74 protein-coding genes and 1 tRNA gene (1 of these 75 running past the window's edge) are annotated in these 80978 nt (G+C 63.0%); 40 read left to right on the top strand and 35 right to left on the bottom strand.

Annotated elements, in window-relative coordinates:
* The coding region (tnpC, locus tag WA237_RS09235; RefSeq protein ID WP_336097458.1) for an IS66 family transposase at positions 1–1198 on the top strand (1198 nt) is incomplete at its 5' end.
* Here tnpC and WA237_RS09230 read toward each other — a convergent pair.
* The 4 genes from WA237_RS09230 to WA237_RS09215 all read right to left on the bottom strand — a co-directional run bounded on the left by WA237_RS09230 (position 1110) and on the right by WA237_RS09215 (position 3605).
* The gene (locus WA237_RS09230) at positions 1110–1652 is read right to left on the bottom strand and encodes a hypothetical protein (protein ID WP_336097457.1); all 543 of its coding nucleotides are present in this window, start codon (positions 1650–1652) and stop codon (positions 1110–1112) included. The genes tnpC and WA237_RS09230 overlap by 89 nt on opposite strands.
* Positions 1649–1801: a hypothetical protein gene (locus tag WA237_RS09225; RefSeq protein ID WP_336097456.1), complete on the bottom strand. Its 153-nt coding sequence runs from the start codon at positions 1799–1801 to the stop codon at positions 1649–1651. Before WA237_RS09225 ends, WA237_RS09230 begins: the two co-directional genes overlap by 4 nt.
* Before the next feature lie 21 nt (positions 1802–1822).
* Positions 1823–1966, bottom strand: coding sequence for a hypothetical protein (locus WA237_RS09220; RefSeq protein WP_336097455.1), 144 nt, complete (start codon positions 1964–1966; stop codon positions 1823–1825).
* A gap of 103 nt (positions 1967–2069) precedes the next feature.
* Positions 2070–3605, bottom strand: a complete 1536-nt coding sequence (locus WA237_RS09215) for a PAS domain-containing sensor histidine kinase (protein ID WP_336097454.1) — start codon at positions 3603–3605, stop codon at positions 2070–2072.
* 489 nt (positions 3606–4094) lie between these two features.
* Here WA237_RS09215 and WA237_RS09210 point away from each other — a divergent pair, with 489 nt between their 5' ends.
* Positions 4095–5801 (top strand): sensor histidine kinase, encoded by a 1707-nt coding sequence (locus WA237_RS09210; protein WP_336097453.1) that lies wholly within the window; start codon positions 4095–4097, stop codon positions 5799–5801.
* 490 nt (positions 5802–6291) lie between these two features.
* Here the strand turns inward: WA237_RS09210 and WA237_RS09205 are convergent, their stop codons facing one another.
* Complete coding sequence (locus tag WA237_RS09205; RefSeq protein ID WP_336097452.1) at positions 6292–7239, bottom strand: LysR family transcriptional regulator; 948 nt, start codon at positions 7237–7239, stop codon at positions 6292–6294.
* Between the two features lie 95 nt (positions 7240–7334).
* On the opposite strand from WA237_RS09205, the gene speB (WA237_RS09200) reads away from it, so the two are divergent.
* The 9 genes from speB (WA237_RS09200) (at position 7335) to WA237_RS09160 (ending at position 21125) form a co-directional block, all read left to right on the top strand.
* Positions 7335–8306: an agmatinase gene (speB, locus tag WA237_RS09200; RefSeq protein WP_336097451.1), complete on the top strand. Its 972-nt coding sequence runs from the start codon at positions 7335–7337 to the stop codon at positions 8304–8306.
* 3 nt (positions 8307–8309) lie between these two features.
* Positions 8310–9092 carry an SDR family NAD(P)-dependent oxidoreductase gene (locus tag WA237_RS09195; protein WP_336097450.1) on the top strand — a complete coding sequence of 261 codons (783 nt, stop codon included), beginning with the start codon at positions 8310–8312 and terminating at the stop codon, positions 9090–9092.
* Positions 9089–9826 (top strand): SDR family NAD(P)-dependent oxidoreductase, encoded by a 738-nt coding sequence (locus WA237_RS09190; RefSeq protein WP_336097449.1) that lies wholly within the window; start codon positions 9089–9091, stop codon positions 9824–9826. The genes WA237_RS09195 and WA237_RS09190 overlap by 4 nt, the downstream gene beginning before the upstream one ends.
* Complete coding sequence (locus tag WA237_RS09185) at positions 9823–10713, top strand: polysaccharide deacetylase family protein (protein ID WP_336097448.1); 891 nt, start codon at positions 9823–9825, stop codon at positions 10711–10713. The genes WA237_RS09190 and WA237_RS09185 overlap by 4 nt, the downstream gene beginning before the upstream one ends.
* A gap of 64 nt (positions 10714–10777) precedes the next feature.
* Positions 10778–10942 (top strand): hypothetical protein, encoded by a 165-nt coding sequence (locus WA237_RS09180; protein ID WP_336097447.1) that lies wholly within the window; start codon positions 10778–10780, stop codon positions 10940–10942.
* Position 10943: 1 nt separating this feature from the next.
* A complete protein-coding gene (locus WA237_RS09175; RefSeq protein ID WP_336097446.1) occupies positions 10944–12413 on the top strand; it encodes a purine-cytosine permease family protein in 1470 nt (489 codons plus the stop codon).
* A 78-nt stretch (positions 12414–12491) separates the two neighbouring features.
* Positions 12492–14165, top strand: a complete 1674-nt coding sequence (gene betA, locus WA237_RS09170) for a choline dehydrogenase (RefSeq protein WP_336097445.1) — start codon at positions 12492–12494, stop codon at positions 14163–14165.
* Between the two features lie 1082 nt (positions 14166–15247).
* Complete coding sequence (locus WA237_RS09165) at positions 15248–18340, top strand: Hint domain-containing protein (protein WP_336097444.1); 3093 nt, start codon at positions 15248–15250, stop codon at positions 18338–18340.
* Between the two features lie 271 nt (positions 18341–18611).
* Complete coding sequence (locus WA237_RS09160) at positions 18612–21125, top strand: Hint domain-containing protein (protein WP_336097443.1); 2514 nt, start codon at positions 18612–18614, stop codon at positions 21123–21125.
* Here WA237_RS09160 and WA237_RS09155 read toward each other — a convergent pair.
* Positions 21116–21706, bottom strand: coding sequence for a nucleotidyltransferase family protein (locus WA237_RS09155; protein ID WP_336097441.1), 591 nt, complete (start codon positions 21704–21706; stop codon positions 21116–21118). The two genes, WA237_RS09160 and WA237_RS09155, sit on opposite strands and share 10 nt — an antisense overlap.
* A gap of 38 nt (positions 21707–21744) precedes the next feature.
* Positions 21745–24153, bottom strand: a complete 2409-nt coding sequence (locus WA237_RS09150; RefSeq protein ID WP_336097440.1) for a GcvT family protein — start codon at positions 24151–24153, stop codon at positions 21745–21747.
* 377 nt (positions 24154–24530) lie between these two features.
* On the opposite strand from WA237_RS09150, the gene WA237_RS09145 reads away from it, so the two are divergent.
* Positions 24531–26960, top strand: coding sequence for a GcvT family protein (locus WA237_RS09145; RefSeq protein ID WP_216017284.1), 2430 nt, complete (start codon positions 24531–24533; stop codon positions 26958–26960).
* Positions 26961–27104: 144 nt separating this feature from the next.
* Here WA237_RS09145 and WA237_RS09140 read toward each other — a convergent pair whose 3' ends face one another.
* The 4 genes from WA237_RS09140 to WA237_RS09125 form a co-directional block, all read right to left on the bottom strand.
* Complete coding sequence (locus WA237_RS09140; RefSeq protein ID WP_009814925.1) at positions 27105–28400, bottom strand: HlyC/CorC family transporter; 1296 nt, start codon at positions 28398–28400, stop codon at positions 27105–27107.
* A 104-nt stretch (positions 28401–28504) separates the two neighbouring features.
* Entirely contained in the window at positions 28505–29449 is a 945-nt protein-coding gene (locus tag WA237_RS09135; protein ID WP_336097438.1) for a site-specific tyrosine recombinase XerD, read from the bottom strand.
* The gene (locus WA237_RS09130; RefSeq protein ID WP_336097437.1) at positions 29446–30972 is read right to left on the bottom strand and encodes a hypothetical protein; all 1527 of its coding nucleotides are present in this window, start codon (positions 30970–30972) and stop codon (positions 29446–29448) included. Before WA237_RS09130 ends, WA237_RS09135 begins: the two co-directional genes overlap by 4 nt.
* Complete coding sequence (locus WA237_RS09125) at positions 30959–31108, bottom strand: hypothetical protein (protein ID WP_336097436.1); 150 nt, start codon at positions 31106–31108, stop codon at positions 30959–30961. The genes WA237_RS09130 and WA237_RS09125 overlap by 14 nt, the downstream gene beginning before the upstream one ends.
* 80 nt (positions 31109–31188) lie before the next feature.
* Here WA237_RS09125 and WA237_RS09120 point away from each other — a divergent pair, with 80 nt between their 5' ends.
* From WA237_RS09120 to WA237_RS09110, 3 genes are all read left to right on the top strand, one after another.
* Complete coding sequence (locus WA237_RS09120) at positions 31189–31779, top strand: shikimate kinase (RefSeq protein ID WP_336097435.1); 591 nt, start codon at positions 31189–31191, stop codon at positions 31777–31779.
* A complete protein-coding gene (aroB, locus tag WA237_RS09115) occupies positions 31776–32897 on the top strand; it encodes a 3-dehydroquinate synthase (RefSeq protein WP_336097433.1) in 1122 nt (373 codons plus the stop codon). Before WA237_RS09120 ends, aroB begins: the two co-directional genes overlap by 4 nt.
* 306 nt (positions 32898–33203) lie before the next feature.
* Complete coding sequence (locus WA237_RS09110) at positions 33204–33440, top strand: hypothetical protein (protein ID WP_009814931.1); 237 nt, start codon at positions 33204–33206, stop codon at positions 33438–33440.
* On the opposite strand, the gene arsH is transcribed toward WA237_RS09110, so the two are convergent.
* The 6 genes from arsH to tyrS form a co-directional block, all read right to left on the bottom strand.
* A complete protein-coding gene (gene arsH / locus WA237_RS09105; protein WP_009814932.1) occupies positions 33437–34174 on the bottom strand; it encodes an arsenical resistance protein ArsH in 738 nt (245 codons plus the stop codon). The two genes, WA237_RS09110 and arsH, sit on opposite strands and share 4 nt — an antisense overlap.
* Entirely contained in the window at positions 34167–34589 is a 423-nt protein-coding gene (arsC, locus tag WA237_RS09100; protein WP_336097431.1) for an arsenate reductase (glutaredoxin), read from the bottom strand. Before arsC ends, arsH begins: the two co-directional genes overlap by 8 nt.
* Positions 34590–34594: 5 nt before the next feature.
* On the bottom strand, positions 34595–35641 hold the full coding sequence (gene arsB / locus WA237_RS09095; RefSeq protein ID WP_336097430.1) for an ACR3 family arsenite efflux transporter: 1047 nt from the start codon (positions 35639–35641) through the stop codon (positions 34595–34597).
* A 2-nt stretch (positions 35642–35643) separates the two neighbouring features.
* Complete coding sequence (locus WA237_RS09090; protein ID WP_009814935.1) at positions 35644–36156, bottom strand: arsenate reductase ArsC; 513 nt, start codon at positions 36154–36156, stop codon at positions 35644–35646.
* Between the two features lie 21 nt (positions 36157–36177).
* Positions 36178–36510: an ArsR/SmtB family transcription factor gene (locus WA237_RS09085; protein WP_009814936.1), complete on the bottom strand. Its 333-nt coding sequence runs from the start codon at positions 36508–36510 to the stop codon at positions 36178–36180.
* A 116-nt stretch (positions 36511–36626) separates the two neighbouring features.
* The gene (tyrS, locus tag WA237_RS09080; protein ID WP_336097429.1) at positions 36627–37880 is read right to left on the bottom strand and encodes a tyrosine--tRNA ligase; all 1254 of its coding nucleotides are present in this window, start codon (positions 37878–37880) and stop codon (positions 36627–36629) included.
* A gap of 63 nt (positions 37881–37943) precedes the next feature.
* Between tyrS and WA237_RS09075 the strand changes: the two genes are divergently transcribed.
* Together WA237_RS09075 and WA237_RS09070 are read left to right on the top strand one after the other, a co-directional pair.
* Positions 37944–39068 carry an anhydro-N-acetylmuramic acid kinase gene (locus WA237_RS09075; RefSeq protein ID WP_336097428.1) on the top strand — a complete coding sequence of 375 codons (1125 nt, stop codon included), beginning with the start codon at positions 37944–37946 and terminating at the stop codon, positions 39066–39068.
* Positions 39058–39786: a maleate cis-trans isomerase family protein gene (locus tag WA237_RS09070; protein WP_009814939.1), complete on the top strand. Its 729-nt coding sequence runs from the start codon at positions 39058–39060 to the stop codon at positions 39784–39786. The genes WA237_RS09075 and WA237_RS09070 overlap by 11 nt, the downstream gene beginning before the upstream one ends.
* Before the next feature lie 49 nt (positions 39787–39835).
* On the opposite strand, the gene mazG is transcribed toward WA237_RS09070, so the two are convergent.
* On the bottom strand, positions 39836–40654 hold the full coding sequence (mazG, locus tag WA237_RS09065; protein WP_336097427.1) for a nucleoside triphosphate pyrophosphohydrolase: 819 nt from the start codon (positions 40652–40654) through the stop codon (positions 39836–39838).
* A 61-nt stretch (positions 40655–40715) separates the two neighbouring features.
* Here mazG and WA237_RS09060 point away from each other — a divergent pair, with 61 nt between their 5' ends.
* From WA237_RS09060 to WA237_RS09050, 3 genes are all read left to right on the top strand, one after another.
* A complete protein-coding gene (locus WA237_RS09060; RefSeq protein WP_336097426.1) occupies positions 40716–41891 on the top strand; it encodes a M20 aminoacylase family protein in 1176 nt (391 codons plus the stop codon).
* Positions 41892–41977: 86 nt separating this feature from the next.
* A complete protein-coding gene (gene speB, locus WA237_RS09055) occupies positions 41978–42949 on the top strand; it encodes an agmatinase (RefSeq protein ID WP_336097425.1) in 972 nt (323 codons plus the stop codon).
* A 33-nt stretch (positions 42950–42982) separates the two neighbouring features.
* Entirely contained in the window at positions 42983–43393 is a 411-nt protein-coding gene (locus tag WA237_RS09050; RefSeq protein WP_336097424.1) for a DUF1499 domain-containing protein, read from the top strand.
* On the opposite strand, the gene WA237_RS09045 is transcribed toward WA237_RS09050, so the two are convergent.
* Positions 43328–43621, bottom strand: coding sequence for a hypothetical protein (locus WA237_RS09045; protein ID WP_336097423.1), 294 nt, complete (start codon positions 43619–43621; stop codon positions 43328–43330). The two genes, WA237_RS09050 and WA237_RS09045, sit on opposite strands and share 66 nt — an antisense overlap.
* Before the next feature lie 62 nt (positions 43622–43683).
* Between WA237_RS09045 and prfA the strand changes: the two genes are divergently transcribed.
* From prfA to WA237_RS09030, 3 genes are all read left to right on the top strand, one after another.
* Entirely contained in the window at positions 43684–44733 is a 1050-nt protein-coding gene (prfA, locus tag WA237_RS09040; protein ID WP_009814945.1) for a peptide chain release factor 1, read from the top strand.
* Positions 44730–45557, top strand: coding sequence for a peptide chain release factor N(5)-glutamine methyltransferase (prmC, locus tag WA237_RS09035; RefSeq protein WP_336097422.1), 828 nt, complete (start codon positions 44730–44732; stop codon positions 45555–45557). The genes prfA and prmC overlap by 4 nt, the downstream gene beginning before the upstream one ends.
* Positions 45558–45789: 232 nt before the next feature.
* A complete protein-coding gene (locus tag WA237_RS09030) occupies positions 45790–46341 on the top strand; it encodes a DUF4167 domain-containing protein (RefSeq protein ID WP_336097420.1) in 552 nt (183 codons plus the stop codon).
* Between the two features lie 326 nt (positions 46342–46667).
* Here the strand turns inward: WA237_RS09030 and WA237_RS09025 are convergent, their stop codons facing one another.
* Positions 46668–47564 (bottom strand): LysR family transcriptional regulator, encoded by an 897-nt coding sequence (locus WA237_RS09025; RefSeq protein WP_009814948.1) that lies wholly within the window; start codon positions 47562–47564, stop codon positions 46668–46670.
* Between the two features lie 167 nt (positions 47565–47731).
* On the opposite strand from WA237_RS09025, the gene WA237_RS09020 reads away from it, so the two are divergent.
* The 10 genes from WA237_RS09020 to WA237_RS08975 all read left to right on the top strand — a co-directional run bounded on the left by WA237_RS09020 (position 47732) and on the right by WA237_RS08975 (position 59179).
* Positions 47732–51151, top strand: coding sequence for an indolepyruvate ferredoxin oxidoreductase family protein (locus WA237_RS09020; protein ID WP_336097419.1), 3420 nt, complete (start codon positions 47732–47734; stop codon positions 51149–51151).
* 76 nt (positions 51152–51227) lie between these two features.
* Complete coding sequence (locus tag WA237_RS09015; RefSeq protein WP_009814950.1) at positions 51228–52091, top strand: lysophospholipid acyltransferase family protein; 864 nt, start codon at positions 51228–51230, stop codon at positions 52089–52091.
* A gap of 39 nt (positions 52092–52130) precedes the next feature.
* Entirely contained in the window at positions 52131–52943 is an 813-nt protein-coding gene (locus tag WA237_RS09010; protein ID WP_336097417.1) for a glutamate racemase, read from the top strand.
* 101 nt (positions 52944–53044) lie between these two features.
* The gene (gene argC / locus WA237_RS09005) at positions 53045–54073 is read left to right on the top strand and encodes an N-acetyl-gamma-glutamyl-phosphate reductase (protein ID WP_336097416.1); all 1029 of its coding nucleotides are present in this window, start codon (positions 53045–53047) and stop codon (positions 54071–54073) included.
* 35 nt (positions 54074–54108) lie between these two features.
* Positions 54109–54558 (top strand): cytochrome c maturation protein CcmE, encoded by a 450-nt coding sequence (gene ccmE / locus WA237_RS09000; protein WP_336097415.1) that lies wholly within the window; start codon positions 54109–54111, stop codon positions 54556–54558.
* A 59-nt stretch (positions 54559–54617) separates the two neighbouring features.
* A complete protein-coding gene (locus WA237_RS08995) occupies positions 54618–55229 on the top strand; it encodes a holin-associated N-acetylmuramidase (RefSeq protein ID WP_336097414.1) in 612 nt (203 codons plus the stop codon).
* Positions 55220–55822, top strand: a complete 603-nt coding sequence (locus WA237_RS08990) for a holin family protein (protein ID WP_336097412.1) — start codon at positions 55220–55222, stop codon at positions 55820–55822. The genes WA237_RS08995 and WA237_RS08990 overlap by 10 nt, the downstream gene beginning before the upstream one ends.
* 78 nt (positions 55823–55900) lie before the next feature.
* On the top strand, positions 55901–57874 hold the full coding sequence (locus tag WA237_RS08985; RefSeq protein ID WP_336097411.1) for a heme lyase CcmF/NrfE family subunit: 1974 nt from the start codon (positions 55901–55903) through the stop codon (positions 57872–57874).
* Positions 57871–58326 carry a cytochrome c-type biogenesis protein gene (locus tag WA237_RS08980; RefSeq protein WP_336097410.1) on the top strand — a complete coding sequence of 152 codons (456 nt, stop codon included), beginning with the start codon at positions 57871–57873 and terminating at the stop codon, positions 58324–58326. The genes WA237_RS08985 and WA237_RS08980 overlap by 4 nt, the downstream gene beginning before the upstream one ends.
* A gap of 73 nt (positions 58327–58399) precedes the next feature.
* A complete protein-coding gene (locus WA237_RS08975; protein ID WP_336097409.1) occupies positions 58400–59179 on the top strand; it encodes an enoyl-CoA hydratase-related protein in 780 nt (259 codons plus the stop codon).
* 101 nt (positions 59180–59280) lie between these two features.
* Here the strand turns inward: WA237_RS08975 and gltA are convergent, their stop codons facing one another.
* Together gltA and gltX are read right to left on the bottom strand one after the other, a co-directional pair.
* The gene (gltA, locus tag WA237_RS08970; RefSeq protein ID WP_040618587.1) at positions 59281–60576 is read right to left on the bottom strand and encodes a citrate synthase; all 1296 of its coding nucleotides are present in this window, start codon (positions 60574–60576) and stop codon (positions 59281–59283) included.
* A 101-nt stretch (positions 60577–60677) separates the two neighbouring features.
* Positions 60678–62084 carry a glutamate--tRNA ligase gene (gltX, locus tag WA237_RS08965; RefSeq protein WP_336097408.1) on the bottom strand — a complete coding sequence of 469 codons (1407 nt, stop codon included), beginning with the start codon at positions 62082–62084 and terminating at the stop codon, positions 60678–60680.
* A gap of 89 nt (positions 62085–62173) precedes the next feature.
* Here gltX and WA237_RS08960 point away from each other — a divergent pair, with 89 nt between their 5' ends.
* Positions 62174–64231, top strand: coding sequence for a ComEC/Rec2 family competence protein (locus WA237_RS08960; RefSeq protein ID WP_336097473.1), 2058 nt, complete (start codon positions 62174–62176; stop codon positions 64229–64231).
* Here WA237_RS08960 and lexA read toward each other — a convergent pair.
* The 6 genes from lexA to WA237_RS08930 form a co-directional block, all read right to left on the bottom strand.
* A complete protein-coding gene (gene lexA, locus WA237_RS08955; RefSeq protein WP_009814962.1) occupies positions 64225–64923 on the bottom strand; it encodes a transcriptional repressor LexA in 699 nt (232 codons plus the stop codon). The two genes, WA237_RS08960 and lexA, sit on opposite strands and share 7 nt — an antisense overlap.
* A 103-nt stretch (positions 64924–65026) precedes the next feature.
* A complete protein-coding gene (locus tag WA237_RS08950; RefSeq protein ID WP_336097407.1) occupies positions 65027–66199 on the bottom strand; it encodes a molybdopterin molybdotransferase MoeA in 1173 nt (390 codons plus the stop codon).
* Entirely contained in the window at positions 66196–66672 is a 477-nt protein-coding gene (gene moaC / locus WA237_RS08945; protein WP_336097406.1) for a cyclic pyranopterin monophosphate synthase MoaC, read from the bottom strand. Before moaC ends, WA237_RS08950 begins: the two co-directional genes overlap by 4 nt.
* Entirely contained in the window at positions 66672–67487 is an 816-nt protein-coding gene (gene trpC / locus WA237_RS08940) for an indole-3-glycerol phosphate synthase TrpC (RefSeq protein WP_009814965.1), read from the bottom strand. The genes moaC and trpC overlap by 1 nt, the downstream gene beginning before the upstream one ends.
* Positions 67484–68506, bottom strand: coding sequence for an anthranilate phosphoribosyltransferase (trpD, locus tag WA237_RS08935; protein ID WP_216017255.1), 1023 nt, complete (start codon positions 68504–68506; stop codon positions 67484–67486). The genes trpC and trpD overlap by 4 nt, the downstream gene beginning before the upstream one ends.
* Entirely contained in the window at positions 68503–69084 is a 582-nt protein-coding gene (locus tag WA237_RS08930) for an anthranilate synthase component II (RefSeq protein ID WP_286905530.1), read from the bottom strand. Before WA237_RS08930 ends, trpD begins: the two co-directional genes overlap by 4 nt.
* Before the next feature lie 127 nt (positions 69085–69211).
* Between WA237_RS08930 and WA237_RS08925 the strand changes: the two genes are divergently transcribed.
* Positions 69212–70729 carry a divergent polysaccharide deacteylase family protein gene (locus WA237_RS08925; protein WP_336097405.1) on the top strand — a complete coding sequence of 506 codons (1518 nt, stop codon included), beginning with the start codon at positions 69212–69214 and terminating at the stop codon, positions 70727–70729.
* A 10-nt stretch (positions 70730–70739) separates the two neighbouring features.
* Here the strand turns inward: WA237_RS08925 and WA237_RS08920 are convergent, their stop codons facing one another.
* From WA237_RS08920 to fabI, 7 genes are read right to left on the bottom strand one after another with little or no spacing between them, the layout of a single operon-like run.
* A complete protein-coding gene (locus tag WA237_RS08920) occupies positions 70740–71300 on the bottom strand; it encodes a pseudouridine synthase (protein WP_336097404.1) in 561 nt (186 codons plus the stop codon).
* A 54-nt stretch (positions 71301–71354) separates the two neighbouring features.
* The gene (gene trpE, locus WA237_RS08915; RefSeq protein WP_336097403.1) at positions 71355–72866 is read right to left on the bottom strand and encodes an anthranilate synthase component I; all 1512 of its coding nucleotides are present in this window, start codon (positions 72864–72866) and stop codon (positions 71355–71357) included.
* A gap of 12 nt (positions 72867–72878) precedes the next feature.
* Positions 72879–74726, bottom strand: a complete 1848-nt coding sequence (locus tag WA237_RS08910; protein WP_336097402.1) for a peptidyl-prolyl cis-trans isomerase — start codon at positions 74724–74726, stop codon at positions 72879–72881.
* A gap of 44 nt (positions 74727–74770) precedes the next feature.
* Positions 74771–75979 (bottom strand): aminotransferase, encoded by a 1209-nt coding sequence (locus tag WA237_RS08905; protein ID WP_336097401.1) that lies wholly within the window; start codon positions 75977–75979, stop codon positions 74771–74773.
* Between the two features lie 60 nt (positions 75980–76039).
* Entirely contained in the window at positions 76040–76540 is a 501-nt protein-coding gene (gene gpt / locus WA237_RS08900; protein ID WP_009814973.1) for a xanthine phosphoribosyltransferase, read from the bottom strand.
* A gap of 12 nt (positions 76541–76552) precedes the next feature.
* Entirely contained in the window at positions 76553–77164 is a 612-nt protein-coding gene (locus WA237_RS08895) for a LysE family translocator (protein ID WP_336097400.1), read from the bottom strand.
* An 8-nt stretch (positions 77165–77172) separates the two neighbouring features.
* The gene (gene fabI, locus WA237_RS08890; protein ID WP_216017250.1) at positions 77173–77988 is read right to left on the bottom strand and encodes an enoyl-ACP reductase FabI; all 816 of its coding nucleotides are present in this window, start codon (positions 77986–77988) and stop codon (positions 77173–77175) included.
* 167 nt (positions 77989–78155) lie between these two features.
* Here fabI and pdxH point away from each other — a divergent pair, with 167 nt between their 5' ends.
* The 5 genes from pdxH to WA237_RS08865 all read left to right on the top strand — a co-directional run.
* Positions 78156–78761, top strand: a complete 606-nt coding sequence (pdxH, locus tag WA237_RS08885; RefSeq protein WP_336097399.1) for a pyridoxamine 5'-phosphate oxidase — start codon at positions 78156–78158, stop codon at positions 78759–78761.
* 140 nt (positions 78762–78901) lie between these two features.
* Positions 78902–79432, top strand: a complete 531-nt coding sequence (locus WA237_RS08880; RefSeq protein ID WP_040618110.1) for a cold-shock protein — start codon at positions 78902–78904, stop codon at positions 79430–79432.
* Positions 79396–79890 carry a DUF192 domain-containing protein gene (locus WA237_RS08875; protein ID WP_040618111.1) on the top strand — a complete coding sequence of 165 codons (495 nt, stop codon included), beginning with the start codon at positions 79396–79398 and terminating at the stop codon, positions 79888–79890. The genes WA237_RS08880 and WA237_RS08875 overlap by 37 nt, the downstream gene beginning before the upstream one ends.
* Positions 79891–79934: 44 nt before the next feature.
* Positions 79935–80011: transfer RNA gene (locus WA237_RS08870), tRNA-Pro, on the top strand.
* A gap of 647 nt (positions 80012–80658) precedes the next feature.
* Positions 80659–80978, top strand: the start of a protein-coding gene (locus tag WA237_RS08865) for a vitamin B12-dependent ribonucleotide reductase (RefSeq protein WP_336097397.1). It continues 3358 nt past the right edge of the window; the window shows 320 of its 3678 coding nt (coding positions 1–320); the start codon lies at positions 80659–80661; its stop codon lies beyond the right edge, outside the window.

The following is an 80978-nucleotide window of genomic DNA, read 5'->3' as shown; positions in this document are numbered from 1 at the left end:
CCCTGCGCTGCGGGATGATCTCATCCTCGGTGCCGCGCTTGCCCTTGCCCGTCACCACGAGAACAAGCCGCAGATCCGCGTCATCGTCACCGTCCGGCCCAAGTATGCCTGCCGCGCCTGCGCCGAGGGCGTCACCCAGGCACCAGCTCCCGCGCACCTGATCGAGGGCGGTCTGCCGACCGAGGGCGCCATCGCGCATGTGCTGGTCAGCAAGTTCTCGGACCATTTGCCGTTGTATCGGCAGAGCCAGATGCTGGCCCGCTCCGGGGTCGACCTGCACCGCAGCACGCTCGCCGATTGGGTGGGGACAGCCGCCTTCCACCTCGGTCCCGTAGTCGACCGGCTGACTGAGCACCTGAAAGGATCGGGCAAGCTATTCATGGACGAGACCACGGCGCCGGTTCTGGACCCGGGCCGCGGCCGGACAAAGACCGGGTATCTCAGGGCGCTGGCCCGGGACGACCGCGGATGGGGCGGCGATGACCCGCCCGGTGTGGTGTTCACCTATGCTCCCGGCCGCGCCGGGCAGAACGCGGAACAGATCCTGCAGGGCTTCGATGGCATCCTGCAGCTGGACGGCTATACCGGCTACAACCGGCTGACGCGCCCGTCGCGGAAAGGCGGCGCGCCGGTCACCGTCGCGCATTGCTGGGCGCATGCCCGCAGGAAGCTGAAGGAGGTCTTCGACCGCGACGGCTCAGAGATCGCCGCCGAGGGACTGCGCCGGATTGCGGAGCTCTACCGCATTGAGGGTGAGATCCGCGGCATGGGTCCCGGCCAGCGGCTGTCGGCCCGGCAGGCCCGCACCGCGCCGCTGGTCGCCTCATTCGGAGAATGGCTGCAAAACCAGCGCTGCCGGATCTCCTCGAAGTCACGCCTCGGAGAGAAGCTGGCCTATATCCATCGTCAATGGGACGGGCTGCAGACCTTCCTCCGCGACGGCCGCGTCGAGATTGACTCCAATGCTGTCGAGAACCTGATCCGTCCGATCGCATTGACGAGGAAGAATGCGCTTTTTGCCGGCCACGACGAAGGCGGCCGCACTTGGGGCCGCATCGCTTCGCTCATCGCCACGGCGAAAATCAACGGCGTCGAGCCCTTCGCTTACCTCAAGGCCACCCTCGAGGCCCTCGCTGCAGGTCATCCCGCCAGCCGGATCGACGAGCTCCTGCCCTGGAACTACATGCCGTCAAGCTGATCCAGGGTGAGGTGCAGACGTCGCTTACCAACAGCTCGCGGATGTGGCAGTCGATCACCAAAGCCAGTGAAGCCCAGCCGTCCTTGACGGTCCCGATGCGAGTGAGATCGGTCGACCACCTCTCGTTCGGCGCAGCTGGGACAGAAGGAACCGCTCGGATGCGAGGCCGCATGCCTACGGCGCGCTTGCGAACCTGCCAGCCCTTGATCTGGAAGATCCTCTGCACCGTGTTCTTATTGAAGCCCAGGAGCCAGCCCACGGTCCGATAGCCGAAGGACGGCTCCTCCTCGATCATCTTCTTGATCAGTTCGGCGACGCGGGGATCGACCTTCGGCGCGGCTTTCACCGGCTTGTAGTAGACCGTGCGCCGGGGAATGCCGAACCACGTGCAGAGCTTGGCGATCGACACAGCGACGCCTTCGGCCAAGAGGTCCTGCTGGATGCGACGGATCAATTCCCGTCCTGCGCATCCAGCAGGGCCTGAAGCTTTTTTCGGGCCCACAGCTCCAGCAGGGCCTCGCCATAGGTTTCCTGCAGATCTCGGAGCTGCTTCTCATATTGCTCGCCGATGTCAGGCGGGTTGGCGCGCAACGAGTTCTCCATGCCGCGCTTCGCATCCTCGACCTAGCCCTCGATCTCGGAGAACGTCAGGTCGAAGGACCGGCTCTCCTCCGAGACGGTCTTCTTGCCCTGGATGATCTCGATGACAAACGCTGCCTTACGCTTCGCCGTCCATCGCTTAATGCTGTCGTCCATCGTCATACTCATTGCTACGTGCTCCCTTGTAGCATGAGCAGGATTTCACTGGGTCGATACACACAGACACATGTCAATGATTTTCAAAGAAATTTTAAAGGTCAACACACTACTTTCAAGGATTGGAACCTTTGGGAACTTTTGCCAAAAAATATGTGTCCGATGTATCTGTTTTCTCGATAGATATCTCCCCGCCCATCTGCCTCAAAATATGCCGCGCAATGCTAAGCCCCAGGTCCAGCCCACGGTGGGTCCGGGTGTCAGATAAGTCGGGTTCCCAAAAAGGCTCAAACGCATCACTTTTATCAAAAATCGCTAGCTCACCTTGTGCATCGCGCAATTCTATAAAAATAAAATCTTTTCCTTTTGATACGTCAATTTTGATGTGGGTGGACTCAGGGGTGTATTTGCATATAGTTGTTATTATGCAGGCTATTGACTTTTCAAGTAGCACTTGGTCGAAAAATCCAAAAATTCTTTCATTGGGATGATCTAGCTTTATTTTCGCTTTGTGTTCTTCAAGTGTCGGCTCTGAAATTCTAATGGCGTTTCTAACGGATTCGGTGATTTCGCCTGTTTCAGAACTTAAAGCCATGGTGCTGGCTGAGAGCTGATCAAAGTTAAGAAGCTCGTCGAGCAAACTTCGCAACCGATTGCTCCCTCTTTTCGCAATACCTAATAGGGAAGCCAATCTTTCGTCTGACGCCTTAGGAATAATTGCTCCCATAAGATCTAGCGCACCAGATATCGATGTTACAGGTGTACGAAGCTCATGGCTTACCAAGCTAATAAAGTCACGCCTCATTGATTCCAATCTGCGCTGGGCAGTAATATCTACTATCTGAACGATGAAATGTAATGGATCCCCGTTGGCTCGCCTTGCTAGGACACAGCATACATGTCCCCAGATTATGAGCCCTCCTTTCTTTACATATCGTCTTTCCTTTTCATAAGAATCAGACTTTCCGGCAAGGAGGTGGCGAATATCATTCGAGCATGCTTCAACGTCTTCCCAGTAAAGAAGACTCTGAAAGTTTTTCCCAGACAATTCGCCCTCTTCGTAACCAAAGAACCGCTCTAATGCGGCATTAGTCTTTATGAAGGTTCCATCAGGTGACGCGAGCGCACTGCCGATCGGAGCCTTTTCTAGTAGGGATTGTAGATCTTTAAAGCTACTTATTAGTTCCAGCTCCGCCCTTTTTTTGCTGGTTATATCTTGTTGCGTCCCAATTAGGTTTAAAGGTTCACCGCTAGAGGACCACTGAGTAGTGGCGCCAATGGTCTGAAACCAACGCCATTCTTCCGAATCACGTGCCCGAATTCTATACTCGACATTTACACGGCTTGATTGGCCCTTGAGGTAATCATCGAAAGCAGCATCAATAATTGGTTTGTCGTCAGGATGTACGCGCCGTCGCCACTCCCGCTGAAAATCAAAATTCTCGTCTTCCTTTACACCCATGATGGAACGCCAGGCACCAAGAATGGATGTTTTGTCATTCTTTAAATCTAAGTGGAAGATAGCGATTCCCGCAACCTGTGCAGAAATCTCTAACATTTCAAGTTTTTCCAGGGGTGTGAACGAATCGGGTTGACTCAGAGACTTAGCTGAAGAGTCTCCTTGGTACCTTCTAATATTTTGCTTTTTCATGATTTTCCCCCCTTTTCCTTGCGACAGTCTGCCGTCTAGATAGGTGGAGACTCTACGTAGTGCCGGAATTATTCAAGGGTGACAATTTGATCGATATTGTGTCAAAAAAAAGGCGTGATCTGGAGTTTTTCACCCTTCGTCAGATAGAGACACAGAGCAAGCTCGATCCTCAAGAAAGCCCAATGCTGCGGCAGCTGAATGACAGGGGCGGTCTGGTCGGCCCAAATTTTGAATCCGATTCGAACTAAGTTGAAGGGTCAAGCGTTGGCGAGGCCTGAAGCTCAGCAAACGAAAGCACGATGACCTTCCTACTGTTGCCATAATCAACAATTCTTTTCCTTTCCCAGTCACCACCTGTTCCTAGGTCCTCCATTTTGCAGGCTCCCTTGCCATATTTATGACACTGGGTAGAGGTAGGGGAATTCATAATCTGGCCATGTAGTCATGCTGGAAATGAAGCTAAAAAAGTAAAGTAGAGATGGGCTCGTCATGCGCTACCCTTTAATCCCACTCGGATTTCAAATAACATTATTTCTATTAACGCTACTGTTTGTTGGGATGCTCTTTATCGTATCGATAGGTAGTAATGCTGTAAAATTATCCGACGAGACCTCCATCTTGAGAGAGGAAAAGTTCGCGTCTTTGGCGCTTGAGGAAAAGATCAAAGGTGTATCAGAACAACAGCGTAGCGCAACAATTTGGGATGCTGCGGTCCGCAAGACGCTCGAAGGGGATGAGGAATGGATTAGCAGTAACCTGGGTGTTTGGATGCAGGAGTATTTTGGCCATGACGAAAACTATGTGTTGAACGATCAAAATCAAGCGATTTTTTCATCGGGTTTCGGCGAAATTTGGTCGGCGGAAGAATATGATTTTCGTTCAACATTAATAAACCCTCTTGTGATGGAGTTGAGAGGCGAACTTGCCGAAATGGCAAGAAACGGCAGCCTGTTTGACGAAACTCTGGCGAGCGTCGAGGTTTGGGATATCGTTCAGACTGGCGACCAGGCGGCCATAATTAGTGTAGTACCGATAATTTCTGATACTGACGAAGATTCACCTTCGGTGGAAAAATTATATTTGCACGTAGCCATGAAGTATCTTGATCGGGAAATTGCTGAAAATTCGCTCTTAGCTTTGGGTATTCAGAGGCCACGCTTCGAGATACAGGAGCCATCAGAAGAATCTGCCAAGGTTCCTGTGAAGAGCCGATCAGGCCAAACCATCTCTTGGCTAACTTGGGTTCCACAAAGGCCCGGTGAGGAAGTCCTATGGAAAATACTTCCTGGCTTTCTAGCTATTGCCTTCGGATTTGGGCTCATTACGCTATGGATATCCGTTCATCTCGTAAAGATATCGAGTTCGTTACAGGCCAGCGAGGCACAAGCTCGGCTAGCCGTAGAAGATTCAGAGAATGCAAACAAAAAGGCTAAATCCGCAGAGATCGAAAAATTAAACTTTCTAAGTGTGGTTAGTCATGAAATTCGGACGCCGTTGACGGTAATATTAGGTTATGCAAAAATCGGAAAGAATTTAAGTCGACTTCCGGCCGATAGGAAATTATCCGAAGCGCTACAGGGTGGCGATGATACTCTCAAAGAGGTGAAAGTACACCTCGACAAGTTGCTAGATATATCTACGAGGGGAATGGAGAAAATTGAAAAATCCGGAGAGCATATTCTTTTTCTTGTTAATCAAATTCTTGATTATTCTAAAATTAAAAAGGGACACCTTCAGGTAGATCGAAAGGCGTGTGATATTTTTGACGTAGTAAGCCCAGTGATTGATCAGATGAGAGTTCTTGCTGAGCAAAAGGGCTTGGAGTTGAACTGTAATGTGCCGTCGTGCATGGTGTTCACTGATTTGCTTCGAACGCGACAGATTCTTTTTAATATAATTGGTAACGCCATAAAGTTTACAGATCAGGGAAAGGTGGACGTTTCGTTTGAGGAACGCAAGTTTCATGTGAATGTAGTTATTCAGGATACAGGCGTAGGGATCGAGAAATCAGAGGTGGCAAGGATATTTGAGTCATTTTATCAATCTAAGTATACTTCGAAAAAGTCCGTTGAAGGGACGGGCCTCGGGTTAACTGTTGCTAAAGATCTGGCGAAACTGAATGGGGGCGACGTTACTGTTAAAAGTGAAGTCAAAATCGGTAGCACTTTCACCGTTTCTATCTTGAAAAGTAAATAGAAACAGCTGGGGGGTGTGTTTGTGAATTTGGGGTGTTTGTCCATTGTTGATTTTAGGGATTCCTTTGGTCTTGTTTCCGCTAATCGTCGTCTGTGGCGATGACCGTTTGTTCAAATAAAGGGGGAGGTGAGAAGGTATAAATGCTGATTTTTGATGATAACAATTGGCGACAAGTGGGAAATCGAAATGGGTGGACGATGCCGGTCGCTCCTTGGTGGAAATGTTTGCCGATAATTCGACATATGAGGGGGGTTATTGGTGCTCTCCGCATGAAGAGGCTCCAAAAGCTTGCCCGTGCTAGCGACATAGAGATTGGAGGTCAGTGTAAGTTCGAGATTTGGGTGAATTATGGCATTTGGCGTGGCTTAGACACCAATGATCGTACCGGCTTATAAACACGTCGCCCCACTTACGCTTTGAGGAGGTTCCAGTCGGTTCATCCGGTGTTCAGTCCTCGCATTTGGTGGGACCTTCCATTCCAACGAAAGAATCACACCTTCGAACCGTGGGATTTAACACCTTGATCATTGTCCACGCGTAACAACGCCTGGGCCAAGAGTTCCGCCGCCCGTGCCGGCCGCTCGCGCGGGTAGACGATGCGAAACGTGTCGTCAAAGGTCATCCGGTCCGGGGCCAGCATCCGCAGCCGTCCGCTGCGCACCTCGGCCTCGGCGTAATGCCGGGGAAGGAACCCGATGAACGCGCCGGACAAAAGGAGGATAAGCGTGCCCTCCATCTGGGCGGTGACGGAACGCCAGTTGAAGTCGACCCCGCAGATTGGCGCCTGCGCCATATAGGTGCGCCCGGCAAAATCCTGCGCGGCAAGCACCGCGTCGGTGATGGCCTTTTCGGGGACGGTGTAGAGAGGGTGCAGGTTACCGCAATAGAGGTTCTGCCGTTCCTCATAGACATCAATGGCGTGGGTCTGCGAGAGCGGATGCTGTTTCGGCATGAGAACGATCTGATACCGCCCGTTGAGCACCCCCTGGGCGAGGACCTGCGGCGCGGCGATATCGATGGAAATGCGCACGCGCGGCGCCTTTTTGCAGAATTCAGCGATCGCGAGATGCAGGTTCACCTCGTCATTCGTCACCATGGCATCGACGGTGCCAAAGCTCAGATCGCCCGACAGCTCGCCCTGGGCTTCGCTGACCGCGCTTTGGAAGCGATCAATCGACCCGAAGAGATCGAGCATGGCGGAATGCACCCGCCGACCTTCCTCCGTGAGATAGAAGCCGCCGCGCCCCCGTTCGCAGAGCCGCATGCCGAGCCGGTCTTCCAGGTTGCGCATATGGGCAGAAATCGTGGCCTGCGTCATGCCGAGCCCGGCCTGCGCCGCCGAAAACCCGTTGGCCCGCACGATTTCCCCGAACACCCGTAACAGGCGCAGGTCGACATCGGCCAGCGACAGCTGACCCAGGGTGGTGAGATGTTCCATACATAGAGGATCACATAAGTAAACTTAGAAACATAGATATTTTTTTAACTAGCGAACCATGTTCGGATGCTCCGGCTATTCACAAGGAGCCATTGATGTCTGAAAACGCCTATGACCGGGGACGTCTCAACCTGCCCTTCGTCGGTATCTGTACGTTTGGGAAATCGCCCTATGTGGCGGATTGGGACCGGATCAACGCCGATGTCGCGATCCTCGGTGCGCCGTTCGATTTCGGCACCCAGTGGCGCGCCGGGGCGCGTTTCGGGCCGCGTTCGATCCGCGAGGCGTCGACACTCTTTGCCTTTGGACATGGCGGTGCCTATGACCATGAGGATGATGTCACCTATCTGCCATCCGACAAGGTTCGCATGGTCGATCTGGGCGATGCCGATATTGTGCATACCGACACCGAGACGAGCCACGCCAATATCGAACATGGCGTGCGCCGCATCCTCGCCGCCGGGGCCTTGCCGGTGGTTCTGGGGGGCGACCATTCGGTCAATATTCCCTGCATCAATGCCTTTGACGAAGATTGCGCAAAACACGGGCCGATCCATGTGGTCCAGTTCGACGCGCATCTCGATTTCGTCGATGTGCGGCACGGGGTGCGCAACGGGCATGGCAACCCGATGCGCCGCGCCGCCGAAAAGGGCTATGTCAGCGGGTTGTCGCAACTCGGCATCCGCAATGTCTCTTCGACCGCGCGCGACGGGTATGAGGACGCCCGCGCCATGGGTTCGGACATCCTGTCGGTGCGCCAGATCCGCCAGCTCGGGGTTGAGGCGGTGCTCGCCCGTATTCCCGAGGCCGCGCGCTATTATGTGACGATCGACATTGACGGGTTTGATCCATCTATTGCGCCGGGCACGGGCACGCCCTCGCATGGCGGTTTTGTCTATTATGAGGTGCTGGAACTGCTGGCCGGGCTGGCCAGGCGCGGCCGGATCGTGGGCGTGGATCTCGTCGAGGTTGCCCCGGATTATGATCATACCGGTGGCACGGCGATCCTCGCGGCGCAGGTGCTCATGAACCTGATCGGTCGCATCATGCATGCGCGCGAGGGCTGAGCGATGGGACGTATCAGCTATGATTTCTCGGGCGAAAAGGTTCTGGTGACAGGCGCAAGCCGTGGCATCGGGTTTGCCGTCGCCAAAGGCTTTGCAATGGCCGATGCCGATGTGACGGTTCTCTCCTCCGGTCCGAATATTCACGACGCGGCGCAGGCCATCGCCACGGAATGCGGACGCCCGTGCCGGGCTTTGCAGGCCGATATCACCGATAGCGCCTCGATCAAGGCCGCCATCGCCGAAATGGATCGGATCGACGTGTTGGTGAACAACGCGGGGCTGGAACGGATCACGCCGCTCTGCGACCCGGAGGAGGCGGTTGAAGACAGCTTTCGCCGTATCACCGATATCAACGTCAACGGGACCTTTTACGTCACCCGCCACGCGGTGCCGAAGATGTCCAAGGGCGGCCGCATCCTTGTCACCGCATCGATCTGGAGCCGCACGGCAGTGCCGGAATTCGCGGCCTATGTCGGCTCTAAACATGCCAATCTCGGCTTTACGAGGGTGATGGCCAAGGAGCTCGGAGCGCGCGGTATCCGGGTCAATGCGATCTGCCCCGGCTGGGTCCGGACCGAGGCGGCGATGCTGTCGCTGAGTGATATGTCGGAGCGCACCGGCCGCAGTGAGGCGGATCTTCTGGACGAGATCACGGGCGCGCAGGTGCTGCCGGGGCTGATGGAGCCCGGTGACATGGTTGCGGCCTATCTCTACCTCGCCTCCGAGGGCGCCCGCGACATCACCGGCCAGGCGATCATGGTGGATCGGGGCGAGGTGATGGCATGACGGCGCGGGTTCTCATCACCGGGGCCGCGCGCGGGATCGGGGCGGCGACGGCGCTGGCCTTTGCCCGGCAGGGCGCGCGTGTCGCGCTCGCCGATCTGCATCAACCAGACACCACTGCGGAGGCCGCAGAAGAGGCCGGAGCGGCCGAAACCCTGGCTCTCGCCTGTGATGTGTCCGATGCCGCAGCCGTCACGTCCCTGCGCCGCGCGATCGCGGCGGCCTGGGGCGGGCTTGACCGTCTCGTACATTGTGCCGGCATCATCCATGAGGCACCGCTGTTAGAGACGCCAGCCGAGGATTTCGACCGGGTCATCGCCGTCAACCTGCGCGGCAGTTTCCTGATCGGGCAGGCAGCACTCGGCCTGATGACGCCCGATGCGGACAACCCGCCCAGGGCGCTCCTGATCGCCTCGGACATGGCCTATTACGGGCGCGAGACCTTTTCGCCCTATGTCGCCTCGAAACATGGGGTTCTCGGACTTGTCCGAAGCTGGGCCAAGGAGTTTGCCCCCGGCATTCTGATCAATGCCATCTGCCCCGGACCCATAGACACCGAGATGCTGGGGGCCGCCAACATGAGCGCCGAATGGCGCGCGAAAGAGCTTGCGATCCCGCAAGGGCGGTTCGGCCGGCCAGAGGAGATCGCTTTGGTTGCGACCTTCCTCGCGGGTGAGGGCGGGCGCTATTTCACGGGGCAGGGGATCGGGCCCAATGGCGGGAGTGTCATGCCATGATCGCCAACCCCATCCCCTGGCCCAACGGGGCAAAATGCGCGGCCTGCATCACCTTCGACATGGATGCCGACAGCCTGGTCCACCTGGCCCATCCCGAGGACGGGCACAGCCGCGTCGCGGCAATCTCGATGCTGCGCTACGGGCCAGAGATTGCCATTCCGAGGATCGTCGAAAGCTATCGTCAGCTTGGCATACGGCAGACGTTTTTCATCCCGGCTTGGTGTATCGAGACCTATCCGCGGGCGGTCGAGGCCATCCTTGAGGGCGGGCACGAGATCGCCCACCACGGGTTCCTGCATGAACATCCCCGCGAGCTTTCAGCCGAGGAGGAGGCGCGATGGCTGGACCGCGGTATTGACGTGATCGTCAAGGCCACGGGCCAGCGCCCGCGCGGCTGGCGCGCGCCGCTCTATAATTTCTCGCACCGGTCTGCCGATTTTCTGGCCGAGCGCGGCTTTGTCTATGACGCCTCGCTGATGGGGGACGACCAGCCCTATCTGCTCCAAAGCGCGGCGGGCCGTCTGGTGGAACTGCCGTCGCATTGGGGGCTCGATGACTGGCCGCAATATGTCCAGTCGATGGATCTCGATTACATGATGCCGATCCGCGCGCCGGAACAGGGGTTTCTGCCCTTTGCGCAGGAATTCGAGGCGGCGCGGCGGCATGGCGGGCTCTGGGTGCCGGTGGTGCACCCCTTTGCCACGGGCCGTTTGGCACGATGGGAGATCGTGCATCGGTTCATCGAACAGGCCGTGACACGAGGCGATGTGTGGTTCGCCCCGATGGAGGAGATCGCGGCCCATGTCCTGAGCGTGGTCGACCGGGGAGAGTGGCGACCGCGGGTCGAGACATTGCCGTATTACGCGGGCCCGGTCCGGGTCGGATAACACCGCCGCGCGCGGAACGCGAAAAGATGCGGGTCAAACCGGCCCGTCTGAAGGGGAGGAAAAAATGGACAAATCGAATGCCGACTGGCGCGCCGAGATTGGCAGACGCGCCGAAGTCTATGAGACGATCGGGGAGGAGGCCGAAGGCCGCATGACCGTGGTCGACTATCTCGGGATCGTCGCGCTGGTGCTGTCGTTGACGATCGGATTCTGGATGTGGGGGACCTGACATGACGACAGATACATTGCAAAATCCGGCTCCGCAGTCCTCTGCTCCCGACATGTCGGCCGACGGTTATACCGCCGCTGCCGAACGTGGCGACGCCCCGCTTTTGCCGGCAGAGCGCCTGTGGGGGTTCAAGGAATTCACCTTTGCCAATTCCGCATTGGCGATTGCCACCTGGGCCTTTCTCATCGGCGGCGCGGTCGGGCTGTTCGTGGGCCCCAAGGAAGGCATCGCCGCAATCGTGATCGGCAACATTCTCGGCGTTGTCCTGACCGCCCTGGCGACCACCGTCATGGCCGGGCGATACGGGGTCGAACAATTCACCGGCATCCGCAGTCAATATGGCTATAACGGGAGCCGCCTCGTCTATCTTCTGGCGGTGATCGTGCTCACCATGGGATGGCTCGCGGTGCTTGCCATGATGTTCGGGCGCTCTATCGACGGGCTGACCGCGCTCGCGACCGGAGGCACCACGGATCCGACCGGGGTCAAGGTCGCCATTGCGGCGGTCGGTGCGATCCTGTTGACCTGGCTGATCGTCGCGCGCGGGCCGACCTCGATCAAGATGTTCAACATGATCGTGTCGCCGCTCCTGGTGCTTTTGATGATCGGCATGCTCTGGCTGATCTTCCGCCAGCACAGCTTTGCCGAGTTGATGGGGATGGAGGCCCTCGACCCTCCCTTTGATGACCGGCGCCTGAATTTCATCATCGCCATCGAGATCAACATGGCGGCCGGGTTTTCCTGGTGGCCCTATATCGGCAATCTGGCGCGCCTGACCAAGACCGAGCGCACGGCCTTCTGGCCGAATATCTTCGGCATCTTCGGCGCGGCGGTGCTGGGCGAGATCGTGGGCCTGTTCGCGGCGGTGTCGATGGGCGACAGCGATCCGACGGTCTGGATGACGCAGATCGCCGGCGTCGGTGTCGGGATTGCCGCGCTCGGGTTTATCGCCTTTGCGAATGTCACCTCGATGGCCAACATCCTCTATACGTCGATCGTGGGGCTGCGGCAGATCGGGACGGCGGGCCTGCGCAGGATCGGCTGGGGCACGTTGCTGTTTGGTTTCTGCATCATCCCGCTGGGCCTCGTCGTGGCCTATCCGCAGATGTATGACGGGTTCTTCATCTTTCTGGTGTGGACCTCGGCGCTCAACTCGGCGCTGGCCGGGGTCGGGATCACCGATTATTTCTTCCTGCGGCGTCAACGTCTCGACCTGCGCGCCCTGCATGGGCAGCAGCCAGGCGGTGCGTTCCAGTTCCTTGGCGGTTTCAATCCCATCGGTCTCTTTGCGCTGGCCGTGGGGTTCGTCACCTATGTCTGGCTCTTCAACCCGCAGACGCTCGATAACGTGACGGCCTTCCGATACCTGACGGCCTCGCTGCCGTCCTGTGTGATCGCCGGGCTGGTCCATTATCTGCTGACGCGGCTCCTGGCCAAGGGGCGACAATGGGGCGACTACCCCGAGAGCTGATCCGATCACTGGCGGCGGGCGCCCGCGCCCGCCAAGCCATCCCTCACGCAATCCACACCCAACGACGGAAGGTGCCATATGAGCCAGTCCTTCGACTATATTATCATTGGCGCAGGCTCGGCCGGCTGTGTTCTGGCCAACCGGCTCAGCGAAGACCCGGACACGCGCGTTCTGGTGCTCGAATTCGGCGGCTCGGACAATTCCATCTTCATCCAGATGCCCACAGCCCTGTCGATCCCGATGAACGGATCAAAATACAATTGGCGTTACCACACGGTGCCGGAACCGGGGCTTGACGGACGGCGGGTGCATTGCCCGCGCGGCAAGGTGCTCGGGGGGTCGTCGTCGATCAACGGCATGGTCTATATGCGCGGTCACGCCCGCGACTTTGACGAATGGGAAGAGCTCGGCGCAAAGGGCTGGAGCTATGCCAATTGCCTGCCGTATTTCCAGCGCGCCGAAAGCTGGAAGGGCGGTGGCGATGACTGGCGCGGTGGCGGCGGGCCCCTGGCCACGAATGCCGGCAACGAGATGAAAAATCCGCTCTACCGTGCCTTTGTCGCGGCGGGGCGCGAGGCGGGCTATGTCACCACCGACGATCCCAACGGATATCTGCAGGAGGGTTTCGGCCCGATGCACATGACCGTGAAAGACGGGCGGCGCTGGTCCACGGCCAATGCCTATCTCAAACCCGCGATGACGCGGCCCAACCTGACCGTGATCACCCACGCCATGACCCGGAAAATCATGCTCGAGGGCAAACGCGCCGTTGGCGTCGAATACGACCATGGCGGCAAACGCCACGTCGCCCGCGCCGCGCGCGAGGTGCTGATTGCCTCGGGTCCGATCGGCGCGCCGCATCTTCTGCAACGCTCGGGTATCGGCCCTGCCGAGGTGCTGCGCGATGCGGGCGTAGAGGTGCTGCACGACCTGCCGGGCGTGGGCGAAAACCTGCAGGACCATTCCGAAGTCTACATCCAGTATGCCTGTAGGGAGCCGATCACGCTGAATGGCAAGATGAGCCTCTGGAGCCGTTTCCTGATCGGGGTCGAATGGGTCCTGTTTAAACGTGGCCTATCGGCCACCAACCATTTCGAAAGCGGCGGGTTCATCCGGTCTGACGCGTCGCTTGAATGGCCCGACATCCAGTTTCATTTCATGCCGGCCGCCGTCCGCTATGACGGCAAGCAGCCGCTCAAGGAACACGGCTTCATGGTGCTCACCGGCCCCAACAAGCCAAAGAGCCGCGGCCATGTGCGCCTGCGCTCGGCTGACCCTTACGAACAACCTGACATCCTGTTCAACTATCTGGACCGGGAGGAGGATCGCGAAGGGTTTCGCCGCTGCCTGCGCCTGACCCGCGAAATCGTGGCCCAGCCGGCCTTTGACCGTTTCCGTGGTGAGGAAATGGCGCCCGGCAAGCAGGTGCAGACGGATGAGGAAATCGACGCCTGGGTGCGCGAGACCATGGAGAGCACCTATCACCCCTGCGGCACCTGCCGGATGGGCGAGGACGACATGGCCACGGTCGACAGCGCGCTTAGGGTCCATGGCATCGCCGGTCTGCGGGTGATCGACAGCTCTGTCTTTCCCTCCGAGCCCAACGCCAACCTCAATGCGCCGACGATCATGCTGGCCGAACGTGCCGCCGACATGGTGCGGGGCCGGACGCTTTTGCCACCGTCGAATGCCCCTGTCGGAGCGGCCCCCGGTGTGGGCCAGACACAGCGCGGCGGCACGCCGCTGCGTTAGGGCGGCGCACAATAGCGCTCCCACCGGCCTATCTGGGCGGTAACCTCCGCACGATGTCTCGACCGCGCGATCTAGGATGAGCAAAGGTCTACGAATAAGGTGAGGGTGCCGAGTCTGTGGGACACATTGGCAGTAACCTATTGATTTTATTTGTCGAGGATCAAAGTCCGTGTGGGACAGTTCGACATTGAAATTAAAACGAAAAGTCTGATTTCTGCCCGTCCGACCTTGGGTACCACTAATCCTTCCGAAGACTGTGATGCGGTTTGAAACCTGACCGGGAAGAGGGCGCAGGGATTGCACCGTTTTGGCGGTGACTTGTGCGCCCATGTGGGGGTGCGACGGGCGTGTGATCCGGCCTGTTCGGCGGGGATGACGTTGCGGCAGTTAACCGACTCGCGCTTGGCCGCGACCGGCGGTTGAATCGAATCACTGGCACGTTTCCAAAAAGTAATCAAAACCGGAGATGCCTCGGGATTGATCCCGATCCGCAAACCGAAGCCCTGCCTTTATTTGTCCACAATTGAAAATCGGGGCAGGCGACAGTTGTTTCCAAAACGTTAACAATGCCTCTGATCTGCGCGGGAGGTTTTTGGCCGGGAAATCGGCGTAAATCTTCATGTTTTGTTGGAGCTTCACGCGGTAAGTGATTGCCTCTCAATTGGAAACAGTGCGCGAAAATCGGCCCGGAGTTCGCCGGATAATGTCGGGATTTCGGTTCGAAATGGACTTTGTTCAGACACTTTTCGGACAATTTTCGCTTTGTTAGCACCCCCCGCTCTCCTAAAACAGGATTGCCCAACTGGGGGGCGATGTTTGCTGGTCACGGGGGCGACCGCACGGTGTTGCGTCATGTTTGATGCGGAGGTCGTGTGCTCGCTGGATCCATTGTTTCGGGTCGGTAGGATACGATTTGGTTAACGCGTTTTGCGCGCCGGTTTGGCGCGTGGTTTTATAGGTATTTCTCCCCTCACTCAGGTCGCAAGGCGTGTGCAGGTCGCTCTTTGGCGGATGTCACCGGTGGCGTGAATTTTGAACGCGGGAACGCGATTGGGTCGCCTGGCCCGAATGAGGAGAATGCAATGGCTATTGATAGAACCGATTTGGGCGCGGGTGTTGTCGAAGGCGACGCGCTGGACAATGAAATCAACGCAACCACCCCGGAGGACGCCGAAGGCGACCGGATCGACGGCGGCGACGCGAGCCTCGCCGGTGAAAGCGGCGACGACGATATCGTGAACGCGGGCGACGGCAATGACACGGTCTCGGCCGGTGCGGGCGATGACGAGGTCTTTGGCGGGGCGGGCGACGACGAGATCGACGGCGGCGCGGGCAATGATCTGCTGCTCGGTGATCGGGATATCAATGACAATATCGAGGCGCGCGGCGCCTTCCGCTGGGATCAGGCGCCGGACCCGGATGGCGATGACGGCACCGCGGGGATCGACACGCAAGACGATCTCAACGGTCACACCCAGAGCGTGGGCAATGTCGATGTGACCTTCACCGCGCATAACAGCGGCAGCAATGACACGGTGTTCCGTGGCGATTACGTCGATTTCGACGGGGTCGATGCGGGCGCGGGTGAGGTGAACCCGAACAGCTCGCTCGACAACGTGCTGGGCGGCGCGGGCAACAGCTCGACCTACAAGTTCGATTTCTCCGACTCGGTCGAGAATGTTTCCTTCCGGATCAATGACATCGACGGCGATGGTATTGTGAAAATCACGGCGTTCGACGCCGATGGCAATCCGATCGTGGTGAACCTCAGCGGCGGGTCGAATCTGACCATGCTGGACACGGATTCGGTGGCCGGTGTGGACACGGCCGACAGCAATGGCGGCTATGGCGACGACAGCGCGGCGGAATATTCGGTGCTCGTCGACATCCCCGGCCCGGTATCGAAGATCGTGGTCGAGCACAGCCAGGATGGCAACGCCACCTCGGGCATCCGGATGTCGGACATCTATTTCGATCAGGAACCGGTGATTGCCGAGGGTGATGACACGCTCAGCGGTGGCGAGGGCGATGACACGCTGCTCGGCGAGGGCGGCAATGACGTGCTCACCGGGGGCGAAGGCGCCGATGTGATCGAGGGCGGCGATGGTGCCGACACGATCATGGGCGGCAGTGACGGCGACGTGGTCGATGGCGGCTCGGGCGGTGATGACAATGACACGCTCGACCTGCGTGGCCTCGGCCCGGTGGAAATCGTCAACGAGACCACGGATGCCGATGGCAATTCGACCAGCGGCACGGTCAATTTCCTCGACAGCGATGGCAATGTGACCGGCAGCATGGAGTTTGCCGAGATCGAAACCATCCTCACCGATCCGGCGGCCCCGGATGGGATCGTGTCGGGTACGGCGGGCGACGATGTGATCGACACCGCCTATACGGGTGATCCCGATGGCGACATGATCGACAATGAAGACGCGATCATCGCGGGCGAAGCCCCGAATGACGACATCGTGCGCGCCGGTGACGGCAACGACCATGTGCTCGCCGGTCTGGGCGATGACGATGTTGAGGGCGGCGCGGGCAATGACACGCTCGACGGCGGTGTTGGCGACGATTCCCTCGACGGTGGCACTGGCAATGACTCGCTTCTGGGCGGGGCAGGCAATGACACGCTGATCGGTGGCGATGGTCGTGACACGGCCCTTGGCGGTGACGGCGATGACGTGATCGACACCGGGTCGGATTTCACCACCCGTCCGTTCCCGCTGCCCGATGACGGCTATAACGATCCCTTTGATGTGCCGGCGGATACCGACACCGAAGATGACCGCGATTATGTCGATGGCGGCGCGGGCAATGACACGATCAGCACCGGCGACGACCGCGACACGATCCTTGGCGGTGCCGGCAATGACGTGATCGACGGCGGTCTCGACGATGACGATATCAATGGCGGCGACGGCGATGATCTCATCATTGCGGGCGAAGGCAGCGATACCGTTCTTGGCGGCGCTGGCAATGACACGATCTATGGCGGCGTGAACAACGAGGCGGCCAATGTGCCGGACGATCGCGATCCCGAGCTCGACAATGGCGACGATTACATCGACGGCGGCGCGGGCGATGACCTGATCTTTGGCGAGGATGACAATGACACCATCCTCGGCGGTGAGGGCAATGACACGATCGACGGCGGCATCGACGATGATTTCATCCGCGGTCAGGATGGCGATGACAGCATCCTTGGCGGTCATGGCAATGACTCGCTGCGTGGCGGCAATGGCGATGACACGATCCTTGGCGGTGACGGCAATGACGTGATCGAAGGCCGGGCCGACAATGACCTGATCATCGGCGGGGCCGGGGCCGACACCATGTCGGGCGACACCGGGCGCGACACCTTCATCATCGGTTCGGCCGAAGATGGCTATGGCGACATTGCCGATGGTGGCGCGGGCGGCGACGATTACGACACGCTCGACCTGTCGGCCATTGGCCGGGACAATTTCGAAGTGGTGAATGAGACCGTCGATGCCGATGGCAACTCGACCAGCGGCACGGTCAACTTCCTCGACACCGATGGCAATGTCACCGGTTCGATGGAATTTGCCGAGATCGAGAAGATCATTCCCTGCTTTACCCCGGGCACGATGATTGCGACGCCGAAGGGCGAGCGCAAGGTCGAAGACCTTGAGGTTGGCGACAAGGTGATCACCCGCGACAATGGTCTGCAGGAGATCCGCTGGATCGGCCGTCGCGATCTGGAAGGGCGTGAGCTCTTGCAAGCGCCGCAGCTCAAGCCGGTTCTGATCCGCGCCGGGGCGCTGGGCCGGGGGCTGCCGGAGACCGATCTTCTGGTCAGCCCGAACCACCGGGTTCTCATCAACAATGAGAAATCGGCGCTCTATTTCGACGAGCGTGAAGTTCTGGTCGCGGCCAAGCACCTGACTTCGCTGGATGGTGTGGATCATGTGGACACGGATGAGGTGAGCTACATTCACTTCATGTTCGATCAGCACGAAGTGGTGCTGTCGAACGGGTCCTGGACCGAGAGCTTCCAGCCGGGTGAGCAGACGCTGGGCGATATGGACACGGCACAGCGCGAAGAGATCTACACGCTCTTCCCGGAACTGCGTCAGGCCGAGGGCATCAACGCCTATCAATCGGCGCGCCGGTCGCTCAAGAAGCACGAAGCCCGTCTTTTGACACAATAAGCTATGCAGCCGGACCGGTCCGCACCCCGCGGACCGGTTCACGGAATCGGTTGCGGGGGCTCAAAATCGGTTTCGAGGAAACAATCCCGGCAAATCGCCGGGATTGTTTTGTTTATTTGCGTCAATTTGGTCAAAAAACAAAGAAAATACGGTGAGACTGTGGCGTTTCCCTTAGGCGGAACGCGAAGGGGGCTGTATATTGATCCGGTGATGAGTTTTATCCGGTGATTGTCAGTGTTTCCCTCACCGGATGTTTTTTGGAGTATGAGTGATGGCGGATATTCCCGGCACCAGTGGACAAGACACCCTTATCGGAACGAATGACGCGGATCAGATCACTGGCGGTGCCGGTGACGACGCGATTTCGGGCGAAGGGGGCAACGACAGTATTCTCGGGCAAGGCGGCAATGACACGCTCTTTGGCGATCAGGGGCAGGGTGCGGCCTTTGGCACAGATGGCGCGCCGCTGACGCTGTTCCGGTCCAACCTCGTTTCCGACAGTTCCACGGGCAACAACAACGCCAAGGTCGGCGATGTTGCGATCTATAAGAACGTCTCGACGCTGGCGGATGGCACGTCGGTCTCGGCGCGTATCACCTTGGTCGCTGTCAGCAACACCAACCTCGCGGTGGATTTGAGTGGCGGCACAGGGTTCGAGCTGTTGCTCAACGGGACCCACAACGCGAGCATGGTGGGTGAAACGGCCAGTTTCCGGATGGAGTTTTTCAACCCGGCCACGGGCGAGCCGGTGTCGATCAACACCACGGCCACGGTGAATGACCTCGACCGAAACGGCACCAATGACCAAGAATCGGTCACCTACGACGTCTCGCAAGTGTCGGCCTTTGCGACCTCGCCGGATACCTCGCTCAGCGTGTCTTCGATCGATGGCAAATTGCGCGCCGCAGGGACGGAGACCAACGATCCGAACGATCAGGATGCGTGGTTCTCGGTTCTTCTCGAAAACCAGAGCTCGCTTGATTTCACGCTCGAGACGCGGAGCGGCCAGTCCGGCTTTACCTTCAGCGGCGACCTGATCGACGACGCGATCATCACGGAGACCAGCACGGGCGATGACACCATTGACGGTGGCGATGGTCACGACCTGATCTTTGGTCAGGCTGGCGATGATTGTCTGATCGGCGGCGCGGGCGACGACACGATCTTTGGCGACGAGGCCGAAAGCGGCGGCGCCGGGCAGGATGCCTCGGCACTGTTCCTGTCGCGGAACAATGTCGTCTCGGACACCTCCAGCAACAACCTGGCCAAGCTTGGCGATCAGGCGGTCTATAAGGACATCGCGACCCTCGCGGATGGCACGTCGGTGTCAGGCCGTCTCATCCTTGTGGCGGTGAGCAACAGCGATCTCGATGTCGATCTGACCGGTTCGACCGCCGGGGCCGAAATCCGCCTCAACGGGTCGGAGGATGCGGCGATGCGCGGCGAGACCGCGTCGTTCCGGCTCGAGTTTTTCAACCCGACCACGGGCGAGCCGGTGATTTTGAACTCGACCGCGACGTTCAATGACATCGACAATTTCAACAACAGCAGCACCAACCAGGAATCGGTCAGGATCGATTCCAATAGTTTCAAATCCTATGCGGTGGCGTCGAACAGCTCGCTCAGCCTCACAACCAACGGGAGTTCGGTGACCGCTGGCGGCACGCAGACCAATTCGCCGGATGATCAGGACGCCTGGTTCTCGGCCGAGTTCGAAAACCGCGCCTTTATCGAGTTCACCCTCGGCACGCGGTCCGTCAACTCGGGCTTTACCCTGAGCGGCGATTTGATCGACGACGCCACCGAGACGGCGTTTGAAGGCGGTGACGACAAGATCGACGGCGGCGATGGCAATGACTTTCTCGCCGGGCAGGGCGGCAATGACAGCATCACCGGCGGCGCGGGCAATGACACGATCCAGGGCGGTACCGGCAGCGACACGATCACCGGCGGCGCGGGCGACGACCTCATGGAAGGCGGCGACGGGTCGGACCTGTTCCATCTGTCGGTCGCCGGCAATGACACGGTCGTCGGCGGCGAGGATGCCGATGGCAGCGATATTGACGTGCTGCGCATCGACAGATGGAACAAGGCCATCTTCCACACCGGCCCGGAATCCGGGCGGGTCGAATTTTACGACGACCTTGGCGGTCTCACCCATACGCTCCACTTCTCGGAAATCGAGCGGGTCATCTGTTTCACCCCCGGCACGCTGATCGCGACGCCCGAGGGCTGTCGGCCGGTCGAGGATCTGCGCCCCGGCGATCGGGTGATGACGCGCGACAATGGCATCCGCGAGCTGTGCTGGACCGGGCGCAAGGATCTGACGCCCGCCATGCTCGACGCCAACACGCAGCTTCGCCCGGTGCGCATCCGCAAGGATTCGCTTGGGCCGGGCCTGCCTGAGCAGGATATGCTGGTGAGCCCCAATCACCGGATGCTTCTGGTCAGTGGCATGGCCGAGATCATGTTCGGCGAGCGCGAGGTTCTGGTGCCGGCCAAGCATATGACCCGGATCCCTGGGGTGGATCGCGTCGGGCGGGCCGAGGGGGTGAGCTATGTCCATGTGATGTGCGAGCAGCATGAGGTCATCCTCGCCAATGGCACCTGGAGCGAGAGCTTTCAGCCCGGCGACGAGGCGATGCGCGCGGTGGAAGAGGCGCAGCGCGACGAGCTCTATGCGCTTTTCCCCGAGCTGGAGCAGGCCGAGGGTCGGGCCCGCTATCTGTCGGCGCGGATGACGCTGCGCTCGCATGAGGCGCAGGCCCTGACCAGTCACGCCTGATCAGGGTTCTCGGCGCGCCAGTTGTTCCAGTCGGCGGGCGTGTCGAGATCGATCAGGGCACGGCGACCGGGGAGGGCGACGAGACGGGCAGGGTCCTGTTCGAGCAGAGGTCTCGCGCCCCTATCCCCGGTCAGCCGAGTGACTTTCTCGCGCAGTCGCGCGGGCAGCACCACCGGATGTCCCGGCGTGCCATCGGCATCGCTGGCGCGGATCACCTGATCCGGGGTTTCGTCATGGGCGGCGATGAGCCGGGCGATGTCCTCGGTCTCGATCTCTGGCATGTCGGGCAGCAGCACCAGAAGCGCGTGGGCTGCGGGCGCTGCCTTTGCCCCGTGGCGCAGCGAGGCGGACATGCCGTCGGCGGCATCGGGGAGGATATGCTGTTTGCAATCGAGCCCGAGGAGCGCCACGGCGCGATCCGGCCGGTCCGGCGGCAGGGTGACCAGCACCTCGCATCCGGTGGCCAGCGCCCGCAGCACCTGACGGCGCAAGAGGGCCACGCCGCCGATTGTCTCCAGCAGCTTGTCGCGTGGCGCCATGCGGGACGAGGCCCCGGCGGCGGGGATGAGAATGGTCACCATCCCCGCAGCTTTGCCACAGTGGCGCGTCAGGGCAAGCCCTAGCCGCGCATCCGGGCGCCATCGGCATCAAAGAGCGGCGTGGTGATGAGCCGGGCCGGGCACATCTTGCCCAGGATCTCGATCTCGACCGCGAGCCCCTCTTCGGCGCGATTGGCAGGGATCAGCGCCAGCGCGATGGATTTGCCCGCATGGTGCGAATAGCCGCCCGAGGTGCAGAACCCCTGCACGCTGCCGTCGATCCAGACCGGTTCGTAGCCGTTGGCGTCGGCATCCTCGGCCTCGACCTCGAAGGCGACGAGCGCGCGGTCGGCCCCGGCATCGCGTTCGGCCAGCGCCGCGTCGCGGCCGATGAAGGCCTCGGGTTTCTGCCATTGGATAAAGCGGTCCATGCCGGTTTCGCCGGGGGTGTAATCGGGCGAAAACTCACTGAGCCAGGAGCCGAAGAATTTGTCGAGCCGCAGCGACATCATCGCCCGCATCCCGAAGGGGCGCATGCCATGCGGCTGGCCAGCCTGCCAGAGCGTGTCCCAAAGCGCCCGCTGCGCCATCGGATCGCAGTAGATTTCATAGCCGAGATCGCCGGTATAGCTCACCCGTTGCACGAGGCAATCGACCATGCCGATGGTCGCGTGGCGCAGATCCATGAAGCGCATGTCGCCCAGGCTGTCGCGGCTCACCGCCATCAGCACATCACGGGCCTTGGGACCGGCAATCTGGAAGCCGTTGAGCCGGTCGGAGATGTTTTCGACGGTGACGCCCTCGGCCTCATGCCGCTGGAACCAGCGCATATGGACGGCCTGCGCCCCATAGGAGGCGGTGAGCTGAAACGCCTCGTCGGAGAGGCAGGAGACGGTGAAATCGCCAATCAGCCGTCCGGCGGGCGACAGCATCGGCGTGAGCGAGAGCCGCCCCGGTTTCGGGATGCGCCCCGCCATGATCCGGTTGAGCCAGTCGCGCGCCCCGGCGCCGGTCACCAGATATTTGCCGAAGTTATGCACCTCGTTGATGCCCACCGCCTCGCGCACGGCGCGGACCTCGCGCGCGGTGGCGTCAAAGGCGTTGGAGCGGCGGAAGGAGGGGGTTTCATAGCGCGGCTCGTCGCCTTCGGCGAAGTAATTGACCACTTCGAGGCCGAACTGCTGCCCCCAGACCGCGCCCATGCCGTCGAACACGTCATACATCGGCGTCTGGCGGAAGGGGCGCGCGGCGGGCAGTTCTTCGTTCGGGTAGGAGACGGAGAAGCGTTTCTGGTAGTTCTCGATCACCTTGGGACGGGTGTAGCCCGGGGTGATCCAATCGCCAAAGCGCGCCACGTCCATCGCCGTCACATCGCGTTCGCATTCGCCCTCGATCATCCATTGCGCCAGCATGAGACCGACGCCGCCGCCTTGGCTGAACCCGGCCATAACGCCGCAGGCCGACCAGTAGTTGCGCATCCCCGGCACCGGACCGACCAGCGGGTTGCCATCGGGGGCAAAGGTGAAGGGACCGTGGATCACCGTCTTGACCCCGGCGGTTTCCAGTACGGGAAAACGCTTGTAGGCAAAGGCGATGCTGTCCTCGATCTTGTCGAGATCGTCGGGCAAAAGCTCATGGCCGAAATCCCATGGCGTGCCATCGACGGCCCAGGGTTTGCAGGGCTGTTCATAGAAACCGATGCAGAGGCCGCGACCCTCCTGGCGCAGATAGCTTTCGCCGGCCGGGTCCATCACATGCGGGTGTTCGCTCTCGCGCTCATAGATCTCGGCGATCTCGTCGGTGACGATATACTGGTGCTCCATCGGGTGCAGCGGCAGGTAGACCCCGGCCATCGCCCCCACTTCGCGCGCCCAGAGACCGCCCGCGTTGACGATATGTTCGGCGTGGATCGTGCCCTTTTCGGTGACCACATCCCAGGTGCCATCGGGGCGCTGATTGGTCTCGATCACCTTGCAATGGGTCTCGATCGTGGCGCCGCCCATCCGGGCCGCCTTGGCATAGGCATGGGTGGTGCCGGAGGGGTCGAGATGCCCGTCGAGCGGGTCATAGAGCGCCCCGATGATGCCGTCGGTATTGGTGATGGGGGCGATCTTGCGGATCTCTTCGGGGCCGACGATTTCGGTCTCGAGCCCCATGTAGCGATGCTTGGCCCGTTCCGCGAGGAGCATGTCGAACCGGTCGCGATTGTCGGCGAGCGTCACGCCGCCCACATGGTGCAGGCCACAGGACATGCCGGTGATCTCTTCGAGCTCTTTATAGAGCCGGATCGTATAGCCCTGCAGGGCCGCCATGTTGGTGTCGCCATTGAGCGTGTGAAACCCGCCCGCGGCGTGCCATGTGCTGCCCGAGGTGAGTTCGGACCGCTCGATTAGCATCACATCCGACCAGCCGAGTTTCGTCAGGTGATAGAGAACGGAACATCCGACGACACCGCCGCCAATGACGGCAACCCGCGTGGTGGTTTTCATGGCAAGACTCCTGTGATGCTTTGCCGCCAACCTGCCGAGAACCACGGGCGATGACCGCTTGAATGCGACAGGGTTGGTCGCAAATGGCCGATGCCTGAAAAAGTGAGTGAAAAGCGGTGAGGGCGGCGGAAAGGGCGCGAAAAGGGATTCGGGCGGCTGCGCCGCTTTGGTTCAGGGATTGGTTTAGATTGGGGTGCAATCCGATGGGATGACTGATCCAAAATCATACCGGAGTGCGAAAAATGGCCCGAGGCAGCACGGCGATGTTTCTTTGCGCTTTGGAATTGTCGGCCTGCGACGCAGCATGGCGAAAAACGGCAATAGCGCCGGGGTGAAATACGCAATCTGCGCCCAGAATGGACCAGTGAGGACACACCATGAAGACCCATGCAAAAGCAGTAGTGATCGGCGGCGGCGTCATCGGCTGCTCGATCCTGTATCACCTGACCAAGCTTGGCTGGACGGATGTGATGCTGCTCGAGCGCGATGAGCTCACATCCGGGTCGACCTGGCATGCGGCGGCCAATATCCACGGGCTGCATGACAGCGCCAACATCAGCCGCCTGCAGCATTACACGATGACCCTCTACAATGAGCTGGAGGCCGAAACCGGCCAGAGCTGTGGCGTGTTTCAGCCCGGCTCGCTCTATCTCGCGCAGACCGAGGCGCGTGAACATCAGCTGCGCCTGCAGGCCGCCAAGGCCAAGCTCTATGGCATGAATTTCCACGAGGTGAGCCGCGACGAGGCCGAACGGCTGCACCCGCTGGTCAATTTCGACGGCATCCGCTGCATCATGTGGGAACCCGATGGCGGCAATGTCGACCCCTCGGGCGTGACCAATGCCTATGCGGTGGGCGCACGGCAACGCGGCGCGGAAATCCATCGTTTTACCCCGGTGACCGGCACCGACCAACAGCCCGATGGCAGCTGGATCGTGCGCACGCCCAAGGGCGACATCCACACCGAATGGGTGATCAACGCCGCGGGTCTTTGGGGCCGCGAAGTGGCCGCGCTGGCCGGGATCGAAGTGCCGCTGCAGCCGACCGAGCATCAGTATTTCGTCACCGAAACCATCGCCGAGATCGACGCGATGGACCGCCGTCTGCCCTCTGTGGCCGACCGCGATGGCGAATATTACCTGCGTCAGGAGGGCAAGGGCCTGCTGATCGGTGCCTATGAGAAAGACATGCGCTTCTGGGCCGAGAACGGCACGCCGCTCGATTTCGCCCATGATCTCTTTGCCGATGATCTCGACCGGATCATGGAAAACGTGATGCGCGCCATGGACCGGGTGCCGGTGGCCGCCGAAGCAGGCGTCAAACGGGTGATCAACGGCCCGATGATCTGGTCGCCCGACAGCAACGTGATCCTCGGCCCGGTGCCGGAGCTCAAGAATTACTTCATGTGCGGCGGCATCATCCCCGGCTTTAGCCAATCGGCGGGCATGGGCCTCATGTGTGCGCAATGGATGATCGAAGGCGAGATGAAATACGACATGTTCCCCTGGGACGTGGCGCGGTTCGGTCTTTGGGCCAATGACCGCAAATTCGTCAAGGCCAAGGTCGAGGATGTCTATTCGCACCGGTTCGCCATCCATTACCCGAACGAGGAACGGGCCGCGGGCCGTCCGCTGCGCACCCGTCCGGCCTATGAGATGCAAAAGGACATGGGCGCGGTCTTTGGCCTCAACTATGGCTGGGAGCATCCGCAATGGTTCGCGGGCGAAAAAGGCGCAAAGGACACCAATGGCTTCACCCGTCAGAACTGGTGGGGGCCGGTGGGCGAGGAGTGCCGGATGCTGCGCGAACGCGCCGGCATCATCGACATTTCCAACTTTGCCAAATACCGCTGCAAAGGGCCGGGGGCCGAGGACTGGCTCAACAGCGTCTTTGCCAACAAGATGCCGAAATCCATCGGTCGCTCTTGCCTGACACCGCTCATCTCGGTGCGCGGCGGCATTGCGGGCGACGCCACGGTGACGCGCACCGCCGAGGATGAGTTCTGGATCGTGTCGTCGGGCATGGCGGAACGCTATCACAAGCGGTTCTTCGACATGGTGCCGCTGCCCGAGGGCACGACCTTCGAGAGCCACACCGAGGCGATGTGCGGCTTTAACGTGGCCGGGCCGAAATCGCGCGACATGTTGCAGCGGCTCACCAATGCCTCGCTCGCGACCGAGGATTTCCCCTTCATGCGCTCGAAAGTGATCGAGCTGGGCGGCGTCGAATGTCTCGCCCTCCGGGTGAGCTTTACCGGCGATCTTGGGTGGGAGCTGCACTGCAAGACCGAGGATCAGGCGAAACTCTATGCCGCGCTTCTCGAGGCGGGCAAAGAGTTCGGAGCCGGGCCGGTGGGCGCGCGGGCGCTGATGTCGATGCGGGTGGAAAAGGGCTATGGCTCCTGGAGCCGCGAATACAGCCCCGAATATTACCCGCACGAAGTGGGCCTCGCGGCGCTGTGCAAGATGGACAAGGACTTCCTGCACAAGGCCGCCGCTGAAAAAGCTCTGGCCGAGCCCGAGCGCGAACAGCTGGTCTTGATCCATGTCGACGAGGCAGCAGTGACCGCATCGAATGCCGACGCCACCGGCGGCGAGCCGATCTTCCGCGATGGCAAGGGGATCGGGCGCGTGACCTCGGGCACCTATGGCTATTCGGTGGGGATGAGCCTCGCGCTTGGCTATGTGAAGGCGGGCACAGCCGCTCCGGGCGATGCCGTCGATGTGATGATCCTCGGACAGCCGCACAAGGCCGTGATCCTGCACGAGCCGCCCTTTGATCCCGAGGGCAAGCGGCTCAGGGCCTGACGACCGGCCCGCATCAAGGCGCGCGCTCCTCTCCCGGCGCGCGCCTCTCTTTACGAGGCTCTACAGGCTCTCTGTAGGGCCTCTTCTTTGGCCTCTTTCTGGTTCAAAATACCCAAAACTCCACCGGCGCCACAGGGCGCGGCCCTAGCCGAGTTTGCGGATCTTCAGCCGGGTCAGGCGATTGTCCTGCCGTTCGAGCACTTCGAAGCGGAAGCCGTGGAAAATGAACACCTGCTTTTCCTTAGGGATCATCTGCGCCTCGTGGATGACGAGACCGGCCACGGTATTGGCGGCGTCATCGGGCAGCGACCAATCGGTCGCGCGGTTGAGGTCGCGGATGGTCATGGCGCCTTCGACGATGAGCGAATTGTCCTCGCTACGCAGGATCATCTCATCCTCTTCCTTGTCGAACTCGTCGGTGATCTCGCCGACGATCTCTTCGAGAATATCCTCGAGCGTGATCAGCCCCTGCAACGTGCCATATTCATCCACCACCAGCGCGAAATGGCTGCGCATCCGCAGGAATTGCCGCATCTGGTCGTCGAGCGTGGTGGTTTCGGGGACGAAATAGGGCTCTTTGGCCACATCGGTGATCTCGAACCCGGCGAGCGCCTCATCCATGGCACCGCCGTTCTGCGCCTGTTTGTACATGGCGCGCAGCAGGTCCTTGGCGTGGACGACGCCGACGATATTGTCGGGATCCTCGCGGTAGATCGGCAGGCGGGTGTGGCTGCTCTTGAGACATTGTTCGAGAATGGCCTGCGGGTTGGCATCGGCGTTGATCATCTCGATCTGGCTGCGGTGGAGCATGATCTCTTCGACCGCGCGGTCTCCGAGATCGAGCGCGCCGAGGATGCGGTCGCGGTCTTCTTTCTCGACCACGCCTTCGGAGTGGCCGAGATAGAGCGCGCCGGCAATTTCTTCGCGCACCGCGAGGATATGGCTGTCGGGGTCGGTCTGCACGCCAAAGAGCCGCAGCACCGCGCGCACGAAGAACCGCACCGCCGTCACCACCGGCGAAAACACCCGGATCACGATAGTGATGGCAGGCGCGGCGCGGCTGGCGGCGGCCTCGGCATTGGTGATCGCATAGGTCTTGGGCAGCACCTCGGCAAAGACCAGCACCAAGAGCGTCATCACCAGCGTCGCCAGCGCCACGCCGCTTTCGCCAAAGAGCCGGGTAAAGAGCGCGGTGGCGAGCGAGGTGGCGAGAATGTTCACCAGGTTGTTGCCGAGCAACACCGAGCCGATCAGCCGCTCATTGTCTTCCGTGATCTCGAGCGCGCGTTGGGACCCGCTGTCGCCTTTCTCGGCGCGGGTCTTGAGCTTGCCGCGCGAGGCGGCGGTGAGCGCGGTCTCACTTCCCGAGAAGAACCCGGAAAGCACCAAAAGCGCGAGGATGGCGGCGGCGGTCAGCCAGAAGGCGGTGTCGAGCGTCACGGGGCATATGTCCCTGAGTTAAAGATCAAGTGGTTGGCAGGTTTATGGGTTCTGCGGCCCCTGCGATCAAGGGGGAGGTTACGGGCAATGCCGTCAGTGATGCGCTAACCTTTGCCGCGATCGGCGGCATCGGCCAGCGGATGATGGGTCATGACCAGCGATTTGAGCCGCTCTTCAAGCACATGGGTGTAGATTTCCGTCGTCGCCACATCGGCATGGCCGAGCAGCGTCTGGATCGCCCTCAGGTCCGCGCCATTGGCCAAAAGATGCGTGGCAAAGGCATGGCGCAGTGTGTGCGGCGTCACCTTGGAGGGGCTGACGCCCGCGGCCACCGCGAGATCCTTGATCAGCAGGTAAAAGCGATGCCGGGTCAGATGCCCGTCCTTGCTGCGCGAGGGAAAGAGAAAGGGCGAGGCGGGCAGGCCCTTTTGCCGGGCAGCCTCTTCCATGGCGTCGCGGTGGGCGAGCCAGCCGCGCAGCGCCACCTGCGCGGGCGGCGACAGCGGCACCATCCGTTCCTTGCCGCCCTTGCCGCGCACCATGAGCAGTTCCGGATTGCCGCGCGTGGCGGCCACGGGCAGCGAGACAAGCTCTGTCACGCGCAGCCCGGTGGCGTAGAGCAGCTCCATCAAACAGGTGTTGCGGAGCCGGTCGGCGGGGCCGCGGCCGTGGCTGCGCGCGGCCTGCAAGAGCCCGTCGACCTCGGCCTCGCTCAGCGTCTTTGGCAGGCGTCCGCTGCGGCCCGGTCCCTTGATCCGCAGCGCCGGGTTGTCGCCGCGCAGCCGTTCGTCAAAGGCAAAGCGATAGAGCTGTTTCACCGCCGAAAGACGCCGCGCACGGGTCGATTGCGCAAGCCCTTGCGCGTCGCAATGGACGAGATAGGCCTCGACATCGGATTGCTGCAGGGTGGCGAGAGAAAGGGATTTATTTTCAACCCATTGCGAGAAGTCACTCAGGTCACGCGCATAGGCCATGAGCGTGTTTTTCGCGGCCCCCATTTCGGCCGCCTGCGCGTCCAGAAAGAGCGCGATCCAGCGCTGGTCGCTCATCGCGATTGTCCCAGGATGAGCCGCTGCAGCGCCGCGCGCCGAGCCGTGTCCTCGAGCCCGACGGCGCGCAGCGTGGCGAGCGCGTCGCGGATTTCGTCGTAATCCTCAGGGCCCGACCGGTCGAGCAGGATGGCGGCGCGCAAGATAGCCTCGCCGAGCTTGCCCTCGCGCAGATGGGCCTCGTGGCGATGGGCGGCGCCGGTGCTGGCGAAGGCCTCGGCAATGCTCTGTTCGAGCTGGGTCGTGGCGAGGTCACTGGTGGGTGTGCCGAGCGCGAGCGCCGCGAGGAACCGGTCGGCCCCCTCGGGCGGCGTCTTGGCGGCGCTTTCATAGGCGGAGGACAGAAGACGGATGCGCCAGGCAAGCTCGGCCGTCTGGCCCGTCAGATCGCGGCGGGCGAGGGACTGGCCGTAGAGCTGGGCAAAGGGCACCTGCAGCCCGACACGTCCCATATGCGCCCAGACGCTGGGCAGGGTGGCACTGATCTCTTCGGCGCTGCCATTGGTCAGGGCCGCGTCGAATTTCTGCACCGCCGAGACCCGGTCCCAGATGCCGCCCGAGGCCGCCGGGCGGCGGTCGGTGTAAAGGCCGAGCAGGCGGTTTTCGGTGAGCGCCCCGGTGCGGGTCAGCCGTTCGGCGGCTTCGATCTCGGCCTTCCAGCCGGCGGTGTTGCGCAGATCGGCGGTGGCGAAGAGGCGCGGCAGCGACCGGGTCGGCAGCGGTGCGCCTGCGGCCTCGTAAAGGCTAAAGATCAACGGATCGGGCGAGGAGGGCGGCGCCAGTGTGGTGCTGTCATCTACCATCTCGGGATCGAGATATTGCGCCAGAAGATGCGCCTCGATCTTGCTCAGCAGGCCGAGCGGCGCGGCGCTGTCATAGAGCAGCGCGGCGGTGGACCAGTCGCCCGCGCGCGCGTGGCAGAAGATCTGCGCCGCGTAGGATTTCATCAGCGCGGGGGTCTTGTTGAGGGCCTCGCAGGGCTTGGCCTCATCCCCGGTCAGGAGCGACAGGTCGAACCAGAGCGGAAAGAGCTCTGAGGTGTCGGGCCCGGCGCGTTCGAGCATGGCATGGGCGGGCTCAATCGCGCCGAAACGCATCAAAGCACGCACCCGGGTCGCCAAAAACGCGCCGTCATCGCCGCTCGGCGGTTCGGCCTCGGCCAGCAAGAGCGTGTAGTAAAGCGCCTGAACGGCGGGCATGGGTTCGGCCGTGGTACGCTCCCACAGCGTTTCGAGATCGGCCTCGCGGCTCGCGATCCAGAGCGACACCGGCAGGCCGGTGACATCGGGCGGCAAGAGGCCAACCGCATCGCGGCGCGTACCGCCGAGCGGCATCACGGTCACTTCGGGGAGGGTCACGCCCTGGGCCACCGGGGCCTCGGGGCTTGGCGGGACCACGGGGCGGGCGACCGGCACGCGGCTCGTTTCATTGAGCCAGCCGATGGCGGAAAGCGGTTGATCCTGAGCGGAAACCTGCCCGGTCAGGGCCATGAGCGCCACGCAGAGAGGTCTAATTGCCTTCAAGAATGATTTCCTGCCGAATCTCTTGTCGCGGCGGCGAAAAATCCGCCCCGAAGAAGGGGCCGAGATATGCATATGCAACCAGGGCGATAAACGCCAAAATCACCAGATAAAAAAGCCATTTGAGAAGTCGTCCCACGATTTGCCTGCCTGCCTGTGTATGGGTTTTGACCACTTTATATATGGCCTTTTGGCTAAGATCACGTCATTGAAGGCAAAATGCAAACGATTGGCGGGGGAGTGCCGAGCGTGCCGGGCGCGGGCGAGTGGAACCTTAAAAAGACGGTGGTCATGGTGGGCATGATGGGGGCCGGGAAAACGGCCGTGGGCCGGGCCTTGGCGACGCGTCTCGGGGTGCCTTTTCTCGATTCCGATGCCGAGATCGAAGCCGCCGCCACGATGAGCATCGCCGAGATTTTCGAGCGCGATGGCGAGGCGTTTTTCCGCGACCGCGAGACCGAGGTGATCGACCGTCTGCTGGAAAATCAGCGCGGCATTCTGAGCACTGGCGGCGGGGCGTTTCTGTCGGAGCGTAACCGGCAGATCATTTCGCAAAAGGGGATTTCTGTGTGGCTAGATGCAGATCTCGATCTCCTGTGGAGTCGGGTCAAGCATAAGAATACCAGACCCTTGCTGCGCACAGCTAATCCGCGCGAGACATTGAAGACGCTTTACGAGGCGCGGGTGCCGAGCTATCGCAAGGCCGATCTGGCGGTGCGCTCGCTGGCCGAATACAGCATCGACGCGATGGCCGGTCATGTGGTCGAGGCGCTTTTGGCGCGGGCGGATGTTCTGGAGAAAAACACATGAGCGAAACGGTGCATGTCCCGCTCGGGGACCGGGCCTATGATGTGGTTGTGGGCGACGGTCTGTTGGCCGAGGCGGGGGCGCGGATTGCGCCGCTGATTTCGGGGCGCAAACATGTGGCGGTGGTCAGTGACGAGACGGTGGCCGCGCTGCATCTGGAGACGCTGCGCGCGGGGCTGGCGGAGGCGAGGATCAGCCTGTCGGTGCTGACCCTGCCGCCGGGCGAGGCGACCAAATGCTGGGCCGAGCTGGAACGCGTGGTGGAATGGCTGCTTGCGGAAAAAATCGAGCGACGTGATGTGGTTATCGCGCTGGGCGGTGGGGTGATCGGCGATCTGGTGGGCTTTGCCGCGGCGATCCTGCGGCGGGGCGTGCGGTTTGTGCAGCTACCGACGAGCCTTTTGGCGCAGGTTGACAGCTCGGTGGGGGGCAAGACGGGGATCAATTCGCCGCGGGGCAAGAACCTTGTCGGGGCCTTTCATCAGCCGAGCCTGGTGCTCGCCGATATCGGTGTTCTGGGCACGCTGAAACCGCGTGATTATCTGGCGGGTTACGGCGAGGTGGTGAAATACGGCCTGTTGGGAGACGCCGATTTTTTCCAATGGTTGGAGACATATGGCGCCCGTTCTGCAGGTGGCGACATGGCGGCGCGCATCCGGTTGGTGACCCATTCGGTGCAGATGAAAGCGGATATTGTGGTGCGCGATGAGACGGAGCAAGGGGATCGGGCGTTGCTCAATCTCGGGCATACGTTTTGTCATGCGTTGGAGGCGGCGACGGGCTATTCGCAGCGGCTCTTGCATGGCGAGGGTGTGGCGGTGGGCTGTGCCTTGGCGTTTGAGCTGTCAGCCAGGCTGGGGCTGTGTTCGCAGGAAGACCCGAGCCGGGTGCGGGCCCATCTGCGCGAGATGAACATGAAGGTCGATCTCTCTGATATTGAAGGGGATTTGCCGGATGCCGATGCGCTGCTCGAGCTGATGGCGCAGGATAAGAAAGTCCTCGACGGGCAGTTGCGCTTTATTCTGGCGCGGGGCATTGGCGAGGCGTTTGTGACCTCGGATGTGCCGCGCGAGGCGGTGCGCGAGCTGCTCAATGATGCGTTGGCGGCGCGGCGGGGCTAGGGTCTGAGAGCGAAATAAGGCAGGGTCGGTAACACGTCGGTAAAACGACCGTATCGCGACTGTCCGCAAAATCAGGGAATTTTCGGAACCGCGGGGCGCAGTCTTGGAAAGACTGCGGGGGGAAATCTTTGCAAGATTTCCTTTTGGGTCTGCGTGAAATTCGGCGGATGAAAGGCATGGCTGCCCAAAAATTGGGCATGCCGCCACGTCACACGGAAAATCATCCCTTGGCGCTTGGCCAATGCTGCAGGGCAGCATAGATCAAAGAGCAGAGGGAGGAGTTCACATAACGAGAGGTGATCTCCAATGGCATATACGACACAACAACACCCGACGGCGCCCGATTTCTTTGCCGGGCTGCTGACGACCCTGCGCAAGACGCGCGAGTCGCTGGTGCATATCTTCTTTTCCTTCGGCGAGCACAGCTATCGCCTGCAGGAGCTTCAGGAGCTGGTGCAAATGAGCGATGAGCAGCTGGCCGCGCGCAATCTGCGGCGCGAGGACATCGTGCATCACATCTTTTCGCACCAGCATGTCGGCTAGTCTTTGACAGCCTTCGACAGGTTCACCCGTTTCGACAGCTCTTCGCGGCTCTCGACGCGCTCGGAATAGCGGTCGGTCAGATAGGCTGACTGACCGCGGGTGAGCAGGGTGAATTTCATCAGCTCCTCCATCACATCGACGATGCGATTGTAATAGGGGCCGGGCTTCATCCGGCCGTCCTCGTCGAACTCGTCCCAGGCCTTGGCCACGGAGGATTGGTTCGGGATGGTCAGAAGCCGCATCCAGCGCCCCAGGATGCGGAGCTGATTGACCGCGTTAAAGCTCTGCGAGCCGCCGCAGACCTGCATCACCGCCAAGGTCTTGCCCTGGGTCGGGCGCACGCCGCCGATGGGGGCGAGGGGGATCCAGTCGATCTGGGTCTTCATGATCCCGGTCATCGCGCCATGGCGTTCGGGCGTCGACCAGACCATCGCTTCCGACCACATGACCAGATCGCGCAGCTCGGCCACCTTGGGGTGGCTGGCCTCGGCATCGTCGGGCAGCGGCAGGCCGGAGGGGTTGAAGATCCGCGTCTCGGCGCCGAGCCGGGTCAGGATGCGCGCGGCCTCTTCGGCGGCAAAGCGCGAGAAGGACCGGTCGCGCAGCGAGCCATAGAGCAGCAGGATGCGCGGCTTGTGCGCCGGGCGCTCAGCGGGGAAGAGACGCGCCATATCGGGGATATGGAACGCCTCTTCGGTGATGTTCGGGGTCTTGGGGTCTTGGGCGTCAGACAAGGCGATTGCCCTCGGCGTCGATGATCAGCTCGCCATCTTCCTTGGCATAGGGGCCGGCGGGCCAGAGCTCGAGCAGGTCGAGCACCGTCTCGGAGGGGCGGCAGAGGCGCACGCCCTTGGGCGAGGCCACCAGCGGCCGGTTGACCAGCACCGGGTGTTCGAGCATCGCGTCGAGGATGGCCTCGTCGCTCACCGAAGCGTCGGTGAGACCGAGCTCTTCGGCCGGCGATTTCGAGACGCGCAGCGCCTCGCGCGGGGTCAGATGGGCGGCGGCAAAGAGCGCCTGCAGCTGTGGCCGGGTCCAGCCGGTGTCGAGATATTCGATCACCGTCGGCTCATAGCCCGCGTCGCGGATGATTTGCAGCACATTGCGCGAGGTGCCGCAGGCGGGGTTGTGATGGATAACGATATTCATGGTGTTCAGCCTTGGGCAAATTTGTTGCGGGTGCGGTTGGCGAAGGCCACCAGCGACAGCATGACGGGCACTTCGACCAGCACGCCGACCACGGTCGCGAGCGCCGCGCCGGAATGCAGGCCAAAGAGGCTGATGGCGACGGCGACGGCCAGTTCGAAGAAGTTCGAGGTGCCGATCATCGCGCAGGGGGCGGCGATCCGGTGCGGCACTTTCATCGCATAGGCGGCGCCATAGGCGAGGGCAAAGATGCCATAGCTCTGGATCAGGATCGGCACCGCGATGAGTAGGATGATCAGCGGCCGGTCGAGGATGATCTGACCCTGCAGGCCAAAGAGGATCACTACGGTGGCTATGAGGCCGATGATCGACCAGGGTTTGACCCTTGCGCTAAAGGCGTCGATGGCATCGGGCGAGCCGAGCAGGCGGCGGGTCAGCAGACCGGCGAGCAGCGGCAGCACCACATAGAGCACGGTGGCCAGCACCAGCGTTTCCCATGGCACGGCGATGTCGGTGACGCCCAGCAGCAGCGCCACGATGGGCGCGAAAGCCACCACCATGATGAGATCGTTCACCGAGACCTGCACCAGCGTATAGGTGGCGTCGCCCCGGGTGAGCTGCGACCAGACAAAGACCATGGCGGTACAGGGCGCGGCCCCGAGCAGGATGAGGCCCGCGATATATTGCGCCGCATCCTCGGGCGCGATCCAGGGCGCGAAGATATATTCAAAGAACAGCACCGCCAGAAAGGCCATGGTGAAGGGTTTGATGAGCCAGTTCACCCCGAGGGTGATCAACAGGCCGCGCGGCTGTTTCGCCACGCCTGCCACCGCGCCGAAATCGACGCCGACCATCATCGGAAAGACCATGGCCCAGATCAGCACCGCCACCACGAGATTGATCGAGGCCACTTCGGCGGCGGCCACCGCGCCGACGAGGCCGGGGGCGAGCACGCCAAGGGCGATGCCGCCCACCATGGCGAGCGCCACCCAGACGGAGAGGTAGCGTTCAAAGCTGCCCATGGCGGCAGGTTGTGTGTCAGTCATGTCGGTCATTGTCAGGCGTCTTTCTTGTCAGTGTTTTGGCCGATGTCGTCGAGTTTTTCCTGCAGCGCGAGGCCCGAGAGCTGGCTCAGCGGCAGGTTGACGAAGATCGAGATCCGGTTGCGCAGCATGCGGTAGGTGTCGAGGAAGGCGAGGCCGATTTCCGCCTCGGAGCCGGTGACGGCGGCCGGGTCGGGCAGGCCCCAATGGGCGCTAATCGGCTGGCCCGGCCAGAAGGGGCAGGGCTCGTTCGCGGCGTTGTCACAGACGGTGAAGACGAAATCCATATGCGGCGCGTCGGGGCCCGCGAATTCATCCCAGCTCTTGGAGCGCAGGGTCGACGTGTCGTGGTTGAGCTTTTGCAGCAGCTCGATCGTATGCGGATGCGGCGCGTCCTTGGGCTCGGACCCGGCAGAGAAGGCCCGGAACCGGCCAAGCCCTTCGCGGTTCATCACCGCCTCGGCGATGAGCGAGCGGGCGGAATTGCCGGTGCAGAGAAACAGAACGTTCTTGATGTCTTGGGCCATGGGGGCACTCCTGAAATGCGATCAACAAGGGCAGGCGATGGTGTCCAGAATGGGTTGGCAGGCCTCGGGTGCGCCGCCGCAGCAATCCTCCATGAGGAAGGCGAGCAGCCCGCGAATGCCGTCGAGATGGGCCGCGTAGCGGATCGAGCGCCCCTCGCGGGTGGCGGTGATCAGCCCGGCCTGGGTCAGCACCGAGAGATTGGCCGACATGGTGTTCTGCCGGACCTCGAGCGCCTGGGCGATCTGGCCTGCGGCCATGCCGTCGGGGCCGGCCTTGATCAGCAGGCGGAAGACATCGAGCCGGGTCGGCTGTGACAGGGCGGCGAAGGCGAGGAGGGCGTTTGATTTATCCATATATCAACGAATATGGATATATCGCCCAAGCTGCAAGTGACGTTTTGATGAAGGTTGTGTGACAGCGGTGGCGGGGTGGACTCCCCCGGAAAACATGGGCTTTCCGGGGGGGTATCTTAGCTGTCGAGCTTGACCAGCGCGTGGCGTTTCTTGCCGGCGCTGAGCTTGATCGGGGCGGCGAAAGCCCCCGAATCGAGCATGAGGCCTGCGTCGGTCAGCGGCGCATCGTCGAGCCGCGCGCCGTTCTCGGAGATGAGACGCTTGGCCTCTTTGCCGGATTTGGCGAGGCCGGTCTTGACCAGAAGCTGCACCACGGAGATGCCGCCCTCGATCTCGGCAGGGCTGAGCGTCACGGTGGGCAGATCGTCGCCGACGCCGCCCTTCTCGAAGACCTCGCGCGCGGTGTCTTGGGCCGCCTGCGCCGCCTCGGCCCCGTGCCGAAGCGCCGTCACCTCATTGGCGAGGATGATCTTGGCCTCGTTGATCTCCGAGCCCGCAAGCGCGCCGAGACGGTCGCATTCCTCGACCGGCAGCTCGGTGTAGAGCTTGAGAAAGCGGCCGGTGTCGGCATCGGTGGTGTTGCGCCAGAACTGCCAGAACTCATAGGGCGAGAGCATATCGCCATTGAGCCAGATCGCGCCGCCTTGGGATTTGCCCATCTTGCGGCCATCCGAGGTGGTCAGCAGCGGCGAGGTGAGCCCATAGACCTCATGGTCGATCACCCGGCGGGTGAGGTCGATGCCGTTGACGATATTGCCCCATTGATCCGAGCCGCCCATCTGCAAGAGACAGCCATAGCGGCGGTTCAGCTCGAGGAAGTCATAGGCCTGCAGGATCATGTAGTTGAACTCGAGAAACGACAGCGATTGCTCGCGGTCGAGCCGCGATTTCACGCTCTCGAACGACAGCATCCGGTTGACCGAGAAATGTCGCCCGATGTCGCGCAGGAAATCGAGGTAGTTGAGGCTATCGAGCCATTCCGCATTGTTGAGCATGATGGCATCGGTCTCGCCCTCGCCATAGGAGAGGTAGCGCGAGAACACCTGGCCCATGCCCCGGATATTGGCGTCGATCTGCTCCGGGCCCAAAAGCGGCCGCTCATCCGAGCGGAAGGAGGGATCGCCCACCTTGGTGGTGCCGCCGCCCATCAGGGTGATCGGCTTGTGCCCCGACTTTTGCAGCCAGCGCAGCATCATGATGTTGAGAAGATGCCCCACATGCAGCGACTGCGCGGTGGCATCATAGCCGATATAGCTCGGCACCACCCCGGCCTGCATCGCCTCGTCGAGGCCTTGATAATCCGTGCAATCGGCCAGAAAGCCGCGGCTTATCATGATCGATATGAATTCGGATTTGGGGTGGTAGGTCATGGTGCTTGTCCCAGCTTGGTTTGCGCGGCATGTATAGGGATGTAACAGGCGAAGGAAAAGGCCATGTTGGGGCCGGGGATCATCAGGGCGCTGGGCGCCATGTCGGGGACATCGCTGGACGGGGTGGACGTGGCCGCGCTCGACACCGATGGCGAGCGGATCGCAGGCTTTGGCCCGAGCGGCTATCGCCCTTACGAGCCCTCCGAAGAGGCAGCTCTGCGCGCTGCTCTGGGCCGCTGGCCGGGCGACGATCTGGCAGCCGCCGAAGAGGTGGTGATGCGCGCCCATATCGAGGCGCTCACGGAGATCGAGGCCGATCTCGTGGGGTTTCACGGCCAGACCCTTGCCCATGAGCCGCAGGGGCGCGGCACCCATCAGCTCGGCGATGGCGCGGCGCTGGCCGAGGCCTTGGGCCGTCCGGTGGTCTGGGATTTCCGCAGCGCCGATGTGCGGCTCGGCGGCGAGGGCGCGCCGCTGGCGCCCTTCTACCATTTCGCCTGCGCCAAATATATCGCGGCCAAAGCGCCGCTCGGTTTTCTCAATCTCGGCGGGGTTGGCAATCTGACCTGGGTCGACCCGCGCCATGACCGGCCCGAGGCCGAAGGCGCGCTCCTGGCCTTTGACACCGGGCCCGCCAATGCGCCGGTCAATGATCTGATGATGGCGCGGCGCGGCGAGCCCTTTGATCGCGACGGGGCGCTGGCACGGCAGGGCCGGGTGGTCGATGGCGCGCTCGAGCTTTTTCTCGAAGAGCCGTTTTTCTACCGGATGCCGCCCAAGTCGCTCGACCGCGATGCCTTTGCCGACATGATCGCGCTGGTGGGCGAGTTGAGCGATGCCGATGCCGCCGCGACCCTCACCGCGATGGCCGCGACCGGGGTGCTCAAGGCGATGGAACATTGCCCGAGCCCGCCGGAGCGGATGCTGGTGACGGGGGGCGGGCGGCGCAACCCGGTGATGATGGAGATGCTGCGCGCGGCGCTCGATTGCCCGGTCGAGCCGGTCGAGGCGGTGGGGCTCGATGGCGACATGCTCGAGGCGCAGGCCTTTGCCTTTCTCGCGGTGCGGGTGGCGCGCGGCCTGCCGACCTCCTGCCCCGGCACCACCGGGGTGCGGGCGGCGGTCTCGGGCGGCACGCTGAGCCGGCCAAGCGCCGAGGGGCCGGAGGCCGTGGCCCATGCGATGTGATCTCGACGCAGGCGCCGGTGGTGGCGCACGGTTGGGGCTCATCGTGCTGAGCACCGATGAATCGCTCGAACATGAGATGGGGCAGATCGCGCAGGGCCGGGTGAATATGCTGCACAGCCGGATCCCGTCGATCCCCGAGGTCACGCCCGAGACGCTGCGCGTCATGGCCGGGCATATGACCGGGGTGGCCGAGCTGTTGCCGCAGGGGCTGGCGGCGCTGGGCTATGGCTGCACCTCGGGCTCGGTGATGATCGGCGGCGATGAGGTGGCGCGGCTCATCCAACTGGCGCATCCCGGTGTGCCGGTGACCAACCCGATGCAGGCGGTGATCAAGGGCCTCAAGGCGCTCGGCGCGCAGAGGATCGCGCTGGTGAGCCCCTATCTGCCCTCGGTCACCGCGCCGATGCGGGCGCATATGGCCGACCATGGCATCGAGGTGATCCACGAGATCAGCTTTGGCGAGGGTGACGACCGGCGCGTGGCGCGGATCAGCGAGGCCAGCACCCGCGCCGCGATGCTCAAAGCGGGGCGTGCCAAGGGCGTCGAGGCGGTGTTTTCAAGCTGCACCAACCTGCGCAGCTTTGGCGTGATCGAAGCGGTGGAGGCGGCGCTCGACCTGCCGGTGATCAGCTCGAACCTGGCGCTTGGCTGGGATCTGATGCGGCTCGGCGGGCAGGCGGCGCGGGGCTGGGGGCCGGGGCGGCTCTTCCAGCTCTGAGCCTCTTTCTGGTTTCAAATACCCGAAGGCGCGCGGCGGGCCTCAGGCGTTACAGCCCTTCGCTTTTCGCCCGGTTCCAAAGCGCGTCCATCTCTTCGAGACCGCTGTCTTGCGGGCACCGGCCGTCTTCGGCCAAGAGCGCCTCGATCCGTTCGAACCTTCGGGTGAATTTCGCATTGGCACGGCGCAGCGCCGCCTCGGGATCGACATCGAGATGGCGGGCGAGATTGGCCATGACGAAAAGCAGATCGCCCAGTTCCTCTTCGATCTTGTCTTGCGGCAGGCTCTCGGCGGCTTCGTGCAGCTCCTGCGCCTCTTCGACGATCTTGTCGAGCACCTGGGCGCGTTCGGGCCAGTCAAAGCCCACCCGGGCCGCGCGTTTTTGCAGCTTGAGCGCCCGCAACAGCGCCGGAAGACCCACCGCAACCCCATCGAGCGTGCCGGTCTGCGCCTTGGCGGCGCGTTCGGCGGCCTTGATCGCCTCCCAGTCGCGGGTCTGTTGCTCGGCGGATTTGTCGCGGCTCTCGTCGCCGAACACATGCGGGTGGCGGTCATACATCTTCTGCGCCACATCGCCCGCCACATCGCGATAGGCAAAGAGCCCGCGGTCGGCGGCAATCTGGGAATGGAACACCACCTGCAACAAAAGATCGCCGAGCTCGCCGCGCAGCTCGTCCCAGGCCTCGCGTTCGATGGCGTCCGCCACCTCATAGGCCTCTTCGATCGTATAGGGGGCGATCGTGTCGAAATCCTGCTCGATATCCCAGGGGCAGCCGGCCTCGGGGTCGCGCAGGGCGCGCATGATCGCCAGCAGTCGCTCCGTGGGGTCGCTATCGGGGTCCGAGACGAGATCGGAGGGAGTTGCCATTGCCGTCACCGCGTGGTTGATGTTGGGCGCACCCTACCAATGGGGCGAGAGGAGTCCAGCCATGGCCGTGATCAATCGTATCGCAGGGTTTGCCGAGGAGATGGCAGGCTGGCGCCAGCATATCCATGCCAACCCCGAGATCGGCTTTGACTGTCATCAGACGGCGGGGTTCGTGGTCGAGCGGCTGCGCGAGTTCGGCATCACCGAGATCGAGACGGGCGTCGCCGAAAGCGGCGTCGTGGCGGTGATCAAAGGGCAGGGGGCGGACGCGCCGGATGCCCCCGTCATCGGGCTGCGGGCCGATATGGATGCGTTGCCGATGGAGGACCGGACCGGGGCGCCCTATGCCGCAGTGGGCCGTGGGGCGAGCCATGCCTGTGGCCATGACGGGCATACGGCCATGTTGCTTGGCGCGGCGAAATACCTCGCCGAGACGCGGGCCTTTCGGGGTCGTGTCGTGTTGATCTTTCAGCCCGCCGAAGAGGGGCCGGGCGGGGCCGATGTGATGGTGCGCGAGGGGGTGCTCGACCGTTATGGGATCGAGCAGGTCTTTGCGCTGCACACGTTGCCGGGGGTCGAGGCGGGCGGGTTCTACACCGCGCCGGGGCCGATCATGGCGGCGGTGGACACGTTCTATATCGACATCAAGGGCGTGGGCGGTCATGGTGCCTATCCGCAGGAGACCCGCGATCCGGTGGTCGCCGCCTGCGGCATGGTGCAGGCCATTCAGACCATCGTCAGCCGCAATCACGACACGCGTCAGAGCCTTGTGGTGACCGTGGCGCAGATCAAGACCGGCAGCGCCGACAATGTGATCCCCGAGACCGCCTATATCGACGGCACCATCCGCACCTTCGACAAGGGCGTGCAGGAGATGGTGCATCGCCGCCTGGCGGAGATCGTCGCGGGGCAGGCCGCCGCTTACGGCGTCGAGGCCGAGCTGCGCATCGATCTGGGCTATCCGGCGACGGTGAATGATCCCGAGGCGGTCGAGCTGGCCGCCGGGGTGGCGCGGGGCGTGGCGGGGGCGGCGCCGGTGATCACCGACCGGCCACGCGAGATGGGGGCCGAGGATTTTTCCTATATGCTGGAGAAACGCCCCGGAGCCTATCTCTTTATCGGGCAGGGCGAGGCGCCGGGGCTGCACAATCCGGCGTTCAATTTCAACGATGAGATCGCGCCCATTGGGGCGAGTTTCTTTGCGCGGCTCGTGGAGACCGCGCAGCCGCCGCGCTGAGGCCGCTCTGAGCCCAGGGCAGCACTACAGACACCAGACACAACACAGACACCCAGAACACAGACACCCAGAGGGAGGAACGGGACATGGCGTTGGAAGATGCGAAAACGCAGGTGGATCAGGCCTTTACGCGCGACACTTTGCGCGGGCTTTCGGCGGAGAACGCCTTTGGCGGGGCCACCTCCTTTTTGCGCCGACGCTATAGCAAGGACCTCGCGGGCGTGCAGCTCGCCATCACCGGCGTGCCGTTCGATCAGGCGGTGACCAACCGGCCCGGCACCCGGCTCGGTCCCCGCGCTGTGCGCGAGGCGAGCACGCTTCAGCCCTTTGACGCGCCCTATGGCTGGGACGGGTTCAGCCCGCTCGAAGAACTCGATATCGTGGATTATGGCGATCTGGCCTTTGACTATGCCAATGTGCCGGCCTTTCCCGCCGCGCTCACCGCGCATATCAAGGGCATTCTCGATCAGGGCGCGGCGAGCATCGCCATTGGCGGCGATCACTATATCTCTTTCCCGATCCTGCGCGCCTATGCGGAGAAATTCGGCAAGCTGTCGCTGCTGCATTTCGATGCCCATAGCGACACCTGGCCCGATGACGACATGGACCGGGTCGACCATGGCACGATGTTCTACAAGGCGGTGAAATCGGGGCTGATCGATCCCGCGACCTCGGTGCAGGTGGGCATTCGGACGGTCAATGAGGACACGCTCGGCGTCAATACGATCGACGCGCGGGAGGTGCATGAGAGCGGCCCGGCGGCGGTGGCGCAGAAGATCAAGGGTATCCTCGGCGACCGGCCCACCTATGTCACCTTTGATATCGACGCGCTCGACCCGGCCTATGCGCCGGGCACCGGCACGCCGGTCTGGGGCGGGCTGACCAGCGCGCAGGCGGCGATCATGCTGCGCGACATTGCGGGGATCAACATGGTGGGCGGCGATGTGGTCGAAGTCTCGCCCCCCTATGACACCACCGGCGCCACGGCGGTGGCGGGCGCGCATGTGGCGATGGAGCTCATCTGTCTGTGGGGCTGGACCCGCCGCAAGGGGGCCTGAGGCAGTGGGCCGCAGACCCTTGGGGCGCGTGCGATGATGAAGCTCTTGCTGCTGATCGGGCTGGCGCTGTTGGCGGCGTTTCTCTGGGTGCGGCTGGCGCCCAGCGATCCGGCGCGCTGGCATCATCTGCCCGATCCAGAGCCCGCGCCGCGTGGGCCGGGCCATGTCTTGACCCGCCTCGAGGCCCAAGCGGGCCATATGGCGGCGCTCGATGCGATCATTCGCGACACGGCGCGCACGCAGGTCTTGGCCGGATCGGTGGAGGATGGGATGATCACCTATGTGACCCGGTCGACATGGTGGGGCTTTCCCGATTACACCACGCTGGCGCGGCGCGGGGATGACCTCGTGCTCTATGCGCGGCTCAGGTTCGGCGCATCAGATTTTGGCGTCAATGCCGCCCGTGTCGGGAACTGGCGCGGGCGTCTCGGGCAGGGCGGATGACAGGCAGCCGTCGGAAATCTTGCGCCACATGGGCACGTTGAGCGACATCTGGCATTGCGCCATGAACATCTTGCCATCCACCTGCAGGCAGATCATGTCGCCCAGTTCCTGCCGATCGCCGCGGCTGTCGGTGCAATAGCAATCGACCGTCTTGCCGTTGTAGGTCGCATCGGCAAGGGCGGGGGGCGCGAGAAGAAGCGCCCAAAGAGTGAGTAAGCGCAGTGTCATGGGGGAAGTCTAGCACAGGCTGGCCCCTTGACCAAACCGCGTCGATAGGAGAATGCAGGCGCATGTTGCCACAAGACCGTCTTGACCAGATCCTGCAGCGTTTCGAGTTTATCGAGGCGCAAATGAGCGCGGGCAGCGGGGATATTGCCCAGCTTGGCCGCGAATATGCCGAGCTGCGCCCGGTGGTGGAGGAGATCCGCGCCTATCGGGCGGCGCTCGATGCGGCGGAACAGGCCGAAGCGATGCTTGGCGATCCCGAGATGCGCGAGCTGGCGGAAGATGAGCTGCGCACGCTCAAGGCGGAATTGCCGGGGCGCGAGAAGGCCTTGCAGCTGGCGCTCTTGCCGAAGGACGAGGCCGATGCGCGGCCCGCGATCATCGAGATCCGGCCCGGCACGGGCGGCGAGGAGGCGGCGCTCTTTGCCGGGGATCTGCTGCGCATGTATGCGCGCTATGCCGAGGCGCGGGGCTGGCAGTTCGAGGTGATCGAAGAGGCGCAGACCGAGCTTGGCGGGATCAAGGAAGCGGTGGTGCATGTGAAGGGCGCGCATGTCTTTGCGCGGCTGAAATATGAGAGCGGCGTGCATCGGGTGCAGCGCGTGCCCGAGACGGAATCGGGCGGCCGCATCCATACCAGCGCGGCGACCGTGGCGGTGCTGCCCGAGGCGGAGGATGTGGATATTCATATCGATCCGTCCGACATTCGCATCGACACGATGCGCGCCTCGGGCGCCGGCGGGCAGCATGTGAACACCACGGATTCGGCGGTGCGGATCACCCATATTCCGAGCGGTATCGTTGTCACCAGTTCCGAGAAATCGCAGCACCGCAACCGCGAGATCGCGATGCAGGTTCTCAAGACGCGGCTCTATGATCTGGAACGGCAGAAGGTGCATGACGCGCGCAGCGCCGACCGCGCGGCGCAGGTCGGGTCGGGCGACCGGAGCGAACGCATCCGCACCTATAATTTCCCGCAAGGGCGGATGACCGATCACCGGATCAACCTGACGCTCTATAAGCTCGATCAGGTGATGGCGGGTGATCTCGATGATATCATCGACGCGCTCACCACGGATGCGCAGGCGGCGCTCTTGGCCGAGATGCAGGGATGAGCGTGCAGGCGGCCCTACGGGCGGGGGCGGCGCGGCTCGGGGCTGCGGGCATCGGCGAGGGGGCGCGCGAGGCGCGGCTCTTGATGGCGGCGGCGCTCGGCCTCGATCCGTCGCGGATGACCTTGCATCTGCACGATGATCTGGGCCCCGAGGGCGCGGCGCGGTTCGAGGCGCTCTTGGCGCGGCGAGCGGCGCGCGAGCCGATGTCGCATATCCTCGGCCAGCGGCAGTTTTACGGGCGCGCCTTCAAGGTGACGGGCGCTGTTCTCGACCCGCGGCCAGAGACGGAATGCCTGGTGGCGGCGGCGCTGGAGGAAGGGTTTGAGCGGGTGCTCGACCTTGGGACCGGGTCGGGCTGTATCTTGCTGAGCCTTCTGGCCGAGAGGGAGGGCGCGCAGGGGCTTGGCGCGGATGTCTCGGCGACGGCGCTTGATGTGGCGCGGGAGAATGCCGCGCGGCTTGGGCTGGCCTCTCGAGCGGCGTTTCAGGAGGCGGATTGGTTCAAGGGCATCGCCGGGCAGTATGACCTCATCGTGTCGAACCCGCCCTATATCGGCATCGCGGAAATGCCGGAGCTGGCGCCGGAATTGGCGCATGAGCCGCGTGCTGCGCTGACCGATGAGGGCGACGGGCTCAGCGCCTATCGGGCGATTGCGGCGGGGGTTCTGGCGCATCTCGTGCCGGGGGGGCGGATCTTGGTTGAGATCGGCCGGACGCAAGGCGCAGACGTGGCGCGGATCTTTGCGGAGGCCGGTTTGCAGGCGGTCGAACTGCGCCAGGATCTCGACGGGCGTGACCGGGTCGTGATGGCGAGATCGGCGTAAATTTACCGAATGCTACGGAATCTATGTTAAAATACGCCAATTGGGGCGGTTTTCGCTTGTGCCGCCCGGCATGACATGGTTACACAAGTGGTGTCGGCGCGGTGGAAGCCTGTCTGAGGAAGTCCCGCCCGATACTAAGCCAGATAATAACGGTGATCAGGGTCCCTCGGGACAGGGGCAAATTTCAAGCCCGATCACATCGGCCAAACAGCACAAGGCTCAGCTGCAAGACATGAGATCATCCAAATCCCGCTCGCGCAATAAGTCGAACCGTAACAACAACAATCGGTCGATGGGCAATGTCACGAACCGCGTGTTCGACAGTTCCGGCCCGGAAGGCAAAGTGCGCGGCACGCCACAGCAGATCATCGACAAATACAATCAGCTGGCGCGTGATGCGCAGCTTGCCGGTGATCGGGTTGCAACGGAAAATTTTCAGCAGCATGCCGAGCATTACCTGCGTCTTCTGGGGGCCGCCCAGAAGGAACAGGACGCGCGCCGCGAAGAGCAGGAGCGCCAGAACCGCGAACGTCAGGCCGAGCGGGACCGCGATCGCGGCGACCAGAACCAGCAGGGCGGCGATGCGCAGCCGCAGGCCGGTGGCGACGATCATGCCGCGGGTGAGAGCACGCTTGTCGAGACGCCCGAGAGCCAACCCGAGGCCCAGCCCGAAGCGCCCAAGCGTCCGCGCAAGCCGCGCCGCAAGCCCAAGGCAGAGGCCGGTGAGGGTGGGGGTAAATCCTCGGATCAGGACAATGGCGCGGCCCCGGAAGCGGCCGAGTAAGTCAGTCGCCTAACGCATAACAATTCAGCAGCGCGCGATCGGGAGCCCCCCGGTCGCGCGTTTTGCGTTTTTGCTGTGTCGGGCGAAAAGGCTGAGCCAGAGGGGGAGGCCGCGCGATCCTGCAGAGGTCGGATAGCGCATAAAAAAAGGCCGAGCACTAAGCTCGGCCGAAGTCCAACAGGGAGGTATGATGATGACGGTGTAACCAACGTCATCGTCATGAGGAGCATCTAGTGATTGTTTTTTGACCATTCAAGAAAAATAATGTCGCAGGTGCAGCAAGGCTGTTATGCGTTGCGTGCATGTCTCACTGCAGTCGCAGCAAGTCATTGGTTTTTAATGTTTTTCCTGTAGGCAATAATTTCTTCCTGCACGAAATCCCGGAAGGCGGCAATCCTTTGGGAGTGCCGTAGCTCCTCTGGATAGGCGAGGAAAACAGGCACTTCGCTCGACTCAACCTCGGGAATGACGCGCACCAGCTCTGGGAAATCATTGGCGAGATAGTCGGGCAGCACGCCGAGACCGACATTGTGCAGCACGCCCTGCAGCACGCCGAAGTAATTGTTCACCGAAAGCTTGGACGGCACGCCTTCGGCCATGAGCTGAGCCACCAGCGTCGCCCCGGCGCCGACTTGGGCCGCCGAAGGGTTCTGACAGATGAGCCGGTGATCTTCGAGATCCGACATTTCCTTGGGCTCGCCAAACTTCTCGATATAGGCCTTGGTGGCATAGAGGCGCATATGCACGCTCATCAGCCGTTTGCGGATGAGGTCGGCCTGGCTCGGCTCTTTCATGCGGATGGCGACATCGGCCTCGCGCATCGGCAGGTCGAGCACGGATTCCTCGAGCATCAGGTCAATGTTGAGATCCGGGTAGCGTTCAAAGAGCTTGGGCAGGCGCGGCGCGAGCCAGAGCGTGCCAAAGCCCACGGTGGTCGTCACCCGCAGCTCGCCGAACACCTCTTCTTCGCTGTCGCGAATGCGGGCGGTGGCGGCGTCGAGACGTTTCATCATGGCGCGCGTCGCATCGAAGAGCAATTCGCCCTGTTCGGTGAGAATCAGCCCCCGCGCGTGACGGTGAAACAGGGTGGCATTGAGCGATTCCTCGAGCCCACGGATCTGGCGGGAGACCGCCGATTGCGACAAATGCAACAGATCGCCAGCATGGGTCAGGCTGCCCGCATCGGCCACCGCGTGAAATATCCTGAGCTTGTCCCAATCCATATTGGTAACTTTCGATCCGAGAAACGTGACTTAACGCAATAGCAAATAATTGCCGCGCTTGCACAGTCATACGTCGCGTATGTGACGATTATTTGCTTTGTAGGTCAAAAATTATGACCTATTATATCCCTATAATGACGCATTGCCGCGGCAGAGGGAGGCCAGCCATGAGCACGCATGATATTTCTCTTTCCGACAAGTTCGATCTTGGGAAGGATCGGGTTCTGTTGAACGGGACCCAGGCGCTGGTGCGGCTGATGCTGACCCAGTCGGCGCGGGACCGGCAGGCGGGGCTCAACACCGCCGGGTTTGTCACCGGCTATCGCGGCTCGCCGCTGGGCGCGGTGGATCTGCAGATGCGGCGCGCGGGCAAGGTGCTCGGCGAGGCCAATGTTCGGTTCGAGGAGGGGCTGAACGAGGATCTCGCGGCGACGATGCTCTGGGGTAGTCAGCAGGCCGAGCTTCGCGGTGAGGGCAAATATGACGGGGTTTTTGGTCTCTGGTATGGCAAGGGGCCGGGGGTCGATCGGTCGGGCGACGTGATGCGCCACGCCAATATGGCGGGCACCTCAAAGCATGGCGGCGTCCTCATGGCGATGGGCGACGACCACACCGGCGAGAGCAGCACCGTATTGCACCAGAGCGAATGGGCGCTGGTCGATGCCTATATGCCGGTGGTGAGCCCGGCGGGGGTGCAGGAGCTCATTGATTACGGCATCTATGGCTATGCGCTCAGCCGGTTTTCCGGGCTTTGGGTTGGTCTCAAGACCATGAAGGACACGGTCGAGGCGACTTCGGTCATTGATGGGCGCGTCGACCGGGTGCAGCTCAGCGAGCCGAAATTCGACATGCCCGAGGGCGGGCTCAACATCCGGCTTGGCGACACACCGCATGCGCAAGAGGCGCGGATCATCGATTACAAACGCTTTGCCGCGGAGGCGTTCAGCCGGGCCAACGGCATGGACCGTCGGATGATGGGCAAGCCGGGGGCGAAGATCGGTTTTGTCGCGGCGGGCAAGAACTGGCTCGATCTGGTGCATGCGTTCGACGTGCTCGGCATTGACGAGGCCGAGGCAGAGCGGCTCGGGCTGACCACCTATAAGGTGGGGCAGCCGTTCCCGCTCGATATGAAAGGGTTCCACGATTGGGCCGAGGGGCTCGAGCTCATCGTTGTGGTGGAAGAAAAGCGCAAGCTCATCGAGGTGCAGATCAAGGAGGCCATTTTCGACGACCGGCGCGGGCGGCGGGTCTATGGCTGGTACAAGGGCGGCGCGGGTGGCATGCATCGCGACGAGCTTTTCCCGACGCGCGGCGCGCTCGATCCGGTGATGATTGCCGAGAAGATCGGCGGCATTCTGATCGAAGAGGGGCGCGGCACCGATGGCATCAAGGCCGGGCTGGCGCAGATCGCCGAGGCGCGCAAGGCCGACAATGCGCAGGAGATCGCGGCGCGTCTGCCCTATTTCTGCTCGGGCTGTCCGCATAATTCCTCGACCAAGCTGCCCGATGGCAGCCGCGCCTATGCCGGGATCGGCTGTCACTATATGGTGCAGTGGATGGACCGCGAGACCACCGGCTTTACCCATATGGGCGGCGAAGGGGCGAACTGGATCGGCGAGGCGCCGTTTTCCACCCGCAAACATGTGTTCCAGAACCTCGGTGACGGCACCTATAACCATTCGGGCGTGCAGGCCATTCGTGCAGCCCTCGCGGCCAAGACCAACATCACCTACAAGATCCTCTACAATGACGCGGTGGCGATGACCGGTGGGCAGCCCAATGAGGGCGGGCTTACCGCGCCGCGCATTGCCCATGAGCTCAAGGCGATGGGGGTGAATGAGGTGGTCGTCGTCTATGACGAAAAGGAAGATGTGGACGCAGCGGCCTTTCCCAAGGGGATGGAGATGCATGAGCGCGCCGATCTCATGTCGGTGCAAGAGCGCCTGCAAGAGGTCGAGGGCGTCAGCGCCATCATCTATATCCAGACCTGTGCCGCCGAAAAGCGCCGTCGCCGCAAGCGGGGCAGTTTCCCCGATCCGGACAAGCGGGTGCTGATCAACACAGATATTTGCGAGGGCTGTGGCGATTGCGGGGTGCAGTCGAACTGTGTGAGCCTGGTGCCGGTCGAGACCGAGCTTGGCCGCAAGCGGGCGGTGGATCAGTCGAGCTGCAACAAGGATTACAGCTGTCTCAAGGGGTTCTGCCCCTCCTTCATGACCATTGAAGGCGCCAAGATCCGCAAGGATGCGGCGGCGGATTTCACCCTGCCGGATCTGCCGATGCCGGAGCTGCCCAAGATCGACGGCACCCATAACGTGGTGATCACCGGGGTTGGCGGCACGGGCGTGGTGACCATCGGCGCGGTGCTGGCCCAGGCGGCGCAGATCGATGGCAAGGGCGCGGGCATGATGGAAATGGCCGGTCTCGCCCAGAAGGGCGGCGCGGTGCATATCCATTGCCGTCTGGCCGAAGCGCCGGAGGATATCAGCGCCATTCGGGTGGCCACCGGCGAGGCGCATGCGCTTATCGGCGGTGATCTGGTGGTGAGTGCGGGGGCCAAGACGCTTGGCCTCACCAGCCGGAGGCGCACCGGGGCGGTGGTCAACAGCCATGAGATCATCACCGGTGATTTCACCCGCAACCCCGAGTTCGCGCTGCCCTTTGACCGGCTGAGCCTCGCGCTCGAGGCGCGGCTGGGCGAGGCGGTGCAGATGTTCGATGCGACCGAGCTGGCCAAGCATCTGATGGGCGACTCGATCTTTTCCAACATGATGATCTTTGGCGCGAGCTGGCAGCGCGGGCTGATCCCGCTGAGCCATGGCGCGATCGAGGCGGCGATCAAGCTCAACGGGGCGGCGGTCGAGCGCAATCTGCGGGCCTTTGAGATCGGGCGCTGGGCGGCGGTCCATCCGCAGGAGGCGGCGGCGATGCTCAGCCCGACGGTGGTCGAGCTGCCGAAGAGCCTTGAGGAGAAGATCGCCTATCGCGCCGCGCATCTGACCGCCTATCAGGGCAAGCGGCTGGCGAAACGCTATCGCGCGCTGGTCGATGGGATCGAGGATGAGGCGCTCCGCGAGGCGGTGGCGCAGGGCTATCACAAGCTTTTGTCCTATAAGGATGAATATGAGGTGGCGCGGCTCATGCTCGACAGTGAGGCGCGGGCGCGCGAAGCCTTTGACGGCGATCTCAAGCTGAGCTTTCATCTGGCGCCGCCGATCCTGTCGAAAGAGGGCAGCGACGGGCGGCCGCAAAAGCGCCGCTTTGGTCAGTGGATCCTCACCCCGATGAAGCTGCTGGCGCGGCTCAAGGCGCTGCGGGGCACGCCGCTCGATCCCTTTGGCTATACGGCCGAGCGGAAGATGGAGCGCGCGCTCATCACGCAATATGAGGCGGATATGGCCGAGGCGCTGCCGCGTCTCACTGCCGAGACCCGCGATCTCGTTGTCGCGCTGGCCGAGCTGCCGCTGCAGATCCGCGGCTTTGGCCCGGTGAAGGCCGCAAATGAGGCAAAAGCCGCCAAACGGCGCGAAACCCTCTTGGCGGCGATCCGGCAAGGCGGTAACCCGGTACAGGAGGCGGCCGAATAGGCAGGTGTCATATGGCCGTCATCGCAATGTTGCATTCTGTCGCCCGCTGAGAGCGGGGTGAGAAGGACAAGGACACATGCACCAGGACCGTCATATTGCGCGTGACATCAGCTATGCGCATTCGGCCCAGAGCCGCAGCGGACGCGCCGTGATCCGCACCATGGAAACGCTGTCGGGCCGGATCGGCCTCATCAAGCGCGCCCATGGCTATGAGCATGAGGTGGCGGCGGGCCGCGATTTCTGGGCGGTTATGGTGGAACGCTATGGGCTGAGCCTCGATGTGATCGCGGGCAGCCTTGCCAATATCCCGCGCGAGGGGCCGGTGATCCTTGTGGCGAACCACCCTTACGGCATTCTCGATGGGCTCATGCTCGGTCATGTGCTCAGCGAGACGCGGGGCGATTTCCGCATTCTGGCCAATTCGGTCTTTCGCAAGGCGCAGGATCTCGACCGGGTGGTTCTGCCGGTGAGTTTCGACGAGACCCGCGAAGGCGTGCAGATCAACCTCGAGACGCGGCGCAAATCGCTGGCCTATCTCGGCGAAGGCGGCGCGATCGGCATTTTCCCGGGCGGGGCGGTGGCCACCTCGGCCAAGCTCTTCTCGCAGCCGATGGACCCGGGCTGGCGTCTGTTCACCGCGCGGATGGTGGCGAAATCGCGGGCCACGGTGGTGCCGCTCTATTTCGACGGCCATTGCAGCCGGATGTTCCAGATTGCCACCCATCTGCATCAGACCCTGCGCATGGGCCTCCTGATCAAGGAATTCGGCAAGCGCGTCGACACGCCGGTGCGCATCGGCATTGGTGAGCCGCTCACCCGAGATGTGCTCGACCCGCTGTCGCGGGACGCGAAATCCCTGATGGAATTCCTCCGTCGTAAGACGTATGAGTTGAGCCCGAACCCGATCGACCCCAACAGCGTCGGGTACGAATGGACGTGATCTGAGGGAGGCGCGCCAGAAGGCGCGGCGGGCAGTGACATGGCGGTAGGTATCTTTGACAGCGGTCTTGGCGGGCTGACGGTTCTGAGCGCAATCGAGAAACGGTTGCCCGATCTGCCGCTGGTCTATTTCGGCGACAACGCCCATGCGCCCTATGGGGTGCGCGATGCCGATGACATTCACAATCTGACCCGGCAGCATGTGGAATATCTCTGGGCCAATGGCTGTGATCTGGTGATCCTCGCCTGCAACACCGCCAGCGCCGCCGCGCTGCGCCGGATGCAGGAGGCGGGCGTGCCGCAGGGCAAGCGGGTGCTTGGCGTCTTCGTGCCGCTCATCGAGGCGCTGACCGAACGCAACTGGGGCGACAACTCGCCGCCGCGCGAAGTGGCGGTGAAACATGTGGCGCTCTTTGCGACACCGGCCACCGTGTCGAGCCGGGCGTTTCAACGCGAGCTGGCGTTTCGGGCGATTGGCGTCGATGTCGAGGCGCAAAGCTGTGGCGGGGTTGTCGATGCCATCGAGGATGGCGATATGATCCTCGCCGAGGCGCTGGTGCGCAGCCATGTGGACGCCCTCAAACGCAAGATGCCCAATCCGCAGGCGGCGATCCTCGGCTGCACGCATTACCCGCTCATGGAGGCGCAGTTTCAGGCGGCTCTGGGCGAGGAGGTGGCGGTCTATTCGCAGCCGTCGCTGGTGGCCGAGAGCCTCGCGGATTATCTCGGGCGGCGTCCCGATATGCGCGGCGCGGGCAAGGCCACGCGTTTTGTCACCACCGGGGATCCGGGCCGCGTGTCCGACCGGGCCACGCAGTTTTTGCGACGAGACATTCGGTTCGAGCCCGCCTGAGCGGGGGGCGGGGCCCACAGGCCCTGCAACCAAGCGCCGCATTGAAGCGGCGCGCGCAATCCAATACATCCATGTCACATTGAGACGAGGGAGGCCGTCAGATGGCCCATAAAATCGCAATTCTCGGCGCATCCGGCTATACCGGGGCCGAGCTCATCCGCCTGATCGCCACCCATCCCAATATGGAGATCGTGGCGCTCGGCGCGAATTCCAAGGCGGGGCAGAGCATGGCCTCGGTCTTTCCGCATCTGCGCCATCTGGCGCTGCCTGATCTGGTGACCATCGAAGAGATCGATTTCGCGGGCGTCGACCTGTGTTTCTGTGCGCTGCCCCATGCCACCTCGCAGGAGGTGATCCGCGATCTGCCGAAGCATCTCAAGATCGTCGATCTGAGCGCCGATTTCCGGCTGCGCGATCCGGCGGAATACAAGAAATGGTATGGCAATGATCATGCCGCGCTCGACTGTCAGAAAGAGGCGGTCTATGGGCTCACCGAGTTCTACCGCGACGAGATTACCAGCGCGCGGCTGGTGGCCGGGACCGGCTGTAACGCGGCGACGGGGCAATATATCCTGCGGCCTCTGATCAGCGCCGGGGTGATTGATCTCGACGATATTATCCTCGACCTGAAATGCGCGGTGTCGGGGGCAGGGCGGTCGCTTAAGGAAAATCTTCTCCATGCCGAGCTCAGCGAGGGGTATAATGCCTATGCGGTGGGCGGCACCCATCGTCACCTCGGTGAGTTCGATCAGGAGTTTTCGGCGCTGGCCGGGCGTCCGGTGCGGGTGCAGTTCACGCCGCATCTGATCCCCGCCAATCGCGGCATCCTCGCCACCAGCTATGTCAAAGGCGCGGCGCAGGCGGTGCATGAGACCCTGCAAAAGACCTATGCCGGCGAGCCGTTCATTCAGGTTCTGCCCTTTGGTGAGACGCCGTCGACGCATCATGTGCGCGGCTCGAATTTTTGCCATATCGGGGTGACCGGGGACCGGATCGAAGGGCGGGCCATCGTGGTGGCGGCGCTCGACAACCTGACCAAGGGATCGAGCGGCCAGGCCTTGCAGAACGCCAACCTGATGCTGGGCGAGGCGGAGACCGAAGGGCTTATGTCCGTGCCGGTGTTTCCGTAAGTTCATGTGGTGAATGAGGAGCGCGGTGTAGAGATATGAAAACCCTCAAGAAGAAGCGTCGCGTACAGATCGTGATCGTGGCCGTGGTGGCGCTTGCTGTGGCCTCGTCGCTCATCGGTTATGCGCTCAAGGATGGGATCAATTTCTTTCGCTCGCCGAGCGAGGTGGTCGCCGCGCCGCCCGCGCCGCATGAGGTGTTTCGCCTCGGTGGGCTGGTGGAAGAGGACAGTCTCGAACGCGGACAGGGGTCTGTGATCCGGTTTCGCGTGACCGATGGCGGGGCCTCGGTGCCGGTCGTCTACGAAGGCGTTCTGCCCGATCTCTTCGAGGAAGGTCAGGGCATGGTCGGCACCGGCAGTTTCGACGGGCAGGTGTTCCGCGCCAGTGAAATCCTCGCCAAGCATGACGAGAGCTATATGCCCAAGGAAGTGGTGGACGCGCTCAAGGAACAGGGCGTCTATCAGGACCCTGCGAACGGTGGCTGAGCGCGATCTTAACCTCTGAGCCATGAGGATGGGGCGTCACCTGAACAGGAGTGCGCCCCATGCAAGATGTCGCCAGTCTGGCCCGCGAAATCATCGCCCGGGAGGGCGGCTTTGTCAACGACCCGGATGATCCCGGGGGCGCCACGAACCATGGGGTGACCATCGGCACGCTGCGAAGGCTCGGGATTGACCTGACGGGCGATGGCGCGGTGGATGTGGCGGATGTGCGGGCGCTGAGCCAGGCCGACGCCGAAGCGATTTTCCTGCGTGACTATTTCGAGCGACCGGGGATTGACCGGCTGCCCGAACCGCTGCGCCCGAGTGTGTTCGACATGTATGTGAACGCGGGCGCGAATGCGGTGAAGATCCTGCAGCGGCTCTTGCGGCAGATGGGGCATGATGTGGTGGTGGACGGGGTCATCGGCCCGCAGACCGAAGCGGCGGCGCAGGCGGCTGCGGGCGCCGCGCCGCGCCATCTGGTCGATGCCTATGGGATCGCGCGGCGGAATTATTACTTTCGCCTGGGCGATCTGCGCCCGGCGAGCCGCAAATACGCCCGCACGCGGCGAGGCGGTAAGGGCGGCTGGATCAGGCGGGCGGAAGAGTTCATCTCGCCGCGCTATCACCTGAGCCCGTCAGAATTTCAGGAAAGGGTGGCAAAATGGGGCTGATGGCAGAGATCCTCCGGCTGATTTTCGGCAATGGCCGCAATGTCATCGCCGAGACCGCAGAGGTGTTTCGCGAGAACGCCGAGGCCGGGTCGTTGCGCGAGGCGAGCCTACGGGCCGCCGCGCTTGAGCAATTTGGCGCCGAGTTTGCCCACCCGGAGCGCAGCCGGTTTGATCGGGTGATGGATGGGCTCAACCGGGTGCCGCGCCCCGCCATGGCGCTCGGGACGCTGGGGCTGTTTATCGCGGCGATGGTGGATCCGCTGTGGTTTGCGGCGCGGATGCAGGGGATCGCCCTCGTGCCAGAGCCTCTGTGGTGGCTCTTGGGGGTGATCGTGTCCTTTTACTTCGGGGCGCGTCACCAGCAAAAAACACAAGAGTTTCAACGTGCCCTCAGCGCCACCATGGCCCGCGCGCCGGGCGTGGTGCAGCGGATCGAATACCTGCAGTCCGGGCGCGCCGAGAAGCCGGGGCAGGCGGCGGCGGCGCATGATGCAGAAGTGGCGCTCGAAGCGGTGCGACCCGAGGATAACCCGGCGCTTGAGGCGTGGCGGCGCGCGGCGCATCACGGGCCGCGGCAGGGGCGCGAGCGGTGATACACCCTGCGACAAAGTGATCGGCGTGGCGCTGCGAATCCCGTGGCCCCGCCGTTTCACGCGGCATATACTGCGCGCATGATTACAGAATTCGGCCACTTCGCCCTGATCCTCGCCTTTTGCATTGCCCTTGTTCAGGCCATCGTGCCGCTTGTCGGCGCGGCCAAGCGCTGGCCCGGCTGGATGGCGGTGGCAATCCCGGCGGCGCAGGCGCAATTCCTGCTGATCACGCTGTCCTTTGCGGCGCTCACCTATGCCTTTGTGGTGTCGGATTTCTCGCTGCGTCTCGTGGTGCTCAACAGCCATACGGACAAGCCGCTCATCTACAAGATCAGCGGCGTTTGGGGCAATCACGAAGGCTCGATGCTGCTTTGGGTGCTGATCGTGGCGCTTTTCGGCGCGACGGTGGCGTGGTTTGGCACGGCCTTGCCGCCGAGCCTGCGGGCGCGGGTGCTGGCGGTGCAGGCGATGATCGGCGCGGCCTTCATGGCGTTCCTTCTTTGGACGTCGAACCCGTTCCTGCGGCTCGCCGTGCCGCCGATGAATGGCGAAGACCTCAACCCGCTGTTGCAGGACCCGGGCCTCGCGTTCCATCCGCCGTTTCTCTACCTCGGCTATGTCGGCCTTTCGATGACCTTCTCCTTCGCGCTGGCGGCGCTGATCGAGGGCCGGGTCGATGCGGCCTGGGGCCGGTGGGTGCGGCCCTATACGCTGGCGGCCTGGGTGTTCCTGACCATCGGTATCGCGCTTGGGTCCTGGTGGGCCTATTACGAGCTCGGCTGGGGCGGGTTCTGGTTCTGGGACCCGGTGGAAAACGCGAGCTTTATGCCGTGGCTTCTGTCGGTGGCCTTGCTGCATTCGGCCATCGTGGTGGAGAAACGCGAGAGCCTGAAAAGCTGGACCATCCTTCTGGCGATCCTTGGCTTTGGCTTCTCGCTCATCGGGACGTTCATCACGCGGTCCGGCCTGCTCACCTCGGTGCATGCCTTTGCCAATGACCCAGAGCGCGGGATGGTTCTATTGCTCATCCTGGCGGTGTTCATGATGGCGGGGCTCATTCTCTTTGTGGTGCGGGCGGGGACGATGCAGGCGCGGGGCGTCTTTGGTCTTGCGTCGCGGGAAACCATGCTGGTGATCAACAATGTGCTCTTGGCGGTGGCGGCCTTTATCGTCTTTGTCGGCACGCTCTGGCCCCTGGTGGCCGAGATGTTTTTCGACCGCAAACTCACCGTTGGGGCGCCGTTTTTCGATACGGCCTTTACGCCCTTCATGGTGGTGCTCGGGATCATCCTGCCGGTGGGCGCGATGCTGCCGTGGAAGCGCGGCAAGATCGGCAGCGTGATGCGCAGCCTGATGCCCGCGTTTCTTTTGGCGCTGGCGGTGGCAGCGCTCATCTATGCGATGCAAAGCGGCAAGAGCGCGCTGGCGCCGGTGGGGATGTTCCTTGGCACCTGGCTCGTGGCCGGAGCCTTGGTCGATCTCTGGGGGCGCACCGGGCGGCAGGGCTGGCAGCAGCGGCTGGGCCGGATGCGCCGACTGCCACGGGCCGATTGGGGCAAGGCGGTGGCCCATGCCGGCATGGGCGTGACCATGGCCGGGATTGCCGGTCTGATGGCCTGGGAATCCGAGGATATTCGCGTGGCGCAGGTGGGCGACCGGTTCGAGGTGTCGGGCTATACGATCTGGCTGCGCGGGGTGAATGAGGTGCCGGGGCCGAATTACCGTGCGACACGGGCCGAAGTTGCGCTGTCGCGCGGCAACGAGAGCATCGGCACGGTATACCCGGAAAAACGCATCTATCCGGTGGCAGGGATGCCGACCACGGAGGCCGGGATCGACAACGGGTTCCTGCGCGATCTCTATGTGGTGATCGGCGACAAGCAGGAGGGCGGCGGCTGGGCCGTGCGCACCTATGTCAAACCGCTGGCGAACTGGATCTGGGGCGGGGCCATCCTGATGGCGCTCGGCGGGTTCCTGTCGCTGAGCGACCGGCGGCATCGGGTGGCCGCGGGGGCACGCAAGAGCGTGGCAGGCGGGGTGCCTGCGGAATGAAGCGGCTCGTGTTGATCCTGATGCTGATGGCGGCGCCGCTCTGGGCGGTGGAGCCGGATGAGGTGCTCGATGATCCGGCGCTCGAGACGCGGGCGCGGGAGATTTCCTCTGGGCTGCGCTGTCTCGTCTGTCGCAACGAGAGCATCGACGAGAGCAACGCGAGCCTCGCGCGCGATCTGCGCCTTTTGGTGCGCGAGCGGCTGGTCGCCGGGGATAGCGACGGGGAGGTGGTCGATTTCATCGTCGATCGCTATGGCGAATATGTGCTGCTCGAGCCGCGCAAGGATGGGGCGAACCTGCTCTTGTGGTGGGCCGGGCCGGGGATGTTGATCCTCGCGGCGCTGGTTGCGGCGCTCTATGTGCGCGGCCAGCGGGTGCAGCCCGGATCGGAGCCAGAGGCACTCAGCGCAGATGAGGCGCGGCGTCTCGACGAGGTCATGAAGGACGAGTGACGCGCGGTCCGGCTTTTCCAACGGGGCGGGGCAGGGTAGAGCTGGTCAAGCTTTGAGGGAGAGAGGGCCGCAGATGCGCGACTATAAGACCATCACCTATACCGTAACCGATGATGTGGCGGTGATCGCCCTGAACCGGCCCGACCGGATGAACGCGCTCAACTCCGCGATGCGGATCGAGATCACCGACGCCATGAGCCATGCCGGTCGTGAGGCGCGGGTGGTGGTGCTCACCGGCAATGGCAAGGCGTTTTGCTCAGGCCAGGATCTGAGCGATGGCGGCAACGCGGCCAATCTCGATCTCGAACGGGTGTTGCGCGAGGAATATGTGCCGATGCTGCATGCCATCGGCACGTGCCCGGTGCCGACGATCAGCGCGGTCAACGGGCCGGCGGCGGGGGCCGGGGCCAATCTGGCGCTGGCGGCGGATGTGGTCATTGCCTCGGAGAAAGCCTATTTCCTGCAAGCCTTTACCCGGATCGGTCTGATCCCCGATGCGGGCGGCACCTATTGGCTGCCGCGTCAGATGGGGGCGGCCAAGGCGATGGGCGCGGCGCTTTTTGCCGAGCCGATCAGCGCCGAACAGGCGAGCGCCTGGGGGATGATCTGGGAAGCGGTGCCGGAGGAGGCGTTTGCGGATCACTGGGCCGCCCGGGCCGCCAGTCTCGCCAAGGGGCCGACCGAGGCCTATCGCCATCTGAAAACCGCCATTCGCGGCGCCTGGGATCATGATCTCGAAGGTCAGCTCGAGCTTGAGGCGCGGCTTCAGGGGGAATGCGGCAAGACGCGTGATTTCAAGGAAGGCGTGATGGCCTTTCTCGAAAAGCGTCCGGCGGAATACGAGGGACGCTAGGAGTTTCGCCTTCGGCGAGGATATTTGACGCCAGAAGAAGCGGGTTTGTGGCCAAAAGAAAACCGCCCCGGAGGTGTCTCCGGGGCGGTTTTTTAGTTCGTTCAGCGGTTTTCCATGTCCACGTAATCGCGGAAGGTCTCGCCCTGATAGAGCTGACGCGGGCGGCCGATCTTGAGCTGTGGATCGGCGATCATTTCCTTCCACTGCGAAATCCAGCCGACGGTGCGCGACAGCGCGAAGATCGGGGTGAACATCGAGGTCGGGAAGCCCATCGCCTCGAGAATGATGCCCGAATAGAAATCGACGTTCGGGAAGAGCTTCTTTTCGGCGAAATAGGGATCGGCCAGCGCCTGTTTCTCGAGTTCCTTGGCAACCTGAAGCGTCGGGTTGTCCTCGACGCCGAGCAGGTCGAGCACCTCGTCGGCGCTTTGCTTCATCACTTTGGCGCGGGGGTCAAAGTTTTTGTAGACGCGGTGGCCAAAGCCCATCAGGCGGAACGGGTCGTCCTTGTCCTTGGCGCGGGCGATGAATTCGGGGATTCGGTCGACGCTGCCGATCTCGCGCAGCATTTCGAGGCAGGCCTGGTTGGCGCCGCCGTGGGCCGGGCCCCAGAGGCAGGCGATGCCCGCCGCGATACAGGCGAAGGGGTTGGCACCCGAAGACGAGGCCAGACGCACGGTCGAGGTCGAGGCGTTTTGTTCGTGATCGGCATGCAAGGTGAAGATCCGGTCCATCGCGCGGCTCAGGATCGGGTTGACCTCGTAATCCTCGGCCGGCACCGCAAAGCACATGCGCAGGAAGTTCGAGGCGTAATCGACGTCGTTGCGCGGGTACACGAAGGGCTGGCCGATGGTGTATTTATAGGCCATGGCGGCGATGGTCGGCATCTTGGCGATCATCCGGATCGACGCCACTTCGCGCTGCCACGGATCGTTGATGTCGGTGCTGTCATGGTAGAAGGCCGACAGCGCCCCGACCACGCCCACCATGATCGCCATCGGATGCGCATCCCGGCGGAAGCCGCGGAAGAGGAAGTGCATCTGTTCGTGCAGCATCGTGTGATTGGTCACGCGGCTCTCGAAATCTTCGAGCTGGGCCGTCGAGGGCAGTTCGCCGTAGAGCAGCAGGTAGCAGACCTCGAGATAATGCGATTTCTCGGCCAGCTGATCGATCGGATAGCCGCGGTGCAACAGCTCGCCCTTGCCGCCATCGATATAGGTGATGGTGCTGTCGCAGCTCGCCGTCGAGGTAAAGCCCGGGTCATAGGTGAACACACCCGCCTGACCATAGAGCTTGCGGATGTCGATGACATCGGGGCCGGCAGTGGGCGTAAAGACCGGCAACTCATAGGTTTTGCCGTCGATTTCAAGCTTCGCGGTCTTTCCAGGTTCTGCCATCTTCATTCCTCCAGTTGTCTCGGGGCGCGCCCGGTCTCTCCGGGGCGCATGCTGCGCGGCGGGAGCGTTTCCCGCAAGAGATTCGGCGTGTCTACGCGTAACTACGCATCGCCAGACGCATCAGACAGCCGAGCGAGGGTTTCCTCTCGCCCCAGAACCAGCATCATATCGAAAACGCTGGGCGTCGCGGTGCGACCTGCCAAGGCAGCCCGAAGCGGGCCCGCCAGCTTGCCAAATTTCATGTCTTTGCTTTCAGCGAACGCTTGGGCCAAAGCCTCGATCGCCTCGCGAGACCACGTAGCATTTTGCAACTGCGGCGTCAATTCGCTTAGTATACCACGGGATACAGTATCGAGCTGAGCGGCGGCTTTTTCCTCGATGTCGATGGGGCGTTCGGCCAGCGCAAAATGCGCTTTTTCAAGGAGTTCTGGGTAGGTTTTGGCCCGTTCCTTGAGCTGCGGCATGGCCGCCTGTAGCCGGCTCAATTTTACGTCACTCAACGTGACCTTGTCTTGCGCCACCGCAAATGCCGTGACGTCATGCAGCAGTGCAGCATCGTCGGTGATGGCGATATGCTGGCCGCAGATGTTTTCGAGCTTTTTAAAGTCGAACCGGGCCGGCGATTTGCCGATTCCCTTGAGGTCGAACCACTCTTGCGCCTGGGCGTCGGTGAAAAACTCGTCGTCACCATGGCTCCAGCCGAGGCGCGCCAGATAGTTGCGCATGCCCGCAGCCGGGTAGCCCATATCGCGATATTCCTCGACGCCCAGCGCGCCGTGGCGTTTCGAGAGTTTCTTGCCATCGGGCCCGTGGATAAGCGGGATATGGGCATAGGTGGGCAGCGGCCATCCCATCGCCTCATAGATCATCATTTGCCGCGCGGCATTGTTGAGATGGTCGTCGCCCCGGATCACATGGGTCACGCCCATGTCGTGATCATCGACGGCGACCGCCAGCATATAGACCGGCGTCCCGTCCGAGCGCAGCAGCACCATATCGTCGAGCTGATCGTTGCGGATGGTGACATCGCCCTGCACCTCGTCACGGATGGTGGTCGCGCCGTCGCGCGGGGCCTTGATGCGCACCACATAGGGCGCGTCCGGGTGGCTCGCGGGATCGGCATCGCGCCACGGGCTTTGATAAAGCGTCGATCGGCCTTCGGCGCGGGCTTCGTCACGGAAGGCCTGAATTTCGTCCTGGCTGGCAAAGCATTTATAGGCCTTGCCCTCGGCCAGAAGCTGATGCGCGACCTCGGCGTGACGCGGGGCGCGGTCGAACTGGCTGATCACCTCGCCATCATGATCGAGCCCGAGCCAGGCCATGCCGTCGAGAATGGCCTGGGTTGCCTCGGGGGTCGAACGGGCGCGGTCGGTGTCTTCGATGCGCAACAGGAACTTGCCGCCGCGACCGCGCGCATAGAGCCAGTTGAAGAGCGCGGTGCGCGCCCCGCCGATGTGGAGATAGCCGGTGGGAGAGGGCGCGAAACGGGTGACTACGGCGTCGGTCATGAGAGCCTTTAACCTTTCGGTAACGATGTGGGGCATAGGTTTGGCGTCTGTCTATCGGGCCGCTGGCAAGGAGACAAGCATTGGCCGCTATGGAAGAGACGGGCGCGCGGGCGTTCTGGGCAGGGCCCCGGGACGCGATCGGCGCGGTGCTTTTGGCGCAGCGCGGGCATCTCTTTGCCTGGGTGCCGGTGATGATCGGGATCGGGATCGGGATTTTCTTTGGCCTGCGTCAAGAGCCGCAGCCCGGCGTGCTCTGGGCGGCGGGGGCGGCCGCCGCGATGCTGCTTCTCGGGGTGAGGCTCTTGCCCGAGGCGCTGCGCCCCCTGGTGGTGGCGGCCGGTTTGATCCTCGGCGGTCTGGCGCTGGCGGGTCTGCGGGCACATCTGGTGGCAGGGCCGGTGCTTGGCTTTCGCTATTACGGGCCGGTGGAGGGGCGGGTCGTGGCGATGGATCGGTCCGGGTCCGACGCGATGCGGCTGACCCTTGATCAAGTGGTCCTTTATAATATGAGCCCGGAGCGGACGCCGAACCGGGTGCGCATCGCACTGCATGGCGGGGCGGGGGGGACGGCGCGGCCCGGGCAGATCGTGATGACCACCGCCCATCTGTCGCCGCCCGGCGGGCCGGTGGAGCCGGGCGGGTTCGATTTTCAGCGCCATGCCTGGTTCCTGCGTCTGGGAGCGGTGGGTTATACCCGGGTGCCCGTGCTGCGGGCGACAGATGAGGCGGCAGGGTTCTCCTGGGCAGGGCTTCGGCTGGCCATGTCGGAACGGGTGCAAGCGGCCCTGCCGGGCGAGCCGGGGGGCTTTGCGGCGGCGATCATCACCGGTGACAGATCGGCGATGACGCAAGAGACGTTGCAGGCGCTCAGGGTGTCCAACCTCGCGCATCTCTTGGCGATCTCGGGGCTGCATATGGGGTTGCTGGCGGGGTTTGTCTTTGCCTCGTTGCGGTTGATCATGGCCTGTGTACCGCCGCTCGCGCTGCGCTGGCCCATCCGGAAATTCGCAGCCGCTGGCGCGCTGGCGGCGGCGGCGGTCTATCTGGGGCTTTCAGGTGGCAATGTGGCGACCGAGCGGGCCTTTGTCATGGTGGCGGTGATGCTGGTTGCGGTGATGCTCGACCGGCGCGCGATCAGCCTGCGGGCCGTGGCGCTGGCGGCGATCATCGTGCTGGCGCTGCGGCCTGAGGCGATGCTCGGTCCGGGGTTTCAGATGTCCTTTGCCGCGACGACGGCGCTGGTGGCGGTGTTTGGCAGGGTTTCGAGCTATGAGCGCGGATGGGTCCCCGGCTGGCTACGGCCTGTGACGACGGTGGTGATCTCGTCGCTGGTCGCGGGGCTCGCCACCGCGCCCTTTGCGGCGGCGCATTTCAATCAGATCGCGCATTACGGGCTCTTGGCCAATCTCGTCTCGGTGCCGCTCATGGGGGTCTGGGTGATGCCTGCGGCGGTGCTGAGCGTGAGCCTGATGCCATTGGGTGGCGAGGCACTGGGGCTCTGGATCATGGGGCTTGGCCTGCGCTGGATCCTTGGCGTGGCGCATTGGGTCGCGGAGCTCGAGGGCGCGCGCGGGGTGGTGACCGCGCCGGGGCCATGGGTGATCCCCTGTCTGGCACTGGGCGCGCTTTTCGTGATCCTCTGGCAGGGGAAGCTGCGGTTCTTCGGACTGTTGCCGGTGGTCGCGGGATTCTGGATCTGGTCCGGGGCCGAGCGGCCAAAGGTGCTCATCTCGGAGGACGGGCGGCTGGTCGGCGTGATGACCGAGGCAGGCCGTGCGCTCAGCCGCGAGCGGGGGGCGGGGTTTGTCGCGATGAACTGGCTCGAAAACGATGGCGATGCGGGGGATCAGGCGGCGGCCGCGGCCCGCTGGGAGGCGGGCTCCGCGGAGATCGCGCGTTGGGACCTGCGGGTATTGCGCGGGGCGCAGGAGGTCAGGGGGTTTGATGGATGCACCGCGTCGCAGAGGTTGGTGACGCCCAAGGACCCTGACCAGAACGCCCTGCCATGTCAGGTGTTTTCACCCAGATCCCTGCGGCAGAGCGGCGCGGTGGCGCTCTATCTTCGCAAGGGGGAGGTCAAAACGATTACCGCGCGCCAGGTCTCAGGCACGCGGCTTTGGAACAGTCGTGAAATCCGGCGTCAGTAGCTGCGGATCAGCCCGACGAGACGACCCTGCACCTTGACCTTGTCATCGGGCAGGACGCGGGTTTCATAGGCTGGGTTCGCCGCCTCGAGCGCGATGGCACCGCCGCGACGGAAGAACCGTTTGAGCGTGGCCTCCTGATCCTCGACCAGCGCCACGACGATATCGCCATTGTCGGCGGTCGATGTCTCGCGGATCACCACGATATCGCCGTCATTGATGCCAGCCTCGATCATCGAGTCGCCCTTGACCTCGAGCGCGTAGTGATTGCCCTGACCGCTGACCATCGCGCCGGGGACGGCCACGTTATGCGAGACATGGTTGATCGCTTCGATCGGCACACCGGCGGCGATGCGGCCCATGACCGGCAGTTCCAGCGCGTGCACCTCGACCGGGCGGGCATTGGCGGGCTGACCCGCCTCGGGACGGTCGCCTTCGATGACACGCGGGGTAAAGCCGTGGGCCGGGGCACCGCCGAGGCTCTCGGGGAGTTTCACGATCTCGAGCGCCCGGGCACGATGGGCGAGACGGCGGATAAAGCCGCGTTCTTCGAGCGCGGTGATCAGCCGGTGAATGCCCGACTTGGACCGCAGGTCCAGCGCCTCTTTCATTTCGTCAAAGCTCGGCGGGACGCCGTCGCGTTGAATGCGCTTGTTGATATAGTCGAGCAGATCGAGCTGTTTTTTCGTCAGCATTTGCCCCTCCATCGGACCATGAGTTAACTTTTGTTCTACGCATGTTCTCGTTTTGTGTCAACAGTGATGGCTGTTGCACTGCAAACGGGGCCTATTGGAGCGGTCAGAGGGGGATATAGTCGACAGTCTCCCCCGCGCGTCGCGGCCCGTCACCCACCGGGCGGATCAGGAGCGCGTTGGAGGCGGCGAGAACCGACAGGAGGGCACTGTCCTGACGGGGCTGGGCGGTGATCGTGTCGCCGTCGAGGATGGCGCGCATGTAATGCTCGCGCGGGCCGTTGGCGGAGATATCCGCCCCGAGGCGCGCCTGATAGCGCGGCGCGGCGCGGGCGGGCAGGCAGAGCATGGCGCGGATCACTGGCGCGAGGAACACATGGCCGCAGACCATGGCCGAGACCGGATTGCCGGGCAGGCCGATCATCGCCGCATCGCCCATGCGCCCCGCCATCAGCGGTTTGCCCGGCCGCATGGCGATCTTGTAAAAGCTCCGCTGCAGCCCCATCGTCTCGGCCACCGGGCCCACGAGATCATGATCGCCCACCGACGCGCCGCCAATGGTGACGATCAGATCGGCATCGGCGGCGAGGTCGAAGGCCATGCGCAGCGAGGTCTCGTTGTCCCGCGCGATGGGCAAGAGCCGGGCGGTGGCGCCGAGGCTTTCCACCAGCGCCTTGAGGCCGAAACTGTTGGAGGCGATGATTTGATCGGGGCCGGGGATCTCGCCGGGCATCACCAATTCGTCGCCCGTGGCGAGAAGCGCCACATTGGGCCGCGCCACAACCGGCACGCGGGCGATGTTCATCGCCGCCAGCAGCGCGATGTCCGAGGGGCCAAGCAGGCGCGGCGCATCGAGGCGCATACCGGCCTCGAAATCGGCACCGGCAGGGCGGACGTAAGCCGCCTCGTCGAGCGCGTCCTTGAGGGTGATGATGTCGCCCTCGCGCGTCACATCCTCTTGGATCACCACCCGGTCGGTGCCCTCGGGCAGCGGCGCGCCGGTAAAGATCCGCACGGCGTAATCCTCGGCCACGAGCCCGTCGAACCCATGGCCTGCCGCCGCCTCGCCGATGACGCGGAACCGGGCCCCGGGAGTGACGCGGGAGGCGGCCACAGCATAGCCATCCATGGCGGAAGCGGCAAAGGGGGGCTGGGTGAGCGAGGTGGTGACAGCCCGGGCCAGCACGCGCTGACCGGCCTCGGCAAGCGGCACCTCTTCCACCGCGCCGGGAGAGACCAGCGCGAAGAGTTGGTCGAGCGCCGTCTCGACCGAGATCATTCGGCGGTGTAGCGGCCGGATTTCCCGCCCTCTTTGAGCGTGACGCGAATGCCGCCGATCTGCATCGCCTTATCCACCGCCTTGACCATGTCATAGACTGTGAGCGCGGCGGTGCTGACGGCGGTGAGCGCCTCCATCTCGACGCCGGTCTGGCCAGTGGTCTTGACCGTGGCTTCGATCTCGACCCCCGGCAGCGCGGGATCGAGCGTCAGTTCGACCGCGACTTTGGTGACGGGCAGGGGGTGGCAGAGCGGGATGAGCTCGGGTGTTTTCTTGGCCCCCATGATCCCCGCCAGCCGCGCGACCGAGAGCACATCGCCCTTCTTGGCGCGGCCTTCAGAGATCATCGCGAAGGTCTCTTGCGCCATGGTGACATGGCCGCGCGCGGTGGCCACGCGCGATGTCACCGGCTTGTCAGAGACATCGACCATATGGGCGTCGCCCTTGGCGTCGAAATGGGTGAGCTCGGCCATCACATCCCGCCGGACATGAGCGGATTTGCCAAAAGCTCGCGGGTGGCGCTGGCCACGTTCTCTTGGCGCATGAGCGCCTCGCCGATGAGAAAGCTGCGCGCGCCGTAGCGGGCCATATCGGCGAGATCCTCAGGCGTGAAAATGCCGCTTTCGCAGACGATCATCCGATCCACGGGCACCAGTTTCGCCAGCTTGCGGGTGGTATCGAGCGTGGTCTCGAACGTGTTGAGATCGCGGTTGTTGATCCCGATCATCCGCGAATTGAGCCGCGTGGCGCGTTCGAGCTCTTCGGCGTTATGCACCTCGAGCAGGGCGTCCATACCCCACTCCTGCGCGGCGGCCTCAAGCTCGGCCGCCTGTTCATCCGAGACGCTGCCCATGATGATCAGGATGCAATCGGCATTGAGGCTGCGGGCCTCGACCACCTGATAGGGGTCATACATGAAATCCTTGCGCAGCGCGGGCAGATCGCAGGCGGCGCGCGCCTCGGTCAGAAAGGATTTGGCGCCCTGAAAGCTCGGCGTGTCGGTCAGCACCGAAAGGCAGGTCGCGCCGCCCTCGGCATAGGCCTCGGCCAAGGTGGCGGGATCGAAATCTTCGCGGATAAGGCCCTTGGAGGGGCTCGCCTTCTTAATCTCGGCAATCAGCCCATAGCCCTGTTTCGATGCCAGTTCGAGCGCCTCGGCAAAGGGGCGCACCGGGTCGGCATTGCGGGCCATGTTCTCGAGCTCATCGAGCGAGACCTGCGCCTTGTCGGCCGCGATTTCTTCAAGCTTGTAGGCCTTGATTTTCTCAAGGATGGTGGGCGTGCTCATGCAGCCTCCGAAGTGATTTTAGCTAATTCTTCTATCTTAGTGCGGGCGGCCCCGCTGTCGATGCTCTCCGCCGCTTTTTCCGCGCCTTGGCGCAACGTGTCGGCATGGCCCGCAACCACCAGAGCGGCGGCCGAGTTGAGCAGCACCGCGTCGCGGTAGGCCCCGGGCGCGCCCGAGAGCAACTCGCGGAACGCCGCTGCGTTCTGCGCCGGATCACCGCCGAGGATCGCCTCGAACGGGTGTACCGGCAGGCCTGCCTCTTCGGGATGCAGCTCGTATTCAGAGATCTGCCCGTCGAGCCCGAGATCCGCGACCCAGCTCACCCCGGTGATGGTCAGCTCGTCCGTGCCGTCGCTGCCATGGACGAGCCAGGCGCGTTCCGAGCCGAGAATGCCCAAGACCTCGGCCATGGGCCGGATGAGCGACCGGGAAAAAGCGCCGGTGAGCTGACGCCGGGCGCCCGCGGGGTTGGTCAGGGGGCCGAGAATATTAAAGATCGTGCGCGTCGCGAGCTCGGTCCGGACCGGGCCGACATGGGCCATGGCCGGGTGATGCATGGGCGCCATCATGAAGGCGATGCCCACCTGATCGAGCGATTTTTCAACCACATTCGGCCCGACCATCACATTGATGCCCATCTGGGTCAGCGCATCGGCCGCGCCGGATTTCGAGCTCAGGTTGCGGTTGCCATGTTTGGCCACCGGCACGCCGCAGCCGGCCACGACAAAGGCAGTGGCGGTCGAAATATTGAGCGTGCCCTTGCCGTCGCCACCGGTGCCGACGATGTCCATTGCGCCTTCTGGCGCGCGGACCTTGCGGCATTTCGCGCGCATCACGGCGGCGGCGGCGGCATATTCATCCACCGTCTCGCCCCTTGTGCGCAGCGCCATCAGAAGCCCGCCGATCTGGGCCGGGGTGGCTTCGCCGTCAAAGAGGATCTGGAACGCGGTTTCGGCCTCGGCACGGGTCAGCGGACGATCGGCGGCCGCACCGATCAGCGGCTTGAGCGCATCACTCATGCCGCCACCGGCATCAGGTCGAGGAAATTCTTGAGCAGCGCATGCCCATGTTCCGAGGCGATGGATTCCGGGTGAAACTGAACGCCTTGAATGGGCAGCGTGCGATGCTGCAGCCCCATGATCGTGCCATCTTCGAGCTCGGCCGTGATTTCGAGACTGTCCGGCAGGCTCTCGCGATCGACCACCAGCGAATGATAGCGCGTCGCCTCAAAGGGCGTGGGCAGGCCGGCGAAGACGCCTTTGCCGGTATGATGCATCATCCCCATCTTGCCATGCACGATCTCGGAATGGCGCAGCACCTTGCCGCCAAAGGCCTGACCGATGGTCTGATGCCCAAGGCAGACGCCCATCAGCGGAGTTTTCGTCTCGGCGGCGGCCTCGGTCAGGGCGAGACAGATGCCCGCCTGATCGGGATCGCAGGGCCCGGGCGACAGCAGAATGCCCGCCGGATTCATCGCCATCGCCTCTTGCACATTCAGCGCGTCATTGCGTTTGACCACCACTTCGGCCCCCAGCTCGCCCAGATAATGCACGAGGTTGTAGGTGAAGCTGTCATAGTTATCGATCAGAAGAAGCATATCGGCTCTCTCGGGGTATTTCGGGGGCTGGCGGCCCGGCCCATCGTCGCGGTATACTTGTTCAGTCTTGGGCAGGAGCGTCAAGAGGGGCAGACCTGCCCACGGGAAATAATGAGGGCGAACGAGCATGGCACGCAAGTTTATCGCAGGGATTTTGGCCGGAACTGTGGTCTCGGGGGTTGGTCTGGGGGCGGCGTCGCTGATGTCACCGCTGCCGGGGGACACCGCACCACAGGCCGGGCGCGCCGAGGTGCCTGCGGGGTCCAAGTTCAACGCCGCGCGCGAGGATGGCGAGGTCACGCTGCCCACCACCGAAGAGACGCCGCAGGCCGGTATGGCCCCCAAGATCGAGAGCGCCAGCCCCGATGATCTGAGCAGCCTGCAAGGGGCGGATACCGACCCTGCCGCCGAGCCGAGCGCCGAGATGGCCGAGCCCACATTGGCCGCGCCCGAGCCGGGCCAAGAGGCCACGGGCATGGCGGGCGAGGTGGAAAACCCGGTGCTGCCCAGCCCGCAAGCGGTCGCGCCCGAAGCGCCTGCCGCCGATTCGGATCTGTCGATTTCCACCGACCCGGCCCAACCCATGGCCCCCCAGGCCGAGGAGGAGGCCACCGGCTTTGCCAGTGCCGAGAGCGGCAGTTTCCCCAGCTCTGAACTGGCCGATGCAGCGACCGCTCCGGAGGGCGCAGGAGCCGTGTCTCAAGAGGCGGGCGCGGCCGAGGATGGCGCGCAAACCCCTGATAGTGAACGCAATGAGGCTGAGCATATGCTGCCCGTGGTGCCAGAGCCCGCGCCGAAAGCGGCCGAGCCGGAGCCGTCGAAAACCGTGGGCAACCTGGCCAAAAATGTCACCACCAACCGGCTGCCCAGCATCGGGGCCGAGACCGAAGCGGCTCAGACAGAGGCGGATACGGCAGAGGCGCTGCCAGAGCTTGCGCCCACGGATCTGCCCGCGATCGAGGCCCATGCCGCCGAGTTCGACAACCCGGAGGGCAAGCCAATGGTGTCGATCGTGTTGATCGATAATGGGCGGTCGCCGATTGGGTTGGAGGCGCTGGCGGCGTTTCCTTATCCGTTGAGCTTTGCGGTCGACCCGAATTCGGACGGGGCGGCGGAGGCGATGGCGCGGTATCGGGCGGCGGGGTTCGAGGTTTTGATCCTCACCGACCTGCCGCAAGGCGCCTCGGCGGCGGACACGGAGACCACGATGCAGACGCTTTTTGCCGAGCTGCCAGAGGCGGTCGCCGTGATGGAAGGCACCGGCACCGGCCTGCAATCAAGCCGCGAAGCGGCCGAGCAACTGGCCCCGATCCTCAAGGAAACTGGTCACGGATTGCTGATGTTTCCCAAGGGTTTGGACACGGCAAGCAAGCTCATCGCGCGCGAGGGCGTGCCGACGGCCACGATCTTTCGCGACTTCGATAGCGATGGGCAGACGGCCACGGTGATCCGGCGCTTTCTCGATCAGGGCGCGTTCAAGGCGAGCCGGCTCGAGGGCGGGGTGATCATGCTCGGGCGGTTGCGGGCCGAGACGGTCAGTGCGCTGCTGATCTGGGGGCTGCAGGACCGGGTGAGCCAGGTCGCCTTGGCCCCGGTGTCGGCGGTGCTCAAGGCCGGAAATGAGGATGCGGTCACACAGCAGTAACACGTCGGTATTACGACTGTGTGGATTTCGCCTCTTGCCAGGTGCCGGGGGCGATGCCGTCGAGCGTCCAATCCCCCACCGACCAGCGCACCAGCCGCAGGGTCGGATAGCCCACATGCGCCGTCATCCGTCGCACCTGTCGGTTGCGGCCCTCGGTGATGGTGAGGCGCAGCCAGCTGTCCGGCACGGATTTGCGATAGCGCACCGGCGGATCGCGTGGCCAGAGAACAGGCGGCGCGATCCTCTCGGCCTGCGCCGGGCGGGTCGGGCCGTCCTTGAGCGTCACGCCCCGGCGCAGCGCCGCGAGGGCCGCGTCATCCGGTTCGCCCTCGACCTGCACCAGATAGGTCTTGGGCGCTTTGAATTTCGGATGGCTGATCCGCGCCTGCAGCTTGCCATCATCGGTGAGCAGCAAGAGCCCCTCGCTGTCGCGATCAAGCCGCCCCGCCGGATAGACGCCGGGGATGTTGATATGGTCCGAGAGGGTCGCGCGCGGGCTGTCGGCAGTGCCGCGATCGGTGAACTGGCTCAGCACGCCGAAGGGTTTGTTGAAGAGCAGAAGCCGGCTCATGCGTCCACGGGCGGCAGACCGTGAAGCAGGCCGGGAAGCTGTGTCCCGGCAAGCTCAGCCATTGCCATTGCCGGTGAACCGTGCCGCATCGGCCGCGGCGCGGCGGATGGCGTTCGATTTATGCACCGTCTCCATATATTCGGCCTCGGGATCGCTGTCATAGACCACGCCACCGCCAGCCTGAATATAGAGGTTCTCGTCCTTCACCACCGCCGTGCGCAGTGCGATACAAACATCCATGTCGCCGCCGGCGCTGAAATAGCCGACGCCGCCACCATAGACGCCGCGCTTTTCCGGCTCGAGCTCGTCGATGATCTCCATCGCGCGGACCTTGGGCGCGCCGGACACGGTGCCGGCGGGCAGACCGGCCAGAAGCGCGCCGAGCGCGTCCTGGTCCGGGGCCAGTTCGCCCACCACATTCGAGACGATATGCATGACGTGGCTATAGCGTTCGATGATGAATTCTTCGGTCGGGCGCACGGTGCCGATTTTGGCAACGCGGCCCACATCATTGCGGCCGAGATCCAAGAGCATGAGATGTTCGGCCAGCTCTTTCTGGTCGGCCATCAGATCGGCCTCGTTGGCGCGGTCCTCGGCAGGGGTCGCGCCGCGCGGGCGGGTGCCGGCTATGGGGCGGATGGTCACTTCGTTGCCGAAGACGCGGACGAGGATTTCGGGGCTGGCGCCCACCACCTGAAAACCGCCGAAGTTGAAATAGAACATGAAGGGCGACGGGTTGGTGCGCCGCAGGCTGCGATAGAGGGCGAAAGGCGGCTGGCGGAAGGGCTGGGTCCAGCGCTGTGACGGGACCACCTGAAAGATGTCGCCAGCGCGGATATATTCCTTGGCCTTCTCGACCGCCTGTTTATAGCCCTCGCGGGTGAAGTTCGACACCGGCGCCGCGTCCTCGCGGGCCTCGCCCAGATCGCGGGTGTTCTGGGGCAGGGCGCGTTCGAGATCGCGCACCGCATCCATCACCCGTTCGGCGGCCTGCGCATAGGCGGCCTTGGCCGATTGGCCCGAGCCGACCCAGGCCGGAGAGACCACGATCACCTCGCCCTTGACCCCGTCGAGCACCGCGACCACCGAAGGCCGCAGCATCAGCGCATCGGGCAGGCCGAGCGGATCGGGGTTCACATCGGGCAGATGTTCGACGAGCCGGATCATGTCATAGCCGAGATAGCCAAAGAGCCCGGCGCTCGCGGCGGGGAGGTCTTCGGGCAGGTCGATGCGGCTTTCCTCGATCAGCGCGCGCAGATTGGTGAGCGGATCGCCCTCCTGATCGGTGAAGGCGTCGCCATCGAACCGGGCGTCGCGGTTGATGCGGCTCGCAGGACCGTGGCATTGCCAGACCACATCCGGTTTCATCCCGATGATCGAATAGCGCCCGCGCACCTCGCCGCCGGTGACGGATTCGAGCAAGAACGCATCGCGGGCCGCGCCGGTGAGCTTGAGCATCAGCGACACGGGCGTGTCGAGATCGGCGGCGAGCCTTGCATAGACCACCTGGTTCTTGCCCGCGGTAAAGCCCGCGGCAAAATCGTCAAAACTTGGGGTCAGATCCACCGGAAGGCTCCGTTATTGGAAGTTCGCATGGACGGCATTGAGCGCCGATTGATCGAGCGTGATGCCCGCTCGGGCGCGAATGTCATCGGCCAGCGCCTGAAACAGATCCTGCGAGAGCGAGTTCGCCGCCTGGTTCTTGAGCACCTGGCTCAGCACCACGAGATCCTGCGCCTCGGCATCGGGCGCGTTGACCGCGTCGAGCCGCAGCAGGAAGAGGCGGCCGTTGCCCTCGACGATTTCCACCTGACCCGGCTCCATCTCGAACACGGTTTCGATGAATTCGCGGGGCGCGTCGACGTCAAAGCCGCGGCGGGTGATGTCCTTGGCGGTGGTGATGTCGGTATAGCCGAGTTCTTCAAAGGATGTGCCCTGGCTCAGCGCCGCGATGTCGGCCTCCGATTGGCTGCGCAGCGCCTCGACGATGGTCTGCCGCGTCCAGGCCTCGGCCAGCGCGTCGCGCACCTCCTCCACCGGCTGCACGCGCGGGGCGACGGTTTCGTCGAGCCGCATGGCGAAGAGGCCGCCATCGTCGAGCTCGATCACCTGCGGGTAGTCGTCGGTGGTGATGGCGGCGGCGGCCTGACGGAAGCTTTCATAGCCGCCGATGCCCTCGGTCACCTCGGGGTGCCAGTCGATCTTGCCAAGCTCCAGATCGGTTTCCTGGGCCAGTCCCTCGATCGTGGCGCCCCCGGCGAGCAGATCGTCGATATTGTCCATGCTGCTTTCGATCACGCGGCGGGCGCGGTCGCCGGCGAGCTCGTCCCGGAGCATCGGTTCGGCCTCTTCAAAGGGCACGACCTGCGCCGCGAGCACGCCGTTGACGCGGAAGAGGGCGGGGCCGAGATCGGTGTCGACCGGGCCGACCACATCGCCAGCCTCGGCGGCAAAGACGGTGTCGCCAGCGGCGCCGAGCTGGGCCCGGGTCACGTCGCCGATGTCGACGTCAGAGAGTTCCAGATCGCGGGCGGCGACCAGATCCTCAAAGCTCGCCTCGCCGCTCTCGATCCGCGCGAGCGCATCGCTGGCGGCGGCAGTGTCGAGGAAGACGAGACGTTCGACAAGGCGGCGCTCGGGCTGGTTATATTCGGCGCTGCGCTCGTCATAGGCGGCGCGCAGGGCGTCCTCGTCGACCTCGACCGTGTCGAGGATCATGTCGGGGGTGAGCCAGGCATAGGTGATCGCCTTGGTTTCGGGCGTGGTGAAGTCGGCCTGATGCGCCTCGTGATAGGCGGCGAGATCGTCCTCGGTGGGCTCGGGCAGGCCGGTTTGCAGATCGGCGCGGGCAAGCACGGCCCAGCTGATGTCGCGGCGTTCGCCGAGGTAGTTGATCAGCGTGTCGCCATAGGCCTCGGGGGCGCGGACCCCGGCCACCACGGCACCTTGCAGCAGCGTGCGGGCGGTTTCGGCGCGCATGTCTTCCTCAAAGCGGGTCTCGTTGAGACCGGCCTGTTGCAGAGCAAATTCATAGGCTTGGCGGTCGAACTTGCCATCGAGACCTTGGAAGGCCTGAATGTTGAGGATCTCGTCGCGGAGGTTTGCGTCGCCGATGGAAATGCCGATGCGTTGCGTCTCATCCTCGAGCGCGGTGGTGGTCACCAGCCGCCCGAGCACCGCCTGATCGAGACCGAGCTCGCGGGCCTGAGCGAAGGAGAGCCGTTCGCCGCGCTGGGCCTCGAGGGCGCGGATTTCATTTTGCAGGGTGCGGGCGTAATCGTTGATGTCGATCTTGGTGTCGCCGACCGATCCGACGCTCTGGACATTGCCAGAGAGATTGGTCACGCCAAAGCCGCCGAGGCCGAGGATCAAAAGGCCCATCAGAATCCAGACGGCGGTTTTCGACAATGTGTTTCCAGACGCCATGAGACCTCGCGCGGCTAAGGTGTTTAAAGGGTGTTCCGGTCTGTCTAAGCCTTGCCGGATGCGGGGGCAAGGGGCAGCGAAACCTGTGACAAACGGTCGAAAAGCTCTGCAATTCCGGCGCGGTCGACATTGGCGAAGGCGATGCGGAGCTGACGCTGACCGGCGGGGTCCTCTTCGGGCATGAACATGGTGCCGGGCAGCACCAGCACGCCGGCCTCGCGGACGAGGGCGGGGGCCAGTTCATTCGAGGGCAGGGCGAAGGGATGCTCGACATAGGCGAAATAGGCGCCGCAGCCGAGAAGCCGCCAGCCGGTTGCTTCGACCTTGGGGAAATGTTCGGAAATGGCGGCGCGGCGGTCGAGGATTTCGGCCCGCTCACCGGCGACCCATTGGCCGAGGTTCTGCATCCCCCAGAGCGCCGCGATCTGGCCCAGCTGGTTCGGGCAGATGGTGACGGTGTCAAGAAATTTCTCTGCCTGTGCAAGGCGTTGTGGTGCGCAGACCATGGCGCCGACGCGGTGCCCGGTGAGCCGGTAGGCCTTGGAGAAGGAATAGAGCTGAATGAGCGTGTCGCCCCAGTTCTCATCGCCAAAGAGATCATGCGGCGCGCCGCTGCGGGCGTCGAAATCGCGGTAGGTCTCATCGACGATGAGGGCGATGCCGTGGCTTTGCGCGAGCTGGTACATGGCGCGCAAGAGTTCGGGCGGGTATTCGACGCCGCCGGGGTTGTTGGGGCTGACCAGCACGATGGCGCGGGTGCGCGGGGTGATGAGCGCCCGGGCGGCCTCAGGGTCGGGCAGCAGATCATCGCCGGTGGCCAGCGGCACAGCCGTCACGCCAACCATGTCGAGCCACATTTTATGGTTGAAATACCAAGGGGTTGGCAGGATGATCTCATCCCCTTCGCCGCAGAGCGTCGAGAGGGTGGCGCAGAAGGCCTGATTGCAGCCGGAGGTGATCCCGACATTGCCCGCAACAATGGTCCCGGAATAGGCGTCAGACCATTGCTTGGCGACCTCTTCGCGCAGCTCGGGCAGGCCCAGAACCGGGCCGTAGAGATGCGCCTCGGGACGGTTCAGCGCGGCATCGGCGATCACCTGACGCAGCGGTTCCGGGGGCGGGTCGACCGGGGCGGCCTGGCTCACGTTGATGAGCGGGCGGTCGGCGGGAAATTCCACCCCGTCGAGCCAGCGGCGGGCCTCCATCACGGGCGGAAAGAACGTGCCTTCGGTACGGGGCAGCGGGCGTGTCATGGCGAAAATTCCCTGTCGGTACTACGTCGGTATCGCGTCGGCAAAGCGACTGTGGCGATTTTAGCGGCCGCGATACGGTTCTACATATTGCAAAGCGAGATCCCAGGGGAAGAAAATCCACGTGTCCTGGCTCACCTCGGTGACATAGGTCTGTACGAGATCGCGGCTCTTGGGCTTGGCATAGACCGTGGCGATATGGGCCTTGGGCAGGAGCTTGCGCACCACTTCGAGCGTGCGGCCGGTGTCGACGAGATCGTCGATCACCAACACGCCGTGACCGTCGCCGATCAGATCCATGTCGGGGGCCTTGGTGATCTGGGCCGCGCCCTGGGTCTGGTGGTCGTAGCTCTTGATCGAGATCGTATCGACGGTGCGAATGTCCAGCTCGCGGGCGATGATCATCGCCGGGGCCATGCCGCCGCGGGTGATCGCCACGAGGGCGCGCCATTCGCCATTTTCCGGCCCCTTGCCATCGAGCCGCCAGGCCAGCGCGCGGGCGTCGCGGTGAAGCTGGTCCCAGCTGACATGGAAGCCTTTTTCATGGGGAAGTTGATCGGTCATGGGGTCGGTCCGTTAACGAGTGAAGAGAAGGCGCAGGCCGAGAAGGCCGAGCACGGCGGCGGCGATGCGGTCAAACAGGGGTTTGAGCCGCAGATAGCCATCGCGGGCGCGCCGCGTCGAGAGCAGGAGGGCAAAGCCGCCATAGGCGAGCCATTCCACCAGCATGTGATTGATCACGATCAGCGCCTTGTCCCCGAGCGGAATGTCGCGCGGGAAGATGACCACCAGCACGGCGGAGGCAAAGAGCATGGATTTCGGATTGGAGAGGTTGACCAGCAGCCCGGCCACAAAGCTGCGCCGGGCGGCGGGGGCGGTCGTCGCCATGGCGGGCAGCGGATCGCCCGCGCGGCGCCAGATGGTGACGGCGAGATAGAGGAGATAGCCCGCGCCCAGCAGTTTCAGCGCTAGAAAGGCCCAGGGAAAGAGGGTAAAAACCGCGTCGAGCCCGAGCAGCGCCAGCGTCGTCCAGAGCGCCGCGGCGAGGCCGAGGCCGAGCCCCGTCATCACCCCGGCGCGGCGGCCCGACACAAGCGTCGTGCGCAGCGCCAAAAGCATGGCGGGGCCGGGGCTGATCAGCGCGGCGAGCAGCGTCAGATTGAAGGCAATGAGCTGCGCGGGCTCCATAGCCGCGCTCAGCCCTTGCCAGTGGCGTCGATATCGGGCGCGTCCACGGCCTTCATGCCGACGATGTGATAGCCTGCGTCGACATGCAGGTTCTCGCCGGTGACGCCGGAGCCGAGATCGCTCAGCAGGTAGAGCGCCGAATTGCCGACATCGTCGATGGTCACATTGCGGCGCAGCGGCGAGTTCAGCTCGTTCCATTTCAGGATATAGCGGAAATCGCCGATGCCGCTGGCGGCGAGTGTCTTGATCGGGCCGGCGGAGATCGCGTTGACGCGGATGCCGTCCTTGCCGAGGTCTTCGGCGAGATATTTGACCGAGGCCTCGAGCGCCGCCTTGGCGACCCCCATCACATTATAATGGGGCATGACCTGTTCGGCGCCGTAATAGGTCAGCGTCAGCATCGAGCCGCCATCGGTCATCAGCTTTTCGGCGCGTTTGGCCACGGCGGTGAAGCTGAAGCAGGAGACATCCATCGTCATCAGGAAGTTTTCGCGGCTGGTGTCGACATAGCGACCGCGCAGTTCGTTCTTGTCGGAAAAGCCGATGGCATGGACGAGAAAGTCGATCTTGCCCCAGGTCTTTTCGATCTCGGCAAAGGCGGCGTCGATGCTTTCGGGTTTGGAGACGTCGCAATCATAGAGATGCGGCACGCCGAGCTGTTGGGCGAGCGGTTCGACCCGCTTGCGGAAGGCGTCGCCCATATAGGTAAAGGCCAGTTCGGCGCCGGCGTCGGCGCAGGCCTTGGCAATGCCCCAGGCAATGGACTTGTCGTTGGCGAGCCCCATGATAAGTCCGCGTTTGCCCGCCATCAGTTGATTTGACATGTCCTGTCCTCGGTCCAGTTCAATCTTTACTGTTCCTTTAGGCCAATGGCATGGAGGCATCAAGACTGGGCAGCGCGAATAGCGTCGCAGTGATGTCATGAAACTATGCGTTAGTTTAAGGCGAATCACCGCGGCCCAGATGTGGAACGTGGAGAAGGGGACGGCAGATGTCCGATCGTACTGGAATTTTCGCAGGGGATGATCCGTTCGAGATCGCGCGGCAATGGCTCGGCGAGGCCGAGGCGAGCGAGCCCAACGATCCCAACGCCATGGCGCTGGCCACGGTGGATGAACATGGGCTGCCCAATGTGCGGATGGTTCTGCTCAAGACGATCGCGGAAGACAGCATTGTTTTCTATACGAATTATGAGAGCGCCAAGGGCCGGGAGATCGACGGTCAGGGCAAGGCGGCGATGGTGCTGCATTGGAAGAGCCTGCGCCGTCAGGTGCGGATGCGCGGGCTTGTGACCCGCGAAGAGGGGCCGGAGGCGGACGCCTATTTTGCCTCGCGGTCGCTGCAAAGCCGGCTCGGCGCCTGGGCGTCAGAGCAGTCGCGGCCACTCGCCTCGCGGCAGAGTCTGATGGCGAAGGTCGCCAAGATCACCGCGACCAAGGGCGTGAGCCCCGATCGACCGCCATATTGGGGTGGCTATCGCATTATACCACTAGAAATTGAGTTCTGGGCCGATGGGGCCTTCCGGTTGCACGATAGGTTCGTCTGGAGACGTGAAAAAATTGGTGACGCGTGGAATATCCTACGGTTGAATCCTTAAATTTCACGCTGCGTGAAATGCAAAATGTAAATAAATTAACAACTAACATGCTTGCAACTCGAGCTTCTTTACAGCAATCTGCCCCTGCATGGGGGGGATACTGTCATGCATGAAATATCAAAGTATAAAGAGACCTATGAATGGCGGATAACGTTCGCAAAATCCGAGGACGTGTTAAATGGTTCGACCCTGTAAAGGGCTTTGGGTTCGTCGTCGCCGAGGAAGGTGGTAAGGACATTCTTCTGCATGCGAATGTCCTTCGGAACTTCGGGCAAAGCTCTGTGGCGGATGACGCCGGGATCGAGCTCGATGTTCAGCAGACGGACCGTGGCGAACAGGCCGTAACCGTTTATGAGATTACCCCTCCGGATCTCATCGAGAATTCGGGACTGGCCGATCTCGAGGATATAGACCCCGAAGTGATCCGCAACGCGCCGCTTGAGCCGGCGCGGATCAAATGGTTCGACAAGGGCAAGGGGTTCGGCTTTGCCAATACCTTTGGCCGGGAAGAAGATGTCTTCGTGCATATCGAAGTGCTGCGCCGCTCCGGGCTTGCCGATCTTCAGCCGGGCGAGGCCTTGGCGATTCGCGTGATTGAAGGTAAGCGTGGTCGCATGGCCACGGAGGTACGCGGATGGGAAAGCGCAGCCAAAATCTTGTCAGAAGACTGAGCCTCGGCGCGGTCCTTGGCCTGTGGGCCGGGGCGGCGATGGCGGCACAATGCCGCGAGGATCAGGTTCATCTGCGCGGCGACTGGGGAGCTGCGCGGTTCACCGTCGAGGTGGCCGATGACCGGGCTGAACGCAATCAAGGCCTGATGTTTCGCAAATCCATGGCGCGCAGTGCCGGGATGCTGTTTGTCTACCCTACAGCCAAGCCTGTGTCCTTCTGGATGAAGAACACCTATATCCCGCTCGATATTCTCTTTGCCGACGAGACCGGCGAGATCAGCCGCATCCATGAGATGGCCGAACCGTTGAACACGGGGCAGATCTTTGGCGGCAACCGCATCCAATATGTTCTGGAGATCAACGGCGGCCTCGCCAAGGCGATGGGAATCGTGCCCGGAACGCGGATTTTCCACCCGGCGATCCAGGGCGACAGCTGCGATCAGGCGCTGTCGAATTAGCACTTTCCAATCAGGGGATTCGGCGCTAGACAGCCGCCATGGTCCGGGGCGTGGCGCAGTCTGGTAGCGCACCTGTTTTGGGTACAGGGGGTCGTGAGTTCGAATCTCGCCGCCCCGACCATCCTCTTTTTATCCCTTAGATAGCAGTGATGAGAGTGGCGCACACTATATGTAGCGTTGCCACATAACATCACTTTGCCCCGCCACCGGCGCGGATCGCGCCCGGATCACGTCGTGATCAGAGGCCAGAGCCGTTCGTGGGCGAAAATTTTTTTCGCGCACAACTTATCCTCAATCAACCTGTCCACCGGCTGGGGATAACCCGGGGGGTGGTTCGTGTAACCGGTGAGCCATCGCGGCTAAACCTGCCGAAAACCGTAGCTTTCGACGGTTGCGCCCGCGGGCCGGGGCGCGGCGGGCTGCGAGAGGCGGGGTGGGGAGGAATCGGAGCCATCGGCGGGCGGCGTTGCGCAGAGCCCATGGGTCAAGATTATTTTGCCGAGAATTGGATAAAAATCCCGTTGACCAAACGAGGTAAAATACGCCACGTTGTGTGAGCCGGTAGGCAAGCTACAATATATAGTGTGGCGCCGGCCGGCGAGGGGCAAATACCCAATCTTGTTACAGAGCTCGGCTCTGGCCTGTGTTTGTGCGCTTGGAACATGTCGTTTCGGCGTCGGGGTGCGTTTGTCTTTCGCCAATCTATTTGGGCCTGTCCGCTCGGGCAGGGTCTGGGTTCGGACGCTGAAGACATGAGGCAGCATAGTTATGAAAATCGATAGAAGATTTACCAAGGCAGGCGAAGACGCATACGCGGCATTGGATTTTATCACCACGAGTTCAGAAATCCGAAACCCCGATGGCACGACCGTCTTCAAGCTCGACGAGGTCGAAGTGCCCGCAGGCTGGAGCCAGGTCGCAAGCGATGTGATCGCTCAGAAATATTTCCGCAAGGCAGGTGTTCCCGCACGTCTTAAGAAGGTCCGCGAAAAGGGCGTGCCGGAATTCCTGTGGCGCTCGGTCCCCGATGGGGAAGGTGTTGAAAAGGGCGGTGAGACTTCGGCCAAGCAGGTGTTCGACCGGCTGGC

The organism is Roseovarius sp. CH_XMU1461, assembly GCF_037027165.1.
In the GTDB taxonomy this organism is placed as follows: Bacteria; Pseudomonadota; Alphaproteobacteria; order Rhodobacterales; family Rhodobacteraceae; genus Roseovarius; species Roseovarius nubinhibens.
The sequence above is the reverse complement of the archived record's forward strand: the minus strand, read 5'-3'. Positions and strand labels throughout refer to the sequence as shown.

Coding starts and splice junctions, on each gene's coding strand:
- WA237_RS09225 (WP_336097456.1), bottom strand. CDS start 1,801: ATGGAGAACTCGTTGCGCGCCAACCCGCCTGACATCGGCGAGCAATAT.
- WA237_RS09220 (WP_336097455.1), bottom strand. CDS start 1,966: ATGAGTATGACGATGGACGACAGCATTAAGCGATGGACGGCGAAGCGT.
- WA237_RS09215 (WP_336097454.1), bottom strand. CDS start 3,605: ATGAAAAAGCAAAATATTAGAAGGTACCAAGGAGACTCTTCAGCTAAG.
- WA237_RS09210 (WP_336097453.1), top strand. CDS start 4,095: ATGCGCTACCCTTTAATCCCACTCGGATTTCAAATAACATTATTTCTA.
- WA237_RS09205 (WP_336097452.1), bottom strand. CDS start 7,239: ATGGAACATCTCACCACCCTGGGTCAGCTGTCGCTGGCCGATGTCGAC.
- speB (WP_336097451.1), top strand. CDS start 7,335: ATGTCTGAAAACGCCTATGACCGGGGACGTCTCAACCTGCCCTTCGTC.
- WA237_RS09195 (WP_336097450.1), top strand. CDS start 8,310: ATGGGACGTATCAGCTATGATTTCTCGGGCGAAAAGGTTCTGGTGACA.
- WA237_RS09190 (WP_336097449.1), top strand. CDS start 9,089: ATGACGGCGCGGGTTCTCATCACCGGGGCCGCGCGCGGGATCGGGGCG.
- WA237_RS09185 (WP_336097448.1), top strand. CDS start 9,823: ATGATCGCCAACCCCATCCCCTGGCCCAACGGGGCAAAATGCGCGGCC.
- WA237_RS09180 (WP_336097447.1), top strand. CDS start 10,778: ATGGACAAATCGAATGCCGACTGGCGCGCCGAGATTGGCAGACGCGCC.
- WA237_RS09175 (WP_336097446.1), top strand. CDS start 10,944: ATGACGACAGATACATTGCAAAATCCGGCTCCGCAGTCCTCTGCTCCC.
- betA (WP_336097445.1), top strand. CDS start 12,492: ATGAGCCAGTCCTTCGACTATATTATCATTGGCGCAGGCTCGGCCGGC.
- WA237_RS09165 (WP_336097444.1), top strand. CDS start 15,248: ATGGCTATTGATAGAACCGATTTGGGCGCGGGTGTTGTCGAAGGCGAC.
- WA237_RS09160 (WP_336097443.1), top strand. CDS start 18,612: ATGGCGGATATTCCCGGCACCAGTGGACAAGACACCCTTATCGGAACG.
- WA237_RS09155 (WP_336097441.1), bottom strand. CDS start 21,706: ATGGTGACCATTCTCATCCCCGCCGCCGGGGCCTCGTCCCGCATGGCG.
- WA237_RS09150 (WP_336097440.1), bottom strand. CDS start 24,153: ATGAAAACCACCACGCGGGTTGCCGTCATTGGCGGCGGTGTCGTCGGA.
- WA237_RS09145 (WP_216017284.1), top strand. CDS start 24,531: ATGAAGACCCATGCAAAAGCAGTAGTGATCGGCGGCGGCGTCATCGGC.
- WA237_RS09135 (WP_336097438.1), bottom strand. CDS start 29,449: ATGAGCGACCAGCGCTGGATCGCGCTCTTTCTGGACGCGCAGGCGGCC.
- WA237_RS09120 (WP_336097435.1), top strand. CDS start 31,189: ATGCAAACGATTGGCGGGGGAGTGCCGAGCGTGCCGGGCGCGGGCGAG.
- aroB (WP_336097433.1), top strand. CDS start 31,776: ATGAGCGAAACGGTGCATGTCCCGCTCGGGGACCGGGCCTATGATGTG.
- WA237_RS09110 (WP_009814931.1), top strand. CDS start 33,204: ATGGCATATACGACACAACAACACCCGACGGCGCCCGATTTCTTTGCC.
- arsC (WP_336097431.1), bottom strand. CDS start 34,589: ATGAATATCGTTATCCATCACAACCCCGCCTGCGGCACCTCGCGCAAT.
- arsB (WP_336097430.1), bottom strand. CDS start 35,641: ATGACCGACATGACTGACACACAACCTGCCGCCATGGGCAGCTTTGAA.
- WA237_RS09090 (WP_009814935.1), bottom strand. CDS start 36,156: ATGGCCCAAGACATCAAGAACGTTCTGTTTCTCTGCACCGGCAATTCC.
- WA237_RS09085 (WP_009814936.1), bottom strand. CDS start 36,510: ATGGATAAATCAAACGCCCTCCTCGCCTTCGCCGCCCTGTCACAGCCG.
- tyrS (WP_336097429.1), bottom strand. CDS start 37,880: ATGACCTACCACCCCAAATCCGAATTCATATCGATCATGATAAGCCGC.
- WA237_RS09075 (WP_336097428.1), top strand. CDS start 37,944: ATGTTGGGGCCGGGGATCATCAGGGCGCTGGGCGCCATGTCGGGGACA.
- WA237_RS09070 (WP_009814939.1), top strand. CDS start 39,058: ATGCGATGTGATCTCGACGCAGGCGCCGGTGGTGGCGCACGGTTGGGG.
- mazG (WP_336097427.1), bottom strand. CDS start 40,654: ATGGCAACTCCCTCCGATCTCGTCTCGGACCCCGATAGCGACCCCACG.
- WA237_RS09060 (WP_336097426.1), top strand. CDS start 40,716: ATGGCCGTGATCAATCGTATCGCAGGGTTTGCCGAGGAGATGGCAGGC.
- speB (WP_336097425.1), top strand. CDS start 41,978: ATGGCGTTGGAAGATGCGAAAACGCAGGTGGATCAGGCCTTTACGCGC.
- WA237_RS09050 (WP_336097424.1), top strand. CDS start 42,983: ATGATGAAGCTCTTGCTGCTGATCGGGCTGGCGCTGTTGGCGGCGTTT.
- WA237_RS09045 (WP_336097423.1), bottom strand. CDS start 43,621: ATGACACTGCGCTTACTCACTCTTTGGGCGCTTCTTCTCGCGCCCCCC.
- prfA (WP_009814945.1), top strand. CDS start 43,684: ATGTTGCCACAAGACCGTCTTGACCAGATCCTGCAGCGTTTCGAGTTT.
- prmC (WP_336097422.1), top strand. CDS start 44,730: ATGAGCGTGCAGGCGGCCCTACGGGCGGGGGCGGCGCGGCTCGGGGCT.
- WA237_RS09030 (WP_336097420.1), top strand. CDS start 45,790: ATGAGATCATCCAAATCCCGCTCGCGCAATAAGTCGAACCGTAACAAC.
- WA237_RS09025 (WP_009814948.1), bottom strand. CDS start 47,564: ATGGATTGGGACAAGCTCAGGATATTTCACGCGGTGGCCGATGCGGGC.
- WA237_RS09020 (WP_336097419.1), top strand. CDS start 47,732: ATGAGCACGCATGATATTTCTCTTTCCGACAAGTTCGATCTTGGGAAG.
- WA237_RS09015 (WP_009814950.1), top strand. CDS start 51,228: ATGCACCAGGACCGTCATATTGCGCGTGACATCAGCTATGCGCATTCG.
- WA237_RS09010 (WP_336097417.1), top strand. CDS start 52,131: ATGGCGGTAGGTATCTTTGACAGCGGTCTTGGCGGGCTGACGGTTCTG.
- argC (WP_336097416.1), top strand. CDS start 53,045: ATGGCCCATAAAATCGCAATTCTCGGCGCATCCGGCTATACCGGGGCC.
- ccmE (WP_336097415.1), top strand. CDS start 54,109: ATGAAAACCCTCAAGAAGAAGCGTCGCGTACAGATCGTGATCGTGGCC.
- WA237_RS08995 (WP_336097414.1), top strand. CDS start 54,618: ATGCAAGATGTCGCCAGTCTGGCCCGCGAAATCATCGCCCGGGAGGGC.
- WA237_RS08990 (WP_336097412.1), top strand. CDS start 55,220: ATGGGGCTGATGGCAGAGATCCTCCGGCTGATTTTCGGCAATGGCCGC.
- WA237_RS08985 (WP_336097411.1), top strand. CDS start 55,901: ATGATTACAGAATTCGGCCACTTCGCCCTGATCCTCGCCTTTTGCATT.
- WA237_RS08980 (WP_336097410.1), top strand. CDS start 57,871: ATGAAGCGGCTCGTGTTGATCCTGATGCTGATGGCGGCGCCGCTCTGG.
- WA237_RS08975 (WP_336097409.1), top strand. CDS start 58,400: ATGCGCGACTATAAGACCATCACCTATACCGTAACCGATGATGTGGCG.
- gltA (WP_040618587.1), bottom strand. CDS start 60,576: ATGGCAGAACCTGGAAAGACCGCGAAGCTTGAAATCGACGGCAAAACC.
- gltX (WP_336097408.1), bottom strand. CDS start 62,084: ATGACCGACGCCGTAGTCACCCGTTTCGCGCCCTCTCCCACCGGCTAT.
- WA237_RS08960 (WP_336097473.1), top strand. CDS start 62,174: ATGGAAGAGACGGGCGCGCGGGCGTTCTGGGCAGGGCCCCGGGACGCG.
- lexA (WP_009814962.1), bottom strand. CDS start 64,923: ATGCTGACGAAAAAACAGCTCGATCTGCTCGACTATATCAACAAGCGC.
- WA237_RS08950 (WP_336097407.1), bottom strand. CDS start 66,199: ATGATCTCGGTCGAGACGGCGCTCGACCAACTCTTCGCGCTGGTCTCT.
- moaC (WP_336097406.1), bottom strand. CDS start 66,672: ATGGCCGAGCTCACCCATTTCGACGCCAAGGGCGACGCCCATATGGTC.
- trpC (WP_009814965.1), bottom strand. CDS start 67,487: ATGAGCACGCCCACCATCCTTGAGAAAATCAAGGCCTACAAGCTTGAA.
- trpD (WP_216017255.1), bottom strand. CDS start 68,506: ATGAGTGATGCGCTCAAGCCGCTGATCGGTGCGGCCGCCGATCGTCCG.
- WA237_RS08930 (WP_286905530.1), bottom strand. CDS start 69,084: ATGCTTCTTCTGATCGATAACTATGACAGCTTCACCTACAACCTCGTG.
- WA237_RS08925 (WP_336097405.1), top strand. CDS start 69,212: ATGGCACGCAAGTTTATCGCAGGGATTTTGGCCGGAACTGTGGTCTCG.
- WA237_RS08920 (WP_336097404.1), bottom strand. CDS start 71,300: ATGAGCCGGCTTCTGCTCTTCAACAAACCCTTCGGCGTGCTGAGCCAG.
- WA237_RS08910 (WP_336097402.1), bottom strand. CDS start 74,726: ATGGCGTCTGGAAACACATTGTCGAAAACCGCCGTCTGGATTCTGATG.
- WA237_RS08905 (WP_336097401.1), bottom strand. CDS start 75,979: ATGACACGCCCGCTGCCCCGTACCGAAGGCACGTTCTTTCCGCCCGTG.
- gpt (WP_009814973.1), bottom strand. CDS start 76,540: ATGACCGATCAACTTCCCCATGAAAAAGGCTTCCATGTCAGCTGGGAC.
- WA237_RS08895 (WP_336097400.1), bottom strand. CDS start 77,164: ATGGAGCCCGCGCAGCTCATTGCCTTCAATCTGACGCTGCTCGCCGCG.
- fabI (WP_216017250.1), bottom strand. CDS start 77,988: ATGTCAAATCAACTGATGGCGGGCAAACGCGGACTTATCATGGGGCTC.
- pdxH (WP_336097399.1), top strand. CDS start 78,156: ATGTCCGATCGTACTGGAATTTTCGCAGGGGATGATCCGTTCGAGATC.
- WA237_RS08880 (WP_040618110.1), top strand. CDS start 78,902: ATGGCGGATAACGTTCGCAAAATCCGAGGACGTGTTAAATGGTTCGAC.
- WA237_RS08875 (WP_040618111.1), top strand. CDS start 79,396: ATGGGAAAGCGCAGCCAAAATCTTGTCAGAAGACTGAGCCTCGGCGCG.